The organism is Oceanobacter sp. 5_MG-2023 (genome assembly GCF_030548165.1).
Lineage (GTDB): Bacteria > Pseudomonadota > Gammaproteobacteria > Pseudomonadales > Oceanobacteraceae > Oceanobacter.
This window is the reverse complement of the sequence record NZ_JAUORS010000004.1, coordinates 57,672-173,014: the sequence shown is the minus strand read 5'-3', so window position 1 is coordinate 173,014 and position 115,343 is coordinate 57,672. Positions and strand designations below refer to the sequence as shown.

The 115,343-nt window shown below is 53.4% G+C and carries 96 protein-coding genes, 1 other RNA gene and 3 pseudogenes (1 of these 100 only partly in view); 28 read left to right on the top strand and 72 right to left on the bottom strand.

All coding sequences use genetic code 11. The features are described from left to right. Positions 1-2 precede the first annotated feature (2 nt). On the top strand, positions 3-311 hold the full coding sequence (locus Q4551_RS04700; protein ID WP_303432055.1) for a TRL-like family protein: 309 nt from the start codon (positions 3-5) through the stop codon (positions 309-311). A gap of 764 nt (positions 312-1,075) precedes the next feature. Next, a complete protein-coding gene (locus Q4551_RS04695) occupies positions 1,076-1,519 on the top strand; it encodes a hypothetical protein (RefSeq protein WP_303432054.1) in 444 nt (147 codons plus the stop codon). Positions 1,520-1,629: 110 nt separating this feature from the next. On the opposite strand, the gene norR is transcribed toward Q4551_RS04695, so the two are convergent. Continuing rightward, a complete protein-coding gene (gene norR, locus Q4551_RS04690) occupies positions 1,630-3,183 on the bottom strand; it encodes a nitric oxide reductase transcriptional regulator NorR (protein ID WP_303432053.1) in 1,554 nt (517 codons plus the stop codon). 183 nt (positions 3,184-3,366) lie between these two features. Between norR and hmpA the strand changes: the two genes are divergently transcribed. Beyond that, entirely contained in the window at positions 3,367-4,557 is a 1,191-nt protein-coding gene (gene hmpA / locus Q4551_RS04685; RefSeq protein ID WP_303432052.1) for an NO-inducible flavohemoprotein, read from the top strand. Between the two features lie 32 nt (positions 4,558-4,589). Beyond that, positions 4,590-5,789 carry an NnrS family protein gene (locus Q4551_RS04680; RefSeq protein ID WP_303432051.1) on the top strand — a complete coding sequence of 400 codons (1,200 nt, stop codon included), beginning with the start codon at positions 4,590-4,592 and terminating at the stop codon, positions 5,787-5,789. Positions 5,790-5,835: 46 nt separating this feature from the next. Here the strand turns inward: Q4551_RS04680 and Q4551_RS04675 are convergent, their stop codons facing one another. Further along, positions 5,836-6,666 carry a transglutaminase family protein gene (locus Q4551_RS04675; RefSeq protein ID WP_368501368.1) on the bottom strand — a complete coding sequence of 277 codons (831 nt, stop codon included), beginning with the start codon at positions 6,664-6,666 and terminating at the stop codon, positions 5,836-5,838. Positions 6,667-6,777: 111 nt separating this feature from the next. Continuing rightward, the gene (locus Q4551_RS04670; protein ID WP_303432049.1) at positions 6,778-8,202 is read right to left on the bottom strand and encodes a DEAD/DEAH box helicase; all 1,425 of its coding nucleotides are present in this window, start codon (positions 8,200-8,202) and stop codon (positions 6,778-6,780) included. A gap of 290 nt (positions 8,203-8,492) precedes the next feature. Here Q4551_RS04670 and Q4551_RS04665 point away from each other — a divergent pair, with 290 nt between their 5' ends. Next, positions 8,493-10,088, top strand: coding sequence for an ABC-F family ATPase (locus Q4551_RS04665; protein ID WP_303432048.1), 1,596 nt, complete (start codon positions 8,493-8,495; stop codon positions 10,086-10,088). A 137-nt stretch (positions 10,089-10,225) separates the two neighbouring features. Here the strand turns inward: Q4551_RS04665 and Q4551_RS04660 are convergent, their stop codons facing one another. Further along, positions 10,226-12,415: a TonB-dependent siderophore receptor gene (locus Q4551_RS04660; protein ID WP_303432047.1), complete on the bottom strand. Its 2,190-nt coding sequence runs from the start codon at positions 12,413-12,415 to the stop codon at positions 10,226-10,228. A gap of 712 nt (positions 12,416-13,127) precedes the next feature. On the opposite strand from Q4551_RS04660, the gene Q4551_RS04655 reads away from it, so the two are divergent. The 5 genes from Q4551_RS04655 to yeiP all read left to right on the top strand — a co-directional run bounded on the left by Q4551_RS04655 (position 13,128) and on the right by yeiP (position 17,596). Further along, positions 13,128-13,568, top strand: a complete 441-nt coding sequence (locus tag Q4551_RS04655) for a TerB family tellurite resistance protein (RefSeq protein WP_303432046.1) — start codon at positions 13,128-13,130, stop codon at positions 13,566-13,568. Next, complete coding sequence (locus Q4551_RS04650) at positions 13,565-14,416, top strand: DNA replication terminus site-binding protein (RefSeq protein ID WP_303432045.1); 852 nt, start codon at positions 13,565-13,567, stop codon at positions 14,414-14,416. The genes Q4551_RS04655 and Q4551_RS04650 overlap by 4 nt, the downstream gene beginning before the upstream one ends. 148 nt (positions 14,417-14,564) lie before the next feature. Continuing rightward, positions 14,565-15,383 (top strand): exodeoxyribonuclease III, encoded by an 819-nt coding sequence (gene xthA, locus Q4551_RS04645; protein WP_303432044.1) that lies wholly within the window; start codon positions 14,565-14,567, stop codon positions 15,381-15,383. Positions 15,384-15,550: 167 nt separating this feature from the next. Continuing rightward, positions 15,551-16,918 carry a TIGR03862 family flavoprotein gene (locus tag Q4551_RS04640; RefSeq protein WP_303432043.1) on the top strand — a complete coding sequence of 456 codons (1,368 nt, stop codon included), beginning with the start codon at positions 15,551-15,553 and terminating at the stop codon, positions 16,916-16,918. Positions 16,919-17,023: 105 nt separating this feature from the next. Then, a complete protein-coding gene (gene yeiP, locus Q4551_RS04635) occupies positions 17,024-17,596 on the top strand; it encodes an elongation factor P-like protein YeiP (RefSeq protein ID WP_303432042.1) in 573 nt (190 codons plus the stop codon). 164 nt (positions 17,597-17,760) lie between these two features. Here yeiP and Q4551_RS04630 read toward each other — a convergent pair whose 3' ends face one another. The 9 genes from Q4551_RS04630 to ybfE form a co-directional block, all read right to left on the bottom strand. Beyond that, complete coding sequence (locus tag Q4551_RS04630; RefSeq protein WP_303432041.1) at positions 17,761-18,180, bottom strand: hypothetical protein; 420 nt, start codon at positions 18,178-18,180, stop codon at positions 17,761-17,763. Between the two features lie 3 nt (positions 18,181-18,183). Further along, positions 18,184-18,624, bottom strand: a complete 441-nt coding sequence (locus Q4551_RS04625) for a YcgN family cysteine cluster protein (RefSeq protein WP_303432040.1) — start codon at positions 18,622-18,624, stop codon at positions 18,184-18,186. After that, the gene (locus Q4551_RS04620; RefSeq protein WP_303432039.1) at positions 18,621-18,905 is read right to left on the bottom strand and encodes a YcgL domain-containing protein; all 285 of its coding nucleotides are present in this window, start codon (positions 18,903-18,905) and stop codon (positions 18,621-18,623) included. Before Q4551_RS04620 ends, Q4551_RS04625 begins: the two co-directional genes overlap by 4 nt. A gap of 34 nt (positions 18,906-18,939) precedes the next feature. Further along, positions 18,940-20,085 carry a ribonuclease D gene (gene rnd, locus Q4551_RS04615; protein ID WP_303432038.1) on the bottom strand — a complete coding sequence of 382 codons (1,146 nt, stop codon included), beginning with the start codon at positions 20,083-20,085 and terminating at the stop codon, positions 18,940-18,942. A gap of 48 nt (positions 20,086-20,133) precedes the next feature. Beyond that, on the bottom strand, positions 20,134-20,682 hold the full coding sequence (locus Q4551_RS04610; protein ID WP_303432037.1) for a toprim domain-containing protein: 549 nt from the start codon (positions 20,680-20,682) through the stop codon (positions 20,134-20,136). Beyond that, complete coding sequence (locus tag Q4551_RS04605) at positions 20,682-21,008, bottom strand: YbaB/EbfC family nucleoid-associated protein (RefSeq protein ID WP_303432036.1); 327 nt, start codon at positions 21,006-21,008, stop codon at positions 20,682-20,684. Before Q4551_RS04605 ends, Q4551_RS04610 begins: the two co-directional genes overlap by 1 nt. 46 nt (positions 21,009-21,054) lie before the next feature. Next, positions 21,055-23,172, bottom strand: coding sequence for a DNA polymerase III subunit gamma/tau (gene dnaX / locus Q4551_RS04600; RefSeq protein WP_303432035.1), 2,118 nt, complete (start codon positions 23,170-23,172; stop codon positions 21,055-21,057). 78 nt (positions 23,173-23,250) lie between these two features. Next, positions 23,251-23,347: signal recognition particle sRNA small type (gene ffs, locus Q4551_RS04595), an RNA gene on the bottom strand. 139 nt (positions 23,348-23,486) lie between these two features. Then, entirely contained in the window at positions 23,487-23,756 is a 270-nt protein-coding gene (ybfE, locus tag Q4551_RS04590; RefSeq protein WP_303432034.1) for a LexA regulated protein, read from the bottom strand. Positions 23,757-23,920: 164 nt separating this feature from the next. On the opposite strand from ybfE, the gene Q4551_RS04585 reads away from it, so the two are divergent. Continuing rightward, positions 23,921-26,317 (top strand): Lon protease family protein, encoded by a 2,397-nt coding sequence (locus Q4551_RS04585; RefSeq protein WP_303432033.1) that lies wholly within the window; start codon positions 23,921-23,923, stop codon positions 26,315-26,317. A gap of 260 nt (positions 26,318-26,577) precedes the next feature. Here the strand turns inward: Q4551_RS04585 and Q4551_RS04580 are convergent, their stop codons facing one another. Continuing rightward, positions 26,578-27,042, bottom strand: coding sequence for a DMP19 family protein (locus Q4551_RS04580; RefSeq protein WP_303432032.1), 465 nt, complete (start codon positions 27,040-27,042; stop codon positions 26,578-26,580). A 217-nt stretch (positions 27,043-27,259) separates the two neighbouring features. Then, complete coding sequence (locus Q4551_RS04575) at positions 27,260-28,207, bottom strand: alpha/beta fold hydrolase (protein WP_303432031.1); 948 nt, start codon at positions 28,205-28,207, stop codon at positions 27,260-27,262. A gap of 266 nt (positions 28,208-28,473) precedes the next feature. On the opposite strand from Q4551_RS04575, the gene Q4551_RS04570 reads away from it, so the two are divergent. Further along, the gene (locus Q4551_RS04570; RefSeq protein WP_303432030.1) at positions 28,474-28,653 is read left to right on the top strand and encodes a hypothetical protein; all 180 of its coding nucleotides are present in this window, start codon (positions 28,474-28,476) and stop codon (positions 28,651-28,653) included. Between the two features lie 18 nt (positions 28,654-28,671). Here Q4551_RS04570 and Q4551_RS04565 read toward each other — a convergent pair whose 3' ends face one another. The 4 genes from Q4551_RS04565 to Q4551_RS04550 form a co-directional block, all read right to left on the bottom strand. Continuing rightward, positions 28,672-29,289, bottom strand: a complete 618-nt coding sequence (locus Q4551_RS04565; protein WP_303432029.1) for a tRNA-(ms[2]io[6]A)-hydroxylase — start codon at positions 29,287-29,289, stop codon at positions 28,672-28,674. Further along, the gene (locus Q4551_RS04560; RefSeq protein ID WP_303432028.1) at positions 29,286-29,702 is read right to left on the bottom strand and encodes a thioesterase family protein; all 417 of its coding nucleotides are present in this window, start codon (positions 29,700-29,702) and stop codon (positions 29,286-29,288) included. Before Q4551_RS04560 ends, Q4551_RS04565 begins: the two co-directional genes overlap by 4 nt. A gap of 251 nt (positions 29,703-29,953) precedes the next feature. Further along, complete coding sequence (locus Q4551_RS04555) at positions 29,954-30,751, bottom strand: 5'-3' exonuclease H3TH domain-containing protein (protein ID WP_303432027.1); 798 nt, start codon at positions 30,749-30,751, stop codon at positions 29,954-29,956. A gap of 55 nt (positions 30,752-30,806) precedes the next feature. Further along, positions 30,807-32,729, bottom strand: a complete 1,923-nt coding sequence (locus Q4551_RS04550; protein ID WP_303432026.1) for an ABC transporter ATP-binding protein/permease — start codon at positions 32,727-32,729, stop codon at positions 30,807-30,809. A 243-nt stretch (positions 32,730-32,972) separates the two neighbouring features. On the opposite strand from Q4551_RS04550, the gene Q4551_RS04545 reads away from it, so the two are divergent. Next, positions 32,973-33,686, top strand: a complete 714-nt coding sequence (locus Q4551_RS04545; protein ID WP_303432025.1) for a TorF family putative porin — start codon at positions 32,973-32,975, stop codon at positions 33,684-33,686. Between the two features lie 97 nt (positions 33,687-33,783). On the opposite strand, the gene Q4551_RS04540 is transcribed toward Q4551_RS04545, so the two are convergent. Both Q4551_RS04540 and Q4551_RS04535 read right to left on the bottom strand, forming a co-directional pair. Then, positions 33,784-34,260, bottom strand: a complete 477-nt coding sequence (locus tag Q4551_RS04540) for a nuclear transport factor 2 family protein (protein WP_303432024.1) — start codon at positions 34,258-34,260, stop codon at positions 33,784-33,786. Positions 34,261-34,371: 111 nt separating this feature from the next. After that, positions 34,372-36,351, bottom strand: coding sequence for a transglycosylase SLT domain-containing protein (locus Q4551_RS04535; RefSeq protein ID WP_303432023.1), 1,980 nt, complete (start codon positions 36,349-36,351; stop codon positions 34,372-34,374). 315 nt (positions 36,352-36,666) lie between these two features. Between Q4551_RS04535 and Q4551_RS04530 the strand changes: the two genes are divergently transcribed. From Q4551_RS04530 to Q4551_RS04520, 3 genes are read left to right on the top strand one after another with little or no spacing between them, the layout of a single operon-like run. After that, positions 36,667-37,113: a MarR family winged helix-turn-helix transcriptional regulator gene (locus Q4551_RS04530; protein WP_303432022.1), complete on the top strand. Its 447-nt coding sequence runs from the start codon at positions 36,667-36,669 to the stop codon at positions 37,111-37,113. 56 nt (positions 37,114-37,169) lie between these two features. Further along, on the top strand, positions 37,170-38,429 hold the full coding sequence (locus tag Q4551_RS04525) for an NAD(P)-binding domain-containing protein (protein WP_303432021.1): 1,260 nt from the start codon (positions 37,170-37,172) through the stop codon (positions 38,427-38,429). 5 nt (positions 38,430-38,434) lie between these two features. After that, complete coding sequence (locus Q4551_RS04520) at positions 38,435-39,661, top strand: MFS transporter (protein ID WP_303432020.1); 1,227 nt, start codon at positions 38,435-38,437, stop codon at positions 39,659-39,661. Positions 39,662-39,705: 44 nt separating this feature from the next. Here Q4551_RS04520 and Q4551_RS04515 read toward each other — a convergent pair whose 3' ends face one another. Further along, positions 39,706-40,926, bottom strand: coding sequence for a multidrug effflux MFS transporter (locus Q4551_RS04515; protein WP_303432019.1), 1,221 nt, complete (start codon positions 40,924-40,926; stop codon positions 39,706-39,708). A gap of 295 nt (positions 40,927-41,221) precedes the next feature. Then, the gene (locus Q4551_RS04510; protein WP_303432018.1) at positions 41,222-42,157 is read right to left on the bottom strand and encodes a LysR family transcriptional regulator; all 936 of its coding nucleotides are present in this window, start codon (positions 42,155-42,157) and stop codon (positions 41,222-41,224) included. Between the two features lie 103 nt (positions 42,158-42,260). Here Q4551_RS04510 and Q4551_RS04505 point away from each other — a divergent pair, with 103 nt between their 5' ends. From Q4551_RS04505 to Q4551_RS04495, 3 genes are all read left to right on the top strand, one after another. Then, entirely contained in the window at positions 42,261-43,286 is a 1,026-nt protein-coding gene (locus tag Q4551_RS04505) for a zinc-binding alcohol dehydrogenase family protein (protein WP_303432017.1), read from the top strand. Between the two features lie 61 nt (positions 43,287-43,347). Beyond that, positions 43,348-43,638, top strand: coding sequence for a putative quinol monooxygenase (locus tag Q4551_RS04500; RefSeq protein ID WP_303432016.1), 291 nt, complete (start codon positions 43,348-43,350; stop codon positions 43,636-43,638). A 186-nt stretch (positions 43,639-43,824) separates the two neighbouring features. Further along, on the top strand, positions 43,825-44,559 hold the full coding sequence (locus Q4551_RS04495) for a cupin domain-containing protein (protein WP_303432015.1): 735 nt from the start codon (positions 43,825-43,827) through the stop codon (positions 44,557-44,559). Between the two features lie 79 nt (positions 44,560-44,638). On the opposite strand, the gene Q4551_RS04490 is transcribed toward Q4551_RS04495, so the two are convergent. After that, positions 44,639-45,763, bottom strand: a complete 1,125-nt coding sequence (locus tag Q4551_RS04490) for an NAD(P)/FAD-dependent oxidoreductase (RefSeq protein WP_303432014.1) — start codon at positions 45,761-45,763, stop codon at positions 44,639-44,641. A 263-nt stretch (positions 45,764-46,026) separates the two neighbouring features. Here Q4551_RS04490 and Q4551_RS04485 point away from each other — a divergent pair. Further along, a pseudogene (locus Q4551_RS04485) lies at positions 46,027-46,152 on the top strand (IS3 family transposase); the annotation flags it as partial. A 419-nt stretch (positions 46,153-46,571) separates the two neighbouring features. Here the strand turns inward: Q4551_RS04485 and Q4551_RS04480 are convergent. The 3 genes from Q4551_RS04480 to Q4551_RS04470 all read right to left on the bottom strand — a co-directional run bounded on the left by Q4551_RS04480 (position 46,572) and on the right by Q4551_RS04470 (position 48,526). After that, on the bottom strand, positions 46,572-47,096 hold the full coding sequence (locus Q4551_RS04480) for an AlpA family transcriptional regulator (RefSeq protein WP_303432013.1): 525 nt from the start codon (positions 47,094-47,096) through the stop codon (positions 46,572-46,574). A gap of 3 nt (positions 47,097-47,099) precedes the next feature. Next, positions 47,100-47,369, bottom strand: a complete 270-nt coding sequence (locus Q4551_RS04475; RefSeq protein ID WP_076517519.1) for a hypothetical protein — start codon at positions 47,367-47,369, stop codon at positions 47,100-47,102. 683 nt (positions 47,370-48,052) lie between these two features. Continuing rightward, on the bottom strand, positions 48,053-48,526 hold the full coding sequence (locus tag Q4551_RS04470; RefSeq protein WP_303432012.1) for a hypothetical protein: 474 nt from the start codon (positions 48,524-48,526) through the stop codon (positions 48,053-48,055). Positions 48,527-49,291: 765 nt separating this feature from the next. On the opposite strand from Q4551_RS04470, the gene Q4551_RS04465 reads away from it, so the two are divergent. Together Q4551_RS04465 and Q4551_RS04460 are read left to right on the top strand one after the other, a co-directional pair. Then, positions 49,292-51,412, top strand: coding sequence for an ATP-dependent endonuclease (locus Q4551_RS04465; protein ID WP_303432011.1), 2,121 nt, complete (start codon positions 49,292-49,294; stop codon positions 51,410-51,412). Continuing rightward, positions 51,412-53,160: a UvrD-helicase domain-containing protein gene (locus Q4551_RS04460; RefSeq protein ID WP_303432010.1), complete on the top strand. Its 1,749-nt coding sequence runs from the start codon at positions 51,412-51,414 to the stop codon at positions 53,158-53,160. Before Q4551_RS04465 ends, Q4551_RS04460 begins: the two co-directional genes overlap by 1 nt. Positions 53,161-53,275: 115 nt before the next feature. On the opposite strand, the pseudogene Q4551_RS04455 reads toward Q4551_RS04460, so the two are convergent. The 8 genes and pseudogenes from Q4551_RS04455 to Q4551_RS04420 all read right to left on the bottom strand — a co-directional run bounded on the left by Q4551_RS04455 (position 53,276) and on the right by Q4551_RS04420 (position 61,351). Continuing rightward, positions 53,276-53,499, bottom strand: a pseudogene (locus tag Q4551_RS04455) (type I toxin-antitoxin system ptaRNA1 family toxin). Positions 53,500-53,571: 72 nt separating this feature from the next. Further along, the gene (locus Q4551_RS04450; protein WP_303432009.1) at positions 53,572-53,820 is read right to left on the bottom strand and encodes a hypothetical protein; all 249 of its coding nucleotides are present in this window, start codon (positions 53,818-53,820) and stop codon (positions 53,572-53,574) included. Positions 53,821-53,840: 20 nt separating this feature from the next. After that, positions 53,841-53,951 (bottom strand): annotated as a pseudogene (locus Q4551_RS04445) (conjugal transfer protein TrbL); the annotation flags it as partial. A gap of 210 nt (positions 53,952-54,161) precedes the next feature. Then, positions 54,162-55,739, bottom strand: a complete 1,578-nt coding sequence (gene guaA / locus Q4551_RS04440) for a glutamine-hydrolyzing GMP synthase (protein WP_303432008.1) — start codon at positions 55,737-55,739, stop codon at positions 54,162-54,164. A gap of 183 nt (positions 55,740-55,922) precedes the next feature. Further along, positions 55,923-57,410 carry an IMP dehydrogenase gene (guaB, locus tag Q4551_RS04435; protein ID WP_303432007.1) on the bottom strand — a complete coding sequence of 496 codons (1,488 nt, stop codon included), beginning with the start codon at positions 57,408-57,410 and terminating at the stop codon, positions 55,923-55,925. Positions 57,411-57,560: 150 nt separating this feature from the next. Then, positions 57,561-58,487 (bottom strand): alpha/beta hydrolase, encoded by a 927-nt coding sequence (locus Q4551_RS04430; protein ID WP_303432006.1) that lies wholly within the window; start codon positions 58,485-58,487, stop codon positions 57,561-57,563. A gap of 146 nt (positions 58,488-58,633) precedes the next feature. Continuing rightward, the gene (locus Q4551_RS04425) at positions 58,634-60,661 is read right to left on the bottom strand and encodes a DUF4105 domain-containing protein (protein WP_303432005.1); all 2,028 of its coding nucleotides are present in this window, start codon (positions 60,659-60,661) and stop codon (positions 58,634-58,636) included. A gap of 207 nt (positions 60,662-60,868) precedes the next feature. Further along, positions 60,869-61,351, bottom strand: coding sequence for a DUF3015 family protein (locus Q4551_RS04420; protein WP_303432004.1), 483 nt, complete (start codon positions 61,349-61,351; stop codon positions 60,869-60,871). A 276-nt stretch (positions 61,352-61,627) separates the two neighbouring features. On the opposite strand from Q4551_RS04420, the gene xseA reads away from it, so the two are divergent. After that, a complete protein-coding gene (gene xseA / locus Q4551_RS04415; RefSeq protein WP_368501370.1) occupies positions 61,628-62,983 on the top strand; it encodes an exodeoxyribonuclease VII large subunit in 1,356 nt (451 codons plus the stop codon). A gap of 95 nt (positions 62,984-63,078) precedes the next feature. Beyond that, positions 63,079-64,065, top strand: coding sequence for a M23 family metallopeptidase (locus tag Q4551_RS04410; RefSeq protein ID WP_303432002.1), 987 nt, complete (start codon positions 63,079-63,081; stop codon positions 64,063-64,065). 22 nt (positions 64,066-64,087) lie between these two features. Here Q4551_RS04410 and Q4551_RS04405 read toward each other — a convergent pair whose 3' ends face one another. Both Q4551_RS04405 and Q4551_RS04400 read right to left on the bottom strand, forming a co-directional pair. Next, entirely contained in the window at positions 64,088-64,969 is an 882-nt protein-coding gene (locus Q4551_RS04405) for an acyl-CoA thioesterase II (RefSeq protein WP_303432001.1), read from the bottom strand. Between the two features lie 24 nt (positions 64,970-64,993). Beyond that, positions 64,994-65,134 (bottom strand): hypothetical protein, encoded by a 141-nt coding sequence (locus Q4551_RS04400; RefSeq protein WP_303432000.1) that lies wholly within the window; start codon positions 65,132-65,134, stop codon positions 64,994-64,996. 38 nt (positions 65,135-65,172) lie between these two features. On the opposite strand from Q4551_RS04400, the gene trmA reads away from it, so the two are divergent. Both trmA and dbpA read left to right on the top strand, forming a co-directional pair. Continuing rightward, positions 65,173-66,276 (top strand): tRNA (uridine(54)-C5)-methyltransferase TrmA, encoded by a 1,104-nt coding sequence (trmA, locus tag Q4551_RS04395; protein WP_303431999.1) that lies wholly within the window; start codon positions 65,173-65,175, stop codon positions 66,274-66,276. Beyond that, complete coding sequence (dbpA, locus tag Q4551_RS04390; RefSeq protein WP_368501366.1) at positions 66,276-67,859, top strand: ATP-dependent RNA helicase DbpA; 1,584 nt, start codon at positions 66,276-66,278, stop codon at positions 67,857-67,859. Before trmA ends, dbpA begins: the two co-directional genes overlap by 1 nt. 15 nt (positions 67,860-67,874) lie before the next feature. On the opposite strand, the gene Q4551_RS04385 is transcribed toward dbpA, so the two are convergent. The 21 genes from Q4551_RS04385 to Q4551_RS04285 all read right to left on the bottom strand — a co-directional run bounded on the left by Q4551_RS04385 (position 67,875) and on the right by Q4551_RS04285 (position 93,980). Further along, positions 67,875-68,630 carry a TonB family protein gene (locus Q4551_RS04385; RefSeq protein WP_303431998.1) on the bottom strand — a complete coding sequence of 252 codons (756 nt, stop codon included), beginning with the start codon at positions 68,628-68,630 and terminating at the stop codon, positions 67,875-67,877. A 1-nt stretch (position 68,631) separates the two neighbouring features. Continuing rightward, entirely contained in the window at positions 68,632-69,012 is a 381-nt protein-coding gene (locus Q4551_RS04380; RefSeq protein WP_303431997.1) for a biopolymer transporter ExbD, read from the bottom strand. Next, entirely contained in the window at positions 69,005-69,433 is a 429-nt protein-coding gene (gene exbB / locus Q4551_RS04375) for a TonB-system energizer ExbB (protein WP_303431996.1), read from the bottom strand. The genes Q4551_RS04380 and exbB overlap by 8 nt, the downstream gene beginning before the upstream one ends. A 14-nt stretch (positions 69,434-69,447) precedes the next feature. Beyond that, complete coding sequence (locus tag Q4551_RS04370; protein WP_303431995.1) at positions 69,448-71,106, bottom strand: ShlB/FhaC/HecB family hemolysin secretion/activation protein; 1,659 nt, start codon at positions 71,104-71,106, stop codon at positions 69,448-69,450. Beyond that, positions 71,103-71,459, bottom strand: a complete 357-nt coding sequence (locus Q4551_RS04365) for a hypothetical protein (RefSeq protein WP_303431994.1) — start codon at positions 71,457-71,459, stop codon at positions 71,103-71,105. The genes Q4551_RS04370 and Q4551_RS04365 overlap by 4 nt, the downstream gene beginning before the upstream one ends. After that, positions 71,456-78,091 (bottom strand): filamentous hemagglutinin N-terminal domain-containing protein, encoded by a 6,636-nt coding sequence (locus Q4551_RS04360; RefSeq protein WP_303431993.1) that lies wholly within the window; start codon positions 78,089-78,091, stop codon positions 71,456-71,458. The genes Q4551_RS04365 and Q4551_RS04360 overlap by 4 nt, the downstream gene beginning before the upstream one ends. Positions 78,092-78,197: 106 nt before the next feature. Further along, a complete protein-coding gene (locus Q4551_RS04355) occupies positions 78,198-79,028 on the bottom strand; it encodes a substrate-binding domain-containing protein (protein WP_303431992.1) in 831 nt (276 codons plus the stop codon). 662 nt (positions 79,029-79,690) lie between these two features. Further along, positions 79,691-80,473 carry an ABC transporter ATP-binding protein gene (locus Q4551_RS04350; protein WP_303431991.1) on the bottom strand — a complete coding sequence of 261 codons (783 nt, stop codon included), beginning with the start codon at positions 80,471-80,473 and terminating at the stop codon, positions 79,691-79,693. After that, positions 80,470-81,534, bottom strand: a complete 1,065-nt coding sequence (locus Q4551_RS04345; RefSeq protein ID WP_303431990.1) for an iron ABC transporter permease — start codon at positions 81,532-81,534, stop codon at positions 80,470-80,472. Before Q4551_RS04345 ends, Q4551_RS04350 begins: the two co-directional genes overlap by 4 nt. Beyond that, a complete protein-coding gene (locus Q4551_RS04340; protein ID WP_303431989.1) occupies positions 81,531-82,145 on the bottom strand; it encodes a hypothetical protein in 615 nt (204 codons plus the stop codon). Before Q4551_RS04340 ends, Q4551_RS04345 begins: the two co-directional genes overlap by 4 nt. Continuing rightward, positions 82,145-83,131, bottom strand: a complete 987-nt coding sequence (locus Q4551_RS04335) for an ABC transporter substrate-binding protein (RefSeq protein ID WP_303431988.1) — start codon at positions 83,129-83,131, stop codon at positions 82,145-82,147. Before Q4551_RS04335 ends, Q4551_RS04340 begins: the two co-directional genes overlap by 1 nt. Before the next feature lie 467 nt (positions 83,132-83,598). Beyond that, entirely contained in the window at positions 83,599-83,967 is a 369-nt protein-coding gene (locus tag Q4551_RS04330; protein ID WP_303431987.1) for a hypothetical protein, read from the bottom strand. A 48-nt stretch (positions 83,968-84,015) separates the two neighbouring features. Continuing rightward, positions 84,016-84,687 carry an SDR family oxidoreductase gene (locus Q4551_RS04325; RefSeq protein ID WP_303431986.1) on the bottom strand — a complete coding sequence of 224 codons (672 nt, stop codon included), beginning with the start codon at positions 84,685-84,687 and terminating at the stop codon, positions 84,016-84,018. Between the two features lie 114 nt (positions 84,688-84,801). Then, positions 84,802-85,992 (bottom strand): fatty acid desaturase, encoded by a 1,191-nt coding sequence (locus Q4551_RS04320; RefSeq protein ID WP_303431985.1) that lies wholly within the window; start codon positions 85,990-85,992, stop codon positions 84,802-84,804. A 263-nt stretch (positions 85,993-86,255) separates the two neighbouring features. Further along, the gene (gene nqrF, locus Q4551_RS04315; RefSeq protein ID WP_303431984.1) at positions 86,256-87,479 is read right to left on the bottom strand and encodes an NADH:ubiquinone reductase (Na(+)-transporting) subunit F; all 1,224 of its coding nucleotides are present in this window, start codon (positions 87,477-87,479) and stop codon (positions 86,256-86,258) included. A 12-nt stretch (positions 87,480-87,491) separates the two neighbouring features. Further along, the gene (gene nqrE / locus Q4551_RS04310; RefSeq protein WP_303431983.1) at positions 87,492-88,106 is read right to left on the bottom strand and encodes an NADH:ubiquinone reductase (Na(+)-transporting) subunit E; all 615 of its coding nucleotides are present in this window, start codon (positions 88,104-88,106) and stop codon (positions 87,492-87,494) included. Further along, positions 88,106-88,768 carry an NADH:ubiquinone reductase (Na(+)-transporting) subunit D gene (locus Q4551_RS04305; protein ID WP_303431982.1) on the bottom strand — a complete coding sequence of 221 codons (663 nt, stop codon included), beginning with the start codon at positions 88,766-88,768 and terminating at the stop codon, positions 88,106-88,108. The genes nqrE and Q4551_RS04305 overlap by 1 nt, the downstream gene beginning before the upstream one ends. Before the next feature lies 1 nt (position 88,769). Beyond that, on the bottom strand, positions 88,770-89,567 hold the full coding sequence (locus tag Q4551_RS04300) for a Na(+)-translocating NADH-quinone reductase subunit C (protein WP_303431981.1): 798 nt from the start codon (positions 89,565-89,567) through the stop codon (positions 88,770-88,772). Further along, on the bottom strand, positions 89,557-90,768 hold the full coding sequence (locus Q4551_RS04295) for an NADH:ubiquinone reductase (Na(+)-transporting) subunit B (protein WP_303431980.1): 1,212 nt from the start codon (positions 90,766-90,768) through the stop codon (positions 89,557-89,559). Before Q4551_RS04295 ends, Q4551_RS04300 begins: the two co-directional genes overlap by 11 nt. A gap of 2 nt (positions 90,769-90,770) precedes the next feature. Next, positions 90,771-92,105 (bottom strand): Na(+)-translocating NADH-quinone reductase subunit A, encoded by a 1,335-nt coding sequence (locus tag Q4551_RS04290; protein ID WP_303431979.1) that lies wholly within the window; start codon positions 92,103-92,105, stop codon positions 90,771-90,773. Between the two features lie 423 nt (positions 92,106-92,528). Beyond that, positions 92,529-93,980: a glyceraldehyde-3-phosphate dehydrogenase gene (locus Q4551_RS04285; protein WP_303431978.1), complete on the bottom strand. Its 1,452-nt coding sequence runs from the start codon at positions 93,978-93,980 to the stop codon at positions 92,529-92,531. A 718-nt stretch (positions 93,981-94,698) separates the two neighbouring features. On the opposite strand from Q4551_RS04285, the gene mfd reads away from it, so the two are divergent. Together mfd and Q4551_RS04275 are read left to right on the top strand one after the other, a co-directional pair. Then, complete coding sequence (gene mfd / locus Q4551_RS04280) at positions 94,699-98,154, top strand: transcription-repair coupling factor (RefSeq protein ID WP_303431977.1); 3,456 nt, start codon at positions 94,699-94,701, stop codon at positions 98,152-98,154. 3 nt (positions 98,155-98,157) lie between these two features. Next, on the top strand, positions 98,158-98,982 hold the full coding sequence (locus Q4551_RS04275) for a CsiV family protein (RefSeq protein ID WP_303431976.1): 825 nt from the start codon (positions 98,158-98,160) through the stop codon (positions 98,980-98,982). Between the two features lie 127 nt (positions 98,983-99,109). On the opposite strand, the gene Q4551_RS04270 is transcribed toward Q4551_RS04275, so the two are convergent. The 14 genes from Q4551_RS04270 to Q4551_RS04205 all read right to left on the bottom strand — a co-directional run. After that, complete coding sequence (locus Q4551_RS04270; protein WP_303431975.1) at positions 99,110-99,856, bottom strand: S-methyl-5'-thioinosine phosphorylase; 747 nt, start codon at positions 99,854-99,856, stop codon at positions 99,110-99,112. A 71-nt stretch (positions 99,857-99,927) separates the two neighbouring features. Beyond that, positions 99,928-100,977 carry a beta-N-acetylhexosaminidase gene (gene nagZ / locus Q4551_RS04265; RefSeq protein ID WP_303431974.1) on the bottom strand — a complete coding sequence of 350 codons (1,050 nt, stop codon included), beginning with the start codon at positions 100,975-100,977 and terminating at the stop codon, positions 99,928-99,930. Further along, positions 100,959-101,507, bottom strand: a complete 549-nt coding sequence (locus tag Q4551_RS04260) for a L,D-transpeptidase (protein ID WP_303431973.1) — start codon at positions 101,505-101,507, stop codon at positions 100,959-100,961. Before Q4551_RS04260 ends, nagZ begins: the two co-directional genes overlap by 19 nt. A 39-nt stretch (positions 101,508-101,546) precedes the next feature. After that, positions 101,547-102,197 (bottom strand): TetR/AcrR family transcriptional regulator, encoded by a 651-nt coding sequence (locus Q4551_RS04255; RefSeq protein WP_368501365.1) that lies wholly within the window; start codon positions 102,195-102,197, stop codon positions 101,547-101,549. A 203-nt stretch (positions 102,198-102,400) separates the two neighbouring features. Further along, positions 102,401-103,837 carry a sigma-54 dependent transcriptional regulator gene (locus Q4551_RS04250; RefSeq protein WP_303431972.1) on the bottom strand — a complete coding sequence of 479 codons (1,437 nt, stop codon included), beginning with the start codon at positions 103,835-103,837 and terminating at the stop codon, positions 102,401-102,403. A gap of 20 nt (positions 103,838-103,857) precedes the next feature. Beyond that, on the bottom strand, positions 103,858-106,893 hold the full coding sequence (locus Q4551_RS04245) for a response regulator (protein WP_303431971.1): 3,036 nt from the start codon (positions 106,891-106,893) through the stop codon (positions 103,858-103,860). Between the two features lie 6 nt (positions 106,894-106,899). Further along, a complete protein-coding gene (locus Q4551_RS04240) occupies positions 106,900-107,805 on the bottom strand; it encodes a phosphate/phosphite/phosphonate ABC transporter substrate-binding protein (protein ID WP_303431970.1) in 906 nt (301 codons plus the stop codon). Between the two features lie 120 nt (positions 107,806-107,925). Next, on the bottom strand, positions 107,926-109,086 hold the full coding sequence (locus Q4551_RS04235; RefSeq protein WP_303431969.1) for a hypothetical protein: 1,161 nt from the start codon (positions 109,084-109,086) through the stop codon (positions 107,926-107,928). 38 nt (positions 109,087-109,124) lie between these two features. Further along, entirely contained in the window at positions 109,125-109,952 is an 828-nt protein-coding gene (locus Q4551_RS04230; RefSeq protein ID WP_303431968.1) for a type II secretion system F family protein, read from the bottom strand. Continuing rightward, complete coding sequence (locus Q4551_RS04225) at positions 109,949-110,836, bottom strand: type II secretion system F family protein (RefSeq protein ID WP_303431967.1); 888 nt, start codon at positions 110,834-110,836, stop codon at positions 109,949-109,951. Before Q4551_RS04225 ends, Q4551_RS04230 begins: the two co-directional genes overlap by 4 nt. Positions 110,837-110,849: 13 nt before the next feature. Next, positions 110,850-112,088: a CpaF family protein gene (locus tag Q4551_RS04220; RefSeq protein ID WP_303431966.1), complete on the bottom strand. Its 1,239-nt coding sequence runs from the start codon at positions 112,086-112,088 to the stop codon at positions 110,850-110,852. Then, positions 112,085-112,846 (bottom strand): M48 family metallopeptidase, encoded by a 762-nt coding sequence (locus tag Q4551_RS04215; RefSeq protein WP_303431965.1) that lies wholly within the window; start codon positions 112,844-112,846, stop codon positions 112,085-112,087. Before Q4551_RS04215 ends, Q4551_RS04220 begins: the two co-directional genes overlap by 4 nt. After that, positions 112,843-114,678 (bottom strand): pilus assembly protein N-terminal domain-containing protein, encoded by a 1,836-nt coding sequence (locus tag Q4551_RS04210; RefSeq protein ID WP_303431964.1) that lies wholly within the window; start codon positions 114,676-114,678, stop codon positions 112,843-112,845. Before Q4551_RS04210 ends, Q4551_RS04215 begins: the two co-directional genes overlap by 4 nt. Further along, positions 114,675-115,343, bottom strand: partial view of an OmpA family protein gene (locus Q4551_RS04205; protein WP_303431963.1) — the 3' portion only. 3 nt of this gene lie beyond the right edge of the window; only the last 669 of its 672 coding nucleotides appear in the window; its start codon lies beyond the right edge, outside the window — the gene reads right to left on this strand; its stop codon occupies positions 114,675-114,677. Before Q4551_RS04205 ends, Q4551_RS04210 begins: the two co-directional genes overlap by 4 nt.

Sequence of the window (115,343 nt, the reverse complement as noted above, 5' to 3'; positions counted from 1 at the left end):
GCATGAAGGCAATAAATATTTTAATTGGATCGACTGTTTTGTTATCATTATCTGGTTGTTCTGTATCACCAGTGCATGGTGCATTTAATTTTTCTAAGTGGGATGGTTCAATAAGCAACCCTTCGGTATCTTCTGTCAAAAGCGGTGAATCTTGCGCAAGAAGTGTCTTAGGTCTTATTGCTTTTGGTAATGCATCAATTGAGGCAGCAAAGAAAGCTGCAGATATATCAAAAGTTGCAACAGTAGATCATAAAACCACCAATATTCTTTACTTTTACGGAGAGTATTGCACAATCGTATATGGTGAGTAATCGGTATTTTGCCAACTTGAGTGAATTGTCACATTTTGTACTATGCGACAAGCTAGCCAAGGCCTCTGATTTTTATCAGTTCCACCCATATTTCATAAAAATCCTAAAAATTTATCGAATTATCAGAAAGAATTACAGCACTCATTTTGCCTGAGAACCTGGAATTCCCGGTTCTCAGGCAAACCTGCCCTATGTGAGTAACTTTGTAACGCGCAGAAGGTTTCTGAACCCCGCCAGAAGGTACAATCGCAGGTATTCTTATGGATATCCAGGGAATAAAACGGGATGAACATGCAGGCCGGGATGTTGATTGGTACATAGCTATGCGCCCAAGCAAACGTAAGAGGCTGGAGGTATCGCCATTGGAAGCCAGGAAACAGACTTTACAGGCAAGCATTTGGGCAAATATAGAACATCCGTTCAAGGTGATCAAACAAGTCTTTGGATATAACAAGGTTCGATATTGAGGACTACTCAAGAATACGGAGCGCTTGATGACACTGGCGGGTTTTGTGAATTTACTGAGGGTTCAGAAAGCACTGCTGGCTTGAAGCCGGTCAATAGCCCGACAATGTGGCTATCGCCCATAAAAATGGGAATACTGGGCTGTATTCGATCGTTTTAAATGACTGAATAGGCATAGATACAAGCAATCGAAGGGCTTTGCAGAACTTCCCTAATTTAACCATGGGTCAAGAGAAACATGCTATTGTAGCCCAACGCGGTGTACACGATACTAAAAATCATTAGATATGTTAGAGGCAATGGATTTACCTTCCAATGCAATATATGATTTAGATTATTGTTTTATTGGAGCTATAAAATATAACTTCCTTCAAGAAACAAACCAAGATTTATTAGATCTGAAAGCATTGTTACCAAGTTTAGTACAGTCACACAATACTACATTAAATGGAAACGGTTTGCCTCAAAAAAACAGCACCATAAGTGCAGCAGGTGCCTTTGAATTTTTAGCTAGCCAAGTAGCTGCTATACCTTTAATAGAATCTTTACATGAAAAGATGAAAGCTCAGAATATTTGGATTTGGAAAAAAGGTGCTATTGAAGCGCACATTGGTATAACTAGCAAAAATGAGATCGCTTGGGCTAAATTCAAGAATGATGTAATAGCTGACGGGTTAGCTCAAACATGTAATGATTGCCAGGGTTTATTAGACTTGGTCGAGTGGTTACGAAATGACACTTAACAAACAGTTAACAAGGACAAAAAACAGCTGCCTCTTGCCCCTTCGTCACTAATTTTAGCCAACTATTTTATTGCCTGTTAACAGGGTGCTAGGCCGATTTATCAGCAGCCTTATCCAACATGGATGCCAAGCCGTTTTACCAGCCGGAGCAAATTACTCCGGTCGACCTGAAGTACACGGGCAGCCGCCGACACGTTACCGCCCTGCTCTGTCAGTACCCGACCAATCAGCCGGGTTTGATATTGTCGGGTCAGCTCAGTCAAGGAGCCGGATAATGCCTCTGCCCCATGATCAGGGTGATCTTCCTCTGGGCCTGGTGGTTGAACCTCGATATCTCCCAGCGCCAAGGCCCGGCTATCGATATACACCAGTGCTCGACCAGGTGCTTGTGCCCGGGATTGTTGTTGTGCCCGAAGCGCAGCACGCCCCAGAACGTGTTCCAACTCCCGGACATTGCCCGGCCACTGATAACGTAACAAGGTCTCGCGTGCATCCGCTGTCAACAGCAGCTTTTGAACATTCAGGCGGTGTTGCAGACGTTCCAGGAAGAACTCTGCCAACTCCAGCACATCCCGGTGACGCTCTCGCAGAGCGGGCACCCTAAGAGGAAAAACACTTAAGCGGTGATACAGGTCTTCCCGAAAACGGCCGGCAGCCACTTCGTGCTTCAGGTTACGGTTGGTCGCAGCAACCATCCGCACATCGACCTTGTGTGTCTCATCACTGCCGACCCGCTGGATTTCACCTTCTTGCAGCACCCGGAGCAGCGTCGCTTGCAAGGTCATGGGCAATTCACCGATTTCATCAAGAAACAGTGTCCCGCCATCCGCCAATTCAAAGCGACCGGCCCGAGCCTGACTGGCCCCGGTGAATGCGCCACGGGTGTGGCCGAACAGCTCGGCCTCCGCCAAGGTCTCTGGCAAGGCGGCACAATTCAGGTAAATCAGAGGTTTGTCCGCTCGCGCCGATTGCATATGCAAGCGGCGGGCAATCAACTCTTTGCCAACCCCGGTCTCGCCTTCAATCAATACCGTCATGGAAGTAGGTGCCACAACGTCCACGTCACTGATCAGCCGCATGATCTCGGTACTGGTACCCACGACGCCGGTTGAAAGACGTTCCCGATTAAGTGCTTCGGTTACCTGTTGCCCACGGTTGATCTGCTGTCGCAGTGTTGCAATGCGTTCTGCTGCGGTAATCACCGCACGGGTCAGGGTAATTGCCAGCTCCTCGGCATGAGGAATCGTTTCATCAAACTGTCCCGGGCGAGAAGCATCCAGGGTAATGACGCCCCAGTTGCGCCCATCAACCTGAATCGACATTCCCATGCAGTCGTGCACGCGAGGATCAATGCCGGGCAAGCGCATCAGGCCGTCATATGGGTCTGGGAGCAGCGAATCCGCAGGAAACCGGATCAGCCGTTGGTGCTCAAGGATTTGTTTCAGCCTGGGGTGATGATCCGGATGAAAATGTCTTCCCCGGGTTTCTTCGCGCAGCCCCAGAAAGGCAATGGGCCGCAACACTTCGCCCGAGAGCCGCAAGAGTGCGATGGCATCACAGGGAATGGTGTGCCGGATAGCTTCCAATAAACGACGGTACCGAACATCAACTGGCAACTCACGGCTAAGGTCTTCGATGACTGAGATGTAATGTTTAAATGGCATGTTGTCAATATTACCTCGATGAGGTCATTTCAACCACACCCGCTTGATGTAAAAAAGACCCAATAGAAATTACTCCTTACATATCAATAAGTTATAAATGGCACAGTTATTGGAAAGAACCGGAGGAACATTAACTTTTACAGACAGCGCCCACCTGCCGGTGCGCCAAGAGGACAACATCCGATGCTATCCCCCAGCCAAATCGACATCATCAAAGCAACCGCCCCGGTTGTCGGTGCTCATTCCCGAGAGATTACTGAATGCTTTTATCCTCTGATGTTCCGCCGTTACCCTGCGGTGGCAGATCTGTTTAACCAGACACACCAGCAAAAAGGCACCCAGCGTCAGGCACTCGCCAACGCCCTGGTAGCTTATGCCACCCATATCGACAATCTGGATGCCCTTGGCAGCGCTGTTGGACTGATCGCTCATAAACACTGCGCCTTGAATATTCTTCCGGAACATTACCCGATCGTTGGGGAGTGCCTGATGGAGGCTATTGGTGAAGTACTGGGCGACGCGGTAACACCGGATATTGCCGATGCCTGGGGAGCGGCTTATCAGCAACTGGCCGACTTGCTGATTCAGGTAGAAGAAGGGCTTTATTCCGACCATGCCCAGCGTCGGGGTGGCTGGCGCGGAGAGCGCCGTTTTGTGATTGAGCGTATCGAAAAAGAAAGCGCGGTTATTTCATCGTTTTACCTGATCCCGACAGAGGGTGAAGAGAATATCGATTTCACTCCTGGCCAGTACATAGCACTGATACTCGATATTGATGGCCAATCGCTGCGCCGCAACTACAGCCTCTCCGATGCCCCTGGTAAACGTGGCCTGCGGATTTCAGTAAAAAAAGAAGCCAATGGCACGGTATCCGGATACCTGCATAACAGAGCCAGACCGGGTGACGAAGTCATGCTGACAGCACCAGCCGGTAATTTTGTCTTACCGCCAAAATCCGAACAGCCACTGGTATTGATAACAGGAGGGGTCGGGATAACACCCGCAATCAGCATGCTCAACAGCTGCGTGTCGGACGGTCGCCCGATCGTGTTTGTTCACGCGGCAATCGACAGCCAACACCACGCTTTTAAAGAGCACGTCGAGGCATTGGCCAGCCAGTATGCCAACCTGAAAAGCTTCATTATTTACGAAAAACCGCTGCCAGGAGATACACCAGATGCCACCGGCTTCCTGAATCAGGATATGCTGGCACCTGTGCTGCCTGAAAGCCGAGACGCCCAGATCTACTTCCTTGGCCCCAAACCTTTTATGGTATGCATTAACCAACTCTGTGATGCGTTGGCGATACCTGAAGAGCAACGTCATCATGAATTCTTTGGCCCGGCAGAGGAACTTGCCATAGCGGCAGTCTGACGCCTGACACGGATGCAGGAGCAACCATTACCATGACCAGACCAGCGCTAACCTCATCATCACAGCAGCCGGAATGGGCATGGTTTGCTCTGGCATTTCGTCCTTTTTTTGGACTGGGGGCCATTTTTGGCGTTATCTGTGTTGGCCTCTGGGTGGCCAGCCTCAGCGGGGCACAATTAATTGCTCCTGCTGGCGGTCTGTATTTCTGGCACATGCATGAAATGCTGTTTGGGTTTGTTGCCGCCATTGTGGTCGGCTTTTTGTTGACCGCAGTCAAAAGCTGGACCAATCAACCAGGGCTAAGCGGCCCACCACTGGGTTTGTTGGTTGGTGTCTGGTTCGTTGGCAGAGTGGCGATGCTGTTGCCAACCTTCTTGCCAGCCAACCTCATTGGTTTGATTGATTTTCTTTTTCTCCCCCTTGCCGCAGTGGTACTGGCCCGGCCAGTTATACGGGTGAACATGTGGCGCAACCTGATCTTTGCCCCCATTTTGCTGCTGATGAGCGGGCTGAACGCCATGATGCACGCCGACCCATCCGGTAGCGCTATTATCAACCAGCACGTGGCTGCCCATGGCATGATTCTGCTGGTTGTCCTGCTGATGTGTGTGATTGGTGGGAGAGTCTTCCCCATGTTCACGGCCAATGGCACGCAGACACCACGGGTGACACCCTTGCCGTGGCTAGAAAAAGCAACGATCCTGACAACGGCACTCTGTATTCCGGCTGGTATGGCGTTACTGCCAGCAACCGAAGCGATGACCGGCATTATTCTTATGGCAGCCGGAGCATTAAACATCTGGCGTGCCTCCCGCTGGCGTTTTATGGTCGCATTACAAACACCGATGCTGTGGTCGCTGCATCTCAGCTATTGGTTGATGTCCATTGGCCTGATTTTGATCGGCCTGCACCAGACCACCGGGATTCTCACCGCATCCATCAGCTACCATGTGATTACGCTTGGAGGCATCAGCCTGATGATACTGGCAATGGTGACACGGGTATCGCTTGGCCACACCGGCCGGAAGATTCAGGCTACGCCGGTCATAACCAGCGCTTTTCTGTTGATGGTTGCCGCCACTTTTGTACGTATTCTGCCTGCGCTATTACCCGGCCAGACACTCTGGTTACTTATTCTTGCGGGGCTGCTCTGGATAGCGGCGTTCAGCCTGTTTGTTATTGTCTTTTTCCCTATATTGTCACGCGCACGCCCCGACGGCACACCGGGTTAACAGGCTTGCCCCACTACCCTGCATGCCGCAATCGGGTTCGCTCTTTTCAGGCCGTGGATACCGGCCCACCATTTCTATAGGTGAGTTCCCAGTCCACAGCAGAGGCTTCAACCTTGATCGACTGCATCGTCGCCAGACCAACGATATTGGCAAAAGACGCATCCGCCGCATCACGACCAATACCGATTCTCACCAGACCACTGACGGGTGCCATCCGGGTGGCATCAAACAGAAACCAGCGGTCTTCCAGGTACGCTTCAAAAAAACCATGAAAATCCGGTGGCTCCAGTCCAACCGCATAACCCGATACATAACGGGCCGGAATCCCCAGGGCGCGGCACAAGGCGATACTGACATGGGCAAAGTCCCGGCATACCCCCGCACGCTGGATCAGCACATCACAGGCACTGGAAGAACCATCGGTGCTGTCGGCCACGTAATCCAGATGGTCGTTAACCCAGTTACAAATCGCATCTACCCGCAAATACCCGGGCTGTAACTGGCCAAATTCTTTCCAGGCCAAACGCCCGAGCCGGTCTGATTCACAATATCGGCTGGGGCTCAGGAACGACAGTACCGAGGTAGGCAGCTTGTTGTGCTCCACTTCGTTCAGATAGCGGTTCTGTTCGATATCGGGAGACAACTCAACGGTGGCATTGTAGTTGATGGTTAATTCACATGGTTCAGCCTCAATGCGTATACCTCGAGAGCCAAAGTTATTCAGCTGAAACCATTCACTGTTCATGGTCGGAGAAATATAAAGATTTTCCTCCACGGTTTTTTGATGATCGGTAATCGCCGCCGCGATATTAAACACAAAGCTCGACGGTGAACTCACCGTGTAAACAAGTTCGGACGCAATTCTTACACAATGCATAATCAAATCCCCTGTAATGCTTGTAATGTTGGCTGGCTGGTCGTACCTGATCCCAAAAGACCTTTACCTCTGGAGCGGACTCAACAGTCAACCACCAGGTCTGGCTATGGGCTAGCGTTTACCGCGCCCACGACGGCGATCTTGTCCACCACTTTTACTGCGGCCACTCCCCTCTGACACATCAAAAACCCGGCCTTGCGCTGCCTGGCCAGAGCCAGGAATTTTTTTCTGCTTGGGCTTTTTCGGTTTTTTCACAACCAGTCCGCCCAGCCGGGTTTCCGGCACGTTATGAGACGGCTCAAACCCCGGCAACAACCGCCGTTCGATCAACTGTCCGGTCAGGTGTTCAATGGCTGCCAGTGCCTGAACTTCGTCGGCGCTTACCAGCGAAATCGCCTGCCCCAGACTGCCCGCCCGTCCGGTACGACCAACACGATGCACATAGTCTTCGGCATTGATCGGCAGATCGACATTGATCACTCCGGGCAGCTGCGGAATATCCAGCCCCCGGGCAGCGACATCCGTCGCCACCAAGACCCGCACCACACCGTCACGAAAGCGCTGCAAGGCCGCTTGCCGACCGGCTTGGGTTTTATCGCCATGAATGGCATCCGCTGCAATCGAATGCTTGTTTAATGCCTGCGCCAGTTCATCGACCCCTTGCCGGGTTTTGGCAAAGACCAGTACCGACGACCAGTCCACCTGGCACTGTCCTTGGCATTGTCCCTGGTACAGTCCCTGCTCCTCTCCTTCACCACTCCCCTGCAACAACCCTAACAACAACTCGGTTTTGCGTTTTTTGTCGACCGGGATCAACCAGTGCTGCACCGTCGCCGCCGCCTGATTACTCGCCCCGGCGTCGATCGACAGAGGATCCCGGGCCACATGACCAATCATGGTACGGATACGGTCAGAAAACGTCGCCGAAAACAACAGCGTCTGACGCTTGCGCGGCAAGGCACACAACAAGTCGTCCAATTCATCAGCAAAGCCCAGATCAAGCATCCGGTCGGCTTCATCCAACACCAGCGCGGATAGCTGATCAAACACTACGGCATTCTGGCGGTACAAATCCAGCAACCGCCCCGGCGTAGCAATCAGGATATCCATCCCTTTGCGTAACGCCATCATTTGCGGGTTGATACTGACGCCGCCATACACTGCGTAAGAACGTAACGGCAACCCTTCACGGTAATGCAATACACTGGTTGCCACCTGTTCGGCCAGCTCACGGGTCGGCACCACAATCAACACCCGCACCCGATTGCTGCCTACCGTTACACCTTGTCGAGATGCCAGCATCAACTGTTGCAGCAAGGGCAATACAAACGCTGCGGTTTTACCGCTGCCGGTTGAAGCCGCCACGGTCAAGTCCCGCCCCGCCAGTGCTGCCGGAATCGCCTGTTGCTGCACCGCCGTTGGCTGCGAATAGCCCCGTTGCTGTAATATGTCACACAGCGCGTTATCCAGCCCCAACGAAGCAAAATCCGCTACCAACGATCCGGCAGTCTGGCCCGGTCGGGAAGAATCCATCATCAAACACAACTCCCAGCACCCGGTGCCGTTAATCATCCAAAGAAAACGCACAGTATAAAGGCCGCACTATCCTGTCGTGCAGGTTTTTTAACGTCTGCTGGCGCTTGCTAAACCCATGCCTATCCGCGTGACGCCTGCATTATGACGGCTCTGTAAAACCCACAACGGAAGAACCTGCCCCGGTCAGGGGAATTTCGCCATTTCGTCATCACCAACAGGATCAAAAACGCCCTAAAAACCGGTATAGTACCGCCCTTTACCAAAACCCTCCTTTCTTTCAGGACATCAACGTGATTTCCACCGCCAACATCACCATGCAGTTCGGTGCAAAACCGCTGTTTGAAAATATTTCCGTCAAATTTGGTGACGGCAACCGCTACGGCCTGATCGGCGCTAACGGTTGCGGCAAGTCGACCTTTATGAAGATTCTCGACGGTTCACTGGAACCCAGTGCAGGTAACGTCTCCGTCACGCCCAACGAGCGTCTGGGCAAACTGAACCAGGATCAGTTCGCCTACGAAGAATTCACCGTGCTCGACACCGTGATGATGGGCAACAAGGAAATGTGGGCTATCAAGGACGAGCGTGACAGCATTTACGACAACCTTGAAGCCACTGAAGACGACTATATGCGCGCCGCCGAGCTGGAAGGCGAATTCGCGGAACTGGACGGCTACATGGCCGAAGCCCGAGCCGGTGAACTGCTGCTGGGTGCCGGTATCGATACCAGCCTGCACGCAGGCCCCATGAGCGAAGTAGCTCCCGGTCTCAAACTGCGAGTCTTGCTGGCACAGGCGCTGTTCTCCAACCCCGACATCCTGCTGCTCGACGAACCGACCAACAACCTCGACATCCACACCATTCGTTGGCTCGAAGGTATTCTGAACGACATGAAGTGCACGATGATCATCATCTCGCACGATCGTCACTTCCTGAATTCCGTTTGTACCCACATGGCCGATATCGACTACGGCCGCATCCAGATTTACCCAGGCACCTACGACGACTTCATGATCGCATCCACCGCTGCCCGTGAGCGTATGCAATCTGAAAACGCCAAGAAAAAAGCCCAGATCGCCGAACTGCAGCAGTTTGTATCGCGTTTTTCTGCCAACGCCTCCAAGGCCAAGCAAGCGACCTCTCGTGCCAAGCAGATCGACAAGATCAAGCTCGACGACATCAAGCCATCCAGTCGTCAAAGCCCGTTTATCCGCTTCACCCAGGAAAAGAAACTGCACCGTCTGGCGCTGGAAATCGAGAACCTCGGCCATGCCTATGACGGCGAACAGCCACTGTTCAGCAAGACCGACTTCATGATTGAAGCGGGTGAAAAAATCGCGGTGATTGGTGCCAACGGCGTCGGTAAAACCACCTTCCTCAAGTGCCTGGTCAACGACATCACCCCAACACAAGGTGAAGTACGCTGGTCAGAAAATGCCAACGTCGGTTACTACGCCCAGGATCACGAATACGAGTTTGAAGGCAACGAAAACCTGTTCGACTGGATGGAACACTGGAAGTCCGCCGAACACGACGACCAGGCCGTTCGCGGCACTCTGGGCCGCTTGCTGTTTAACCAGGATGACATCAAAAAGTCTGTCAAAGTCTGTTCCGGTGGTGAAAAAGGCCGCCTGCTGCTTGGCAAGCTGATGCTGCATAACCACAACGTGCTGGTAATGGACGAACCCACCAACCACATGGATATGGAATCCATCGAAGCGCTGAACATGGCACTGGAAATGTTTGAAGGCACCCTGATCTTCGTTTCCCACGACCGTGAGTTTGTTTCATCGCTGGCGACCCGGATTCTGGAAGTCCGTGACAACAAGATTGTCGACTTCCACGGCAACTACGATGAATACCTCAAGTCCCAGGGTATGCAATAGCTGCCACTGAACAGCTGTCAGGTAAATACCTGACAGCTGTTGTCTTTGTTGGCACTCCGTCGTTCTGAACTGGATTCAGAATCCCGCCCGTCATCCCGGGCTTGCCCCGGAATCCATAACACCGCTAGGTCGTCAGTTCAAAAATCGTAGGATGCTTTCAGGTAAATACGACGGCGCTCTCCAATAATCGCTCCAGACACCGTATTAAACCCGGCAATGGCATACTCCTCATCCAGCAAGTTTTTAATATTCGCCTGGAATTTCCAATCCTGCCACCGTGTTTGCCAGGACATATCGTATATCGTGTGAGGCTTGATCGTATTGTCGTCCCGGTCTGTTTGCTGGCTGACATAGTCCATACCAAAGGCAATCGAAGAACCGATATCGGGGAATTCATAACGAGTCCAGCCACCCAGCTGGTGAGAAGGTGTATTGGAAAGGTTCCGGGCGTCGGCGTCGGTATCCGTCACTTCCAAATCCGTATAGGTATAACTGACATTAGCAACCCAGCGGGAAGTTAGATCCGCAAGCAAGTCTGCTTCAAAACCCTGACTGCGAATTTCACCAATAGCAATGCTGTAATCATCGTCATCCGGGTCTTCTGTCAGTACATTGTTTTTCACAATATGAAAAAGCGCCACATTCAGATTCGATCGATTATCAAGCAAATACGTACGAGCCCCCACTTCTACCTGCTGGTTTTCTTCCGGGTCAAACAAACTGCCATCGGCAGAAGTCAGTTGATCCGCCGCAGCCTGAGGTGTCAAACCGGTAGAAAATGACGCGTACGGTTTGAATTGCTTGCTTAATTCGTAAGTAGCACCAATCCGGGTTGAATAGCCAACATCGTCGTAAGAGGCATCATCACTGCCATCGTCATTGTCTGTGACATCTTCTTTTATATGGTCCAAGCGAGCACCGGCGACCAAATTCAGCTTGTTTGTGACACGCCATTGGTCTTGCACATAAACCCCAACCTGTTTCAGATCCGTCGTTCTATCTCGATTCAGACTCATTTCATAAGCGCTGATATCATCGTCATAGTCAGGATTGGTAAAACTTAATGTCGATGGTGTCGCATCAGTGCCATCACTATTACCGGAGTAATAAAACAGCTCCTCTTCACGAGCAAAATGGTAGTCTGTACCAGTCACCAGCGTATGGTCGCCCAGATAGGCAACAAGGTAATACGCCAGATCAACGCCGTTATAATCTCGAACCTGATCCTGATAGCGGCGGGTCACGCCATCGTATGCCCCGTCACTATCGCTATCCACCAGAGCTCTTGCCTGATGGAATTTCATGGTTTCGTTTGTTTCGTAATAACGTAAGGTCAGATTGCTGTCTAACCAGTCATTAATTGAGTATTGCAGATGGGCTTGAAAAATATCTGATTTGAATTCCTGATTGTCAGAAGGCTCATTACTGTTCCAGGAAGTATCTGTCAAGAAGTTGCCATCTTCATCAATAGGCACCCCCCGCACACGCTCGCCCAATTGGTAAAAATGAGTATATTGCAGTGTTAATGTAGCATCTTCATTAATATCCCAGGCATAACCGAGATCAACGATGTCGTTATCTTCTTCCACATTATTACGATAAGAATCTTCGCTACTCGAATACACCCCTATTCGGTAACGCTGGGACGCATCTTCATTAAGTCCGCCAGACGATTCGAGACTGCCACTTAAAAAGCCTTTATTACCTGTAGCGAATTCGATGGTGTTTTGTTGGTCATAGGTCGGCTTCTTGGTCACATAATTAATGACGCCACCGGCCTCGCCCGCACCATAAAGAGCACCAGAAGGTCCCTTGAGTACCTGGACTTCCTCAATATTGAACAGCTGAGGAATCGTAAAAGTCCTGAATGGATCACCTTTGACACCATCATAAAGTACCTGGCTTTCCTGCTCAAAGCCACGCATTTTGATAATGCCGTAATTAAAATAGGATACACCGGACATTGAGCGAAAAAGGTCCGTTACTTCATTGGCAGCCTGGTCATCAATTAATTCCTGGGTAAGTACCTGAATAGACTGCGGCGTTTCATCAATCGGTGTATGGGTTCGAGTCCCCAAAACCGCTTCATCCTCCTTGTAGAGAGACAGTGCACGACCCTCTACCTGAATGGGCGATAGTTCTATGATGGATTGATCCTCAATCTTTTGATCCCATTCCTTGGGGCCTTCTGCGTGAGAAATACCGTCTGATGCCGTTTCTGCAAAAACCGTCGGAGAGAAAACAAGCGCTCCACAAGCCTTCATCATGATTAAGGATTTTTTTAAATGCACAATGATCAATCCAATGTAACCTAAATTGATGTGCATGTTAAAGTACCTGATAATCATTTTCAATTGCAAAAATAAGGAAATTACTACTCCAAACGACATACCTCACTAAATATTTTGTATACAAGCCATCTGCAAGAAAATAACTGACAAAAACCAACGGTCGCTGATTTTTAATGACACTAATTCACAAATAGACATCAGCTATTCATAAAAACACCAACCCTTATTTAAAAATATAATATATTTTTGACAATATTTAAATCAAGAGCAACACTATTATATTTCGTTTGTAATTCATGGTATAAAATCAATATTCAATTCCAACCAACTCCCTTTTAATCAAAACAGGGCCATAAATACAATCCTGGCCATATAAAATAATTATCCAATAATCATGATTATTTCAAACATTAACAAGAAGACAATCATTAATACCATTGCCATGACCATTTCCAATAACATCACTCATTGCCCACTGAGGTCGATCATCAGAATAACCAGCAGAAATAAAGAGAAAATCATGAATACATGCACAACCTGACGCCTATTCCCTCTCTATCATCCGCTTGTCCTCCCGGCCGCTTTGACACACCGCCGTGAGCTTGCTAAAAACAGCCATCATTAACCGGAATAACTCACGATACTCGTGACGAGGGAACCTGAACCGGGTGATCCGCCTCCAAGAGGCAGAGCATGGTTCCACGACCTGCCGATACAGAGCACCCCGCATACCCCCAAGAAGGCTCAGATGCTAAACAAACTGCTCCAGCTATTCACTGAACATGCCCCGTCAGGCACCGACAAACACACACTGGATCTCTCCGCCGCCGCCTTACTGGTGGAAGTCATGAAAGCGGATCACCGCATCGATGCCAGCGAGCGCAACGAGCTGGGCCGGGTACTCAAAGAACTGTTCCAGCTCAGCGATGAGCATATCCGCGCGCTACAGCAACAGGCCGAGCAGGCCAGCGCCCAGGCTTCCGACCTGTTTCAATTTACCGATGTGGTCCACAAACATTTTTCGGTAGAGCAGAAATTTGATTTGCTGACCGGCCTCTGGCGTATTGCCTACGCCAGCAATGGTCTCGACAAGTATGAAGAACACATCATTCGGCGTATTGCCGAACTGCTGTATATCCCCCATGGTGAGTTTATTCGCGCCAAACTGCTGGCCAGACCAACACTGTGATTACTGAACTCGTCTCCCGTTTTGAAGATCTCCAACAGGTGTTAGCTCAGCTGTCGGAACATCTGACCCAAACACAACCGGCACATTGGTTGCCCCTGCAAGACAGCGAAATCGCCCTGGGCCTGAAACCCTTGTCGCTAGCCACCGACTTGCTGACCGACCTCTGGTATCGCGATCAGCAAGATGGCCGTGAAACCCGCTCCCGCCATGGTTTGATCCTTGCCGATACGCGCTGTCGGACATTGATTACCGACATCAATCAGGCCAAGGATGATTTCCGCGCTGCAGTGCAGCTGGAAAAACAGGATCTGCCACGCTGGAAAGAAAGCTATCGTCTGTTAGGTGAGCACCCCTCATCCCTGCGTAACAAGCTGGCAATTGCCGGTATGACACGCGTTCATCTGAAGCAGTGCTTTCGCCATATTCCACTGCTGGCACAGGCACCACGCAAGGTTGGCTTCAGCTGGTACGTCAACGGTCGCAGTATCAAAAAGCTCACCCTGAGTCAGGCCGAAGCCCTGCTGCTTGAGCTGGGGGAACACAAACCGCATATCCAGATTCAGCTGCAGCGGCTGGGGCAATTACCTCCCGCCACACGGTTGGCCCAAATCCAGACCCTGGCCCCCGTGGTTCGAGCCAATCTGGTGTATAACAACGGCGATGAGGTCATACGCAAGGCCATGAGTGTTTCCTTGCCGCTGTTTATCCCCGATACCCAGCCTACCCTGCCCGAACACAACCGCATCAGCTCCGAGCCACCTCCCGGCCGTACCCGCCAGGCACGGGGTGATCAGCGCATCAGTGACGAGCCGTTTTTACCCAGTATTCGGGCTTACCTTTATCATTAACCGGTACACCTATCTGCACGTGTATCTGCACTCAGGCGTTAACCATTCCCCCGCCAGATTACCGTTACAACGCAGATAGATGCCCAACAACCTGCTAGACTGCCGGCCTCTGCACCGGCACCGTTTTTGACAGCTTATGGATACTCCAATGACCACTATCGTCAGCTTTAACATCAATGGCATTCGCGCCCGTCAACATCAACTTGAGGCTATTCGGGAACAACTGGACCCGGATATTCTGGGCTTACAGGAAATCAAGGTACACGACGATATGTTTCCTCTGGCAGATATCGAAAGCCTGGGGTATCACGTTGAGCACTTTGGCCAGAAAAGCCACTACGGTGTCGCCCTGCTCAGCAAGCAAGCTCCCGTCTTTGTGCAAAAAGGCTGGCCATCGGACGACGAAGACGCTCAAAAACGACTGATTCACGCCCGCTATAACATCGGAGGCAGCACCATTGACGTACTGAATGGCTACTTCCCCCAAGGTGAAAGCCGTGCCCATGAAACCAAGTTTCCGGCCAAAGAAAAATTCTACGCCGACCTGATGCAGTATCTGAACGACAATTTCACCCCCGCCGACCGGGTGGTGGTGATGGGTGATATGAATATTTCACCGGAAGATACCGATATCGGTATTGGTGAACCCAATCGTAAACGCTGGTTAAAAACCGGTAAATGTTCCTTTTTGCCAGAAGAGCGCGAATGGTATCAAACCTTGTTGAACTGGGGGCTGACCGACAGCTATCGTCATTTTCACCCCATCAGCAACGAGCAATTCAGCTGGTTTGATTACCGCTCCAAAGGGTTTGCCGATACCCCCAAACGCGGCTTGAGAATCGACCATATTCTGGTTACTGAGCCATTGCTGGCCAGCTGTGATGAGGTCGGTATCAGCTACGCTATTCGGGGTATGGAAAAACCTTCCGACCACGCACCAATCTGGCTCAAGTTAACATCCAGCTGATCACGCACTATTTGCGCTCTTGAGCTCTTTCGCGCTACACCAAGCCACCCTGCGCCGTCGCCCGAATAACGGCACGGGATGGCTGAACCCCTTGATCATCGCCGCCACTATCCCCGCGTTTTGTATCCACTATTCCCTGTTCCCTGCCTGCTACCGGAGCCTTATTTGTGACCACCCCGACCACTGCTGATATTCCTTTGCCACAGACCGCAGCCATTATTGGTGCCGGGCCGGCCGGATTGATGGCAGCAGAACAAATCGCCAGTCGTGGCTACCGGGTCGAAGTCTTTGATGCCATGCCCAGTGTGGCGCGCAAGTTTTTGCTCGCCGGCATCGGTGGCATGAATATTACCCACGCGGAAGACTACCACCACTTTGTCAATCGTTATGGCAGCGCCAGCCGCTGGCTCCAGCCCATCCTGGACGACCTCACGCCAACACAACTGCGCGAATGGATCCATGGCCTTGGCATCGATACTTTTGTTGGCACCTCGGGGCGGGTTTTCCCGTGTGATATGAAAGCAGCGCCCTTGTTACGTGCCTGGCTCCATCGCCTCAAAGCCCAGGGAGTGGTATTTCATCCACGCCACCGCTGGACTGGCTGGGAGAACAGCCAGGCACAACTCCCTGTGGGCGCATCACAAGCATGGTGTTTCGACACCCCGGACGGCACGATACAACGGTCGTTCGATGCGGTGGTGCTGGCTCTCGGCGGAGGCAGTTGGGCCAGACTCGGCTCCGATGGCCGCTGGGCACCCTGGTTACAACAGCAACAGGTCGATATCGCGCCCTTGCAACCCAGCAACTGCGGTTTTGATGTGGCCTGGAGCGATTTTCTCAAAGAAAGATTTGCCGGTACGCCAATCAAACATATCCAGCTATCGCTGACCGATACCCAAGGCAAGCACTGGTCACGCACCGGTGAGTTTGTGGTCAGTGAATACGGCATTGAAGGCAGCCTGGTTTATGCTCTCAGCGCCCCTCTACGAGAGCGTTTGAACCAGGCCAGCGCCAACCCCGATACAGCAGGTACAACAGGTACAGCAGGCCAGTCACTGCTGACACTGGACTGGCTGCCTCATTCATCACTAGCAGACATAGAACAGAAATTACGCCAGGGTAAAAAAGGCCTGTCCTTTGCCAACCTGCTGCGCAAAAAACTCAATCTGCCTGCCATCACCAGCACGCTATTACGAGAATGCTGCCCGCAACTGGATAACCGCGACATCCCTGCCGTTGCCAGGGCACTCAAAGCCATGCCATTAACGCCCCAGCAACCACGCCCCATCAACGAAGCCATTAGCAGCGCCGGAGGGGTGCAGGCCAGTGCCGTCAATCCTCAACTGATGCTGAACGCCATGCCTGGTGTCTTTGTTGCCGGGGAAATGCTCGACTGGGAAGCTCCCACCGGAGGCTATCTGCTCACCGCCTGTTTTGCTACCGGCAAGCGCGCCGGATGCGGTTTGGCAGACTGGCTGGCAACCTCTGCCAGCCCAAACAACCCGCCCCGGCATTTGCTTCCAGAACAGCCATAAACGTTTGCAGCCTCGTTTTTCCGCGGCTAACAGCGTATAGTCGCGCCTCTCAGATTGGGCCCCTGCGCCCCAGCATGCGGACATCATCAAGAGGATTCAGCAGTCATGCCAAAAGCGAGTGAGATCAAGAAAAACGCCGCCGTCGAATACAACGGCCGAGTGTATTTTATCAAGGATATTGAGCGCTCTGTGCCACAGGGACGCGCCGGCGGTAGCCTGTATCGTATGCGAATGTACGATGTGGTGAGTGGTCAGAAGATAGATGAAACCTTCAAGGATTCAGACATGCTGTCGTTTGCCGACCTGACCCGTCGTCCAGCCATGTTTTCCTACGTCGATGGTGACGCCTGGGTCTTTATGGATAACGAGGATTACACCCCTTATTATCTGGACAAGACGGCCATTGAAGATGAGATCCTTTTCGTTAACGACCAGACCCAGGATGTACAGGTCATGGTGGTTGATGGCCAGCCGGTAGGACTGATTCTGCCAGCCATTGTTGAGTTGGAAATCGAAGACACCGAGCCATCCATCAAAGGGAATTCGGCCACCGCCCGTACCAAGCCTGCGCGCCTGACAACCGGCCTGACGGTGCAGGTACCGGAGCATATTTCCACGGGCGATATCATTCGTATCAACGTCGAAGAACGCCGCTTCCTGGGCCGTGCTGGTAAATAATACAGCGGGACCAGGTTAGCCGGTCAGTACTGCTGTCGCCACCGCTCATGGTGTAATGATCATGAGGTAACGACAGCCGTCACATACCTTTCTGCATTCCGTTCCGTTGCCGTTGACGGCCAGCAAATGCCAACCTGACAAACACTCAACCAGCCTTCAACCAACTAAACTACCGGCTCTCGGCGGGCATTTTTCGAAGTAGACGATGTAGCCCCGGATTTTACTCCGGACTTGGCAACAGGCTTGGCCGCTGGATGCCGCAAACGGATAATCCAGCGCACCAGCACATACAGAATGCCGACCAATAACCCGACCAGCCACCAGATCAGGGCATTGTCCGTAATCTCGGTTTCATTGCTGAAGGCCGAAAACCCAGCCACCATAAACGCCGGCGCAAAATAGTCGGAGTCCGGGCTGATTTTGGCGGGCGACAACACCAGCACCGGCCCCAGCACCACCAACAGGTCGCGCAGGACACTGGCTGATGACATCCAGTAGAACATCATCCGCCAGCACCAACAGCCCAATAAGGCAAAACCAAGGTACAGCGCCCAACCGGTCATCGGGTCATAAAGGTTATCCATGCGTCATGCTTTCCAGATTATGTGGTCTTCCCAATCCTCTTCTGGCACCTGATCATCAGATACCCCCTTCCCTGCCAGAGAAATCCCTGCCGTATGCACTGAAGCTGGATCACCACTGATCAGCGGATGCCAGTCAAACAGTGGTTTACCTTCCGCTAACAGGCGATAGGCGCAGGTTTCCGGCAGCCAGAAAAACTGACTTGCCTGTTCTGGCGTCAGCCAGACACAGGTGGGTACTTTTTCTTGCCGTTGCTGATAAACACTGCAACGGCAATCGCTGGTGTCCATATAGCGACAATGGATATCGGTATAATAAACATCACCGCTATCTTCATCTTCCAGTTTGTGCAGGCAACAGCGCGCGCAACCATCACAGAGTGATTCCCACTCTGGCTTGCTCATTTCATCCAGGCGCTTGTGCTGCCAGAAAGCCGTCTGACTCATTCGTTATCCAATTTGCAAAACAGGTCAAGCTTGGCGCTTTCTTTCGGCGGTGGCATTTGCAGAAAAAACCCCTGGCTGTCAATTTGTTCCAGGATACGTTCACCGGAGAAGCGCGCCAGTTTTTTGTCTGGCGTGATGATCATGGTCATCGCCAGTTCTGGCTTGCCGAACTGTTCCAGCAAAGCCTCTGGTACTTTTTTTAATCCATCCTTGCGTGAGACGTATAGATAGGTCTCATCTTTTTTACGGCTTTTAAAGACATCGCAAAGTACTTTACTCATGTTCTCTTCCTGCAGTAGGTCGAGCCAGGTTGGCTCAGTGGCGGTTGTCCGCCCGGGTCATCATATCCAGCAAGGTGTCACCAATCTCGGCTTTACGCCAGCCCTGCAGTACATCAGGTAATACGTACTGGCCATTGCCCCAGCCTGAACGGATCAAGGCATCCAGCGCTTTTTTCCGGGTCAGTATTTCCGGTGGAATCTCCAGTTCGGCGGCGCGTTTGGCAACCACCTCTCTGGTGTTTTTTAGCCACTGCCCGGCTTCCGGAGTCAGTGGCCGGTCCAGCGCCACCGGCCAGAGCGCGGCATCATCTTCCAGCGCCTGACTGACAATGGCCAGCAGTGTTTGACTGTCGTTGCGGATCATTTCAGGGCGCAAACCGGCACGCGCCAGCTGGTCGCGATTGTTTGGCTTGAAACGGGCAATATTCCAAAGGCTGTTATCATCAACCACCTTGTTACGGGGTACGTCACGCTCCCGCGCCTGCAACTCACGCCAGCCAACCAGTTCCTGCAAGATATGCTGCTCTTGCGGGCGCAGTTTCCAGGCCAGCTTGACCCGTCGATAATAGTCTTTCGGAATATCTTGCTGGCTCTGGTCATCAATGATGCGCTGACAGTCTTCTTCCAGCCAGCCCATACGACCCAGCCTGGTCAACTTTTCCACCAGCAGCGGATAGATTTGCCGCAAAAAGTAGACATCGGCAACGGCATAGCGAATCTGGTCCGGGCTGAGCGGACGCGCCAACCAGTTTGAACGGGTTTCTTCTTTATCGATATCAATATCCAGCAAGGCCGAAATCAACCGCTGAAACCCCATCGAACCACCCAATCCAGCCATTGAAGCAGCCAGTTGACTGTCAGCCAGCGGACTGGGCAAGACTCCGGTCAGCTGGCGACACACTTCGAGGTCTTCGGCACAGGCATGAAAAACCTTGGTCACGGTGTCAGTCTGAAATACCTCGGCCAGTGGCTGCCATTCGGTCACACTGAGCGGATCAATCAGATAGCACTGCTGGCTGTCGGCTACCTGCAACAACCCGGCTTTAGGGTAAAATGTCGAGGTGCGGATAAATTCGGTATCGAGTGCCAGAAAGCCTTCATTCATCCAATCCTGACAGGCTTGTGCCAGTTGCAGGTTGGTAGTGAGCCAGACAGGTTCAGGCACTTGAGGGCTAGTCAACACATCTCTCCTTGGTTCAGCGCTGGCGCAGGGCGGCAAGACTGAACACTAATCGGTGGCAGTGCTGTCGGAATCCGTCTCCGACCACTGCAAAAAGGGCACACCGGCCCGCTGGGCCAGTGTTTGCACGTAGAATCCGGTGGTACGTCCTTCGACTGACTCATCCAGACAGATGATCAGTCGTGACGGTTGTTGCTGCGGGTCACACAAACGCTGATACAGTGATCCCAACCCCAGTTGCTCCGGGCCAATACCCTCAACCGGTGACAACAGGCCATGCAACACAAACCCTTGTGCCGCGGTATCGATGTCGGCCAACTGTTCGGGTTGAGCCAGCACCCATAAATCAGTACCGGCTTCGACCACCCCATCACATTGGCGGCATACGCTATTCACACTATAACAGCGGCACACCGGACAGAGTGCCACTTGTTGTTGTACCGTCGCCAGCGCCGCTTCAAGATCGGCAGCCAGCGCTGGCTGCAATACCAGCTTGCGCGCCATACGCGCGGCCGCCTTCGGCCCGATGCCCGGCAATTGATCGAGACACTGCGCCAGCGCCAGCAGAGGTGCCGGGGTCGCACCGCGAGTGGCCATCAGAACGGCATTTTCATACCAGGTGGCAAACCCATACCAGCCGTCATTTTCGACATCTGCTCCTGGCTGTTGGTCTCGATTTTACGGACTGCGTCGTTCACTGCGGCAGCCAGCAAATCTTCCAGCATATCTTTGTCTTCTGTCATCAGAGAGTCGTCGATTGTGACGCGCTTGACGTCGTGACGGCCGTTCATGATCACGCTAACCAGGCCAGCGCCGGATTCACCGGTCACTTCGGCTTCTGCCAGCTTGGCCTGCATTTTTTGCATGTCTTCCTGCATTTTCTGGGCTTGTTTCATCAAGTTGCCCATGCCACCTTTCATCATATCGGTCTCCTTAAATAACGGGCCATTCCTGCCCGTCAGGGTTGTATTAGTCATCCAGTGGTCGGATGGTGCCGTCGACCACTGTGGCATTAAAGGTTGTCAGTATATGGCGGACCTGTTCATCCGTCTCGATGGACTGCAAGGCAATAAAGCCTGCTTCTGCAGCCAGCCGTTGGCGCCGTTGCTCTGGCGTCTCTCCTGCCGGGCTGCGCAAGACCATTTCGATACGGGCATCGGGAACCAGCGTTTGCAGCGCCTGTTCGATCCGTTGTTGTTGACCCGGATTAAACAGTGCCCCCTGCTGCGGATCAACATCAAAGCAATAATGGCCGTCGCGGATTTCGACCAGTGCACTGTTACGGGCAATCGACAAGGGTAACCCGGCCAGAGGCAAGTGCTCCAGCCACATCCACCAGCTAGCGGGGGTCAGCGGCGGTAAATCGGCCGGATTGGCGATCTCGCGCGGCACGGTTTTGGTCACAGCGGCTCTGGTAGCGGTTGGTGCCGCAGGAGCAGGTTCAAACGTCATACTGTGATCAGCAGGCGCATCCATCAAACGACTGAGATTACCCCCGGCAGCCGACGTGTGCGGCTTGGCAGCGGATATTGCTTCCGTCGGTGCAGACTGGGCTGGTGCGGGTTTTACCGGCTCTGGCATCAGGGTTGCGGAAGGCGGTACGGCAGGCGGTGCGGCGGGCGGCAACGGTTCCGTGGCTTCCTCTTCTGACCAGGGAGGGGATTCCTGCTCAGGCTCAGCCGGACTGACGACGGGCGGAGCCACGGTTACGGGCACCGGCTCAGCGCCTGGTTCAGCCAGAGGCTCATCGGCCGCAAACGGCGTAGCTTGCGTATCGTCAACCACAGACGCCGCGTGTGTCGGCTCAAATTGTACTGGTTCAGGTTGTACGGGTTCGGATTGTACTGGTTTTGATTCTGACTGCCCGAGGTCAGACGGCTCCGTCAGTGGCTTTTTTTTTTGCGCCTCAATCAGGGCTGGTTGTGCAGGGCTGACCAGCGCCGAAGGACTGGACAGCGCCGAACCCAGATCCAGATTGGCCAATGCCTCCGGTAACTGCTCCGGCAGCGGACGAAACGCCAGCATGCGCAGCAACAGCATCTCAAACCCCTGGCGCGGGTCTGGAGCCAGAGCCAGATCCTTGCGGCCACTGAGCGCAACCTGATAATAAAGCTGTAAATCTTCGCCATTCATGGCCAGTGCCAGCGCCAGAATGGCATCGCGATCCCCTTGGGAATTTTCGATGGCATCCGGAACCACCTGAGCCAGTGCCGCCCTGTGCCAGATAGTCAGCAAGCCTTGCACGACTTCATCATAATCCGGGCCGTGCTCCGCCATTTCTGCCACTTCGGCCAATACGTCACGAGCGTTGGCCTTGGCCATGACTTCCGCCATTTTGAACAGCCGGCCACGATCCATGGTGCCCAGCATGCTGGTCACCTGGGTTTCCAGTACCGTGCCTTCACCAAAGGCGATGGCCTGATCGGTCAGACTGAGAGCATCACGCATGCTGCCCTGGGCGGCTCTCCCCAATTGCCAGAGTGCCGGTGGTTCATAGCGGATGTTTTCTGCCTGCAACACGGTTTCGAGATAACCAACGATGCTTTCTGGCGTCATGTTTTTCAGACTGAACTGCAAGCAACGGGACAGCACGGTGACGGGCAGTTTTTGAGGATCGGTGGTGGCAAGCAGGAATTTGACGTGAGCCGGAGGTTCTTCCAGCGTTTTTAACAGTGCGTTAAAACTGTGGGTCGACAGCATGTGCACTTCGTCGATCAGGTAGACCTTGAAGCGTCCACGGGTCGGTGCATATTGCACGTTATCGAGCAGTTCGCGGGTGTCCTCAACCTTGGTACGGGAGGCCGCATCCACTTCGATCAGGTCAACAAAGCGACCTTCTGCAATTTCACGACAAGAGGAACACACGCCACAAGGTCGGGCGCTGATGCCCTCTTCACAGTTAAGGCATTTGGCCAGAATACGGGCGATGGTGGTTTTGCCCACACCCCGGGTACCGGTAAACAGATAGGCGTGGTGTAGTCGCTGCTCATTCAAGGCGTTGATCAGCGCTTTGAGTACGTGCTCCTGGCCGACCATTTCGTCAAAAAATCGCGGTCGCCACTTACGTGCAAGTACCTGATAACTCATGAAAAGCGGACTCTGCTAAAACAAGGAAGTCGCATGATAACGATTGGCGGGCAGGATGTCAGTGTTATTGGAGATGACTCCTGCCAGCCACACCCCGGCACACGAGTCGACTACTACCGTTGCTCCCTTCCGGGCCTGGCGGGGTTCGTAGCTTATCGTTGCGAGGGGACCAACAGGAGCCACCATAACGACCTGACTTTCGACAGGAGGACAAATCGTACAGATAACTTTTCGATATTTCAAGGAGTTAAAGCAAATTCATGCTAACCCGGATAACAGCCGGCTGTGTTCGAACATCCGACACACTCTGTTATTCAGAGATGCAACCACTGTTTTAATGCCAGATTGATAATATCCGCCCGGCTTAGGCCCAAATCATCGCAGGCCAAATCCAGACAATCAATCACATCCGCATCCACCTTCACTTCCAACCGCTGCAACCCACGTTCTTTATCACGCTGACGCTGGAAGCGCTTGTTAAAGCGACTCTGTGCCGTGCGATCATACGGGTTACTTTTCGGCCGCCCACGACGGGGAGTCGAAAACATATCAATCGTTGTGCGATCTTCGGGTTGAATGGACATAACAGATCCGACAGAAAAACGGCGGCATTATGCCGTCTTGGCCGCGAATTGCAACGTCATAGCGAACGATTACCCCTTTCCCGTCTATCATTGTAATGACAGACCTTGCCAAGGGCGACGCATCTCAATACTGTTGACTGCTTTCTTTGCTGAACACGTTACCGATGTCCGATACCCAAATTACCCGCTTATCCCCCGACCAACTGACCCAGGCAGTGAACACTGATCTGCTGGATTTTATCTCCACGGAAGAGCTTGACGCTTTCCATGGCGTCCTGGGCCAGGAACGCGCCGTCAACGCCATTCAGTTTGGCGTCGCCATGCAACGCCCCGGCTACAATATTTTTGTGATGGGAGATACCGGCACCGGCCGCTCGTCCTATGTCCGGGACTACCTCAAAAGCGAAGCCAAACGCCAGATCACTCCTTCCGTCTGGTGTTACGTCAATAATTTCAGCAACCCCAGAGAACCCGGGGTTATTGAGCTGCAACCTGCAGAAGCCAATCAACTGCGCGATGATGTACGCCAACTGATTGACCAGTTGCTGGCGACCTTTCCGGCGGTGTTGGAACACCCGTCCTACCAGCAGAAAAAAGCTGCCATCGACTACCAGTTCAATCGCAAATACGACAAGGCCATTGAGCTGGTCGAAAAAGACGCCCACAAACAAGGGGTCGCGGTGTATCGCGATGCCAATGCCATCAGCTTTACTCCTATTCGTGATGGCAAGGCGCTGGATGAATCCGAGTTCGCCCAGCTGAACGAAGAAGAACGCGAACAGTTTCACGAAACCATCGCCACCCTTGAGCAAATGCTTGGCGACCAGCTGTCCGAGCTGCCGCAATGGAAACGCGAAACCAGCGACCTGCTGCGCGCCCTGAACCAGCAAACCATCAGCGACGCCATCAAGCCTTTGCTGGTGCCGATCCGTGAACGCTTTGGCCATCACGACCGGGTTTCGGCTCACCTGAACGAACTGGAAGAGCACCTGCCACGGCTGGTACTGGAAGAACTGGTCGATGAGCGTCTGCTGGAGCTGCGCGAGGAATACGTCAAACGTAACCGGCTGGAAGAATCCCTGCTGCCCAATGTGGTGACGCACCACTCCGCCGATAGCGGCGCACCGGTGGTATACGAACCCCATCCCAGCTACGGCAACCTGTTCGGCCGGATTGAATACACCAGCGACCAGGGCGCCCTGGTTACCAACTATCAACGGATTTGCCAGGGTGCCCTGCACAAGGCCAATGGCGGTTATCTGATTCTGGATGCCGACAAGGTTCTGACCGAACCACTGGTATGGGATGCCCTGAAACGGGCAATACAATCCAAACAGCTGAAAATGGAATCGCCATATTCAGACATGGGGCTGTTCAACACCACCAGCCTGCTGCCCGCCACCATTCCGCTATCGATCAAGCTGGTGCTGATTGGCTCACGTCAGGTGTACTACCTGCTGCAGCAATACGATGAAGACTTTAATCGCCTGTTTCGCGCCGTGGTCGATTTTGACAACGACCTGCCGCTTAACGACGACACTCTGTACGCCTACTCCCGCCTGTTAAAAAGCCGGGTCGAGGAACAGGGCTATGCCCATATGAGCCGCGATGCTGTCACCCGCATGGTGCGTTTCAGCGCCCGTCTGGCGGAACAGCAAGACTCTCTCAGCGCCCATATTGGCGAACAGTTCGACTTACTGGCCGAAGCAGACTTTATTCGCAAACTGGCACAAGACCCGGAAATCACCCCAATTCATATCGACCGTGCCTTACAAGCCAAGCAACAGCGCACCGGCCGGGTCTACGACAAACTGTTTGAACAGATGTTAGATGGAACCGTACTACTGGAAACCAGTGGTCGCGCTGTTGGCAAAATCAACGGCCTGACCGTAATGTCTTTGGGAGATACCAGCTTTGGTTCCCCCGCCCGTATCACTGCCACGGTTTACCCTGGTTCCAAGGGCGTGGTGGATATCGAGCGGGAAGTCAGTCTCGGCCAGGCGATTCACTCCAAAGGGGTGATGATCCTCAGTGGCTTCCTCGGCAATCGTTATGCCCAGAAATTCCCACTGGCGATCTCTGCCCACCTTGCCATGGAGCAATCCTATGGCTATATCGATGGCGATAGCGCCTCTCTGGCTGAACTGGTGTGCCTGATTTCGGCGCTGATCAATAGCCCGATTGAACACAGCTTTGCCATGACCGGCTCGATCAACCAGCACGGTGAAGTGCAGGCCATTGGTGGCGTGAATGAAAAAATCGAAGGTTTCTTCCGCTTGTGCTGCGCACGAGGACTCACCGGCGAGCAAGGGGTGATTATTCCGGCCTCCAACCGCCGCAATCTGATTCTGAATGATGACGTGGTACAGGCCGCTGCCGCTGGCAAATTCCATATCCACTGTGTCACCCATGTTGATCAGGCGGTGGAAATCCTGCTCCGCCGGGAAGCTGGTCAAGCCAACGACGATGGCGAATTTCCGGCTGGCACAGTGAATGGCGACATCATTGAACGGCTGAAAGCCATCTCCAGCATGGCCGACCAGACTAGCAGCAAAAAATAACCTCTCCTCTGGGTGCAGGGTGCAGGCAGGACACTTGTCAACGTGTTCCCTGTGCCCAGGCACTAGACAGCATCAGGCCCTAGGAACTACCGGGCATGAGACGCAGAAAAACAAAAACCCGCCGGGATACAGGCAAAAAGAAGGGAGCGAAAGAAACAAGAGAAACGAAAGAAGAAAAACAGACAGGATCAAAAAATCCGTAGCGTCAACCACACCACAAGAAAACTCAAAGCCGGAGCCTTGCCCCGGCCTGAGCGATACTAGCGAAAACTTTTTACATTGCGAGCAACAAAACTCAGGGTCAGGCCAACCAGGCTGTCACTGACCTCATAAAAGCGCTCATCCAGCTCTTCCAACTCATTCCGGTAATCGTCTTCCAGCTGACTGACCAGAGCACTGCGAGCGTCTTCATCTGCAGGCACCGCCCGATCGGGGAAAAGATCCAGCAACTCGTCGAATATCGCGTGGATGTCGCGGGATTTGACCCGCTCCAATGCAGCTAAAGTGTCTTCCGCCTGAGCGCCAACCTCATGGTGAAAAAACTGCACAAAACCGCCGTTTTCCATTTCTCTGAGCAGACTGTCGATACAAAAAACGGTTTTTTCTGCATCACTCAGGGACTCATAGCCCAAATCTGCTTCTTTATCGTAGATCACATCCGTGATCTGAAGAAATGAATCAGTCTCATCAGCAACGTCCAGCGCCGCCTGAATCTCCATGTTCATACGTCTAAACTCAGCACTCTCACAATTGAATTTCAGTCTGGCCAAGATAGCCCAAGCAATAGTATTTGCAAAGCCTTTACTGACTGTTTTTCCACCATATCCATTTGCTTCGCCAAACTGGGCGATTCAATCCGATCGATCAGTTTTTATTCAGCGATATGAACACCTGATACAACACCATCAGCCTGTGCAGCAGACCTCCGCCACAAAGCAAAAATCAGAGCGTATCAATAGTGGAACACAACGCCACCATACGTCGCGCAGTTGGCTCGGGATGCTCCATCGGAAAACAATGATTACCCGCCACAGTCTCGACACTCATCAATGGATTAAGCCTGGCAGCCCGGCGCGCACCCGGTGCAATAAAGCTGAACCCCGTAGTGGCCACCAGCAAATGCACCGGCACCGTCATATTACGCACGGCACGCCATAAACCCAGGGGAGCAGAAGCAAAAATCAGCGCTTCCCACTGCGGCGCACACGCCAACTCCACGGCCCCGGTTCCTGCTCCTGCTGGCCGCAAACCGGTTGTTAAAAACCCGTTAAACGCCAGAGCGTGCCAGTCTTTGTACAACGACTTGCTACCCAGATACTCAGCCGCCGCCGCCGGCGATTCCCAACGGGCACGACGCGCTGCTGCGCGCCGCACCAAAGGATTGTGCCGCCACAAATGAGTCACTTGCAGCAGTTTCTGGGAACCAATCAAAGCGGGAGGAAAAAGTACAGGGTCCAGCAGAATCAGGCGCTGAAACAGATCCGGGCACTGTTCCGCCATCATCAACGTCAATATGCCGCCCATGGAATGACCAACCCCCACAACTTCCGGCCGTGGCAGATGCCCGGAGTCGGGCAACAGCGTCCATTCCGTGGCAACCACCTGCTGGACAAAGTGGGTCAGATCCGCCGCCAGCAACCGCCAGTCCGGGAAACCCCGGTGAGCAGTCGGGGCCGATCCACCATGCCCTGGTATATCACTCAGCAGCAACGACCAATCCTCTGGCAGTGCATTCCCCAACGCCAACAACGACAAGCCACTGAAGCCATTTCCATGTAACAGGTGTAAGACAGGTTGGCCGACACTGCCCTGTCGCCAATAGCCACAAATCGAGCCGACCGTGACCTTTTTCCAACCTGTGACACCACACACTGTCATATTTTTCGGCATACTAATTATCATCCTGTTGAGACGAACCATGTCGCTCTGACACCACCGTCAAAAACACACGGGTCAGAATCTACTGCTACAAACTGGGCATTGATCAAACCAGCGCTGGACAAAACGCAGTAGACTGTTTGGCGAAGGATCAACGGGCAACAAGAGTTAGCGGGGCACAGTCTGCACACTATTTTCTCTACCACGATGCAGTACGGCCGGAGCACGCTATACATCAGATAGTTATTTCTGAAACGACCACATCAAAGGGAATCACAATGACCGCACCAGCTGTAACACGCGCACTTGAAGCTAACCGACGATTCACCGACCTGAAAGATGCTCAGGCCCGGTTATCCCAGGCTCAACGGGATTTTGACGCCAAGGTAATCAGTGAGGAGCAGTACCTCACGGTTACGGATGTCTGTCAGAAAATCATTCGCGCCTGTCGCGACTGAGCCACACCGACAGCACCATCAAGCAGCAGCCGGAGTACCACTATGGAAGCGAAATTCGCTGTCCGGCTGTTCTATCAATTCGCCTTCCAGAGCGCGAAAAAATGCCACGCGCTCATCAATTGGCTCTTTGGCATATTGCTGTGCCAGGCCAAGATAATCCTGATAATGCCGCCCTTCAGAACGCAATAACGAGCGATAGAATTTTTCCAGCTGACTGTCGAGCAACGGCGCCAGCTTGGCAAACCGTTCACAGGAACGGGCCTCGATAAACGCCCCGATAATCAGCACATCGATCAGTTCGTGTTCGCCACCCTTGCGTACCGCCTCACGCAAACCGGCGGCATAACGCGACGACGATACATGGCGATAAGCAATACCACGCTCTCGCATAATGGCTATCACCTGTTCGAAGTGCAGTAATTCCTCACGTGCCAACTGGCTCATTTTTTTGAGCAAATCTTCCCGGTCCACATGCTTGTAGAGCAGGTTCATGGCCGTGGTGGCGGCTTTCTTCTCACAGTTGGCATGGTCAATCAGCAGCGTATCCTGCTGCTTCAGGGCTTCCTCCACCCAGGCATCTGGCGTTGCACACGCCAGGAAGATGTTAATCTCAGACAATACGTCGTCGAGTGTCATAGTCCATCCTCGATCATCTTTTCCAGAACGGCGCGCACCTTACCGGAAATGGCGATCGCTCGCTGGGTTTTTGCATCCATCAGGCAGAAGGTGATCGTCGCGTCAGCCACCAGCTCTGTTGGCTCGCCGTTTTCCAGCAACATCACCTGCTGTTGCATCTGGGCGCTCTTGTTACCAATGCTGCCCATGCGCGTCACAATACGAATGACCTCGCCATCAAAGGCCGGACGACGGTAGGAAATATTGATATTGGCCACCACAAACGCCAGCTGGTCATCATCAATAACATCAAGAAAACGGTGACGATCAAAATAATCCCAGCGCCCTTCCTCCAGAAACTCCAGATAGCGGCTGTTATTCACATGGTGATAAATATCCAGATGGTAACCACGAACCTTGATATCCACTGACATACATATTTCCTCGATCGTCTCATCCAGTTTGGGCAACCAGACACCAAGCCTCGTTCATTGACAACTTGATACCCAGCACCTTCAAGACATCGATTCTATGTAAACTGACGCACACATTCAAACGATCGTTTGATTATTCGGGATAATTCCCTCGCGCCATCCTGTGTTCAGGTTTATTTTTCAAGATGTGTTCAATATGCGAACCAGAAAACCGTAACGGCCAACAGATGAAAACCCAATCAGGGCAACAGCTAGAACGCCTCGGCATCCTGTACCTGAAAACGCAGATCATGCAGATTGATACCCAGTGGCATATCGTCACTCAACCGTGCCAGCTCCCGCGTCAACAAAGCTTGCTGCCAATGCGTCTGCAAGCTGTCGACGATACGAGGCGTCACCCCGGCCAGCTCAGACAACTGTTCCAAAGCAATCAATATCCGGTCCAGACGCTGACAATGATCCAGTAATTGTGCCGCCGTTTTGGGGCCAATACCGGGGACGCCAGGCAGATGATTGGTGGTATCTCCGGTCAAGGCCCAAAAGTCCACCAGCTGGCCCGGCCGCAAGCCATAACGGGCATAAACCGCCGCTTCGTCCAGTAACTGCCGGTCAAAATGATTGGCGACCCGGATACGGCTGTTCACCAACTGGCAGAAGCCTTTGTCCGTTGACAGAATCACACTGGAGACACCCGCCAGTGCCGCTTTGCTGGCCAATGCTGCACAGACATCATCGGCCTCCCAGCCATCCTGGCGAAAGCAGTAGACCCCCGCCAGTTCCAGCTGATGACGCAGCATTTCCAGTCCAGCGTGCAAGGCCTCCGGCATTGGTGGCCGACCTTTTTTATAGTCTGGCCACAGCCGATGACGCCAGGTCTCACCATGATCTTCGAATACCATGGCAACATGGCTGCACTCCAGCCGGGCGGCATTACTGTTGATAATGGTAATGGCGCGACTGGCAGTCGCTTCCAGGGCGGCAGAGCTGTTTTCAACCGCGGCATAGACCCGGCGAATCAGATTCATGGCGTCGATAATCAGTAACTGCATGGATAGCTCTCCTTGCGTGCCAGTGTCCATCCTGTTTGCTCAGGAGCGATTGTCATTATTTATCAGTACGCTTGTGCTTGGTGATCCCCACAGCCCGGGTATCGGCTTCAAGGTCGGTATGACTGTCGAAATGACTGTCGAAATGACTGTCGAAATGACTGTCGGGATTCAATGGCTGATGTTGCTGGGCCTGCCAGAGTGCGGCATACCGCCCGGACTGAGACAGCAGCTGAGTATGGCTACCCCGTTCAACCACGCGCCCGCCTTCCATCACCGCAATCTCATCGGCATCGACCACAGTCGACAACCGGTGGGCAATAATCAACGTGGTATGACCTTTCGAGACTTGCCGGATGGCATCCATAATGCCGCGCTCGGTATGGGAATCGAGCGACGAGGTGGCTTCATCAAACAGCATGATCGCCGGGCGTTTGAGCAACATACGGGCAATGGCGATACGCTGCTTTTCACCACCGGACAGCTTTAGGCCGCGCTCCCCCACCACGATATGCCAGCCATCGTTATGCCGCTGCACCAGACTGTCGAGATGCGCCATGGTCAATACCTGTTGCAGCTCCTCATCGGTGGCGTCCGGGCGCGCATAAAGCAGATTGTTTTTCAGGGTATCGTTAAACAGCACGGTATCTTGCGGCACCATGCCTAGCGTGGCCCGCAGCACCGACTGCGGTAACTGATCAATTGGCTGGCCATCAATAAGAATCACCCCTGCGGAAGGGTCGTAAAAACGAAACAACAAGCGGGTCAGGGTCGACTTGCCAGCACCACTACCGCCAACAATGGCCAGGGTTTTACCCGCCGGAATGGTCAGATCCAGCTGATCCAGCACCTGGTGATCATCCCGATAACCAAAACTCACCTGCCGGAAAGTCACTTCGCCACCCTTGAGATCCAGGACGGCAGTGCCGTTATCTTTCACCGCCGACTCTTCATCCAGCAGCTCGAACATACGTTCGATATTGGCCATGGATGCTTTTAGTTCACGATAGACAAAGCCGAGAAAATTCAACGGTAGAAACAACTGGAACATAAAAGCATTGATCAGGGTGAAATCACCAATCGTCATGGTGCCTTGCACCACATACCAGGCCGCAAACATCAGCATCGACATCATCGCGGTACTGATAATCAGCGCCTGCCCGGCATTCAGGCCAAACAAGGTGTAACGGTTTTTCTGCCGCGCCTGCTCCCACTCGGCCAGCGACTCGTCGTAGTGCTGTGCTTCCCGTGACTCGGCATTAAAGTATTTGACTGTTTCATAGTTCAGCAGGCTGTCGAGGGCACGGGCATGAGTGGTGGAATCCATACGGTTGGCCTCGCGTACATACTGCGTCCGCCACTCCGTCATGCGGAAGGAATAACCTACATAAACCACCACAGCCACCGCGGTAATCAGGGCAAATACCGGCGGATAATTAAACAGCAACAACCCGGTTACCATCAGCAATTCCAGCAGGGTCGGCAGAATATTGAAGACAATAAACCGTAATAAAAAGCTGATGCCCTGCAAGCCCCGTTCAATATCACGTTGCAAGGCTCCGGTTTGACGATCCAGATGAAACGCCAGGCTCAACTGGTGCAAATGCCGGAACACCCGCAGCGCCATCCGCCGCATGGCCCGTTCACTGACCCGGCCAAACACCAGATCTCGCAACTCGCCGAACAACACACTCATCAGCCGCGCCAGACCGTAAGCCAGCAATAATCCCAGCGGAAACCACAGCCACCATTGCTCCTGCGGCACGCCACCGGACGGCAACTGATTCAGGGTATCGACCTGATGCTTGAGCAAAAACGGCATACCCACACTGGCCAGCTTGGCTCCCACCAGACACAGCAAGGCCACAACCACACGCCAACGAAACTCAAACAGATACGGCAACAGCGTTGTCAGCCAGTCCCAGCCCTTGCGGGAAGGGGGAACCGGGTCATAACCACGCGCCGATGAAAAGGATTTCATCCAAAAGGTGCTCTATAATTACGGTCGGTACGGCCACTGCCGAACCAACAGACAAAAGAATTGATCAGGCGGGAATTTACCACATCGTCGCCCACTTGCCGGAATTGCTTGCCGTATAGCCAGGTTCAAGCGAACGTCATCCGAAAACCGCAGTCAGAACACAACACCAGGGCGACAGACTGCGATTGATTCGCGTATGATAGCCGCCTTTGATTAGACCCAACCCAGAGAAAATACGCCACCATGCTGTCTGTACGCCGTATTGCCCCCCTGCTTGCTTGCACCGCTGCTGCTGCCATGACATCGACCAGCCACGCCGAACTCAGTGCCAATCTGGGACTGGTAACGGAATACCTGCGCGATGGAATCAGTGAAACCCGTGGTGAATACGCAGCCCAGCTGGGAGCAACCTATATACACAACTCCGGCCTGTATGGCGGAATATGGGCCAGTGAACTGAAGCGTAATGACGATCACACGCACTCGGAATGGGACCTGTTTGCCGGTTATTCCCGCCCCATTAGCCACCACTGGGGCATCGACCTCGGCGTGATGCGCAACACCTTTCATGGCGATTGGGAAAGCAGCGAACAAAGCTACGGCGAAGGTTTTCTGCGCGCAACCTATAAGCAGGCATGGGTTCTGGGTGTACGCCAGACCAATAATTTTATGGGCAGCGAATTTGCCCGCCGGGTACTGGAAGCCTCATACACCCTCCACACCAGCAACTTCGATTTTGAATTTTACACTGCCCGCCATCGTTATCTCGGCTTTGATGACGACTACAACTTCGGCAGTGATTACCGCGATGACTACTGGCATTTCCGGGTCGGTGTCGAGCGTACTTACAAGCAATACGATTACCGCCTGACTCTGGAACGTACCAACCTGACCAGCGACTATGACGCCGGCACGACCTTCCAGTTTGGCATTCACCGCTATTTTGATCTCTGGTAAGCGCTGCTCTATCACTGCGATCACTACCGCAGTCGCAGTCGCTGATGATTCAAACAGCCAGCAAGCATCAGCGCCCTGACTGTTTGAACCACCGGCTTCAGGCTCCCTCGGGCATGCTGTGCCACCAGATCCTCGCCTCACGACAGGCATCAGACGAGAACGATGCTTCCAGCACGCCATCCAATACCATTCTGGGCAGCGGGTCTCCAGGCTTTCTGTCGGGCAAGCCAGTCCCTGTTGAACTGGCCCAGATTTGAAAAAGCTCTTCCGATGCTACTTGATAAGTAACGTGCCAATGCGCCATACCCGTACCTTCCTGGCTGGCCAGAATCTCGAACGTGAGCTGAACATCCTCCTGTAGTTGCACCCGCGTCCAGTACTCTGCCAGTTGCGCCCTGCCCACCTGCACCTGAAACGGCGTATTGTGGTATTTGCCGTCTTCGTGAAACAGCATGGCAAACCTGTCCGGGCTGCGGGATTCCCAGGCTTCTTTGTAGCCCGCCATAAAACGCTGGATATTCATATTCCACTCCGCCAGATCGATGGATTCATAAAAGACTGGCAGTGTATTCACAGGCCGCAACCTGAAGCCAGTCAGTCGGTCAGACTGCCATCAACTTGGCTTCAATCAGCCCATGCTTCCAACCACACAGGCCCTTGAAGACCAGCGATCCAACCTCAAACCTTAATTCGGCGTATCGATATCAACGGCCTCGGCTTGCGGCTGATACGCCAACATCACCTGTTCATCCGGAGAAAACATCGCCACTTCCTGACCTGCCCTCTGGGCATAAATCACCCGAAAGGCCAACACATTCTGCACATACTGGCGGGTTTCGGCATACGGAATGGTTTCTATCCAGACATCCAGAGGCAAGTGGCCACGCTCTTCCAGCCAGCGTTCAACTCGGTGTGGCCCGGCATTATAAGCGGCGCTGGCGTAAGCCCGATTACCATCAAAGCGCTGGAACATTTCTGCCAGATAAGCCGTGCCCAGCGCGATATTGGTTTCTGGCTGGAACAGCTGCTCTGCAGCCGCCAGTGGCACGCCATGTTTTTTGGCGGTCGTCTTGGCCGTAGCGGGCATCAGCTGCATCAGGCCACGAGCTCCTACCGGAGACTGCGCCGCTGGCTTGAAGGCACTTTCCTGACGGGCAATGGCTGTCGCCCAGGTCACATCGATCTCGTTTTTTCTGGCCTGAATCTCAAACAGGTCGGTGAACAACACCGGGAAACGGGCTTCCAGATAATTCCACTGGCGCTGGCGAATCGCATCCATAATGGCCCGGTGATGCCAGCCCCAGTCCAGGGAGAGCGCGACCATGTGTTGTCGTTTGACCGGTGCCAGACTGGCACGGGCAGCAAGCCACTCCCGTTCGGCATCCTTGTTCCGTTCCAACGCCAGCCACTCTTTGGCCCGCTGAATCGCCGGGACATTCTGTATCTCTGTGAGTACATCCGTATTGACGCTAAACGGCTGATTATTCAGATTAAAAGGCAGTTGTTGATGGGTCGCGGCCAGAAAACCATAAAACGAGCGCGATTGTGCCAGTTGGTTCCAGGTTTGCTCGACGGTTTGCATCTCTGCTGCCGCGCTATCGCCCGGTTGATTCTGCACCGCATTGGCATACCAGTATTGCCAGCGATCCGAGGCTTGCAGGTCAGCAGGCAAGGTATCAATTAACGTCAGTACACCGGTCCAGTCGATAATCTCTGCACCCAGAGCCCGACGCAGCCGGTATTCCGTCAACTCCGGATACTGATAGTCATAATCAAGACCAGCCAGCAACGCCGTCGCGGTATCGGTTTGGGAATAGGTCAACCATTTGCCGATATACACATCCAGCGGTGCAATCAGGGAGGAAGCTTCTGGCAATGTTGCCCGGTATTTCAGCCACTGCTGTGCCGCAGTCTCGGCCGACCGACGAGCCAGCGGCTGGAAATACTGTTCCAGCAAACGGCGCTGGGCCGGTTCCGGAAAGACCGACAAGTCCGCCGTCAGCGCCTGGTTCGGATGACTTGACAGGGTTTCATAGCGGCTCGCCAGAGCATTGGCATCGGCATCCATAAAACGGTGCAGATAGCGCGCCAGTCGCATATTGCCCGCCTGCGCGGCCAGCCAGTAACGTTTCGCGGCCATGCCTGCGGTTGGATTACCGTATTGACTCCACTGCGCAAACAGAGGGTCACAGGCTGCCGGTTGGGATTTGGCAACCATCCACAACGAATCCGTCAGGGCCAACCCTTGCTCTTGCTGATCGGTTTGCAGATACGCCATGGCCAGATCACATTGATAGGCCGCTCCTTTTCTTGGCAAACGCTGATAGGCCGTGAGCCATTCTTGCCACCGCTCCTCCTTGGCCAGTTGCTTCAGCCAGGTATTTTGCAGATAAATACGGCGGGGAAACTGTGGGTAGCTGTCCAGAAAACGACTCACCTCAGCCTGGGTCAGGTGCTCCGGGAAACGCTGATAAACCTGATATTGCAAATACGGGTACAGTGAATAACCCTGTAATGGCTCAATCAGATCGGCCACTGCCTCATAGGGCACGGTGTCCAGTTGCTGTTCCACTTCAACGAATTGCGCACGCGCAGCAGCTTCCGCTTCCGGTGTTGGAATAGTGTCGGTGCCTTGCTCGGCGACCGCGCCAATGCTGTACAACATGATCAGCAAGCTTACAGAAAGGTGTCGTAGGGTCATTGAGCTTACTAATGTTAGTGAGTGGTATGGAAATCCTCATCCAATGATAGGTCAGGGTCAACTGTTTGTGAGACCCTCGGACATATTTATGCAAAAAAAAGAGAATGGCTCGAATCAGCCAGCCATGTGACGGCCTTATTTATCATTCTTGTATATTTTATGTACAAGCCCGAATTTCAGAACCCATTTCTGAAATTCGGGCTTGCAACCATCAACAGGCACTTTTATAGTTGCTACTAACAACCAATTAACGCAGCCATTAACGAGACACCCATCGCCATGTCCGCCAGCTCGAAACGCGCTCAGGAACTCTACGAAGCAGTGAACCAACTTATCCGTGTTCACCAGTTCCGCGACCGTGATTGCATTTGCCACCACGATGTCTCGGTGGCCCAGTGCTACGCACTGGAAACCCTGGTCAAGCGTGGCCCGTTACGCCTTCAGGCGCTGGCCGACGAGATGTATCTCGACAAAAGCACCACCAGCCGGGTCGTCGACTCCCTGTTGCGCAAGCAATATGTACTCAAGGCCCACGACCCGGCCGACCAGCGCGCAGTGCAACTTTCACTGACTCCTGCTGGCGAAGCGTTATACCAGACCATCCATCAAGACCTGATCGCGGAAGAAGCGTCCATGATCAAAGACGTTCCCGCTGAAGTGGTCGATGGCGCATTGACACTGATCCGGCAGCTGACCCAAGCCGCTCGTGATCGCCTGGGCTCATAGCCCATTTTTTTACCCAATTAGTTGTTAGTAACAACATTAATCATGGAGACCATGCTATGAACAAGACCACATCCCAATTACCGGTTGCCGTTATCGGTGCAGGCCCTATCGGACTGAGTGCCGCCGTTCACCTGCTTGACCAGGGCTACACCCCCATCGTATTTGAAGCCGGAGACCAGGCCGGTGCCAACCTGGCACGCTGGGGCCATGTGCGCATGTTCTCCCCCTGGGCTTACAACGTCGATGCCGCCGCCGCTACATTACTGCAGCAACAGGGCTGGAACCACCCGCTTGCCAGCGATTTCCCGACTGGCCAGGAATTACTGGCACAGTATGTCACACCACTTGCCTCTCACCCGGCCATTGCCCCTCACCTGCAGCTGAATACCCAGGTTCAGTCGGTCAGCCGTCTCAACCATGATGTACTGCGCACCGGCGGCCGTAACGAGTCCCCGTTTGTGCTCCGTGTTACCGGCCCTGACGGCGAACGCGACGTTGTCGCACAGGCGGTGATTGACGCTTCCGGCACTTATCAGACCCCTAACTGGCTGGGAACCCACGGCATTCCAGCACTCGGGGAAAATGCCGCTGCAGACGCCATCGCCTACGGTGTGCCCAATATTCTTGGTGCTGCCCGCGACCAATACGTCAACCAATCAGTGCTGGTTGTCGGCGGTGGCCATTCGGCGTTTAACGCGTTGCAGGATCTGGTGGTGCTGGCTGAGCAACACGAAGGCATGCGTCTACTCTGGGGGGTACGTAATGCCTCTGTCACCAACGTGGTTCGCTCCCCCGCCAATGATGAATTGCAGGAACGCCGACGTCTGGAAGTCCGCATTCAAGAGCTGTTGGAGCAAGGCCGTATCGAAGTATTTACCGAACTGGAAATCGAAGCCATCGAGCGCCATAACGGCCAGCTGGTGGTACGCAGTGGCTCACGTACCTTGCCGCCCGTCGATCGCATCATCGCAGCCACCGGCTTCCGTCCCAACCTGAGCCTGCTGGCCGAAGTCCGTACCTCTCTGGACCCGGCCACACAAAGCCCAACACGACTGGCCCCCCTGATCGACCCCAATCAGCACAGCTGTGGTTCAGTGCCTGAACACGGCCTGGCAGAACTCTCCCACCCGGAACCCGGCCTGTTTATCCTGGGCATCAAGAGTTATGGCCGTGCACCAACCTTTTTGCTGCGTACCGGTTACAAACAAGTGGCCGCGGTTGTTACCGCATTAGGCAGCAACGCCATGTACGCCGCCGCCCAGGCCTCGACGACGGCAGCGGCACCCTCTCCAGCCACGTCATCTTGCCAGGGATGAGCAGGTTGCCTGCACCCGCCCATCGCAGCTTTGTGGCAGCGATGGGCATCAGTCAAATGGTGTCCTGGGGAACGCTGTATTACAGCTTCCCCCTGATTGCCGAGGCCATCTGTAATGAACTGGGCTGGAGCCGTGCGGATATTTATGGGGCTGCCACACTGGGCTTGCTGGCGGCTGCGTTAGCCGCCTACCCGGTGGGGGCTTTGATTGATCGTGGCCATGGTCGTCCATTAATGGTTGGCGCGACGGTGGCTGCTTCCCTTGCACTGCTGGGCTGGTCCAGTATCAACACCATGACGGCGCTGTATGATGTCGTGATCACCTTAGGAGTACTACAAGCGGCGTTATCTTACGAACCCGCCTTTGCCGTCACCATACGCCAGTTAGGGACGCAACAAGCCCGCTCCGCCATCACCACCATCACCTTATGGGCCGGTTTTGCCAGCACGGTGTTTATACCGCTGCTGCAATGGATGCTCGACAACCTGGGCTGGCGCGGCGCACTACTGGGACTGGCAGCCATCAATATGGCCGTCGCCGCCCCACTGTACTTTTGGGCCATTCGCTCAGCCACGGTGGCCGATTACACACCTCGGCACCAACCCGCAACAACCGCATCCCCCAGTCCCCCGGACAATCCTGTTCGGGCGATGCTATACAGCCCGAGATTCTACCTGCTCACTGCTTCTTTCTGTTTTTATATGGCGCTGTTTTCCGGCTTTACCTACCATATTTACCCGCTGCTGGTTGCCCTGTCTTCCGATATTCAAGCCGTCGTGTTCGCCATTGCCCTGATTGGCCCGGCCCAGGTCGGTGCCCGACTATTGCTGCTGTTATTCCGGGAAATCTCCATCAAACATCTTGGCCTGCTGGCCAGCGTTGCGTTTCCGCTAGCGATCCTGCTATTAAAAGCACCGCCATCGGCGTTTACACTGGCGGCCCTGTGTGTGCTTTATGGCGGCGCAAACGGCATCTTTACCATCGTGCGCGGCATGGCCGTACCGGAACTGCTGACGCGCCACCACTACGGCAGCATCAACGGCATTATGCTGATTCCCATGTCACTGGCACGAGCGGCAGCACCCTGGCTGATTGCCGTATACTGGACACATTCCGACACACCCGACAACGCCCTCAACCTGATGCTGGCCCTGGCGATATTGGTACCGGTATTGTTTGGCCTCGCACTTGTTACCAAGAGCCCGACACAAGAGCACAAGGCCGGAACATAAATCGCAACAACCACAGACAGAGCCTGTAGCCACGGATACAGGCCCTACATCACTTCCGCTTTATCGTATTTCGTCAGATGATCCATCACAAAAGGACGACCCTGCACCGCCAGCCACATAACACCGCAGAGCAGCCCCACCACCATAAAAAGGCCACCCAGAGTGGACGTCATATTGCCGGAATGGGCGGCGACAAGCTGCACCGCCATGGCACCGAACATACTGGTGATAAAATGAACAAGCGCCACCGCCGAGCCAGTATCACGCTGCTGTTGTTCCAGAATAAGGTTGGTGCCGGGCACACGCAGGCCGACCACAGCCAGAGTGGCCACGGCGGCACAGGCCGCAAAAAGCCAGGGTGAGCGATCACCAAAGAAGACCAGCATCACACCACTCATCACCAACACCGCAAACCCCATGCGGACGATGGTTTGCACCGGCATCCGCCGCGACAGGCGTAGATACAGCATCGGGCCAATCAGGGCACACACCGCATTCATGGCAAAGATCAGACTGAACGCCTGCTCGGACATGCCAAAGCCATCGATATAGACATAAGCCGCGCTGCCGATAAACGCCATCAGGCACATCGGCGCCATACCAAAAAGCAACACCAGATAGGCAAAGCGCGGGTTGCTCAGCACCGTGCCCAACCGACTCCAGGACTTGACCACCGGCCCGTCATAGCGATTAACCAGACTTTCCCGAAACAGCAACACAAGGGCCGTGGCGAACAGGCCAAACAGGGCGAGAGCCACAAATATTGCGTGCCATGAGGCAACACTCAGCAGCACGGCCCCCAACACCGGAGCGACCAACGGCGCGATAACGACCAACGACATCACAGTGGCAAGAATCCGCTCACGCTCACGGCCCTTGTAAAGGTCTTTAACGATGGCCGTTTCCACCACCGTGATGGCACCACCCCCTAAACCTTGCAAAACCCGGGAAAAAATCAGCGGCTCAATACTGTAAGAGAACACACAGCCAAGACTGGCCAGCACATACAGCGCCAGCCCAATCAACAGAATCGGCTTACGCCCGAACTTCTCGCTCAGCGGCCCCCAAAACAACATGCCGCAGGCATAGGCCACCATATAGCCACCCAGTGTCAGATTTACGGCATCATGGGAGACAGCAAACGCCTCGGCGATCTGCGGCAACGCAGGCAGATAGATATCCATGGTCAACGGCGGAAAGGCACCGAGGATCACCAGCATAAACAGCATCCCGCGTTGGCCTAGCCGTGGTTGTGCCGTTGTCATCGTTTTTTCCTTCTGGTCGGTGAGCTGTCCTCAGTCAGTGAAAGCCCATCTGTGTTTTATGTCTGTGTTCTGCCAGCCCGCAAGACACAAAAAAGCCCGCACGGGCACGCGGGCTTTTTATACCTCATCTATCAGGCGTCTAACACCTGGCAGTCCATCTGCTATTGTATCCGGTTTGATAAGCCATACAGAGGACAACTCTGCTCAGCAGCAATTCCTCTCGTTGTGGAAGTCGTCCTCAGTACATCGAACAGCAGCAGAGTCCCTCATTAAAGAAAGGCAAAACCGGGGGAGACTATCCGACCGCAACCCTCTCTATCACCCCTTTCTCAAACAGTTGCTGCAAGATTGCCGCACACTGTTCCCGGATGGTGTCCCGCAGCAAGCGAACCGCCGGCGTGATCGATTGTCGGCTCGGGCAAATAAGCCAAAGCTCTGAAGCAGTGGGTTTGTACTCCGGCATAACGCTGACCACATGGCCCGCCAACAGATCAAACGACATATCGAGGCAGGATTTAACGGCGAGCCCTTTACCTGCAACACACCAGCGCCTGACCAGATCGCCGTCGTTGGCGATGCGGTTGCCACTCATCTTGATCTTGTAGTCGCTTCCACCTTGGGAGAACACCCACACATCGTGGACAATATCCTGCAGCTGGTAAAACACGCCTTTGTGTAACGGCAAATCATGGGGGTGTCTGGGCGTGCCATTAGCCTCAAGGTACTGGGGCGAGGCGCAGAGCACACAGGGGACATCACAGATTTTGAAGCCATACAGATTGGCCTGATCAGGAGAACCGTAGCGCAGCGCGATATCCACAGAGTCACGGTAAAAGTCGATATTACTATCACTGATATGAGAACGCAGGCTGACCCCAGGGTTTGCATCCATAAAGTCGTCCAGCCAAGGCGTGACCAGATTCCGTCCCAGATCCGATGACAAGGCAATACGCAGCTCGCCGTCCACCACATGCAGATCACCTTTCACGCTTTGCCGCGCAAGCTCCAGCATCAATAATGCCTTTTCACACTCGGGAATATAGCGTTCGCCTGCAGCAGAGAGCCGCAAACTGCGAGTCGTCCGGACAAACAACTCTACCCCAAGGGCGCTTTCCACCCGCTTAAGGGCGGCACTGGCCGTAGCACTGCGCATATTCAGACTGGTGGCCGCCGCTGTGATGCTACGAAACTCAGCCACTTTAACCGCCACCTGGAGATCTTCTAACAACATATTTTCAAATTTTATTTGATAATGATTCTTCCATTGTGCTGTTTAAGACGATTAATACAAGCCCTACTATAACTCTCAGATCATCACTGACCGGAGAATCCTTATGAAAGCCATTGGTTACACACAATCCCTGCCTATCCATAACCATGCAGCGCTAAACGATATCGAATTGCCCCAACCGATAGCCACCGGCCGTGACCTGCTGGTCAAGATCAGCGCCATTGCGGTCAACCCGGTGGATTACAAGATTCGCCAGAACGTCGCGCCAGCAGATGGCAACAACAAGGTACTTGGCTGGGACGCCGTGGGCGAAGTCGTGGCCACCGGCGAATCGGTTACCCAATTCAATCCCGGCGACAAGGTTTATTATGCTGGCGACCTCAGCCGGCAAGGCAGCAATGCCGAATATCAACTGGTTGATGAACGCATCGTTGGCAGCAAACCCAAAAGCCTGTCCGATGCCGAAGCGGCAGCACTGCCTCTGACCGCCATCACTGCCTGGGAATTACTGTTTGAGCACCTGTCATTGCAGCAGCAGAAGCCAGAGGATAACAGCCGATCCGATGAAGTCATTCTGGTTGTGGGGGCTGCCGGAGGAGTTGGTTCGATTCTGCTGCAACTCGCCAGCACGCTGAGCGGCGCCACTATTATTGCCACTGCATCACGGGAGAGTTCACGAAACTGGGTAAAAAAACTCGGTGCCCATTATGTGGTGGATCACACCCAGCCGCTGCCAGCACAAATCGAAGCCCTGGGCATTGGCCAGCTGACCCATGTTGCCAGCCTGAACAGCACCGAATCCTACTTCGAGCACTATATCGACTTACTTGCACCCTTCGGAAAAATCGCGCTGATTGATGACCCTGACACCCTGGATATCGCCAAGATAAAACCCAAGAGTCTGTCGCTGCACTGGGAATTTATGTTTGCCCGCTCCATGTTTCATGCCAAAGACATGGATGAGCAAAGCCGCCTGCTCAATCGCGTAGCGGATCTGGTTGATCAAGGCCATATCCAGACCACCGCCGGCAAAAATCTGGGGACCATCAACGCCGCCAACCTGCGAGCAGCCCACGCAGAACTGGAGTCCGGTCGATCCATTGGCAAGATCGTTCTGCAAGGATTCTGAAACAAGGCACAGGGCACCAAGACCGCTCGATCAACAACCGCTGCCAATAAAGGATACCAACATGACTCAATTAACCATCGTCGCCAATATCACCACCAGAGCAGACAAAATCGATCTGGTAAAGACAGAACTGTTAAAGCTTATTGAAGTTACCCGGGCCGAAGCAGGCTGCATCCATTACGACCTTCACCAAGACAACGAAAACCCCGCTCACTTTATGCTCTATGAAAACTGGGTATCCCGTGAACTCTGGCAAACCCATATGAATGCCCCACATCTGGCCGCCTACCTAGCGGCGACGGAAAGCGCGGTTGTCGAATTTACCCTCACGGAAATGAGCGTCATCAGTTAAAGAGAGCTACCGGGTGTCACTCCCCTTTGACACCCACACGCCTGCATAACCGCAGCGCCCGACCAGAACAGACGACCGGCGTTCAATCGCAAGTCGAGCGACAAAAAAAAGCACAACAGACACCGGATCGGATACGCTCTGGCGCTCTGACATTTCACATGCCGTTAACAACGGAGCAAATCATCCATGAAAATCAACAGTAACTTCACCGCTCCCATCCATGTTCAGCTAGCGGATCTGGACTGGATTTCCAGCCCGACAGCCGGTGTGGACCGAAAAATGATCTATCGCGAAGGTGATGAAGTCGCCAGAGCCACCTCTATCGTGCGCTACGCACCAGGCAGTACATTTCCTGCCCACACACACGCTGGCGGCGAGGAAATACTGGTACTCGATGGCGTTTTCCAGGACGAACACGGCGATTACCCGAAAGGCAGTTATCTGCGCAACCCACCGGGTAGCCGTCATCGCCCCGCTGCACTGTCGGGCTGCACGATCTTCGTCAAGCTGTGGCAGTTTCGCGCCGACGACCAGGCTCAAATCGCCGCCATCGCAACACATCCGCAACGCACCATAGCCAGTATCAAGAACAGCAACGACGGCATCCATCACCCAACTGCCGACGCCGAAACGCTTTTCAGTGATGGCCACGAAATCGTAACGCTGGAAAACTATCCACCAGACTCACCGATCAATATCGCCAACGCCAGAGGCCTGGAAATACTGATCTTGTCCGGAGCCATCAAGATCGACCATCACACCCTGGAATCCTTGAGCTGGATTCGACTACCCGCCGGTACAGCACTTCAGGGAACAGCAGGGAGCTCAGGTACCCGCTTCTGGATGAAACAAGCACCGCTGCAGCACCCCGACATCTGTGACATAGCGTCGTATTTACAACAAGGACAACATCCATCATGACACTGCCTAATAACCAGCTTCACGTACATTGATCCGCGCTGGCGGCACCCTGCACTGGATAGCTGGGCACTCTTTACAATCAACGATATTGCCGCAAATACCAGTATTCAAAAAAGCGCTTGGCGTAATGCATCAGCCGGAGCGGAGGTAATAACAGACTCTTACGCTCCGTACGCTTGATTAAAATACCCTGTGACAAGATATCGATAATGCACACCAGCTCGTGCTTAAAGGTCTCAAACTGCTGCGAACCTTTCAGCTCTGCCAGCAGATTACGACTGGCGGCCTTCGCCTGAAGGTCCGCCATATGCGCCTGCTTCGCCTGCCACTCCGGCCCCGGATAACTACCGGAATCCCCGGAGACATAGGTTTTATCCATGCCCTCAACCTGACAATATTCATTCGCCTTGATCAGGCCACCTTCCGACTTGGCAATGGCTGACTCCTGCGACCAGGCGGGGCCAGTCATACCCGGCATAAACAGAATCAGATCCGCGTCGATTGCTCCGCCTTCAGTAATCACTTTATTGGCTTCAAAGCCTTTCATCTTGTTACCCAAATGGGTGCGGATGCCCCGTTCGGCCATCATTTTCAGCACCGCATCAGGCACCTTGTCGCCCAACCGTTTCGCCGGTTTTGGTGACGGGTTGAAAAATACCAGCTCAAACTTATCGCGCCGGCCCTGACGGCGCAGCAGGGTTTCAATACCAAACAGAAACTCGAACATTGGACCGCCACGCATGGCAGAAGGCTCATTCGGATTGGCGCCAAAACCGATGGCAATGGTTCCGCCCGGCATAGCGTTAAGCCGGTCACGGATAGCTTCAGCGGCAGAAATACCTTCACAGGGCGTAATGGCATGCTCAATACCCGGCAGTTTTTTAATAAAACGGCCGCCAGACGCAATAATCAGCCCATCGTTACTGAAGTCACCCTGATTGGTTTTCACGGTACGACCCTGATCCAGAACATCCTCCACCCTCGCGGCAATATGCTTAACATTCTGACGGTGGAAGAAGTTGGTCAGATCAATGATCAGATCTTCCCCTTTACGCAGGCCTGAAGGAATCCAGATCAGACTGGGCAGGTACACCAGCTCCTGAGAAGGAGAAATCACGGTAATCTCCGCATCTGGAGCGAGTTTACGGATCTCCTGAATCGCAGTCAGTGCGGCAAATCCAGAACCAAGTATCGTGATATTCATAACTTTCTCCTTGTATCCCCGAGGATAAACAGAACAGCTGCTAACACCTCTGTCTGATGGCAAAACAATATAACCAACAAGGAATATAACTCACTCTGCTCGCCGGATATACAACAACAGAGCCATCAGAGACAGCGACATATTGCCGCACCGTTGCTGGGTGATGTGATATCAGTACCAGAGTCCATTTTGAAGGCCGGATAGACAAGTACGTGGATTTGTGAGAATGAGCTGACACAGAACTTTGAACATCTTCTAGCCGGGCCAAGAAAGATGTTGGTGGTTATCTGATGGACTACTACAACCGGCAGCGACCTCATACATTCAACGACGGCATTTCGCCCGTTGCGGCTGAGGAAAACTTTAAAATACTGCCCGGGATTAGTTGACCACTACACAGCTACGCTCTGGCTTGCCCTAGCAAGTTGGCTCAACAGCCTTCAATAACCACTATAACTCCATCGCTATAAAGTCGCCCCACAGCGCCGGAGTTATATATGGAATTCCAGAAACCATCATCTTTGCCACTGCCAAGCGCAGAAGAATATGAGGAGCTACCCCAATATGTGGAGCAACCCCCACTCCCTTTTAGCAGAACCAACCATCTACGAGATGGAACGTCGCGGGGATTTCCTGCGCCGCTTCAATCTGACACCCCGCTGCGTGGCGTGAGACCTGGAGGAAGTAGAGGAGTGGATCGTGGAACGCAAGCGACAATCCCGATCAGGAAAGCTGCCTCCACTCCAGGTCCAGATGTGAGGCAGCGCATCATCCGCCCGGTGCGCTCTCGCAATAACTGAGTTTAAGGCTATGCCGTCAGCAACTCCATGTTATCCCGTCTGCTCCTCGGGTGCCGGATTGCCTCCTTGGTGATGTTCACTTCCAATGCCACTTGAGCGATTTCCAGTATGCCAACATCAATCTGGTAGCCCCCTCGCGCCTTCAGCCAATCCAGTACTTCCGCCAGATGCCAGATCGAGGCGCTACCCTCGTGAACCGGCATTGGGAATGTTACCCGATGAGCAAGCATGAGCTTGCGCATTGCCTGACGAGAAACTCCCACCAAATCGGCGACGTCCGTCAAACCGACAAGGTCCGGGGAAGCCTCAATCAGGCGCGCGGAGGGAACAGCACTTTTGACATCGGCCAGGGCAGTGCGAACTGCTTCCTCGGCGCTGTCTGCCTCGCGGGAGAATTCAAGCGCCAAGCGACCTGGCTGTCCCACACCGACGAGGGCGTCATCACAACCAGCGGCACCCAATCGTTCGACGAGTGCATCCAAGTCGCTGTCGTAGTCAGCCAATTGGTATTTCAGCGTAAAAATATATTCCATAGCTCAATCCTCCGACTCCGTATCACCCCGGCGCTGGTGAGTGGAACACTTGTCCACCACCCTGCGCAGCGCTCGTGCGTGACTGCCGGGATTTCTCGGCGTGCTCCACACACTGGCGATACAGAACTCACCACAACGGCATTCATCATCATTGTAAGGGCAGTAGATCTTGCCCCAGGCATGACTACCACCCACCTCGACTCGCCAGCCCTCCTCTTCCGCATGCTTGAGCGCGGCTTCAATTTCCTTCTTCGGATGTGATGAGCGAGTCATTCCTTGTCTCCAGTATGGGGATGGCGCCCAGGGTTGTCAATTGACAACCCTGGGTTACAGAAAGCGTCCTGCTAGTTATCCGGGGAGTTTACCAAACAGCCGAAGGACTCACTCAAAGTAAGTCTTTCGGCTTCCCCATAAACCACTTGGTCATGACCAATACGCCACCCAGACGACCACAAGCCAACAATCACCATGACCACGGCACTCATACCGATGCCTTTAATACAGGCACCGACATTGTCGACGGCATCAAGGTCGGAATGCAGCTACCCCCTTCCGCCCAAACATCAATCATATTGGCCCACTCTTGCATCATGTGCCGACGCTGCTCGGTATACTCCGCTTTGTTGTACACCGCCCGAGAGGAGCAGTCATCCTCGTGGGCCGGGCCTTTTCGATCCAGTTGCGATTGAAATCGACTTCGTTGAGTAAGGTGGATCCGGTGCGACGCAAATCATGGACGGTGAAAGGCTCCAGCGGCAAACCTTTCTCCCACTCCTGTTCCGAAACCTTCAGGGTCACTCGGTTCAGGGTCCCGATGGACATGCATTGTTGGTAACACATTGGTCACCATCATAGCGAGCAGGAACAGGTACTTGGATCCACCGGCACAGGTCTTGATCGCACCAGGATGTCCAACGCCTGCTGGGACAAATATACATTGTGAGGGAAGCGCCGTTTCATCCGTTCCTTCGGAATGCTCCATACCCGGTCTCGAAATCCACTTCATCCCAGGTCGCCTTTAGCAACTCGGCTTTTCTCACCAGGGTCAGCAGGATCATGCGCAGCCCCAGGCGAATGGTCGGCGATGTGGGTATGGTGTCCATTTCGTGGACCATCAGCCGGATCTCCGAGGGTGACAGCGCGCGGTCCTTGGGTGCAAAAGTGGCAATGGATGACGGCATCACCTCATCGGCCGGATTGGCCACTTTATCGCCGTGCATGATGGCGTGTGCGTAGACCTGCTTGACGATATCGCGGACGTGGATCGCGGTTGCCCCGCGCTTTTTCACCTTCATACACAGGGCGCGGAGGTCGTCGGGTGTGATTTCAGCCAGCAGACGGTTCTTGAAAGCGGGCAGGATGTCGCGGTCGGCAACCTTGTAGGTAGCGCCATTGGGCTTGAGTTTGCGTAGCGCTGTATCGGTCAACATATCAGGTTTCTCCTGTATTTACGGTTTGTTACCGTCAAGGGTCAGGAGTCCTGATGATGCCCCTAAGTTCTTGATATCAAAAGAAGTTAGGGCGTAGTTTTACCGTCATGCCGAAAAAAGGCATGACGGTAAATGGGAGAGTCTTAATCCGGGGAATTCGCGATACCGTCGCTTTTACCGACAAATGTTCCTGCTTGCCGCCGATAGCCACCAATAGGTAATGAGACGTAAATTTAGATAAATCATAAACTTACATTTTTTTTCGATTGCTGCCGATAGTCCCTGAAAGACCTTATTTCACTCCCACTCCAATATCAATAAGAACAAATTTCATATATAAACCAGACAGTTATAGATACGGCACTTCTGAATACCATCATCTATATCATACTCAGATTTTTTTTGGTTTTTTGCTGTTCGTCGGCGTTTCAGCTCAGCCTTGGCCCAAGCGGAGGATTCAGCCATGTCCCTACGCAAATCATTTGCCTCATCTACAGTCAACTGTCGCACAGCCGCCCCGTTCACAGGGTAGCCATCTGCATCATCGCAGCAGCTCAGTCGCTCTTGGTCTGATATAGAGGTACCGCGCCTTTTCAGCCCACGGACTGCGAAACCTAATTTGCCCATCCAACCCTCTTAAATGGTATTTCAACGGACAATTTTAGCAATTTTTAGATGCCATCGATTCCATACCATACCATTCTATGCTACACAATATATCTGTGCTAGCACCGAACGCTCAACATCTTAAGGCATTATAACGTTATGTACATTCGTCAAGTATCTATTGTTAACTATAAGAACTTCAAAAAAGCAAAGTTTTGGTTTAAAGGAAATGCCGTAAACAATATTATTGGTGAAAATGCATCAGGAAAAACTAACGTTTTTCAGGCCATGAGATTAATTCTGGATGATTCATTACCAGCAAATGCGAAATTTCTTTCTAAGGATGACTTTCACAGAGGACTAGGAGAACCTTTCGGACACTGGGTTGTAATCGCAATTGATTTTGAAGGTTTAGACGAGACAGAAGAACAACAAGTATTAGCAAACTATATTCTGAATGATGGTGAAGAACCAAAAGCTTCCACTGATGGAACTTATACTTTTATTTTCAGACCGAAATTCGCGTTCCGTCAAGAATTATACGAAATCAGCAACGATCATTCAGACTTCTCTCTACGAAAAGAAAAAATACTTAATTTCTGTTCTTCTAACTCCATATCGAGAGAAACTTACGAGCCAGTAGCTTTTGTCCGAACAAAGTTAGATTTTACTGATGAGGCAACTTACAAACTATATGCAGGTGATTTTGACCAGTACACATTTCCTAATCCAAACCTTGAAAGTGAAGCGCTCATTGGAAATAGAAAGCCACCATACTTCTCTTTAATAAATGAAGTTGCCTGCACATATGTTAAAGCACTTAGAAATGTTGTTGCAGACCTTAAATATTATAAAACCAACCCACTTTACAAACTACTTACCCTAAAAAGCAAGCAAATTTCCGACGACAAAAGTGTCGTTGATGATATAGTTGATGTAAACAAAAAAATATCTTCGATACCGGAGATAGAAACCTTAAGTAATGATATTGCTCGCTCTCTTGTTAACACCATAGGATCGACATACTCACCTAAAATTCAGGTTTCATCTCAGCTTCCTGAAGACTTTGTCGAACTAGTACAATCTCTTGGGTTGGTGGTAGAGGATTCGTTGAGCTACCAGGGTACTGGCAGAATAGAGGATCTAAGCTTGGGCGGAGCAAACCTAATATATTTAGCTCTAAAATTATATGAATATGAAGCAATTCGAGATAGCGAAGAACACATCACCCATTTTTTAATGATTGAAGAGCCAGAAGCACATATTCATACACACATTCAAAAAACCCTTTTCGAGAACTTCAACTTTAGAAATACGCAAGTATTTGTTTCAACCCACTCTACACAAATAAGTTCTGTTTCCAACATTTCCTCCATGAATATACTTTCAAGAAAGGATACAATTACAGAAGTATACTCACCTTCGAATAAGTTAAAACCTGAAAACATTTTATGTATAGAGAGATACTTAGATGCAGTTCGAAGTGATCTCCTATTTGCTAAAAGCGTAATACTAGTTGAGGGTGACGCCGAACTTATACTAATTCCTGCTTTGGTTAAAGAAACACTAGGCATAAGTTTTGAAGAAATGGGAATAAGCCTGATAAAAATGGATGGCACTGTATTCAAGCATATATCTGATCTTTTCCATAAGGACAGAATTAGAAGCTATTGTTCAATACTCACCGATTTAGATAAAGCATTTATAACAGAAGCCAATGACACCTTCGCAACTCCTGAGTATATAAAGTCACAACTAAACGCACAAAAATCAGGAGCTAAACGAAAAGAAGCTTTAGATGACTATACAATTAAAAACCCTTACGTTGAAGCCTTTTATGCAGAAAACACATTCGAGACTGAGTTAATTAGTCACATAGAGAATGTAGAGCTATTCAAATCAGTAATAACACCTTCTTATACCCAAGACGCGGCCCGCGAAAAAGTGTTAAAAAACATAGAATCAAAGGATAATCCCACCAAATACAACCAAGCTTTAAAGTTCGCCAAAAAAATAGGAAAAGGTTGGCTTGCTGCAAAAATGGTTGGTCATCTTAATATTGAAAATGTCATCCCTGAATATATTCTTAGAGCAATAAAATTTTCTCTTTCAGATAGAGATTTGCAGCTCATAACGTCAAAAATGATGGAATACAATATCAGCTTGATGTCACAGGAAATACAAGATGAAATAAATGGGAAGGAGAGCTTTGAGGAAAAAGTTACTTCCTATAAGTCATACTACAATGATGATACTTTCATTCGGTTCATGGAAATATAATGCCTTATAGAAATCTAACATCAGAACAAATGGAAGCAGTTATCTACAATAATAACATGTTACTTTCTGCATGTCCCGGTTCTGGAAAGACGAGGACTCTTGTATCAAAGCTTTATCACATAATCGACCACTCCGATGACCTATCCATAGGAAAGCGAAAAATTATCGCCATAACATATACAAATATTGCGGCAGACACAATAAAAGAAAGGCTTTTATCATTTGGCGTAGAAAGCAAATCCTTATGGGTAGGAACAATACATTCACTTTGCCTACAATGGATAATCAACCCAAATATTAACCTAGTTCCAAGGTTATGTGGTGGATTCACTGTTATAGATGAGCATGAAAGGGATGCAAAAATTTCCGAACTTAAAGAATTTTATAATTTCGGTTTTTTTGATTCGATAAATACATCTCTCACACAGAGCTACAAGCCTAGATACCCAGTAGGAACAAAATATCACAGCCTGGTCACTGACTACCATAATTATCTAGATGACAATAATTATATAGATTTTGATTTAATTCTTAATATTAGCTATCGGCTACTACAGTCCAATCCGAAACTTTGCAATCGTTTAAGCAGGCTTTTTTATCACATACTCGTTGATGAGTACCAAGACACATCAAAAATACAATATGAAATACTAAAACTTATTGTGATAAGAAAACATACAAAAATCACACTGATAGGCGATAAAGAACAAGCAATATATACAGGATTAGGTGCAATCGTTAAAGACAAAGATGAACTAGAAACTTTCTTTGAACTAGATACGGCACTTGAGGAAAAACGTCTGACTGGCTGCTTTCGAAGTAGCCAGAGAATTATCGATCATTACATAAAATATCAAGACGAAGGTTATGCGGTAAAATCTGAATCCGATATTCATGACTTTCCATCTGTGGTTCATTTGGAAAATAAAATTCATAAATCGAACCTTCCAGAGTACATTAAAAACATCGTGGAGCATCACTTAAATCAAGGAATTCCTGAGAGTGAGATCGTTATACTTTGCCCTAGCTGGTTCGATGTTATTGGCGTTTCAAATAAACTAAATGATTTAGAAAAGGTTTTTAATATTGATGGCTTTCTGATTTCTCCAATTCCAAAAAATCAAGATAATGTTTGGCTCACCTTAATTCGGCTTGCCCTAACCAAACCGGACATCAAAAACTATTTAAAGAGAAGAAGATATTCAAGCGAACTATCAGAAAAAATAAATACCATAACTCAAGATGATGAGCTAACCTCATCCAAAAAAATCCTAAAAACAATAAATTCAATATGCGTAGAAAGTGATGATGAAATTGAAAACTGGATCGAAAACATCATTACAAATTTTTGCGATAAACTTAAGATAAGTCTAGACGCTGAAACTGTAGCCTATAGGGAAAAGGAGAGTTTAAAAAAATCCACATCTGAAAGAATAAAAAAATACAAGATGAATTATAGAGCCAGTGACCTAGAATCGTTCTTTTCCTCAGCTAGTGGTGTAAAAATAACCACATCCCATTCTACAAAGGGCGATGAATATGAAGTCGTCATATGCACTGGTTTATTACATGGAAAAATACCTCATTGGAATGACATAAGAAATCAAACCACTCAGCATCAAGACTATGTTGCTAGAAGGTTGCTTTATGTAATTTGTTCCCGTGCAAAAAAGCATCTTTACCTGATATCGGAACGAGGCCACCAAACAGGAAGCGGCTTTTCATATACTCCTACCCAACAGCTCTAAAATCGTTTTAACATTACCACCAAAAAGAAAATAAAACAGGGCGGAAATACTGCCCTGTTTAATCAAAAACATTTAACTTCTAATCTAATGTCTTTTGCCATTGTATATTGCCATATTACATTATCGCCTGCCGGATAGTTGTTAACGCCAGCTGGAAGTCATCCGGAGTTGCTCGCCAGTTTCAGCCTGGTAGTACAGGATCGTGAACATATTGGCGACCGCCTCCGCGACTGGCAAAACCTGCCGGGCGGTTTCCTGGTCGATGAACTCCAGGGCGGCCAGCTTGATCGCAGCCTGATGAATTGCTTGCTGAACTTCGATATTATGTGTGGTTGTCATGTGTCACCTCTCTGTCAGGTGGTATGTGAAAATGCGGGCCGGTGCACCATCACCGGCCCGTGTGCTTTCTAACTACTTGCGTCGGCCAAACGGCCAGCGTCTCATTTTTTGATCGACCGATCTCGTCATGTCCTTGTAGGCACGCCCGGCCAACCTGTTTTGGAATACCTCCATTTTAACGGCAATGGCTTTCATCTTCGGGCCGTGTCCGGTGTTGTGCAGCCACTGCCCCAAAAAATAGAAGGCCAGCATCACAATGAACATCATTGCGAAGAAACCAAATACCTCCGCAAGGTTTTGAGGTGGAAAGCTAAACTCCATAATCAGTAATCCTTATCTAGTTAGGCCATGCGACCCTTTTTAACAAAACTGGTAACCTCTTCGTTGCGCTCCTGCTGGCGTTCCTGGGCATACGACACGTAGTCCTCAACGTCGAAGGTGTGCTTTTCGGGTTGCGTCGAGCAGCCCAGAGGTAGTGATATTGATCAGGATTGTGCATGGTGCTTGGAGAAAATAATACCACCGCTATGCCACGCTCATGCGGTGCTTCCCGCTGCCATCAGTTGCCAAATACTGCCAGAAATAAAAACAAAAAAGCCCATGAAAACATGAGCTTAAATGTGTTTTTTGCCAGTTACTACCAGCCAGAGACTAACGGGTGATTATTCCCACTCGATCGTCGCAGGTGGCTTGCTCGACACGTCGTAGGTCACGCGGGAGACGTGTTCTATTTCGTTGATAATGCGGTTGGATACTTTTTCCAGCAGTTCGTAAGGCAAGTGCGCCCAACGGGCGGTCATAAAGTCGATGGTTTCGACGGCACGCAGGGCAATCACCCATTCGTAACGACGCTGGTCGCCCACGACGCCAACGGACTTTTGCGGAATAAATACCGCGAAGGCCTGGCTGGTTTTGTGGTACCAGTCGAAGTTATGCAGTTCTTCAATAAAGATGGCATCGGCTTCGCGCAGGATATCGGCGTATTCTTTTTTCACTTCGCCCAGAATACGAACACCCAGGCCCGGCCCCGGGAATGGGTGGCGGTAAACCATGTCGTATGGCAGACCGAGTTCCAGGCCGATTTTGCGCACTTCGTCTTTGAACAGTTCCCGTAATGGCTCAACCAGTGCCATTTTCATATCGTCTGGCAGGCCGCCAACGTTATGGTGGGATTTGATCACGTGGGCCTTGCCGGTTTTGGAGGCGGCGGATTCAATCACGTCCGGGTAGATGGTGCCTTGCGCCAGGAAGTGAACGTCCTTGAGCTTGGTGGCTTCGGCGTCAAAAACGTCGATAAAGTTGCCGCCAATAACCTTGCGTTTGGCTTCCGGGTCAGAGACTCCAGCCAGCGCTCCCAGGAACAGCGCTTCTGCATCGGCACGAATGACTTTAACGCCCATGTTGTTGGCGAACATTTCCATCACCATGTCGCCTTCGTTCTTGCGCAACAGGCCGTTATCGACAAATACACAGGTGAGCTGGTCGCCGATTGCCTTGTGCAACAAAGCCGCCACCACCGAGGAGTCAACACCACCAGACAGGCCGAGCAATACTTTTTGCTCACCTACCTGGGCGCGGACTTTTTCGATCTGGTCTTCGATGATTTTTGCCGGTGTCCAGAGTACTTCGCAGCCGCAGATATCCAGAATAAAACGTTCCAGAATGCGTTGGCCTTGCAGGCTGTGGGTCACTTCCGGGTGGAACTGGACGCCATAAAAATGCTTGTCGGCCAGGTACATACCGGCAATGGGGCATGATGGCGTCGAGGCCATCAGCTCAAAACCTTCCGGCATGGCGGATACCTTGTCGCCGTGACTCATCCAGACGTCGAGCAGCGATTGGCCGTCGTCGGTGATGTGATCCCGAATATCGTGGAACAGTTGACCATTCCCTTCCACCTGAATCTGGGCGTAGCCAAATTCACGAATGCTGGAACCTTGAACCTGACCACCCAACTGCTCGGCCATGGTTTGCATGCCGTAGCAGATACCCAGCACGGGTACGCCCAGGGTAAAGACACACTCCGGCGCTCGTGGTGATCCGGCCTCGGTAACGGACTCCGGGCCACCGGCCAGAATAATACCGCTTGGGTTGTATGCCAGAATTTCGGCTTCGTCCATGTCAAAGGCACGAATTTCCGAGAACACACCGATTTCGCGCACACGACGGGCAATCAGTTGGGTGTATTGGGAGCCAAAATCCAGAATCAGAATTTTCTGGGCGTGGATATCTTGAGACATAGGGTATCCATGAAAACCGGGCCTTGGCCCTGGGTGAATGTTCAGTTCAATGTAAAATGCAAAAAGGGGACGTTAATCCCCTCTCTTTTAATCCATATAATCCGTAGCGCTCGACCCCTGTGGGGTGGTTCCTCCCGGGCTTGCGCGCATAGCAACCGCACACAAGCCAGAGAGATACACGAATCAGTCACCAAGGCGGTAGTTAGGCGCTTCTTTGGTAATCTGTACATCGTGCACGTGGGATTCTTTCATGCCCGCGCCGGTGATCTGTACAAACTGGGGTTTGGTGCGCATATCGTCGATGGTCGCGCATCCGGTATAACCCATGGCGGCACGTACACCACCCATCAGCTGGTGAACCACATTTGACAGCGGGCCTTTGACGGCAATACGCCCTTCGATACCTTCAGGCACCAGCTTGTCGACGCCTTCTTTCTTGTCCTGGAAGTAGCGGTCGGAAGAGCCCTGGGTCTGACCCATGGCACCCAGTGACCCCATGCCACGGTAAGACTTGTAAGCACGACCCTGGAACAGTTCCACTTCGCCGGGGGCTTCGTCGGTACCGGCCAGCATGGAACCCACCATAATCACGGATGCACCGGCAACCAGTGCCTTGGCGATATCGCCCGAAAAGCGTACACCACCGTCAGCAATCACCGGAACGCCGTATTGTTCCATCGCTTCAGCCACGTTGGCTACGGCGCTGATTTGCGGTACACCCACACCGGCAACGATACGGGTGGTACAGATAGAACCGGGGCCAATACCGACTTTAACACCATCAGCACCGGCTTCTGCCAGCGCAATCGCGGCGTCAGCCGTGGCGATGTTGCCGCCAATTACCTGCACATTCGGGTATTTTTCCTTGATCATACGAACGCGGTCGATAACGCCAGTACCGTTCACGTTGGAGGTATGACCGTGGGCGGTATCCACAACGATGACATCAACACCGGCTGCGGCCAGGGCATCAACGCGTTCGTCGGTACCGGCACCGGTACCAACTGCGGCACCGACCAGCAAGCGGCCCTGATCATCCTTGGCGGCGTTCGGAGAGGCTTTGGCCTTGTCGATGTCCTTGACGGTCATCAAACCCACCAGCTTGCCGGCTTCGTCCAGTACCAGGACTTTTTCAATACGGTGCTTGTGCAGCAGATCCTGAACGGTCGCTGGGCTGGTGCCTTCAAGTACGGTGATCAGTTTTTCTTTCGGGGTCATCACGGAAGCAACGGTGGCTTCCAGATTTTTTTCAAAGCGCACATCACGACGGGTCACAATACCCACCAGCTCGCCATTATCGACCACTGGCATACCGGAAATATTGAGTTGGTCGGCCAGCGCCAGTACACCACTGATGGTGGTTGAGCTGGTTACGGTAATCGGGTCTTTGACGACGCCGCTTTCGTATTTTTTAACCTTGCGAACCTCGGCGGCCTGTTCTTCTGGCGTCAGGTTCTTGTGGATGATGCCCAGGCCACCTTCTTGCGCGATGGCGATGGCGAGACGGCCTTCGGTGACGGTATCCATTGCGGAAGAAATCAGTGGAATTTTCAGCTCAATACCACGGGTCAAACGAGTTTTCAGAGAAACCTGATTGGGTAGAACTTCAGAATAACCGGGAACCAATAGCACATCATCAAAAGTGAGTGCTTCCTGAGCGATTCGCAACATAGAGAGCCTTCCAGAATGGGGAAATTTGGGAGGTTACCCGAAGTCAAACGCGGTGACGGAAAGCCTAGATCGCTGGCCTGATCCGCCGGGAATATCACGTTTTTAAGCGACCCCGGAGAAACTTAGGCGCGGCATTGTACCCGGAAAGTCTTACTTCGACAACGCCGGACAGGAAAGTCCTGAGAGGAATTCCAGAGTCTGCTGGCGTACTTCCGGCTGGGCAAAAGCAGCGACATGGGGGCCGCTGGCTTCTATCCAGCAGGCAGGGCCAGTCAAATCGGAATACAGTGTTTTACCCTGCCCGATACGGATGACCTGATCCTCCGGGCTATGGATCACCAGTACCGGCACCGAAATCGCGGCGGCATAGGCATCGGGGTCCCAGTCGGATGGCAACAACCAGGTGGCAGGCATCAGGGCCCAGCCGATCCAGCTGCGTGAGAACATATCTCTGGCTACCTCAGCGTAGCGGGCCGGTGGCGCTTCCAGCACCAGGGCATCAATGCCATAACGCGCGGCGGAGTCGGCAACAAAAGGTACCGCCAGGCCGGCACCGATACTTTGCCCCATTACCACCAAAGGCCGTTCAGGAAAACGTTGCTGCAACCACGCTGCGGCTGCGTGAAGGTCCTGCAGCACATCCGGCAATAACGGCTGCCCCTGCGAAGCACCAAAACCCCGATAATCCAGCGCCAACAAGCCAACCCCTTGTGCGGGTAACCAGGCAACACTGAGCAGGTGGGAGCTGATATTTTCTGCGTTACCGTGTAGATACAGCACCACGGGTAGCGGCTCCTCGGTGTCGGTGTGTGCGGTCTCTGCAGACAATCCGGGGATTACGGAGTCAGTGCCGTGAGCCTTTTGCCCCGGCAACCACCAGGCATGCAGCAAGGTGCCATCGGCGGCAGTCAGCTCAACATCGTCATACGCCAGCCCCAGGGCGGCGGGTGTTCGAACCCAGACCTGCTGCGGGTGAAAATACAGGCGCGTCAGCGAAGCACAGCCCGTCATCAATACCAGCAAGCCGATCGTACCAGCCATCACAAAACCGCCACGCCACCAACGGCGTAATGCCATCACAACCAGATCCTCACTTTTACGCCATCCAAACCCAAGACATCACAACCAGGCTGTTCACAACCAAGACACACAACCAAGACATCCACACCATCAAAACCGCCATTGGTTGGCCACATGACCCGGACCGCCTCAGAAATACCGCCTCAGAAATACCAGTTCAGGCCAAGCGACCATTGCTCAACCCACTCATGTTCAACGCGGTGGGTACTGGCTTTTAACCGGAGTTGCCCGGAATCCAGAATCGTGCGCCCCAACTGCCCTTGCCACTGCTGCAGGTCCAGTTGTTCTCCGGCAATCCCCGGTGTCCATTGTACCGACAGCTGCCATTGCCATAACGCTCCTTGATACAGCCAGCCCGCCACAGGCCCCGCCGAGAGGTTCCAACCGGCATCACCCAGTTGTTGCCCGGCCATCAGTCGGGTTTCCAGCAGGGTATAAATACGCCCCATGCCATTGGGAGACAGTGGACTTTGGCCCAGCCCCCAGGTGTAGCCAAACACAGTATTCAGATAGCCATGACCGGCCCCGGCACGGCCGTCAAGGTCGGGCAAACGATCGTAGCCCGCATCCACTCCCCAGGAAAGTGGCTTTAACAGCTCCCCTCGACTGGCCAGAGACAAGACCTTGACCGCCGACAATTGCTGTACCCGGGCGCTGGTATCCGGCTGGTGACGCAGCGTCAGGTGTAACATCTGGATTTCAGAACCGGGGACAAAACCTTTCGCCCGATCCATCACATCGTGGTACGCCGGACGCAAGGACAGGTCGGTAAACCGTTTATCGTCCACCGCCCCCATCGCCACACCAACCCGGGTCGAGCCATGGCCAAGGTCATCACGGGTCGGTGCTTGCACCGGTAGTGGAAAGGCACTGCCGCTGGTCTGGTTCAATTGACTGCGCGCTTTCAGAATGGCCAGAGTCTGCCGCCGTAATGCCGGGCTGGCCTGTTTCTTTTTCACCGAGAGATAACGGGCATAGGTAAACGCAAGTTCAAGCACTTGTGCTTGTTGCTGATCATCCAGGTTATTGGGTAACTGCGCCGGTGATAGTTGACCGGCGACCAGTTGCAACGCCAGTTGAACCTGCGCTGGCGAGCTTTGGTATTCCATATTTTCCAGCTCGGCAGCAGCCGATGGCCGAAACACATGTCCGGCGATCAGGTCGGCGGAGTCCAGCGCCCGAATGGTTTCGACCGGAATGGCAGTTAACACAAAGTCATCAGCCAAGTCTGAACGCTCCGTGGCGGCATCGATCATCGCCAGCACCCGGTAGGAGCAATTTTCATCAAAGAAGAAATAATCAAACCCGGTATCTTTCAACTCCCAGACATGGCGAACAAACTGGTCCACTTCTGTGGGCGTCAGTGCCAGTGGGTACTCCCAGACATTACGATATTCCATATGCTGGTATTCACGGGTTTTCACATGGTACGGCATGACCGAAACCACGCCGGGATAGCCTCCGGTCAGCCCCTTATAGCTGAACACCAGTTCGTTATCATCCGGGTTGGCGTTGGCGGCAAAATTCACGCTGTAGGCCAATAACTTGCTCGACGCCGGGTCCTGGCGATCCATACGTATCAAGGTATGGCCATACATGGAAGATGGCGAATTGATATGCGCCGCCGGAAATACCAGGGTCAGGGAATAAGCATCCAGTGTGGCACGCCAATCCTCAAATGCCGGGCAAGGCTGATCTTGCCAGTCGTATTCTGGTAACTGTTGTTGCAACCAATGATAACGGGCCGGGAAACGGCATTGTGCAGAAATATCCGGGCCGAGACCCCGTTGTAAAAATGCCTGCACATCGGCCTTGAGCTCTTTGCGCAGCCCTTCTTCGCCTTCCAGATGACCATCCGGGTGAGCCAGATAAAAATCCGGCGAATCATTCTGGGCCATCCAGCGAAAACTGAACGAGTGATAGCGATAATGCAGCAAGTGCCGCCACTGAGGCGCGTCGGCCAGTGCATCCAGACGCTGTGATTCTGGTGCGGTCAATGGCTGTAGCATGGAGTCAGGCGGAGATGCCAACAGCATGTCAGGCTCAGGGGTGTCGGCTTGCGCCGGAACCAGGCCCAGACAACCGGCAACCGCACACACAATAAAGGCAAGCAAGCGCCGCGACGGTTCGGTCAGAGGGATACCGCTGCTGCAGCCGGGGTAACTATTCATTCACAATGTGCTCACTGATCAAGCCCATCAGATATCCCTCCTGTCGGGATACCCAACCAGCAACCTATCAATCTTTAGGGACATCTCTATGTGCCTCCATATCTGCAGATCGAAATCGATAACGTAAATAAAGGACACAAAAAAGTGCGCCTTGGCGCACTTTTTCCAGATCACTGTTCAGCAATCTGTTACCTCTGAGCGATCAGATCAGCCCAGGTATTTTTGCAAGCTGGCATCCGCAGCCATCGCAGCGGTCATGGCTTCCAGCGCGGTAGCAGAAGTCGCCTTTTCGTTGAACATGGCGTCAAAATCGGCTTGCAGTGCAGCAGCAAAAGTGGCGCGATCAGACAGATCAACACCCACCACTTCGGCCAGCGCATTCAAGGTTTCGCCTTCACCAACGGCAACATCAGCAGCCAGCTGATCCATATTGTCGTCGATAAATGCCTGTGCCATTTCTAGAGACAGAGGACCATTGGCCGCTTCACAACCCAAGGTGCCAGAGGTCATGCCAAAAGTCTGGTTGCCAGAAACACTAGAGTTAGTCGTGGCTGCCATTACATGTTCATGCCATTCATCAGCATCGGGGAAAACAACCGCTGTACCCAAGCCACAACCAGCTGGGCCATTCGCAGCCAGTGCAAATGAAGATGATGCTGTCAGAATGGCAATTGCCGCAATTTTTTTCATAGTTTGTATCCTTGAACCGGGTCAATTCATTACGACAACCAGCGTATTGTCACGTACTTGCCGCCGCACTCCATGGGGGACATTAATATGCCTTATCCACCTCATTTATGGTACCAACAACTGAAACCCGATGTACGCCCTCGCTCTCATTTCCGCTGATGCAGCCAAAAAAACAGTTGTACCACAGATGAACAATCACCACACAAAACCATCCCCTCTTCTGGTCAAAGCCCGGCAGCTATGGCAGCCTCTGCACAAACCCTGTTCGAGATCACCATGCCCTCACCCACCCCGCCCGCCGTGTTTACGGTCAGTCAACTGAATGAACGCGCCAAGCAACTGCTGGAAATATCCTTTGCCAATGTACGGGTAGAAGGAGAGTTGTCGAGCCTTGCCCGCCCGTCATCCGGCCATTGGTATTTCAGCCTGAAGGATCGCGGTGCCCAGGTGCGTTGTGCCATGTTTCGCTCTCGCACTGCGCAGTTAACTTTCTCGCCCAAGGAAGGTGATCAGGTTGAAATTCGCGCCAAGGTCAGTCTGTACACTGCCCGGGGGGATTACCAGCTGATTGTCGAGAGCATGAAACCGGCCGGAGAAGGGGCATTGCTACTGGCTTTCCAGCAGCAAAAACAACGACTGGCCGCCGCAGGGCTCTTTAATCAGGAGCACAAGCAGCCGATACCCAAAGCCCGCCGCCTGGCCATTATCACGTCATCCACCGGTGCCGCTCTGCACGATATTCTGACGGTGTTACAACGCCGTAATCCGTCCATTGAAGTGGATGTCTACCCGGCTCTGGTACAGGGACAGGACGCGCCAGCACAGCTGGTATCTGCCCTTGAACGCGCCAACCGGGATCAGCGTGTGGATGTGATTATTCTTGGCCGTGGTGGTGGCTCACTGGAAGATCTCTGGTGTTTTAACGATGAAGCGCTGGTGCGGGCGGTGTTTACCTCGCGCTTGCCCGTGATCAGTGCTGTTGGTCACGAGGTGGATTTTACCCTCTGTGATTTTGTTGCCGACCTGCGCGCACCAACGCCATCCGCAGCCGCAGAGCTGGTCAGCGACGATCAGTCCAGTCGTTATCAGCAACTGGCTCAGCTGTTACAGCGCCTGCTACGGAGCCAGCGCCAGTCCTTACTGACCGCCAGCCAGCAACTGCAGCATCTGCAACAGCGGTTACGTCACCCAGCCCGGCAACTGGAACAAAACGCCCAGCAGCTCGACCAACTGGAGCAGCGGTTAATGGCGTCCTGGAAGCAGCAACAACAGCACCGCCAATGGCACATCCAGCAATGGCATCAGCGGCTGCAGCACCAACATCCACAAACCACGCTGGCAGCGTTGGGCAGTCAGAACGACCAGTTGGGTATTCGCCTGCGCCACGCCATGCAACGTCTGTTGCAGCAGCGCCAGCAACAGTTGGGTAGTCAGGCGCAGCTGCTCAACAATCTTAGCCCGCTCAATGTATTGGGCCGGGGTTATGCCTTGTGCCAGACCCCCGATGGTGATGTGATTCGTGATGCCCAACAGCATCAGGCCGGAGAGCGGGTTCATGCACGACTGGCCCAAGGCTGGCTGGAGTTTGAGATCATCACCCCGCACCCGGACACCGACGGAACGAGCACCTGAGCCGGATACCTGAGCCAACCATAGACATCGCGTACACAACGACAACGCCCGCAGATCCAGCGGCAGATACAGACAAGCAAGAGAAGGAAACAGCAATGATGCAGGATTCCAACACAAGCCGCCCAGCCACAACGACTTCCGGCAGCCTCTCAAACAGCCAGCCAGCCACTCGACGGAACACCACGCTGGCCAAATCCGCCCGTCTGCTATTCGCCACCATGGCGGGACTGTGCCTGACGCTACCGGTCAGCGCCGATACACAGCAACAGCCACCCAAACAACCACTGCCCAAGCAACAACTGGTGCCTGGTGGTGTCGCCCTGTTCGACCTTGGCAACAGCGCCACTCCCCCCAAAGTAGAGGTCGGCGGTCGTCCAGTGATGACCATTAATAGCGGCGACGGCGACAACCATCACTGGACCGCCGTCGTCGGCATTGACCTGAAATCATCGCCAGGTCAACGCACCTTGACGATTAACGGCCAAAAACAAACCTTCGACGTTACCCCCCACAGCTACGCCGAACAGTGGTTAACGGTAAAAAACAAACACGTCAATCCCAGTCAGCTCGCGCTGGAACGTATCCGTGCCGAAAGCCGCAAGATGAAAAGTGTCTTTACGTCCTTCACTCCGGTTTCCGGCCAGCAAGCAACAGCTCCGTGGCAACCGATGATCTGGCCGGTAACAGGGCCAATTTCCAGCCCCTTTGGTTTACAACGCTTTTTTAATGGCCAACGCCGCAATCCGCACAGCGGGCTGGATATTGCCGCCGCCACCGGCACCGAGATCATTGCCCCGGCGCAAGCCACCGTGGTGCAAACCGGGGATTATTATTTCAACGGCAATACCGTGTTGCTGGATCACGGCCAAGGGCTGATTTCGATGTTTTGCCACTTGAGCCGTATTGATGTGCAGCCGGGAGACCAGCTGGAGGTAGGCGATCACGTTGGTCTGGTGGGCGCAACCGGACGAGTTACCGGGCCACACCTGCACTGGACGCTCAGCCTGAACAACGCCCGGATAGATCCCATGCTGTTCCTGGAACCCAAACCGGAAGCTGCCAGCGAGACCGTTCAGCCCTGACGCCGGGCGCCAGCCCGCCAGACTAATCCTCTGGCTGGCAATGGCGAATCAGACCTTCCTGGGCGATCGAGGCCACCAGCTTGCCATCGGCAGAAAACACCTGCCCGCGACAGAACCCCCGGCCACCGGAAGCCGTGGGGCTGTCGATGCTGTACAGCAGCCAGTCATCCATCCGGAACCGCCGATGAAACCAGATGCTGTGATCCAGGCTGGCAACCTGCATTTCTTTCTGGAATACCGTTACCCCATGGGGCAACAAAGCCGTTGTGATCAGATTGAAGTCACTGGCGTAGGCCAGCAAGGTCGTGTGATGACGAATGCTGTCGTCCATGGTGTCATCACTGCGCATCCACACCGTCTTGTGTGGTGGCCGTACTTCTGGCGAGAAAATATTAACCGGATCGACAACCCGCATCTCAACCGGCTTGTCGGCGGTATAAATCGGTCGTAAACGCTCCGGGAAACAATCCCGCCACTGCCGCGCCAGCTCCACCTGCGACGCAATGCCTTCCGGGCCTTTGGCGGCAGGTTTCGCGACCTGATGCTCCAACCCGGCCTCCGGGCGCTGAAACGAGCATGTCATGGTCATCACCGCTTTGCCCAGCTGGCTGACCAGCACTTGCCGGTTGGCAAAACTGCGGCCATCCCGCAGCACCGAGACTTCAAATTCCAGGCTGTCCTTGACATTGCCGGGACGTAAAAAATAGGAGTGCAGGGAATGGGGTAGCCAATCGCGATGAATATCACCTGGCAAGGTTTGGGTTGCCGCGGATAGTGCCTGACCCAGAACCTGTCCACCGAACAGGTTTTTAAAGCCAAGATCCTGACATCGACCTCGAAAACGGTTCACTCCAATTGGCTCCAGGTCGAGTAAACCAATCAACTCATCCAGAACATCACTCATGCCGGGTTCCTTTTATAATTATAATCAATCGCCTGATGATATCAGCGGCCAGCGTTCCAGGAAAAATACCCGGGCAATGACCGCCAGGTTATTTTTCTTTTCAAGCTTCAGTGCAGTACGCTTGTTGTACTTTGCCAGCGCCGTATAATGCCCGGCTTTTTTCATTTACCTTTTTTATTCCTCCGCGGAGCTTACCCGCTTTTATGTCAGATCTGTACCAACCCGGCGTTACGCCAGCGCACTACCCGCAACTACTGGAACAAAAGTGCCAAACCCTGACGCAACGACTGTCTGAATTTGATCCCCCGGCACTGGAAGTGTTTGCCAGCCGGGTAACGCACTTTCGATTGCGGGCCGAATTTCGTCTTTGGCACAGTGGCGACCGCTGTTTTTACGCCATGTTTGACCCGGAAGACCGCAAAAAACCGCTGGAAGTGCTCGATTTCCCCATTGCCTCAGAACAGATCAACGATCTGATGCAGAGCTTGCTGGCCGAGTTGCAAGACAACCAGCCACTGCGACGCAAACTGTTTCAGGTTGAGTTTCTCACCACCCTCAGTGGCGATGCCTTGATCACGCTGATTTACCACAAAAAACTCGATGCCGATTGGGAAGTGGCAGCCCGTGCCCTGATGGCGCGTATGAATGTCGCCATTATTGGCCGTTCGCGCAAACAGAAAGTTGTACTGGAACGCGACTATGTTACCGAGCAGCTGAGCGTCGATGGCCAGACCTATCGTTATCGCCAGATTGAAGGCGGCTTTACCCAGCCCAATGGTGAGATGAACCAGAAAATGCTCAGCTGGGCGCGTCGCTGTTCCGCAGGAATTGGCGGGGATCTGCTTGAGCTTTATTGCGGTAACGGCAATTTCTCCATCGCTCTGGCCAACTGTTTTGATCGGGTTATGGCCACTGAAATTTCCAAAACCTCCGTGGCTGCAGCCCAGGTCAATATTGCCGATAACCAGATCGACAACCTGATTATCGCCCGCCTCGCCAGCGAGGATTTTGTCCAGGCTTTACGCGGTGAAAAGCAGTTTGAACGGCTGAAAGACGTCGATCTCAGCAGCTATGATTTCCGCACCGTGCTGGTCGATCCGCCCCGGGCCGGACTCGACGACGAATCCGTCAAGCAGGTGCAGGGCTACGACAATATCATCTATATTTCCTGTAACCCGGAAACCCTGCAAGCCAACCTGCGACTGTTATCACAAACCCATACCATCCAGTGCTGCGCACTGTTTGACCAGTTCCCCTATACCCATCATATTGAGACCGGTGTGTTACTCACCCGGAGACCTGTCTGATGGTTGATCCCTGGAAAAACGCCCGCAGTGGCAAACTCGGTTCCCGCTCTTCTGCCCGCACCCGGCGCAGCGAGACACATCCGCAAAAAACCACGGCTAACAATACTGACACCTCTGCTGATTCCAGCCCTGCCGGCAACGCCGCCCGGTCGCATCAGTCCATCACGGATACACCACAGGCAGCCACCATGACCGACTCAACCCCAACCAGCAGTGAATTTGCAGCCCTGAATTTACCCGCAGAACAAATCGATAATCTGCGCACCATGGGTTACACCGCCATGACGGCTATCCAGCAACTGGCCTTGCCGCTGGCGCTGGACGGTAAGGATCTGATTGCCCAGGCCAAAACCGGCTCAGGTAAAACCGCCAGCTTCGCCATTCCACTGCTGACCAAGATCAATCCGCGCTTTTTTGGCGTACAGGGTTTGATTATGTGCCCGACCCGCGAACTGGCATCCCAGGTAGCCACCGAGATCCGCCAGCTGGCCCGTTATCTGGCCAATATCAAGGTCGTGGTATTAAGTGGCGGTGTATCCATTGGCCCACAAATCGGCTCACTGGAGCACGGCGCTCATATTGTTGTCGGCACACCGGGACGCCTGAAAGATCACCTGCGCAAAAGCACACTGGACATCAGTCAGGTACACACTCTGGTACTGGACGAAGCCGATCGCATGTTAGATATGGGATTCAGCGACGATATCCAGCACATCATTGGCCACACTCCGGAAGACCGCCAGACGTTGTTGTTCTCCGCCACCTACCCGAACAACATCCAGAAACTGAGCGCTCAATACCAGCAGTCGCCAGAGATCATCAAGGTTGAATCCACTCACACCAGCAACAGCATTGATCAGCGCCTGGTCTTGTGTGATCGCCACCAGCGCCCGGCCGCTCTTGAACGGGTGTTAGCGCACTTTGATATTCAACAAGCAGTGGTGTTCTGCAACACCAAGCAAAGCACCGAAGAAATCGCCCAGCAGCTGACATCACTGGGCTTTATTGCCCGGGCGATCAACGGCGACCTGGAACAACGCGACCGCGATGCCATTTTGACCCAGTTCAAGCAAGGCTCTGCCAACTTCCTTGTTGCTACCGACGTCGCAGCACGGGGTCTGGATGTTGACGACTTGCCAGCCGTGATTAACGTCGAGGTACCACGCGAGCTGGAAGTCTATACCCACCGTATTGGTCGCACCGGTCGGGCTGGCAAGGAAGGGATTGCCATCACCCTGATCGGCGACAGCGAAGATAACAAACGCAAGGCGCTTAACAACCAGCAAGGTATTGATATTCCTTGTATGGCTGTTGAGGAACTCAGCATCGATACCCCAATCCCGGTGCTGCCGGAATTTGCCACCCTGTGTATTGCCGCCGGGCGCAAACACAAAATGCGCCCCGGCGATGTGCTGGGAGCACTCACCGCACCCGGTGGCATCCAGGGCAAGCAGGTTGGCAAAATCCACGTGCTGGACATGGTGTCTTACGTTGCCGTTGAACGAACCGCCGCCCGACAAGCCGTTGAGGTCTTGAACCAGGGCCGGGTCAAGGGCAAAACCATCAAGGCCAGAAAGCTCTAAGGGATAACGCGGTTATCAGCGACTGGCGCGAGCAAACGAAATGGCAATCGCCACCTGCATCACCTTGGGCGGACGATCAAATGGCGCACTGGCTGTAGCCGCGGCCAACGCGCGCTGATCAAGCTGGGGAAAACCGCTGCTGCGGGCCAAGTGCAGGCTGCCCGGCTCCAGATGACCATCCTCACGCAGCCGGAAGCTGACCACTGGCATACCAGTCTGGCGATAACGACGGGCATCATCGGGATATTCCAGGTTGCTCTGGATGGATTTTTTCAGCCGTGCTAAATAATGCCGCAAAGCCGATTTTGAGATCTCAGGCCGCTGTAATGTTTGCTGTTGCTGTTGCTGCTTTTGACCTGCATCAATGGCTTGTTTTTCCTCGGCCTGCGCCGTTGGCGGCACTTGTGCTGCCTGAGCTGCGGTCTGTGGCTTTGGTTGCGGCGGTGTTTGCTTCACTTTAACCGGGCTTTCCGGCTGTCGTGGCGCTTTCTTAACCGGGTCTGGTTCCGCTTCTACGGCCTGAGCCGCGGCGACTGGTGGAGGTGTTGGCCTGGCCTCGCCCACCGGTTGGTGAACCTGTGGCCGGGCACCCAGATGCTGTTGTTGTTGCTGGACTTGGCTTTCCAGGCCATCCAGCTCAATCACCAGCAATTCTTTCGACTCCGCCACCGGAGCCGCCTGCAGATCCAGCAGCCAGGGCAAGGCAATCAGTGCATGCAGCAAGACCGATATCAGAGCACCATGCCAAAGCGTAAATGGCCGCAGACTCATATCATCCCCCTGCTTCCGTTTGGATGGCAACACGAGTAAAACCAAGGGTTTTGAGCGCGTCCATCACATCGACAAATTTCTGCAAGGCGATGCTTTTATCCGCCCGCAGCAGAAACGGTGTCTGGCGATCTTCCCCGGTTAATGCGCTATCCAGTTCCGCTACCGGCACTGGCAAGCTGTCCAGGTATAGCTGTCCTTCGGCATCCAGTTCCAGCATACGTTGCTGGTCACGATCCTTGTCGGTATTGCTGGCACTGGGCAGATTGAGCGGAATCTTGCCACTGACAATAAAGCTTGACGTCATCAGCACAATCGTCAGCAACACCAGCATGATGTCGATAAACGGTACCATGTTCATGCTTTCAAACGCCTTGTCATCCATTGGCGATCTCCCACTTCAGCATCAACACCTTGGCGCGCCGCATCAACAGGTTATAAAACACCACCGCAACCAGCGCGACCAACAGACCGGCAGCAGTGGCTTTCAACGCCAGCGCCAGGCCCACCATGATTTTGAGGGTGTCGATATTGGCGTCCATACCCATCCGGTAAAAGGTCAGCATGATACCCAATACCGTGCCCAGCAAGCCGATATAAGGCGCGTTGGCCGCCACGGTAGAAATCAGAATCAGCTTGTCAGACAACGCCAGTTCAAGACTTTTCAGGTCATTGAAATCGCTAAGTTTCAACTGCCGGTAGCGCACAAAGCGCTCCAGCCCGACGGCGACAACCACCACACTGAGAAACGCGAGAAACAGAATCACGCCATAGTCGATCACACCCGCCAACACATCCATATTCATACACTTGCTCCTGCTCAGAAAGTCCAGCTGGCCTGGGCCCAGATTCGTGGGGTTTTATCATCATCACTTTCCGGTGCCTCTGAACCTGCTTTCCAGGATGAGCTTATATCGACGGTAAAGTCGGCATAATAAAGCACTGCTGAGACCCCAACCGAGCTCAAGTGGCGGTGGTTGTCGCTGTCGTCCCAGCGGTCTTTGTTGATGGTCACGGCACCGTAGTCAAACAGCGCGTTCAACTGTACATAGTGATTGAGGTTGTAGCGCAATTCGGTAGTAGCCAGCCAGCCCAGGTCTCCCTGGGCTTCTCCCTGAGGATAAGCCCGCACACCACTGCTGCCGCCAAGGCTGAATTTCTCACCGCCCCCCAGGTTGCCATCCGCCCACTGGCCGCGCAGGCGGGCAAACAGACTGAAACGATCATCCAGTCGTTGCAGTCGCACCAGTGTTGGCCGTACGGTATTAAAACCACCAATGGCCTGGGCACCCAGTTTGTCGCTGTTTTTGTCTTCGGTGTTGAGCATATTCAAACTGCCGTGGCCCCAGCCCAGCGCAAAGGCATTCATACCGCCACCAAACCAGTGGTCCCGGTTATTGCCTTCCAACGTCAGGGTATTCACCCGGTAGCGATTTTTGCTTTCACTATCGGCCAGATCGATCTGGTCATGCAGACGCCGCCATTGGCGATCGAATTTGACGTCGAGCCACAAATCGCGGTGGGCGATCAGTGGCTGACGGACAAACAAATGACCGGAACGTGCGCTCCCATGGCTGTCGAGGTAGGAAAAATCTTCCCCCAACTCGTAGGTCAACCAGGAATACCCGCCGCCGATACTGGTACCCCAGCGACCTACGGGAATATCAATGCCACCGTAATAGTACTGCTGGTTGCCGTTGCTGCCGACCAGGTTAAGGTCAACCCGCTCACCCAGCCCCAGCAGGTTATTCACTTTCAGTAACGCCATGCTGCGATAACTGCCGGTGAAGCGGTTGCCACCGTTGTCAATCGACACCTGGCCTTGCAGCGCAGGCTCGGGCTCCAGTGTCACCAGTAAATCAGTCAGGCCCGTGCTGCTGCCAGGGCTGAGCACGGCATGAGTATTAACCCCCGCCCGTTCGTTGGTCAGCAGCAGCGCCCGTTCCAGCGCATCGGTACGAATGGCATCACCGCTTTGCAGTAGCGTCAGCGGTGCCTGTCCAAAAGATCTCAGACGGGTATTGTTGGTGACTTCCAGCTCGCCCAGCCGACCTTCCAGTACCTGCATGTCCACGATGCCATCCTGAATGGTCTGGGCCGGAATCACCACTCGGGTGAGTGGATAACCATGATCGCGATAATGGTGAGTCACACGGGCAGCGGCACCTTCCAGATCACCTAGCCCCATCATGCTGCCAGCCAGATCCGCTAACAGTGCGCTTAATTCAGCATCACTGAAGACCTGATTGTCGATAAAGCGAAATCCAACTATTTGCATGGTTGTACCTGCAGACGAACGAGCAACAGGGTCAGCCATGGCAGGAATGGTCAGGTCCAGTTCTCGCGGTGCGGGTAATTCTGCCGCTGGCTGGGTTTCTCGTAATACCTGATCGCCTGCGGGTGCAGTCTGGGCCATCACGGCCGTTGGTAATATGCCGATCGGTAATAACAACAGAGCACGATAAAGCAATCGATTCATGGACGATCCTCCCCCTGACAAGGTGGGTTATTGCATTGACCCGGCATGGCAATTCCCCCCTGCCGGATTTCAAACAGTGAATCGGGTTCGTTCTGCTGATGGAAGGTCACCCGGTCGGTCAATGGTTGCAGCAATTGTTGCTGGGCAATCTCTGTTTCTATTGCCTGCAACTGCTGGGCAGCGCTACCACCATGCTGTTGCACAGTGACGAACGGCTGCGGTTCAGGCTCGGCTGCCGCGGGCAAAGCCAGCAGCGCCAGAGTAGATGGCAGCAACGCTGCCTTCAGCAGAACAAGCAGCGGCTTGACAGTGCCAGATGGCTGGTTATTACAGCTTGGTTTCAGAGTGCTCACTGGTCGTCTCCCTGGCAGTCTTCGTTGGCTGGATCACAGTCGTCTTCGCTTAACTGATAGATCACCCCGTCAATCTCGATTTCATGGACGTCGGCGCTGTAACTGCCGTCATCCTGTTCACCACCGCCTTCACGGGCAGCAATCAGTGCCAGATCGTCGCTGGAGTCACCGTCAAAACGGTCGGTAGCGGATTCGGTTTCAGGCAGGTCTTGCTGGCTGGCATCCGCAGCAGCGCGTGCTGCTGTGGTTGCAGAGGTTGAGGGGTTGATATCTGAGTCGTCAGAATCCCTATCTGAGAGGGTACCTTCGGAGTTATCAATGGCCGATTGCGGCTCCAGAATATAGGAGACATCGCCACTGGATGTGGAGTTGGTGTAGCTGCCCTCTTCGTCGTGACCGACCAGGCCACCCGTGGCAACGGCACCGTCAACATTACCACTGGCACTTGAATCGCTGACACTGCCACCTTCGTTCTGGCCGACCAGGCCACCAACATTACTGCCGCCAGCCACGTTACCAGTGGCGCTGGAGTTACTGATGGTGCCGTCTTCGAGGGTGCCAACCAGACCGCCGACTCCCACACTCATGTAGGTGTAATAAGGGTCGTCAGTCGAATCGGCATACACATCCCCACTGGCACTGGAGTCCGAGACACTGCCTCCAGACATGTCGCCAATCAGGCCGCCAATACTGGTCTGGAAGAAATGGTCGTTTTCGACGTTATAGGCGTAGATATCGCCACTGGCGGAGGCATCACTGATATCACTGTCTGTTGCAGCACCGATCAGACCTCCTGTATAGCCGCCGCCATAGACATCGCCGGTACTCCAGACGTGGCTGATAATGGCATTGGCCACACTGCCAAAAAGACCGCCAACGGCGTAGGAAATATTTCCGGCAGTACCGTCGTCCAGGTAGACGTCGTCACCGCTGATGCTGCCCGTGTTCCAGGCGTATTCCACAACTGAGTCCACAACGGTGCCATCGGTGGCTGTGTAGCTATTGATTCTGCCAATCAGGCCACCCACACCAGAGTGCCCCATTACGTCGCCGGTGTTATAGGCGTTGGTCAGGGTAATGCCGGTGGCTCCACCGATAAGACCGCCAATGTTACCTGTAGTAATAGTGAAATCTGCACTGATAGCATCAGCCTGATTGCCTGTGACGGTGGCGGAGGACGACACATTATTTACGTTGCCCAGGGCTATGGCCCCGGCAATACCCCCGATGTTTGTATTGGTTTCAGTGCCGGTCTGGGTATTATCAACATTACCCGTAACCGCACCACTGACACGAATATTGTCGAGGGTGATATTGCTGCCATAGCCCAGCAAGCCACCGATATATGCGAACCCGGCAATATTAATGGTATCTAGAAACAGATCGCGGAACACAGCGTCGGTGGCCTGACCAATCAGGCCGGCGTAGTTCTCGTAACCAGTATCCACCGAGAGATTGGCAATGGTATTGCCCAGCCCGGCCAGCACGCCGGTAAATGTGGTGACGACCGCTTCGGTATAGCTGTAGGCACTGGCGTCAATGGTATTGGCAATGGCGTAGTAGCCACTGCCGCCGGCGTCATTGATGGCTTCAATATCATCCATATCATGCAGCAACCCATAGTCGTTGCCACCGATGGTGAGGCTGGCATTGGCACCACTGAGGGTAATGCCGGCGTCGGCATAGCCTGTGGTGTCAGCGTTGTAGTCCAGATGCTCGCTGTTAATGACGTAATCGCCCTCGATAATCAGTCCGGCACTGGCGCCGCTGGCGTCCAGGCGAGCATTGATGTCCAGGGTGTCTGTGCTGGCCAGTCCAAGGGTGCTATCGCTGCTCCAGCGGATGTCATCACTGATGGTGATGCCTCCATCCATGGCATTGAGCAACAGGTTGCGTACGGCCAGTTGGACTGCTACTTCGTCGGCGCTGAACAGGCCGCTGTCGCCAATGCTGATGGCAGGCACAGAGACGGACCAGGTTGCCGCTGCGCTGTCGTCGATCAGCGTCAGGCTGTCGAGGTTGAGAGTTTCACCGGCGGTTTCCAGCAGACCATTACTGATGCTGGCGCTACCACCGAATGTCAGTGCACCGCTGACATCGTCCAGCTGGTAGTCAGTCAGCCCAGTGTCGTCGGTGGTCAGTGTCAGCCCGGAAGTCGCGGCCAGTACCACACTGCCATTGGTGGCGGAGAGACTGCCATTCTGGCTGACGCCCTGGCTACTGAGCAGCGCCAGCAAGCCCCCGTCGGCAATCACGATATCACCCTCGCTGACCACCGAGCCGGTTTCACTGGAGCCAACGGAGAAGATGTATTGGTCGTCACCGTCCATCAGCTCATCGTTGCTGAGGCTGAGCGTGCTGGCGACCAGAGCGGCCACGTCGACGTAGGAGCTGCTGCTGAACAACACGCCATTGGAGTTAAGAAGGAATACCCGGCCATTGGATAGTAAGGTACCGTCAATAATACTGGCGGCATCGCCGGTGACACGGTTCAGCAATACCGAACTGCCATCTGGCTGGGTGATGGTGACGGTTTCGCTTGCGTCAATCGAGAAGACCTGCCAGTTGATCCAGCTGCTGGATTCGGTGGTGGTGATGCTGGTGGTGTTGACGTCTTCATCCAGGGTGACGCCGTCACTGCTGGATATGGCGACCCGCAAGGCCTCGGAAATCACAAAGCTGGCATCAGCATCTACCAGAGTGTAGTTGCTGTTATCAATGCCCAGATTACTGATATCCAGTTCATTGCTGCCCTCTTCACTGGAAATCAGATCGGCACTGCCGCTGAGGTTGACAGTATCGCCTTCAAGCACACCAGAGAGGCTCAACTCGTCGGCGCTGATCGTCGTGCCGTCGAGTTCGGTGTCGGTGGTGCTGCCATACACGGTTAATACCAGTGGGTTGATGCTGGCTTCCGTGGTACTGGTGTCGTTTTCCAACAGATAATTAGCGGCACTGTCGCCAGCCAGGCTGATACCGCTGACGGTGACTGTCTGATCATCGCCAGCATCGGCGCTGTCGAAGTCGGCACTGTCGTACTCCAGGCTCAGTTCGCCACTGGCAAGGGTGTCAGCGGCGAGGCTGTCGGTGATGCTGAGGCTGACATCGGCAGTGGTCGTGCCGTCATAGGTCTTGTCACTGGCGCTGCTGCTGAGTTCCGAACTGTCGACCAGCCGTTGGGAAATTACTGCGCTGGCGGTAAAGCTGTCGCTTTTGAGAACATAGTTGGAAGACTTGCCGCCGTTGTCACCATCGCTGACACTGATATTGTCAACGGTAATAGTCTGGCTGGTGACATAGCCGTCACTCCAGGCGACATCGGCGGAGTCGTATGAGGCATCGTAGCTGAAGGTAAGGGTCTGGTCGCCGATCAGACCACTAAAGCTGCTGTTACCGTCAAGGTTCACATCCGTGGTGCCATCGTATTCTTTAGCGGCGTAAGTGGTGTAGTTATTATAATCGAGGTTGATCTCTGCCGGAGTGACGGTGAAATTACCGAGGATGCTGTAACCATCAACACTGCTCACCGTCACATCGCTGGCATTGTAGTCGCCGGCATCCAGATACCCCCAGGACAGCGCACTTTCATCAATGAACAGCACATCGGCAGATGTGTCGCCTGCCTGCAGGCCATAAATGGAGAGATTCCCTGAGGCATAGGCATCTTCGCCGTAGTCCAGCGTTATTCTGCTACTGAGTGAGTTGGACACATAAACCGCATTCAGAGCTGCCAGCATGGGGAAGCCGCTACCAGCACTGCTCCAGATGTCCGAATCGAAACCGACATAGTTGGCGAGGTCGGAGGCTTCTTCAGCACTCAGCTCTGTGGTGAGATCGACGTAGTCCTCAGAACCATCGTCGTCGACAGAGTCCACTGCCGTACCACCCTCGTTATGGGTCCAGTAGCTGTTGCTGATGGTACCGCTGTTATAAGAGATAAAGCCGTAGACGATGGTGGATGAATAGGCATCACTGGTATAGCGAGCGTAGCTGTTTGTAATGGTACCGCTGTTGATATAAGCAAAACCGGCGGCGGAGCCTCGATTGCCATCGAGCATATCGTAGGCATAGGCATTGGTAATGGTACCGGTATTTTCGCCAACAAAACCGCCCACACTGCTGAAGTACTTGGCCATGGTGCCGCTGCCACTTTCGATATCGTGATAGGCGTAAGACTGATCAATAATGCCGTTATTCTGGCCGACAAAACCGCCAGCGATCAGCTCGGGATAATCCTCTTCATCATCGTTACTGGTATTGATCAATACCGTCGAATAGCTGTTGCTGATAGTGCCGTTATTGACTCCAACCAAACCTCCCAGATAAGTCACCGTGTCGGCATCCGCACGCACGCCGGCACTATTGGCTCGGGTCGAGCTGTTAACAATCACACCGCTGGTTTCATTGGTACCGACCAGACCACCACCAATATTGACGCTATAAAGAACACCAGAATAAGTGTAACTGTTGGCCAACAGACCATAGTTGATACCCACCAGGCCACCAATGCTGGAGTTACCCTCGTCATCGGCCAGAATATCTTTCACTCCGACTGCGCTACCGACGTTGATAATGCTGCCGTAATTGGTGTTGGTCAGTCCGCCAACGGCACTGGCTGAGCCACTGCCCTGACCGTCGATATTGCCAGCGGTCAAAATCAGGTTGGATACCAAGGCGCTGCTTTCCAGTGTGCCGAACAGACCGCTGGCAATGCCGCTGTCGTCATAGTCGTTGCTATAACTGAACGTATGGCCAAAGCCGTTCAAGACACCGGCAAAGCTGCTAATGGTCTGGTCATCGAAGTCATCACCCAGATCCGCGCCCAGTACGTAGTAACCGTCGCTGGCAATATCGGCCAGCTGGCTGGCGTCGGTAATCACGGTATAGCTATTGCCGTTCATCACCACACCGACGCTATCGTCCAGGTTGACCTGGCCAGCGAAGCTGGAGGTTCCCTGTTGGGTATACAGGCCGTAGAGAACGCCGTCCTCATCGGTGCCAGTACCGTAATTGGCGACCAGTCCGGCGTTGTCGGTGGCTGTCATTACGGCATTGACGTTGATGTTATGGGTGGCGGTCAGAGTCAGAGTATTGCTGCTCCAGCTGACATCGTCGGCAATGGTGATATCGCCGTCGTCGCCACTGCCATCGGTCGATTGAATGGTGACATTGCTGGTTTGCAGGACGCTGGTCAGGGCTGCTGCGGTCATATCGCCGTCGTCACCGACGGTAAAGCCATCCGGGTCGAGTAACCAACTGCCGGTTGCCCCGTTCGCAGCACTGGTGTCTATGCTGATGTCACTGGCGACGCTGAGGCTGCTGGCGCTGGTTTCAATCAGACCGCCGTCGCCGGAGGTGCTGCTACCGGTGGCGGAATACTGGCCACCTACCTGGGTGTCTTGTTCGGCGTACACCACAATGGTGCCACCGTCGCCGCTGCTGCCAGCGTCGGCCAGCAGGCTGCTGTCGTTATCAATGCTGATACTGGTGGCTTCGGTGAGACTGCTGCTGTCGGTCAGGCCGGTCGACGAATAATCACTGCCCTGATAACCGGCGCCGATTTCAATGCTGCCACCGCCTGTGGTGCCTGATACGTCCAGAGTGGCCGCTGTGAGGCTAATGCTGCTACCGCTGATCTGAATGGTTCCGCCGCTGCTGACTTCCTCGTCGGCTGCGGTGGTGTCGGCTGATGAGGTGTCGAGAGTACCGGACACTTCAACAGCACCATCGCCGCCGTTGAGCACTATGGTGCCGTTATGGTCTTCCAGGCTGGCAGCCTGAATGATGCCGTCGTTATTCACCACGGTCTGTAACAGGCTGTCGGCGGCACTGGCGGTCAGAATGACCTGGCCGCCATCGGCCTGAATCAGCTGGTGGTTGGCAACCAGAGCATCCAGCGTGGCTTCATCAATGGCGATGGATAACAGACCATCGCCAGCAAAATCCAGTGTAATGACGTTACCTGCCGCGAGGGCTACCGTACCCAGTCGGGCACTGATGACACCGTTGTTGGTAACGCTGCCGCCAAGCAGGGCGACGGCACCACCATCGCTGCGGAGGCTGCCGTTGTTAACCACGGCGGCATTATCGCCATCGCCACTGAACTGGTAATTGCCGTCCAGAAAGTCGTCATCGCTGATATCCAGGGTCGAAGCCACCAGACCGGCAGTATCCACCGAAGCATTTTCACCAAACAAGATACCGCTGCTGTTGATCAGAAAGACCTTGCCATTGGCACTCAGACTGCCGTAAATCTCCGACGCATCACTGGTAACTACCCGGTTTAATGCCACCGAATCCGACGATGGCTGAACAAAGGTCACACTGTTGTCTGCACCAATATCAAAGGTTTGCCAATTGGTAATCAGGCTGTCAGTGCTCTGATTGATGGCCATATCGTTGCCGCTGGTACTGATACTGGCCTCACCAGACACAATATCGGCACCGGTGGGTAAATCGGTCGCCAGAGCAGGCTGGCTGGCCAGCAAGCAACAGGCGTACAAGCCGCTGCGCATGGCAGAACGGGAAACGGAACGAACAGTGGCACTACGGCTGTGGCGGCGGCTGAGTTCAGACGTCGCCTGATATTCACCCACCGCCGGGTTAAATACCGTGCGATAACATCGGTTCATACAAAGACTCTCCTAATACCAGACCCGCCAGTGCAGGTGGCATAGACATCAATAACGAGTTGAAACAAGAGGAACCCTGCAGTGATATCTGACAGGGAAGGCGAAATCAGAACGCCAGACAGTAGTCTTCCAGCTCGGCCTGACCGGCGCTGCTGGCAAGCCAGTCCATAAAGGCTTCGGCGGCATCATCGACATCACCGTCACCGCTGTAGATCTGGATTGCACCGTGATCGTAGGTGTCGTCAAACACATGATAGGTGGCACCGCTCGGCACACTGACGGCGCCACTGCTGCAATTCAGCGCAGTGGGAACAAAGCCGGATTCCATGGAACCTGAAGCCACTGCGCTATCGACGGCTTTAATCATTCCATACTGGGTGGTATCAGAAGACGATATGGGAGAATAGTCTGCAGCAATGACATCCAATGCCGCCTGACCATAAGGACCATTGGTCGGGTTGCAGATGCCAATACCAGGGCTAGTGTAGTTGGCAATAAAGTCTGTAGGCCAGTTGCTGGCGACATCAACGTTGCCGTTAGACCAGTGCATCAGCTTACCTTGGGAAACTACTTCTACATCGGAGGTATGACCCAATGCGTAGTAGTTATCATATAGGTCATCTGGATAGTCTGTATCGGCGGAGATAAACAGCTCATAGAGCACTACGTCGTTATCCAGATTATTGGCTATGGTGCTGGCGTAGGTGCCCGCTGGGCCTCTGGCAACGGTAAAATCGACGCTATAACCCAGACTGGTGTAGGCCGTGGAAGTTTTAAAAGCCTGAATCACCGGGCCTTCCACATCATAGGCGGTATCCCAAAGAGCATCTTCAAACAGCTTGGCAGCAGCGATATTCACTGTGACCGCTTGGGCAGAAGCGCTAAAGGTGATTGCCATGGCGAGGGTGCTGAACATTGGCAGAACTTGCTTTTTCATCGTGTTGTTCTCCATCAAGTGTCACTGGTGAGGGTTACCCGCTCGATGTTGCTACCACTTGCCAGCGCAGGGTTCTGGCAAGCGAATACTTTTATATGATGTTTAACTAAATAACGACACATACGGAGGGAATAGCAACAGATATACCAGTTGTTGCATGAAGTTTTATCAACCAGAAAAACCACCATCACTTAAAAATAACTATTTGATTTTTAAGTAAATAAATCAAAATTACAGTGATATACCGTGATGTACTGAAGGTGGCATCAACAGGAGATTGGCGGCGTTTGGCAGGCTTGCAATGTTATATGTAGTACAAATACCTATAATTGTCGTAAATAAGACGGAATTGTGTTTTTAGTAGCTTTTTGGTTCTTTTTTGATCCGCTTTTTGACTAGAAGGCTGTTTTTAGATCAAACAAGCCTGAGAAATATCCTATTTTTATATTACTTATATTTACATATATTGAGTCAACTGATTGTTAATCGAAGCTAGATTGACTTGTAGGGCTGGATAGCCAGTCCATTGAGACGGGGGCAAGGCATGCGCCAGTGCGTTCACACTTCAGGTCACATCTATAAATGACAGTGCTCCAATAAATTGGAGCCTTCCCAAAAGCCGGGGTGATTCAGTTTTTGACTTCTGAACCCCAACCCCACTCTCAGCTTTCTTGAGGATTATGATGGTAACGCAAGGCGGGATAACTGCTTTCGTCCAACTGGTACAGCGTCCGGATAGACGCCGGGTTAATCACTTCTGGTGGCGGCCCTTGCTGCAGGATTTTTCCTTGATGCAACAACACCGCCCTCCCCGGCAACCCCAGAGCATGATCCGGGTAGTGGGTGGTTTTTATAATGCTGTAGCCGTCGGCGGCGAGATCTTTTAGCAGGGAAAGCAAACGCCACTGGTTACCAAAGTCCAGGCCGTTCACCGGTTCGTCCATCAGGATCACCGTCGTTTGCTGCGCCAGCGCCCGAGCGAGAAAACAGAGCTGTTGCTGACCACCAGAGAGTTCGGTACAGGTTTTATTGGCCAGGTCGGAGATCCCCAAACGCTGCATAGCCTCATCAATTGCCGCGTCATCATCTTTGCCAGGTTGATGATAAAAGCCGTGGTGAGGAATACGCCCCATCGCGACCAGGTCCCGTACCCGGTATGGGAAAGGCAGCTGTCCCGCCTGAGGAACATAAGCAATCAGCCGGGAAATATCCCGCCGCGTCCACTCCTGCACTCGCTTGCCAAGCAAGTAAACATCGCCTTGAGTCGGCTGCAACAACCCTTGCAACAGTTTCAGCAAGGTGCTTTTACCGCAGCCATTGGCGCCCAACAAGGACACCACTTCTCCAGTGCCAATATGAAAACTGATGTCATTCAGAATTGTCTGCTGAGGTTGGTGCGGGTAACGGAACGTCAGGTGACTAACCGTCATCACAATATCGTTCATGTATTCCACCCTTTACGAACATTACGCAACACCAACAGAAACACAGGCAGTCCGATCAGTTCGGTCACAACACCAATAGGGAGTTCCGCCGCCATGAGGCTTCTGGCTAACACGTCGGCGAACAGCATGAAAATGGCGCCAACCAGGGCGCTGGCCGGTATCAGCTGGCGATTTAATGGCCCGACCAGCAGGCGGGCAATATGAGGGGCCAGCAAGCCAACCCAGCCGATCATACCCACCAGCGAGACCGTTAATGCCGATGCCAGCGTTGCCAGCAGAATCAGCATCAGCCGTACCCGACTGACCGACAACCCCAGCGCCGTTGCACTATCGTCTCCCAGGGTCAGTATATCCAGCACCCTCCCCTGTAACGTCAAACCAATAATCGCTGCCAGCATCAGTGGTGCATACAGGGCCAGATCATCCATATTGGCTAACCCCAGCGACCCCATCAGCCAATAGATAATGGCTGGCAACTGCTCATAAGGATCGGCAGCGTATTTTACCAATGCCAGCAGGCCGGCAAACAAGGCACCGGTAAAAATACCGCCCAGCACCAGCATAATGGTCGAGGCATTACCAAACATGCGGCCAATTCCCAGCGCCACTACCACGGCTAACAGGCCGCCAGCGATGGCCCCCAGCTGTACCATCCACCAGGCTGGCGCCAAGACCATCATCAAGGCAGCACCGAATGAAGATCCTGCGAGTACTCCCAATAATCCGGGAGAAACCAGAGGGTTAATAAACACCGCCTGATAGGTTGAGCCAGAAACGGCCAGCGCAGCCCCCACCAAAGCCGCAGTTAGCAACCGGGGCAAGCGAATCTCCATCAGCAAGGTTTCCAGCAACTCGTAGCGATTGCTATCCATTGTCTGCCAGCCAATATGGGCCATAAAAAACTGTACAATATCCTGTATTTCCAGTGCATAACGGCCTGAACCCAAGGACAGTAGAATGGCGGCTGACAGTAGTCCGACCAATAGCATCCAGCGGCCAGACAGGTAATCTGGCCAGTGGTATGACAGTCGCCCGGAGGCTTTTAATAACCAGTCCGTCATTGCTCTAGGCGGCCAAACGCCGCCAGGTTGGCCAGCAGACTGGCCTGGGCATCTGCCAGCCGATAACGCGATAACGGCTCCATACGTGTGCGGCGGTTCACCATACGTAAAGAAAATGCCTCCATCCAACGCCAATAGGTGTCCCGCCAGTGCGATGGAAAGTCCACATCATCAAAGCTGCGCAATAATTCCAGCAACCAGACATCACGTGCGGCTTCATCAATACTGACAGGGAAATGTCGCTCACGCATACGCACCTCTCCATGCCGTTCAGTAAAATCAACCGGCCCCCCGGCCCCTTCCAGAATAAAGGCCACACTTTTGGCGACCGTAGCGGCAAAGGCATGGGGTTGCTGTGGAAACAAGGTACCGATCACGCTGAGCTGAAGCCGTTGGTGATGCCGCTCAACCAAGCCGGTCAGAGCCTCGGCCCCGACCTCGTTATACAATGCGCTGGAGGGTAATGGCACCGCTGGAAAAGCTTCTGTCTCTTTACGATTCATCCAGCGCTCCTGCGGTTCGGCTTGCAGCTGGGAGCCACTGCAAAAGCAGTCTATTTGTTTGGCATCCGCTGGTATCCGGTTCAATTCGTCGATATCACGCTTGCTCATTACTCATCTCCTTTGATTGCCTGGTCGCTATCCAGCAAGATTGCCAGCTGCTGATCGGTCAGATCCACACCCAGAAACAGCTGGTAAAAATAACGGGTTTCTTCTTTCAGGTTGAATGGAAACTGTTGTGGGTAAAACGCATTCGCCAGCCACTGGATACCCAACGCCCGCATAAAAGACGGTGGCCGATCCAGCCAGTTCATGGGTAAATGCGGCACAGTCAGTACCCGTTGATTGAGGAAGGCTGAAAGCCGCTGCCAGCGTTTATCGGCAGCCGCCCTACGAGTAAACATAGAGTCCTGGGCGACGATATACTGCGGATTCCAAAGCATGACCTGCTCCATATCCACTCTCTCCTGCCCCATCATGGTTTTCGGCTGACAACGATAAAGGTTGTACCCGTGAGCCAGGTTGATTGCTTCAGTATGGAAGGAGGTATGACAATCGGTAGCCAGGCCATCGGCTGTTTCGGCGTAATACACGGTCACCTGTTGTTTATTGCCAATACCAGCCAACCCGCTGCTAACCCGTTGCAAGGACTGGCGGATATAGGCGGCCAGTTGCTTGCCCCGTTCAGCCCGCCCAACCAAAGACCCGACATACTCAAATGCGGCTATCCAGTCTTCCAGCGTATCCAGCTTGACGTACACAATCGGAATGCCAGTGGTGCGAAACGGCTTTTCAATCACATCACTGCCTGGGGACATAAACCGGTTTAACCAAACCAGTGCCACATCCGGCTGCAATTGCAGCAAGGTTTCAGGGTTAACCTGGCGGCCATGCCCCATGGAGCTGCCAATAATCGGCAGGGTCGACATCCGGGGATCAACAAAGCCATCGCTGGCCGGAGAAAAAGGAATATTCAACGCCAGTACCAACTCAGGATCGAGTGCGTAAAGCAGAGCAGTCAAGGGAGGAGCGGCCCCGAGTGGGCGATGTATATGATCAGGCAAGATGACTTCTCTGCCAGCCATATCGGTTGTCATCGACGTTGTCTTGGCCGCGACCACAGCCTGATGAGCAGACAGTAATATCACCCCCAAGAGGATATGCAGCAGCCAGCTATTACATCTTCCGGTTTTTTCCCACAACACGTTCACTTTGGTTACCTTTATAGGAATGCTTCAATAGTAATAACTTGAGAAGCAAAACAGGTACCATCTGTATAAATTTATAATATATTGATTTTTATAGATTTTTATAAATCAAATGTGACAGCTCATGTCGCAAAACAGACACCATGTCGTTATATATACAAACTACCTAACGAAGTAACAAACCTGATAAAAACAGCCTCCGTTGCAGATCCGGCAATCACAACAATGGCCTGAGGAGAGATAATCCATCAACACTGATCAAAAACAGCAACGCCCGCTTGAGACGAAGCTCAAGCGGGCGCTGTCATGCCAGACCAATGGCAGGGACTATTCAGAAAGGTGTTACTGGGTCGTGCCTAGTGGTCATGACCACATTCATGATCGGTATTATCGAAATCGATGGCCATAAAGATCGCGCTTTGTGGGAAGTCGGCCGGGTAGCACATAAAATACTGGGTCGCTTCATCGACCGGCCACCAGCAAGAAGCAGCACGCGGAATATCGGCCAGTTCAACGCGTTCGATGCAGTAGTGAAGACCAAGACCAGCCACTTCAGGGAATTCTTGTTCGAAGCTGGCTGGGAACCCATCGATCGCTGTATCGGTTTTATCTTCCAGGCTCAGTGCCTTGAGTTTCTCTTCCCACTCTTTTGCCTGAGTGCATTCGACAAAAAAATCAGCCAGGTAACGTGTATGGTATTTTTTGGTGATACGGGCATTTGCCATGTAAATATCCTGTTGAAGCGGTTGTTGTAGCGGTGTGTATAACGAATGTCACCAGGGTAAAGGCTGGCCATTGGAGTGCCAGAAACCACCACTGTTGCTTATTGTCAGCTCATCGATGCGAGCAACCAGCCCTTCGGCTGCTTGCTGCGGAGAAATATCACCCGCAAAGTTCACCATGCGGGTTTGGACAAAGCCGGGATGTAATTGTGCCACGGCAATACCGCGAGGTCTGAGATCTTCTGCCAGGCTTTTGCCGAACGCGTTTAATGCAGCCTTGGATGCTCGATAGCCGTAGTAACCACCGGAGCCATTATCTGCCATAGATCCCATGCGGCTGGTAATATTGGCAATTTTACTGCCCTCACACATCAGCGGCAGCAAGGTGTGTACGAGCCGCAGCGGTGCCAGGGTATTCACTTCAAACTGGCGACTGATCTGTTCGAAGTCCAGCTGATCCAGAGTGTCGTTGGCAAAGATACCGGCATTATTGACCAGTAGATCGAGCGGTCCATCCAACAGCTCCGCCACGATCGTTTGCAACCCCTGGACAGCCTCGGCATCGGTCATATCGATACCGGTAATAATCTGGTCTGCCAGTGTATCCAATGCTTCCGAAGACTCACGACAAACCGCCATAACGCAGTCTCCACGACTGGAAAAATGACGTACCAGTTCTAGCCCAATACCCCGGTTGGCCCCGGTAATCAGTACATTCGCCATGCCTCTCTCCTGTCTGGTCGGTTGATATGAACAATCCGCGCCATACTAACCAAGGGCCGTGACAGGATGCAATGACTATGGTGTTTTCCTGGCGACCACCTCTGATCAGGCTGATCAGGCAGGCGTCAGTTCAAGCATCAACGCCTGCATACGCTGGTGCTGCATTCTGAGCGCATATTCCAGCTCCTGGTAGCGCGTACGAATCGCCGCCTTTTCCCAGCGACAAGCCAGAGACTGACGCGTACTGGAGTAACGCTCCCCTTGCAGGTTGGTCCAGTCGTTCAGCATGGATTTAAACTGGGCATATTCATTTTCCAGCACCGCACTCCAGCGCTGGTAATCGGCTTCTTTAAGCTGCCGCAAAGCCAGCTCTTCCTTCGCTCGCTTGAACTGCATCTGAACCTTGGCGCGCTGGATTTTAAAATCAGATACGGTTTTCAGATTAGAGGCCAGGCCAACCCATGAGCAGGCCTTGATAAACCATTTGGTTGGGTCCCAGTGGTACCAGCGAATACCATTGCGGTAGTCATTCTGGAAAATATGGTGGTAATTGTGATAGCCCTCACCATGGGTCAGAAAGGCAAAAAACGGATTATCGCGTGCAGTATTTTCATCGGTATAAGGCTGGCTACCCCATTTATGAGCAATGGAATTAATAAAAAAAGTAACGTGGTGGGTCGTAAACAAGCGCAGCAAACCCGCCAGCAACAACATGCCCCAGACATCCCCGAACATCCATCCCAGCGCAGCAGGCAGACCCACGTTCATGGCCAATACAATCCAGACGTAGTATTTGTCTTGCCACATCACAATGGGGTCTTTCAGCAGGTTTTTGACGTTGGCGTAGTCAGTTTTGCCTGACGGCCACTCTCGCAGCATCCAGCCGATATGGGAAAACCACAACCCCCGCTTGGCGGAGTATGGATCATGCTCGACATCATCAACATAACGGTGGTGCTTGCGGTGGCCAGAACACCATTCCAACACGGTATTCTGCAGGGCAGAAGCTCCCCACAAGACGTACCACAGCCGCAACACCCAGTGTGCTTCATAGGCATTGTGCGACCAGAGACGATGATAGCCACCGGTAATCGCCATCCCTGTCAGCCAGGTGATCACAATATAGGTAACCCAGGCCGAGGTCTCATAACCATAGGTGAAGCCATACCAGGGCACCAGGGTCAAGACGCCCAGCGTGCTGGCTGCAAACATGATGGTTGGAACCCAGTAGATAGGCGGCTTGTTATTGTTCTGATTATTTTCACTCTGCTCGCTGGCAGATGGTGCTTGATCGTTTGACAGCATAATACCCTTTCTAGTGACAGTCGGTGCAGTAACAAACACACCTCTAGTATTTATACTAAACCACGATTGTGTCATTCGACATGCGACATGAGTGAAATAGACTGAAATAGGGTTAAAAATGCCCCATTGTCACAATACCTTCCTGATGAGCCCGAGTTTCACTACCTTTCTATCGCCAGAAAACCGGGTAGCCCTCTTTGCGCTCAAATAACAGGCAAAAAAAAGCCGCGCTGTCAGCGCGGCTTTCAGGAACAACTCAGTGATCAGCCACCGAAGTCATCCAGCATGATGTTCTCAGGCTCAACACCCAGAGAAAGCAACATGTTGATTACAGACTGGTTCATGATTGGAGGCCCACACATATAGTACTCACAATCTTCTGGCGCAGCGTGATCCTTGAGGTACTGTTCATACAGTACGTTATGGATAAAGCCGGTCAGACCGTCCCAGTTATCTTCTGGCTGTGGATCAGACATCGCCACGTGCCATTCGAAGTTTTCATTCTCTTCAGCCAGCTTGTCGTACTCTTCCTGATAGAACAGTTCGCGTAATGAACGCGCACCGTACCAGAAGCTGATCTTGCGCTTGGAGTGCAAACGCTTGAGCTGATCGAAGATATGCGAACGCATCGGTGCCATACCGGCACCACCACCGATAAAGACCATTTCCGCATCGGTATCACGAGCAAAGAACTCACCAAATGGACCGTATACCGTCACCTTGTCACCTGGTTTCAGGTTAAAGACGAAGGTCGACATAATACCTGGCTGAATACCCTGGGATCCTGGTGGTGGCGTTGCAATACGAATATTGAACTTCACCAAACCTTTTTCTTCTGGATAGTTAGCCATGGAATAGGCACGAATGGTGGTTTCCTTGTTAACAGCCTTGATGTCGAAGAAACCAAAACGCTCCCAGTCACCGCGATATTGCTCTTCAATATCGAAGTCAGAGAAGTTGATTTCATACGGAGGACATTCCAGCTGCACATAACCACCAGCACGGAAGTCAACGTTTTCGCCCTCAGGCAAAGCCAGTGTCAGCTCCTTGATAAAGGTTGCCATGTTCGGGTTGGAAACAACGGTCGTTTCCCACTTTTTCACCCCAAACACTTCTTCTGGAACTTCAACCACCATATCTTGCTTGACTGGTGTCTGACAGGATAACCGCCATCCTTCACGGGCCTCACCCTTGGTGAAGTGAGAGGCTTCGGTAGGTAGCATTTCACCGCCACCCTCCGTTACCTTGCACTTGCACTGGGCACAGGTACCACCGCCGCCACAAGCAGACGACAGAAAGATATTATTAGCGGCCAGAGTTTGCAGCAGCTTGCCACCGGCTTCGGTTTTTACTTCCCGCTCGCCGTTGATCATGATGGTTACATCACCCGAGCTAACCAGCCGGGAGCGAGCGCCTAGAATGATGAACACCAGTGACAATACAATCACGGTGAACATCACTACGCCCAGAATAATTTCAATATCCAAAACTTCGTCTCCTTACAGTGATACGCCAGAGAAGGACATGAAGCCAAGAGACATCAGACCTACAGTCATAAAGGTAATACCCAGACCTTGCAGACCTGCTGGCACATCGCTGTACTTCAGTTTTTCACGAATGCCTGCCAAAGCAGCAATGGCCAACGCCCAACCCACACCGGCACCAATACCGAATACGGTACTTTCACCAAAGTTGTAGTCACGTTCCACCATGAACAAGGCAGCACCCATAATGGCGCAGTTCACCGTGATCAGCGGCAGGAATACACCCAGCGCGTTATATAAAGCCGGTACATACTTATCCAGCACCATTTCCAGGATCTGGACCATGGCGGCAATAACACCGATATAGGTCAGCAGGCCCAGGAAGCTCAGATCAACCGCAGCAAAATCGTTGGAGATCCAGGTCAACGCACCTTCTTTAAGCAAGTAGGTATAAATCAGGTTGTTGACCGGTGTGGTAATACCCAGCACCACGATAACCGCAACACCCAGACCAATCGCCGTTTGAATTTTCTTGGAGATTGCCAGGAAGGTACACATTCCGAGGAAGAACGACAGCGCCATGTTCTCCACAAAGACGGACTTAACGAACAGACTGATATAGTGTTCCATTAGTGACCTCCTGAGTGTTCAGTGTTAGGCAGGATTTTGAAATCTGGTGCTTCGACCTGTTCGGTCTTCACAGTACGCAGAATCCAGATGAAACCACCGATAATAAAGAAGGCAGACGGCGGCAACAGCAGCAAACCGTTGGACTGATACCAGCCACCATCCTGAATCAATGGCAGGATCTCGAAACCAAACAATTTGCCAGAGCCAAACAACTCACGCACGGTCGCAACAGAAACCAGAACCACGGAGTAGCCAAGACCATTACCGATACCGTCAAAGAAGCTCAGCACCGGGCCATTTTTCATGGCAAAGGCTTCTGCGCGTCCCATCACGATACAGTTGGTAATGATCAGACCAACAAACACCGACAACTGCTTGCTGACTTCATAGGCATACGCCTTGAGGATCTGATCCACCACGATAACCAGTGACGCAATAATAATCATCTGTACGATGATTCGAATATTGTTTGGAATATGATTACGGATCAGCGCGATACCAAAGTTGGAACACGCCGTTACCGAAGTCAGCGCCAGACACATAACCAGTGTTACGTTCAGGCTGGTCGTTACTGCCAATGCAGAACAAATACCCAGAATCTGAACTGCAATCGGGTTTGCGCTGAAAAGCGGTTCGGTAAGAACTTTTTTCAGATCAGACATATTACGCCCCCTGTCCTTTCAGTTTGTTCAGCAATTCGCCAAAGCCTTTGCCACCAACCCAGAAACGTACCAGATTGCTGACACCACGGCTGGTCAAGGTAGCACCGGACAAGCCATCAACCTGATAAGGGTTACCGGCTTCTGCACCACCTTTTACGACACTGATTGCGACATTGCCTTGATCATTAAAGACTTTTTTGCCCACCCACAGTGCTTTCCACTTGGGATTATCGACTTCACCACCCAGTCCCGGGGTCTCAGCATGAGAATAGAAACCCAGGCCAACGATGGTATCCATGTCGCCTTCCAGCGCCAGGAAGCCATACAAGGTAGACCACAGACCATAGCCATGAACCGGCAGGATAATCTTCTCGATATGATCGCTACCGCCGACAATAAAGACCGCCGCGTATTTTTCCAGACGCTTGATGCTGGCTTCATCTTCTTCAGAAGACAAGGCACGAGACAGCGCAGGCGTCTTGGACGATTTTTTCTGATCGAAGTTTTCGACCGTCAAACCGGCATCACGGATTTCCTGGAGTTCAGCATCCGTCGCAAAACGTCCTGCTTCCAGATTAACAATACGGGTAGAAATCTGTGTGAACTGATCAGCTACCGGCTGGCCTTCGACATACAAATCAGCAGCCTGTAATACCGCTATTTTTTTATCATTGGCCTTGTTTTCATTCTGTTTGCCACGCAAACCCACTGCGGCACCGGCAACAATCACCGAGCACACCAGGCACAGCAAAATAGCAACCGTCAGAGTTTTTTGAATGCTGTCGTTATTAGCTGACACGGGCGATCCTCCGCTTGATGTTTGCCTGCACTACGAAATGGTCGATCAGTGGCGCAAACAGGTTGGCAAACAGAATGGCCAGCATCATGCCTTCAGGGAAGGCCGGGTTAACCACCCGAATCATAACCACCATAAAACCGATCAAGGCACCAAAAGCATACTTGCCGGTATCGGTCATGGAAGCGGACACTGGATCGGTAGCCATAAAGATCATACCGAACGCAAAACCACCAACGACCAGATGCCAGTACCACGGCAGGGCAAACATATAGTTGGTGTCTGAGCCAATCATATTCAGCAACAGACTGAAAACCACCATGCCGCCAAACACACCCGCGACAATACGCCACGCAGCAATATTCATCACCAGCAGTACCACACCACCCAACAGGATCGCCAGCGTACTGGTTTCACCCATGGAGCCCTGGATAGTGCCGAAGAACGCATCACTCCAGCTAACACCCGCATCAATAATAGCTTGTACGCCGCCTTCAGCCGCATTACTCAATGCTGTCGCACCGGTAAAGCCATCGGCTGCCGTCCATACCGCATTACCTGACATATTGGCCGGGTAAGCAAAAAACAGGAAAGCACGACCCGTCAGTGCCGGGTTGAGGAAGTTTTTGCCCGTACCACCGAACACTTCCTTGCCGATCACAACACCAAACGAAATGCCCAGAGCCACCTGCCACAGCGGAATGCTGGGGGGCAAGGTCAGAGCAAACAGCACGGAAGTCACAAAGAACCCTTCGTTAACTTCGTGGCGACGAATGGTGGCAAACAACACTTCCCAGAAACCGCCCACAATAAAGACCGTGGCGTAAACAGGCAGGAAATAAGCCGCGCCAAAAACAAAGTTATCCCAGAAGCTGGCCGCATCGTGAGCACCACCACCCAGCAATACAATCAGAAACTCGCGCCATCCTTCAATGACGGTACCGGCACCGGCTGCCATGGCTTCGTTCGCCTGCAAGCCAATGTTGTACATACCAAACAGCATCGCCGGAAAGGTACAGACCCATACCGTGATCATGATACGTTTGAGGTCAATGCCATCCCGTACGTGCGCCGTGTTATTGGTCACATTCGGTGGTGAAAACAGACCGGTATCAACCGCTTCATACAGCGGGTACATCTTTTCGTACTTGCCGCCCTTCTCAAACAAAGGCGCCAGGTTATCAAGCATAGTTCGCAGACCCATAATCAGCCCTCCGCCTCAATTCGAGTAAGATTTTTACGCAGGATCGGGCCGTACTCATATTTGCCTGGGCAAACAAAAGAACACAGAGCCAGATCTTCTTCATCCAGCTCCAGTGCACCCAGCGCAACGGCCGATTCCATATCTTCAACAATCAACGCTCGCAACAACTGGGTTGGCAGCATATCCAGCGGCATCACACGTTCATAAGCGCCGACAGGCACCATGGCACGTTCACTGCCGTTGGTTGAAGTCGAAAACGGAAAGCTCTTCTTCATCAGATTGGACAGGTAAATCGGCATCACAGAGAAGCGATTGGCACCTGGAGTCAGGTAATGCAGCAATGGACGCTCACGCCCTTCCCGCAGTACGCTGATCTGGTTGTGGTAGCGACCCAGAAAAGACTCAGCTCCGGCGGCAGTACGACCACCAAACACAGAACCTGAAACAATACGGTTCTCGGCATTGACCAGTTCACCAGCAGTCAACTGCTGCAAGCTGGCACCGACCAGAGTACGGATCAAACGCGGTTTTTTGACTTGTGGGCCTGCCAGCGCGACGACGCGCTCGGAAGACAACTTGCCCGTCGTAAACAGGATACCAATGGCAATCACATCCTGATAACCGATTGTCCATACGGTGCGCTGTTCACTGACAGGGTACAGAAAATGAATATGCGTGCCCGCCAATCCAGCCGGGTGAGCTCCCGCAAACTCTTCCACTGTTTCTACACCAGCGGCCGGGATATTGGCGCCCGGTGCCTTGCAGACAAACAGCTTGCCAGTTGTCAGGTTTTTCAGCACCTGCAGCCCATGCTTGAAAGCATCGGCTTGCTCGGCAATGATCAATTCCGGATTGGCTGCCAGCGGGTTGGTATCCATGGCATTGACAAAGATAGCATCAGGCGTGCTGTCCAGTGCCGGTACCCGGGAATATGGACGGGTACGCAGAGTGGTCCACAAACCGGAGTTCACCAGATTGCTCTGGACATCGGCTGCCGCCAGGGATGACAGCGCATCTACTGGATAATGATTGAAGGTTTCTTCATCAGAACCTTCGAGCTGGATAACAATCGACAAGAATTTCCGGCGATCGCCGCGGTTTACCGCCTTGATCACACCCGCAACCGGAGCGGTAAACTGCACCCCCTCGGTCTTCTTGTCTGTAAATAGGACTTGTCCCTTCTTGACCGAATCACCTTCCTGAACAGCCATTGTTGGCTTCATACCAACATAGTCCGCGCCCAGTATCGCAACTTCCGTTACGTTCTGGCCCGATGTAATGGTTTGCTCAGGAATTCCGGTGATAGGTAAGTCGAGACCTTTTTTAATTTTGATCATATGCCTCGCCTAATCACATGAGTCCGCTGCGCCAGAATCCGCAACACAAACACACGAACAGGCCACCAAAATCATCACTGAAGCTGGAAGCAGGCTCGTATTACTTGCAATTGCATTGGGAAACAAGCACTTGGATACTCGTTTGCTAAGTTTACTAAGTGAAAAATCGGCGGTTAGTATAAAGAGGCGCACCCGAATAATCTAGCGATCAAGGGTGTAGGTAGATCATGCTTTAGAGGGAACAATCTATACCAAAAAGAGGCTATTCAGTGCCAAACAGCAAGAAACAGGAGTATCAGGAAGGTAGTCATGGCAGGGAAATCAGAACGTTATCGAGAAGAAAACCGCTGCTTTCTCCTCGATAACGGCATGCATTGTACCGGCTCAGCAGCCCATTCAGAGCAGTCGTGAGCCGGTCAGCACTCAGTTTTGTACCGGTGGGTAAGTCGGGTATTCAACACCACACAACTGATGCGCGATACGGATAACCTGGCGGCTGTAGCCGTATTCGTTATCGTACCAAACGTACAGGTTGGCGTGATTGCCATTCACAATCGTCGCCTTGGCATCAACGATACCGGCATGGCTGTTACCAACAAAGTCGAGAGATACCACTTCCGGTGAGTTTACCCAGTCGATCTGACGATGCAGGTCAGAGCGCAGGGAAGCTTCACGCAAGTACTCGTTTACCTCATCAACGCTGACGTCCTTGCTCAGGTTCAACGACAGGATCGCCATGGAAACGTTAGGCGTTGGAACCCGGATCGCGTTACCGGTCAGCTTGCCTTTCAGTGCTGGCAATGCCTTGGCAACGGCCTTGGCAGCGCCTGTTTCCGTAATTACCATGTTCAGCGGTGCAGAACGGCCACGACGATCACCACTGTGGTAGTTATCGATCAGGTTCTGGTCGTTGGTATAGGAGTGAACGGTTTCAACGTGGCCGCTGACAATACCGTACTCATCGTTCATCACTTTCAGAACCGGCGTAATCGCGTTGGTGGTACAGGAAGCCGCAGACAGGATCTTGTCGGCTTCTGTGATATCACCGTTGTTAATGCCATAAACAATGTTCTTGATATCGCCTTTGCCTGGTGCAGTCAGCAGCACACGGGCAACGCCGTTACATTTCAGGTGTTGGCTCAGGCCATCTTCGTCACGCCATACACCGGTGTTATCAATCACCAGAGCGTTTTTGATGCCGTATTCCGTGTAATCAACGTCAGATGGGCTACCAGCGTAGATGATTTTAATCACGTTGCCGTTAGCGATCAGGCATTCGTTCTCTTCGTCGACAGACAGGCTGCCACGGAAAGTACCGTGTACTGAATCGCGACGCAGCAAACTGGCGCGTTTGACCAGGTCATCACCCTTGCCGCGACGAACCACGATGGCACGCAAACGCAAACCACGGCCACCGCCGGATTTTTCAATCAGGATACGAGCCAGCAAACGACCGATACGACCAAAGCCGTACAATACGATGTCACGGTTTTCGCCATCTTCTGTGGTTTGGCCAACGGCGTCACCCAGCTCGTCAGTCACAAAGGTGCGCAGGTCGCGACCATTTGCCTCAGTGCGGAATTTTACCGCCAGACGGCCGATATCAACATGGACACGGTTGATATCCAGCTCTGCCAGAACCTGAAGAATCGGGAACGTGTCGCGGACAGTGACTTCCTGTTTTTCCATGTGACGGACAAAACGATGTGCTTTCAGAATATCAATCACAGAACGATTGATGATCGCACGACCATACAGGGATGTGATCACATTATGAGTGCGGTACAAACCACCAATCAGGGGAATCATGGATTCAGCAATCGCTTCGCGTTCCATCCAATCCTGCAAGCAGGTGTCGCGCATATCTTGAGTCACAGGCAAACCTTCCATTTAATTGTTCGAGGGATCATTACGGTGCAGATTATGCACGTGCCGGCCCAAGTTCACAATCCGACCAAAAAGCAACCGACTTTGTAGAAAACCTACCTATTTTTTCGAATTTGGTGAACCAGACGACCATTGCCCCTCCCATGCCACCATCAATCAGCCAGACCGGTTCAGGCCAGTACGGCCAACAATAGCGACTCAGCAAAGGCATATTCCATAGCATAGCCCCTGTTTGTCGTTATCTTGTTGTCATCGTCCTCAATACCCGAACCTGTCTGTCCCTCGCGACCAGGTCGTGGCTTTTGAAATCACCATCACAACACTCTTACCTCGATTCACATAATGACAAGCTGCACAATTAACGTAGTTAATTTCCAACAAAAACCGACCCAAACTGACAAAATACTTCCATTGCCCATTGGTTGACACAGGGTAAACAGCGGATTATTGGGCTCAAAAGGTGTCAAAATTCCTCAAATTGACACGATTCCATGACAAAACAGCCACGTAATTACGTTTTCTCCAGGAGATACACAAGGCCCAACCGCCGATGATTTCTCAATGATTTCCCAATACCAGCCTGCCTGATCCGCATTGGCAGGGCAAAACAGCAGCCCTCTGACGGGAAACCTGTGACACCCTTCCAGCCATTGATTACACTTGACCGCCTGCCGATTCCACCCTTCGATATACGCACGGAGAACGCATGACCAGTCCGATGACTCCCGACCTGCCAACCAAAGCTGCCGAACGTCGCTTCTGGGGCAATCTTGAGGGAGCAAGCCTGGCGTTGGCCATTGCCCAGGCCGCATCATCCAATCAGGGCCTGACCCTGGTGGTATGCAACGACACTACCAACGCCTTGCAGCTGGAAGAAGATATTCGTTTTTTCGCCGCCAAACTGCCCGTGCTGTTATTTCCCGACTGGGAAACCCTGCCCTACGATGTGTTTTCTCCCCATCAGGACATCATTTCCCAACGGATCGCCACCCTCAGCCAGTTGCAGGATATTCGTCAGGCCGTTCTGATTATCCCGGTCGCAACCCTGTTGCATCGCCTGCCCCCTGCCAGCTTTTACCAAGGCCAGAGTTTTGCACTGGACGTCGGCCAGCACTTTGACGTCGACAATACCCGCAAGCAGTTACAGGCCGCCGGTTATCATTGTGTTGACACCGTGTATGAACACGGCGAATTTGCTGTTCGAGGGGCCATTGTCGATATTTTCCCAATGGGCCAGGCATTACCATTCCGCATCGATATGTTTGATGACGAAATCGAGACCCTGCGAACCTTCGACCCTGAAAACCAGCGCACGCTGGATAAAGTCGACAGCATCCGCATTCTGCCCGCCCGGGAGTTTCCGCTCAATGCCGCCGCCATCAAGATGTTCAAACATCGCTGGTTCGACTTTTTTGAGCACAACCCCAACGACTGCTCTGTGTATGTCGACATCGGCCAGGGCATTGCCCCGGCGGGTATCGAATACTATTTACCGCTGTTTTTTGCCGATGACCTGGGTAACTTCTTTGACCACCTGCCCCGCAATACCCTGATCATTCACGATGCCGGTATCGAACCCGGCGCCAAACATTTTCGTAATGAACTGGAACAGCGTTACGAAAGCCGCCGCTACGACCGCACCCGCCCGATCCTGGCGCCGGGTGAGCTGTTTATCGCAACCGACCAGTTGTTCAGTCATCTCAACGATTACCCACGCATTCAATGGCATGATGCCGACCTGCCCAGCCGCGGCGGTGCCGTCCGGTTTGACACCCACCCCCTGCCCGACATCAGTATCGACTCGCGACTGGATCAACCACTGCAACGCCTGCAATCCTGGCTGCAAGCCAACGCCAACACCCGAGTGCTGTTTTGTGCCGAGTCAGCCGGTCGTCGGGAAGCCCTGAAAGAATTACTCAGCCGCATCAAAATCCGGGCCAGTGAGCACCCGGACTGGATCACTGCGACCCAGAGCAACGACCAGCTCATGCTCACCACCGCACCGCTCAGCAAAGGCGTTGTGATCGACGCCAGCCAACCGCTGGCCCTGATTACCGAAAATGAATTGTTCGGCCAGCGCATTCGTCAAACCCGCCGCCGCAACAAGCAGAAAACCGATGCCGACAACACTATCCGTGACTTGTCCGAGCTGAAACCCGGCGCCCCCGTGGTACACCTCGATCACGGCATCGGCCGCTATCAAGGGCTACAGGCGTTGGATGCCGGTGGCCAGCTGAATGAATTTCTGGTGCTGGAATACGCCAACAACAGTAAATTGTACGTACCGGTGTCGTCGTTACACCTGATTTCGCGCTACGGCGGAGCCGAAGACGGGGCAATTCCAATCAGCCGCCTCGGCACCGAAAAATGGGCGGCCGCCAAACGCAAGGCCGCCGAAAAAATTCGTGACACCGCCGCCGAGCTACTGGAAATCTATGCCCGCCGGGAAGCCCGCAAAGGTTTTGCTTTTAACGGCCCGGACGAAGAATACGACCGCTTTGCTGCGGGCTTCCCTTATGAAGAAACCCCGGATCAACAGACCGCCATCGACGCCGTTGTCAACGATATGTGCTCACCACGCCCCATGGATCGGCTGGTGTGTGGCGATGTAGGCTTTGGTAAAACCGAAGTGGCCATGCGAGCTGCCTTTATGGCGGTACAAAGCGGCAAGCAAGTCGCCGTACTGGTCCCTACCACGTTGCTGGCACAACAGCATTACCAGAACTTTGCCGACCGCTTTGCCGAATGGCCGGTCAAGGTCGATGTACTGTCGCGCTTCAAGTCCGCCAAGGAAACCCAACAGGCTCTGGAACGCATGCTCGATGGCAAAACCGATATCGTCGTCGGCACCCATAAGCTGCTGCAAAAAGACGTACGGTTTGAACACCTCGGGTTGTTGGTCATCGATGAAGAACACCGCTTCGGGGTACAGCAAAAAGAACGCATCAAGGCCTTACGCGCCAATGTCGATATTCTGACCCTGACCGCCACGCCGATCCCGCGTACATTGAATATGGCCATGGCCAGCATTCGTGACCTGTCGATCATTGCCACCCCACCGGCAAGGCGACTGAGCGTCAAAACCTTTGTGCGCCAGTACGACGAAGCCACCATCAAGGAATCCATCCTGCGGGAAATCCTCCGTGGTGGTCAGGTGTATTACCTGCACAACGAAGTCAAAAGCATCGAGAAAATCACCCGTGAACTGGACCAACTGGTGCCGGAAGCCCGGGTTGTATTTGCCCACGGCCAGATGTCGGAGCGCGAACTTGAAAGCGTGATGAGTGATTTTTACCACAAACGCTTTAATGTGCTGGTTTGCACCACGATTATTGAAACCGGTATCGATATTCCCTCAGCCAACACCATTATTATTGAACGGGCCGACAAATTCGGCCTGGCCCAGCTGCATCAGCTGCGTGGCCGGGTTGGCCGTTCACACCATCAGGCCTATGCCTATCTGCTGACACCGCCGCCCAAAGTGATGACCAAGGACGCTGAAAAACGTCTGGAAGCCATTGCTTCGGCACAAGACCTCGGTGCGGGCTTTATGCTCGCAACCCATGACCTTGAGATCCGGGGTGCCGGGGAATTATTGGGCGAAGAGCAAAGCGGCCAGATCGAAACCATCGGCTTTACCCTCTATATGGAAATGCTGGAACAAGCCGTACAAGCGATGCGCTCCGGCAAGATTCCATCTGACGACCTGACCCCGAAACAGATGGCCGATGTCAATTTGCATATTGCGGCGCTGATCCCGGACGACTACCTGCCCGACGTCAACAGCCGCCTTACGCTCTACAAACGGATTGCCAACGGCCAGAGCGATAACGAACTGAAAGAACTGCAAGTCGAAATGATCGACCGCTTTGGGCTACTGCCAGACCCGGTGAAAAACCTGTTCCGCCAAACCGCGCTGAAATTGCGGCTCAACCCGCTGGGCATTGCCAAGCTCGACGTTGGTTCCGACTCCGGTCGACTGGAATTCAGCGCCGACACCAAAATCAACCCCTTCACGCTGGTCAAGCTGGTACAAAGCAAATCCCACAGCTACAAACTGGAAGGTGGCCACACCTTGCGTTTCTACTTCAACATGGACACTATCGACCGGCGCTTTAACGTCATCGACCAGGTGCTGACCGAACTGCAAAAGGAACTCTGACCCTTGAACCTGTTTCACTCTGCCAAAGTGGCGTTCTTTCTGAGCCTCACCACATTATTCACACTGCCCACCAGCGCGGTGGCCGCCACTCCGTTAAGCGATAACTGGTTTCAGGTTGAAATGATGCTGGTCGCCTATCGTAATAACAGCGACATCGACCAGGAATACTGGCCCAAAGTCATCCTCGACAGCCAGTCGCTCTTTGCAACGATGACACCCAAGTCCAGACGCCTTGACCCGGTCGCCAAACATTACCGTTACCGCCGGCTACAAACGCAGTTTCTCGATGCCATCAAGCTCCCGGTCAGACTACCGGATAGCCTGTGGCAACCCTTGGCACCGCTGTCCAGCCTTAAACTGAAACGGGAAGCCAACCGCATCAACCCACAGGCCGATATGGATGTGGTATGGCACCAAAGCTGGCTGGAACCCGTACAAAGCCAGGAAGGCACCATCGTCCACAAGGTCAACCTGACCGTCGGCGGAGAACCGGAAATCCAGATTACCGGCGGTTTCAGCCTCTACCTCAGCCGCTACCTGCATATTTCGACCGACTTTCATGTGCAACACCTCAGCAGCCAGATGCCCGCCGAGCCACAGTTACAGGCATTCAGCACAGCCATCAATACCGACGGCACATCGACCCCGGCCATACTGGCAAGCCAGCAGCCATTGACCATTCATGGCCTCTACCCGATACGGGCCACCGAGGTTCGTCAGAAACGCCGCATGCGCAGCAAGGAATTGCATTATATCGACCACCCGATGCTGGGCGTTGTATTGATTATTACACCGGTTGAGTTTCCAGACCTGACAGCTGGCGAATAGACTGGCGAGCACAGACGACCGTCACCAAATCATCCGTCACCCCGGGCTTGATCCCGGGGCAGAGGACACACACGAAGCTACGGCACAGACATAACCGGCGGACACCGACAGAGCCGGGAGCCGGCCCTTACAGTGACAACAAGACCGCTGCCAGCAAGTCCCGAACGTCATTCATACCGCTGTCCAGTACCGCCTGAATATCAGCCATGGTAATTTCGGCATCGCTGCGACCCGCCGCCGGGTTCACCACCAGGCAGACGCTGGCGTAGGGTATGCCTAGCTCCCGTGCCAGTACCGCTTCCGGCATACTGGTCATTCCAACCAGGTCACAACCAATACGCTCGAGGTAATTCACTTCGGCGGCGGTCTCCAGCCGTGGGCCTTGGGTCACGCCAACCACGCCATAATCACTCACCGGCGCCGGTAACACCCTGGCGGCTTCAATCAGTGCCTGGCGTAATCCGGCATCAAATGGCTCGGTGAAATCAATATGGTTCAGTGGCTGATAACTGCCGTCAAAAAAGGTGCTTTCCCGCCCCCAGGTCAGATCGATCAGTTGATCCGGAATCACAATGGCCCCTGCGCCCATATCCGGGTGAATCCCCCCGACCGCATTGACGGCGAGAATGGCTTCAGCCCCCAGCTCCTGTAATGCCAACAGGTTGGCACGGTAGTTCACCTTGTGTGGCGGCACCGAATGCGGATGGCCGTGCCGGGCCATAAACAGCACCTCACGCCCTTCCCAGAGACCCTCATGGACACTGCCAGACGGCGTCCCCAGAACGGTATTAATATCATGGCGAGCCGTTACCTCCGGCCCCTCCAGATGAGTCAGGCCAGTACCACCAATAATGCCAATACGCTGATAGGACATGCGAGCGCTCCTGTTAATCAAGCAAAAAAGGGAATGCGCCCGATAGCGGACGCCAAACAGTGTGATTTCAATCAGGATGCGGTCAATACTGCCAGCTCGGCACGAATACGTTCAAGTGACGAATCCGTTGCTGCAGTGGTGCTGGCTGTCGCTGGCAAACATCGCCAATCCGACAGATCCAGCCGTGGCCGTCCTTGTGCCAATGCCTGTTCGACATGCTGTAACACTTCCAGCTCACCAGACTGGCGATTACATACCACCAGCGCGTTGCAACCGGCAGTCATTGCCAGCTCCGCCCGCTGGCGGTAACTGCCATAACTGGCAGCACCTTCCATGGTCAGGTCATCACTGAAGATAACCCCGGAGAATGCCAGCTGTTGTCGTAACAGGGTCAACCAACGGCGGGAAAATCCAGCCGTCTGTGCGCTATCCAATGCCGGATATATGACATGTGCCGGCATCACACCCGCCATGCGCCCGGATGCAATCAGGTGCTGGAAAGGCCGCATGTCATAATCCAGCTGGGCCAGGCTGCGGTAATCAACCGGCAGCTCCCGGTGCGAGTCGGCAATCACTGCGCCATGCCCCGGAAAATGCTTGCCCACGGCTTGCATGCCAGCGGCCGCCATACCATCCACCAGCGCCGCCGCCAGCACGCTGACAACCGCCGCATGGGTGGCAAAAGCCCGATCACCAATCACCTGGGAGCAGCCGCGCTCGATATCCAGCACTGGCGCAAAACTGACGTCCACACCACATGCGGCCAACTCCGTTGCCATCAGCCAGCCAATATCGTGAGCCAGTGTTTGGGCTGCCTCTGGATCGGACTGAAACCACTGCCCCAGCAGTGCCATTGCCGGCAAGCGGGTAAATCCTTCCCGAAAGCGCTGGACGCGGCCCCCCTCTTGATCGACAAACAGAGGCAAATCCGGCCGCAGCTGGCGAACATCGGCCGTCAGCCTCTGCAACTGTTGCGGGTTCTGGTAATTACGTCCAAACAGAATCAGGCCACTCAGAGCTTCCGACTCCAGCACCGGCCAATCTTCTTTCAGCAGTTGTGTCCCCAGCAAGTCGGCCACGACGCCAACTGCTGCGGTATCGTTCAAGACAGCTCGCGACATGGAATCCTCGAAAAACTGTGTGGCTGAATCCACACCGGTGTATCAATGCTCACCTGATCAAACAGGGCCAGCACATCCTGGTTACGCATACGAATACAACCATGGGAGCGGGCAATGCCCATCGGTTCCGAATCCGGTGTGCCGTGAATATAAATATAGCGCCGCATCGAATCCACGCGCCCCATACGATTGAAGCCTATTTCCATGCCCTGTAACCAGAGAATCCGGGTAAGAATCCAGTCCCGGGCCGGATGCCTTGTGGCCAGCTCAGTGGAGTACAGCTCTCCGGTAAAACGTCGCCCGACAAACACCGCATTCTGCGGCAGGCCTCCGCCGATACGGGCGGCAATTCGATGCCAGCCACGCGGCGTACAGCCAGAATTTTCTTGCTCACCAACCCCATTCAGGGCGGTGGATATGGGGTAGACAATACACGTTTGCGGCGTCGTCAGACGTAACTGCTGATCCGCTATCGAGATCTCGATCATGATTCCTTGTCCGTCCGGTCCATTCTTTGCCAAGGTTGCCATATCCTCGTTATTCCAGGTCTATTACATTCGGTCCGGCTGCTAGTCTTGATGAGGTGCCTGAAAGCCGGATGACAAAAAAGGCACCAGCTTGTCGATCACGCCATCGATCCCGGTACTGACACCCAGATCATGCTGCGCCATGGCGGTCAAGGATTCCACCCCGGAGAGCGTAAACACCGTTGCCCCCAGCATAAAGTGAATACGCCAGAAACGCTCTTCATCGCTCAATTCAGGAGAGGCGGCAGTGACCAGCTGCATATAACGCTCAAACACCGCGCCGTACTGGTTACGCAAGAATTTGCGCAAGTGCCCCTGTTCCTGCGAGTAAGCCAACCCCAGCAAGCGCATGAAAATACCCAGCCGCCGGGCGTTGCCACCTCCGGCAGCCATGGAAGTTTCAGCCAGCAGCCGCAACAGTGCCCCCAGTTCCGGAGACTTGCCCGCCAGGCCATGTTCATAACCTCTCAAGGCCTTGCCAAGGTCGTCGCAGAACGGCGTCAGAAAGCGGGCAAAAACGGCCTGGATCAACTCTTTTTTAGAGCCGAAGTGATAATTCACCGCTGCCAGGTTGACCCCGGCTCGCGTGGTAATATTCCGCAACGAGGTTTCTGCAAAACCTCGTTCAGAAAACAGCTCCTCAGCAGAATCCAGAATACTTTTAGCGGTGTCTTTTTGAGCCATCAGAGCCATATTCCCAGCCTACAAGTTGGTTTTAAACATACGTTTAAAACAACACCCATGCAAGATGAAGACAGCTAAGTCATTCATATCCAGTGGAAATTCATTCAGGAATAACAGGCAACAGCGCCTGTATTGGCAGCGGTTAAAACACTGGGAAAGGAACGAGAGGAACAACACAAGCCCGGCTGACAGCCGCCGCGGGCTTGTTTATATCAGCCCGGTACCTGTTCGGCATCCTGGGCAGCCCAGAACTGTTTCTTGCGATAAATGGTCGAGGCGCTGATATCCAGCATCGCCGCAGCCTTGGGAATATTGCCGTGATAATGGTTTATGGCCCTTTCGATAATGCGCTTTTCTTCGAGCCATAACGGCAACACCGGGGCTTCAACCGCAACCGGGGCTGTTGCTGCTGTTATTGCCGGAACCACCTCGGGTATGGTCGCAGCACGGGGAGCTGGCGCTTTTTCCTGCTGCTGGAAAAAGTCGGGCAAATGCCCCGTTTCTATTTGTCGCCCCTGGTTCAGCACCACCATATTACGCAATACATTGGCCAGTTCCCGTACGTTGCCGGGCCAGCGATAACTCATCAAGCGCTCTTCAACACCACGACTGATACTCTGGAAGGACTTGCCTTCATCTTCGTTAAACAGCCGCAAAAACGCGTTGGCTATACGTAAAATATCCTGTCCGCGTTCCCGCAATGGTGGCATATGGACCGGAATCACATTCAGCCGATAAAACAGATCCTCACGGAAACGTCCGGCCCGGACTTCAGTCAGGGGATCGCGATTGGTGGCACAGACAAACCGCACATCAACCGTGACTTCCTGATTGGAGCCAACCGCCTGAAACGTCCCCAACTGGATAAACCGCAGCAACTTGCTCTGCAAGGACAGCGGCATTTCGCCAATTTCATCCAGAAACAGGGTGCCGCCATGCGCACGCTGGGCCGCGCCTTCACGGTTCTGGCTGGCACCGCTGAAAGCACCCTTGATATGCCCAAAGATCTCACTTTCCATAAGCTCCAACGGAATCGCCGCGCAGTTCAGCGCGATAAACGGCTTCTTGCTGCGAGGGCTTTCCCGGTGCAGCGCTTCAGCGCACAACTCCTTGCCGGTACCACTCTCTCCGGTAATAAACACCGTCGCCTTGCTGGATGCTGCACTTTCAATGATGCGATACACCGCCTGCATCGGAAGGGATGCTCCCACCATATTGTAGAAATGACTGCGGTCGAAGGTCTTTTCATAGGTCTCGACCAATGAGCTGAGCTGGACTGTTTTCAGTACCTGCTGCAAGGTGTGCTGCAAGCGGGTTTTATCAAACGGCTTGGTCAGAAAATCGTTGGCTCCCAGACGCATGGCATCAACCGCCACTTCCACGGTGCTGTGCGCGGTAATAATCACCACCGGCAACTGCTGATCCCGTTCACGCAGGGTTTTCAATACCTCCAGACCAGAGATATCCGGTAATTGCACATCCATAACCGCCAGCTGAAAACGATGACGATGCAGCGCATCGATGGCATCTGTGCCGGTATACACCACGGTGACGTCAAACAGATGTTCCAGATACGTCGCATAAACCATGGCCGTTGATTGACTGTCTTCGACCAATAGCAGCCTGGGCAGTGATATTGATTTGGTCATCCGTTGTCTCTCTATTCAGCCTATTCAGCAGCCATCGACTGCATGTAGTTGCGATAACATTCCAGCGTTTGCCGGACCAGTAACATCAGTTCCTGAGTCGCGCTGATTACCCGCGCAAAATCCGCTGCATTGCCATAACACAGCTGCTCCAGCTGTTGCGCTGCCTGTTGCAGCGCCAGAGCACCAAACACCGCCGAACTGCTTTTCAGGGCATGGGCCTGACTCCCCAGTTCCTGCGGGTTATTGCTCTCCAGCGCGCGATCCAGATCGTCCATCCGCCGGGTCAGCTCGGCAATAAAGCTGTTCAGCATCCGTGGTAACGCCTGCAAAGATGTTTCGGCGGCCAGCTTTTCCAGCGTTGCCTTGTGCAGCAGTCGCGCGTCCAGCTCTGCCTGCGCCGCGGCCTGACGGGCCACACTGGCAGCATGACCCGGTGCATCGTCTGGCACTGCCTCAGGCGGTGTATCGTGCAGCTGTTGATGCTGATACACCTGTCGGTTGATAACGGCCAGCAGGTTTTTGGTAAAAAAGGGCTTGCTGACAAAGTCATTCATGCCGGCGGCCAGGCACCGTTGCATTTCGCTTTTCTCGGCATTGGCGGTCAGAGCAACCACGGGAATATGCTGATTTGTACCGGGGCAAGCCCTGAGCCGGGTCACCGCAGCAATGCCATTCATCACCGGCATATGCAAATCCATCAGCACAATATCGTAATGACCCACTTCCAGCGCCTGCAAGGCTTCAACACCGTTACAGGCATGATCGACCTGATAACCCGACTTGGTCAGTATTCCGCCCAGTACAATCCGGTTCGCTTCGATATCTTCCACAATCAGGATACGGTTATGGCTGCCCGTCACGGTCGCAGTCTGGCTGGGCGTTGCCGCTTCATCGCAGGCTTGCCCGCGCAGCAGACGTTCAATTTTCTGATATGACAGGGGTTTGTACAGCACGCTTTCCTGTTCAGAACAGGGGACAGATTGATCCTGCCCCAATCGGGTCAGCCGCACCTTGCTTATGGCCAGCTGCTGATACCAGTCGAGTTCTTGTCCTGTGGCTGGCAGTTCGGCCTCATCGATCAATACCACCTCGGTCGACGTCGGCTGGCGCTCCTGCTGGCTGGCTTTGAAGTGCGCCAGGGAAGCAAACGCCGACAGGGCAACCTCCAGCGGTTGTACACACTCTGCAATTGCCTGCTGCAACGCCTCGTTGCCGGTAACCAGAATCACGCGGCGGAATTGCAAGGGTGGCGGTGTGGCCTGCCGGATCATTTCGAAGGAACGTAGCGGCACAGTAAAACGGAATACACTGCCCAGATTCGGGGTTGAGCTGACATCCACCGTGCCTCCCATCCAGACAACCAAACGTTTGACAATCGCCAACCCCAGGCCAATGCCTCCGGCGCGGGTATCCTCTCGGGCATGGACCTGCTCAAACTCATGAAAAACATCTTTCAACTGGGCTGCCGGAATACCACGACCGGTATCATGGATGGATATCGCCAGGCACGATGTCTGCCCGGTGCCTGGCACCAGGGCGATTTTAAGGCGAATCAATCCTTTGTCGGTAAACTTGATGGCGTTATCCACCAGGTTTCGAATCACCTGGATCGTATGATCAACATCAAACTCTGCCCGACAGGGCACGCCGTTTTCGATCTGGCAAAACAGCTCAACCTGATCGGTATCGAGCTTGCTTTCCAGTGTGGTGAGCAAGCAGCTGGTCATATCGGCCAGATCAACCGTTGCATAATCCGTGTGCAAGTTGCCTGCTTCAATCCGGGAAAAATCCAGAATTTCATTAATCACCGCCAGCAAGCTGCTCCCGGCAGTATCAGCAATGGTCAATAAACGCCGCTGGCTGGCCGATAAGGATTCCAGCTCCAGTAACTGCAAGATCCCCATCACGGCGTTGAGTGGCGAGCGTATTTCATGACTCATATGGGACAGGAAGCGGGACTTGGCCTGACTGGCGAGTTCTGCGGTTTCTTTCGCCGCTATCAACTGGGCCTGATTGTTTTTCTGCTCGGAGATATTGCGTACAAACGCCGTAAAATAGGTGTTTTTCTGGCTCTTGAAGATAACAGAAGAGACCTCGACCGGTATACGCTCCCCGGCCCGGGTCAGCATAACGGTTTCCCGTCGAGCCCCTTGCCCATAGTACTGTTTTGCACTTAACAAGGCTTTCCGTCGCGCCAGATGGCCATCGATCAGCTCTTCTGGCACCAGGGTCTCTTCCACTTTTTTACCAATGATGTCCTCACGCCGCCAGCCAAAAATCAGCTCCGCCGCGCTACTGAATTCGATGATATTACCCTGCTTGTTCAGCGTAATCATGGCATCCAGGCTGGCCTCGTAAACGGCGGATTTGATCGCATCCTCTTCTCTCGCCTGGGCCAGCTTCTCCACCATGTCGTTAAACGACTGGACGGTAACGGCCAACTCATCCCGGCCATTCACCGGTAATGGCTCGACCATTTCTCCTTTCGACAGACGCTGGGCCTGCCGGGTCAGGTGCGACAAGGTGCGGGTCAGGTAACAGCCCAGAATCCATGAAACCAGCGCAACCATAAATAATTCGGCCAATGCGATCCCGATCAGCCGCGTTTTTGATTCACTAATCAGAAAACCCAGTCCGGTTGTTGATATGCCCAGCTGTATGGTGCCCAGATAAATATCCTCTTCGAACACCTGATAGTCGACATCCAACATGCCATCGTGAATATCGCCAAAATTAAGGTCGCGCTGAAAGTTCCAGTCATGCTTTTCAGGGACACCGGCACTGGCCAGAATACCGCGCTGATCGAGTATCCTGACGTATTCAATATTGCCCTGCGCCATCAGCTGATCGACCATCTCGTTCAGAGTGGCCAGATCGGTGGCGATCAGGGCATTTTCGACCTGGGTGCCAAACAGGCCAACGGTTTCTTGCGCTCGGGTTTCCAGCGCCTGCTGATTGGACAGGGTCAGGATCTGCATGGCCTGCCACACCAGCAATATCAGAAAGACTGCTTCAATAGCCGCGACGCCAACAATGGTTTTCAGTTTCAAGGACATCGAGTGCTACCTGTCGGAAGGTTGAATATGTAACGCCCTGACATCATTCCAGTCGGCGTATTGGGCGGCGATAAAGCCTTCCATTCCCAAAGCCTCGAGGGTGGTGTCGATACCAGGTTCATGCGGCAATTCAGTAAACGCCGCCACCAGCCGTTGACGCAGTGCCGGTGACAGCCGTGGATGAGCCGCAATGGCGTGAGGGGTATAACCGGGCGAGGTCCACAAGACCCTCAGCTGGTCCTTGATTGAGGTATCCAGCAGATTAAAGGTACGGATAATGCCGCCTCCCGCCGGGTAAAACCCTGCCGCAACGGCCTGATAAACCGCATCATGAGAGCCAACATACTGGCTGCCAAAATCGATGCCTTTCAGGCCCAGACTGGCCTGCGTCAGCAAAGTGGCGGCAAAGGCTCCCACCGATGGAAATGCCAGCGTCTGCCCGTGCAGTTCGTCCAGCCGGGTCAAGGTCGACGCCTGGTTTACAACAATAATGCCCTTGATCTGCCTGTTCTGTACCCGCACCAGGGGCACATAACCCGGGTCATCGGCAAACACCGTCAGGTGATACGGACTCATATACGCAATGTCGTACAGGCCATCGCGCACACGTTGCTCAAAGGCCGGGATATTGGGTGCCGTGGCGAAGCGTATTGCCACCCCTGTCTCGTCACTGATGACGCGCAGCAAGGGCGTCCATTCCCGCAACATTCTGGTCACCGCTTGTTGCGGCACCACACCGAATGTCAGCGTTGCTGTCTGTGTTTCTGCCGCTGCAGCGGTGACCACCGGAGCCTCTGAAGCCGCTGCCGTCGCCGTCGCCGTCGCCGTTAACAGGGTCATGCCGGCCGCCACTGCCATCGTTACGCCGGTCAACAGCCATATCACTCCCACGCGTAACCATTGTTTCATCATGACTTGTTGCCTCATCAAGGTTGTTTGTCCGGCAATATCTGACCCAAAACACTCACCTACCGATTGTGTTGCTATAAACCACAAGCCAATCGTTCTCTCCGACCTGCCGTGCCCTCGCCATCAAGGGCGCCCTTCCACACCATCGGGTGGTGTGCTGATCCAGACATCCGACGCCGCCGCTGGCAGTGTGACCCGAAACGGCGGCTCAAATGGTTCCAGAGCATTCATTGCCGGGTCATCCGCACTGGCAACCGATTCTGCTGCCCGCAAAGGCAGGGTTGGTTTGCAGGTCAGCTCAGCGGGACTCAGCAATGATTCCAGCAGCGACTCCAGCTCGGCCTGCTCCAGGGCAGACAAGGCTAGCTGGCTCAGCTGGTCTTTCAAGACAAGATACGCCAGGGTTTCGACCAACCCGGATTCGTTCAACTCCGAGGGAGTTTCACAACAAATTGTGCCCAGCCCATCACTGTCAAAAGGCGGAGCAATCAGCACACCCAGCGTGGCAAAGGTCTGGTCGTACAAATCCCCGACCAGAGGCGCTACCTGATCAATCAGATTAAACTGGTCGGTGGTCCCCGCAGGGCACGAACAATTCAGGTCAAGACTGGTCGGGTCCAGCGGATCGGTGAGCAATGGCGTCACATTCAGCAGACACCCGGTGTATGCCGGGACACTCATGTCTTCCACCGTCAGCTCCTCGCAGGGCAACCCGGTCATAACGCTCTGGGAGTGCCAGCGCGACTGCACGTCGTCCAGATCAAAGTCACATTGCTCCGGACTCTCCCGGTACAAAAAACCCGGCAAACCATCGCTGCCTGGCCCCACCGCATAATTCGCTCCGCCTTGCAGGGCGTTCAAATAGCTGACATTACCGCTCCGGTTCAAGCGGGATGCTCCCTGATTGTCGGTCAGTTCATCACTGACACTTTTGATACACGGATCACCCTGACAGCTGGCGCTATCGAAATACACCGCTTCCCGGCTGGAGAACCGATCATCCCGGATGCCAATCAGCACCCGTCCCAACGGATCGGTGCTACGGTCGATATAGGCCAGCAAGGGCGCTTCGTGCTCATCATAGGCCACAGGCTCTCCCAGCAGCCGGCCTTGCTGGTCCAGTACCTTGGGGGTCATGTTCTGTTGCTGCACCTTGTGTTTGAACAACGCATCACGAATTGCTACCAGCCCCACCAGAGACCCTAATATCAAAATAGTCGTAATTAGCAGTAATTCCATGGTAATCACGAATCCTTGCTGCCGTTTTGGCGATGCCTGACTCATAACGCCCTCCATCATCAGGTGTATTGAGAGTGGTAGAATCAAAGCGAGACGCCCAATTCCTGAAACAACCGGTATATTTTGTGAACAGCAGGAAAGACCACCAGCACCCCAAACACAGGAAAGGCCACCAGTAACATCGGGAACAATGACACCAGGCTGCGGCGGGCAATCAGCTTGCGCACCCATTGCTGCTGACGAGTACTCATGGACTCCGCAAACGCCCGCAGGCTTTCACACAAGGGAACCCCCATGCGACTGCCCATCTGCACCAGAGCGGCCAGCCGTTCGATTTCAAGGCAGGGCAAACGGAACCGGAGCGCATCAAAGGCATCGTCCTGCGAGACTCCCAATTCAATTTCCCGCATCACCAACCCCAGCTCCATCACCAGCACATCATCCTTGCGATGACACACATCGATGCTGGTTTTCAGCGCCTGCGGCAAGCTCACTCCCGCCGCCAGATAGGCAGCCAGCATGTCGATAAAAAACGGCAGTCGCTGCCGTACTTCGGCAACACGCTGGCCCCGCAACAACAACAAAACCAGTAACGGCAAGCTGGTCGCCAGCATGCCCACCAGCAAGGCCAGCGGCCACACCAGACCAAACTCGTTCAGGGTCAGTAAAAACGTCAGCGGCATCAGAATCAGACTCGACGGCACAAACCAGAGTGCAACGCCATCCGGGGACAGCCCGGCTTGCCGTACCAGCTTGCGCGGGGCGATCCAGTGGTTGGTGTACAGCAGTGAATGATCGGCATCCAGCCTGGCCCTGCCTTGTAGCGGCAGCCCCCAGATCACCATCGCGCCCAGCAGGATGGTGACCAGCAGTCCCAGTAATAACGCATCAATCAGATTCATGGACGTCATAGACTTTGCCTCGCCAGGTAACGTAGCCAGAAGAACCCCAGCAGCTGGGTCAGTACCGCCAGTACCACCAGTGTTGGCCCTTTCGGATGCTCAACAATCAGGGTCAGCCAGGTTGGATCTTTCCACTGGAAAACCAGAATCAACAGGTAGGGAAACAAGCCGATAAAAACCGATGCCGACAGCAGGCTGGACAGCCCGGTGCGGATTTCGGCACGGGTATCCAGTCGCCGCTTGAGCAGGTTGCGTACCGATCGAATCAGGGTTAGCGGGTCGCCGCCGGTGTTCCAGCTGGAGTCAACTGCCGCCGTAAACGCCCGCACCCCTTCATTGGGGTAACGCTGGTTCAGCAAACTGAAGGACTGATCGGCACTGAGTCCGCCATCCAGACGATGCAGAACCCGCTGCATTTCCAGACGAAACGCCCCTTTGGATGAGTGGGCCACCGTCCGCAAACCGTCGGTGATGGGCACCCCCACCATCAGCGATGCCGACATCAATTCCATGGCTTCGTACAGTTGTTGTTCAAACCGGTTCTGCTGGAACGCCAGGCCATCTTTCATAACAATGACCGCCAGAATAACCACACCGGTGGCGGCACCGGTGGCGGCCAGATAATGCGTCGGAAACAGCGTCAGCATCGCCAGCAGTACCGCAGCAGCCACCAGAAACACACCGGTCCCCAGCAGCAGCACGCCAAAACGAATACCAAGCGTGCTCAAGCGCTGGTTCATGCGGTGCTGCCAGCGATGAAAACCGGAACGCTGTTCCGTCGCACCGATTGTCAGACAGGATTCCGACCAGGCCCGGTCACGCAGAAAGAAGAACAGCCCGCCGGAGATCAGACTGACCAGTGCCGCCAACAATACGCCCAGATAATCAATCATTGCCTCACCTCTGCTAACTCCTCGGCCCATAGGTCGATGTCGTTTCATAAGTCGTTTTATTGATCGTGGCGGACGCCGCCTGAAAGCGGATTTCCAGTTCGGTACGAGTATCCGACTGGGTCAGGGTGGCAATGCTGGCGATACGCCGATGACCATCGGCATCCCGCTGCAGATGAACGATCACATCGATCGCTGACGCGATCATTTGCTGGATCATGGCCGGGGGCATCGTCGGCAGGCTTTTCAGTGCCAGATATTCAAACCGGTTAAGCACATCTCTGGGGCTGTTGGCATGCACGGTGGTCATGCTGCCATCGTGGCCGACGTTCATGGCCTGCAGCATGTCGAACACTTCATCCCCTCGCACCTCACCGACAATGATGCGGTCTGCCCGCATCCGTAACGCCGTTTTGAGCAAGTCAGTCAGGCGGATAACACCAAGCCCTTCACCATTTCCCAGCCGGGATTCAAGCGTCACGACATGGGGGTGATCCAGCGTCAGTTCCTGGGTTTCTTCAATGGTGATAATCCGTTCGGTCAAGGGAATCTGGCCCGACAACACATTCAGCAGACTGGTCTTGCCCGCCGAAGAGCCTCCGGCAATCACCATGTTTGCGCCCTGGCAGATAGCATCCGATAAATAGGCCCACATCGCCGGGGTCATAAAGTCTCGTTCGATCAGGTCGTCCGACGTCAGCGGTGTCAGCCGGAAACGACGAATGGAGATCACCGGGCCACGGGGAGACGGCGGCGCAATCACGGCATTCAGGCGGCTGCCATCGCTCAGCCGGGCATCCACAATCGGGTTGCCCATATCAATATGCCGCCCCTGCTGGCTCAGAATCCGGTTCAGAAAGCGCAACAAATGGTCATTGCCATCAAAAGCGACACTGGTGCGCTCCAGACGGCCGTTGCGATCAACCCAGATATCGTTATAGCCGTTGATCAGAATGTCGGATATCCGTGGGTCCAGCATCAGCTCGGTAATTGGCCCCAGCCCCTGGATTTCATCGGCCACGGTGCCCAATAACTGGCTGCGCACCCCGTCCGCCAATGCACGGCCATGGCTTGCCAGCAAGTCATCCAGATGCTCTTGCAGATGTCGAATCAGGGCCACCCGATCCACCACCGAGTGTTCGGACACACCTTCCAGCCCTTCCAGCACCCGCCGATGCAGTCGGCGGCGCAGGTGGCTGTATTCTTCCGATGCCAGTGGAATCAGCGCTTCATCCATCCTCTCGGCCTGGGTCATAAGGACACCTCCATCTCCAGGCTCATTTGCAGATACTGGTAGCAAACAGGGTGGTATGACAGCCCGGTCAGACGGCCTCTGGAGGCCCGATGATCCGGCTTGATCGCCAATGCCTGGCTGTAATGGCTGCACGCCAGATCCGGATGGGATTGTGCTTCCTGTACCAGCCCTTGCAGATACTGAATGCGCCAGGCTGGAGACCCCAACCGACCGGCCTGTTCCAATAATTGCTCGGCCTGCACATAATCACCCGACACATAGCGGACGGCGGCCAGACCTTCCCTGATTTCCGGGTAATCCGGGGATTGCATCAACGCTTCTTCCAACAGGCTGCCTGCCAACCGCAAGTTGCCTTGCTCCAGTGCAATCCGGCTGCGAAGCAGACGGGCCTCCGGCCGCGGACTGGGCAGCCAGACCAGCTGATCCAGCAGCTCCTGGGCAGCATTAACATCACCAACGCGGTAGTGCATCACCGCCGCCGCCATCCGGATACGTTCATGATAAGGGTGCAGCAACACCAGCTCATCCAGCGCACGCAGGTGGCGCAAACAGTCACGGACACCCGATCGCTGGCTTGATGGATCCACACAACCGCTACTGAAATCCTCCGATGACTGCAAGGCAGCCAACTGCCGGGTCAGGGCTTCTTCCGGGGCATAATCGGTTTGGGACTCAGGAGACATGGATGCACACCCCGTCAGCAATAATCCCACCAAGGCCAGCTTCAGAGTTGTTATAACAGGCGTTGCAGGCTTCATGGTCGTGCCTCCCCGGAGATAGAAGAATGATGATTCAACGGCATGGGGTTGACTGCCCATTGCAGCAATTCACTGCTGTCGGCAAATTCCCACAAGGCCGTCTGATGCAAAGGCTCCCGTACAATGGTCGGCGTCACCACAATCACCAGTTCACGGTCGCGATAGCTGGACACATCGGAGCTGAACAGTTTGCCCAGGAATGGAATCTGCGACAGGAACGGCAACGACTGGTTACTCTCGGACTGATCCCGCGATACCAGGCCACCCAATATCAGTGGCTGGCCATCACGCAGCCGGGTTGACGTATTGATACTGCGGACATCAAAGGCCGTGGTGTCCAGTGTCGAACCGGTACTGTCGGTAATGTGCTGGGACAGCGCAGTATCCGGCGTGGAGACACTGGGGTTCAGCTGCAAGGCGATATGATCGGTCTCATCGATCACCGCACTGACAGTGAGCTCGATACCGTATGACTTGAACTCGGTACTGCTTAACAGCGCGTCACCCAGTGCACTGCTATCGGTACTTTGACCAAAGTTCGTGTAGGTCGTCCGGATTGGAACTTCCCCACCCACCTGAATGGTACCGGTGTCTCCGGACATCAAGGTGATTGTTGGTTTCGACAAGGTGCGGGAAATGCCTTCTGATTCCAGCATCGAAAACAGCGCATTTAACGACGCCTGTTGCCCGGCGATCTGCAACTGCCCGGACAAGGCCCCGTTAAAGATATTCAGCGCGGTCTCCAGACTGTCGTTGCCCAGAGCCGTCGACGTATCGGCAGCATTGGAGCTCAGACCAATGCCCGGCTGCCACTCTTTCAGACGACTGAGACTGACCTCATACATCTGCACCGAGACCCGTAACTGGGGAATGTCTTTCACCCGGATCATCGACAGCACCCGGCCACCGGCAATGGACAGTACATTGGCCCGCGACAGCTCGGCCGTTGTTGCCTGAACAATGCCCTGATTGGTGCCACCCTGGGGCGACGACACCACACGACCCGCTTCGTCGGCATAAATCTGAATCAGGCTGTTGAGCAAGATTTCATCCTCATCCGGGCGAATAAACAGACGCGACACCACCGCCAATACCCGCGACAGCTCAGCCTGTGTTTGTACTTCGCCCTCCAGCATCAAGGTATCGTCCTCGCCATTAAAACGGGCCTGCTGCCGAATGCGCCGCACCCTGACGGAATCCGTGCCGATTTCCTTCAGGGCACGGCCAATACGATCTTCAATTTTCTCCGCCTGATGACGGACACGGATCAGGTTGATCAGCGGTAACGAGTTCTGGTAGATATCGGCCAACGGCGCATCATTCACCAGCCCCTGGTTAACCAGCCCGCCCTGACGCTGCAAATAACGGGATACCGCCCGCTCGGCGGTGTCTTTCTGATGCTGATAACCCACACTGCCACTGAGCAGCAAGACCTGGCGGTCCGGTGCCGCTTCGATACGAATATTGGCGTCGATATTTTTTAATGCAGTCTCCAGAAACGACAGATCGGCCGTGACACTCAACATATAGGCATGGCTGCTGCCATCCACGAACCACACCATCATGCTGGTCTTGCCGACGTCTTTGGCCAACACCAGCAATTCTTTTTCATTCAGTACATCGATCTCGGCGATCGCCTCCTGCCCTACCGCAACGCGGCGCAATTCCCGGTTAAAGACAAAACGAACATGTGTCCAGCGCATCAATTCATCGATTTTTTCCGAGCGCTCACCATTGGCTTGCTCAATGTAGTTCAGTGGGTTGCTGGTATCGGCCACCACAGGTAATGACACCAGTACCAGGGTCGCCAACAGCGAAAAAAAGTATTTCATGACATAGCTCCTGGCTGCCTGAGTGAACGACAGGAATCGCCGCCCTGATACAGTTCAATCCGGCGATAATGGGAATGTTGAGGCGGATAATCGTGATAATCCCCCGTCCGCAGCGGTCGGCCCTGAATACTGATCTGGATGCGACGGATGCCGAAGGTCGACAGGTACTGGTACACCGCCAGCGCCCGCTGGTAAGCCAGCTTGCGGTTATAAAGTTCATCACCACGTATATCGGTTGTCGCCAGAATCAGAATGGCTTCATCACGGTTTTTATTAAGCTTGGCCCAGGCCAGCAGGTGCTCAACTTCTGCGGCTTTTACTTCTGCCTTATCGGTATCGAATGCGTTGTAACCCAGATAAACCAAACGCTGGATGTCCACCGCGGTTGCCTGTGACGGACTGGCTTCATCCGGTAAATGCACCGAGCAATAAATCATCGGCGTTGTGACCGCATCCTGATCCAGCCGGGTTTCACAGACCTGAAAGCCGTTTTCCCTGCGGCAGTCCAGCTCATGCGGTGGCGTAAACACCTGCTCACGATGCCCTGTTGCAGGTATCGTAACCGGGTAAGTAGCAGGGTAAGACGTCTCACCGGCGGCGTTGACAGGCACAATGACAGACAAGACACCCAGTCCGATCACGATCATCTGTTGAATAAAGTTCGG

What these genes read in the sequence shown, in the direction of transcription:
- Q4551_RS04345 (WP_303431990.1), bottom strand. Translation starts at nt 81,534, where the DNA reads ATGACGGACTGGTTATTAAAAGCCTCCGGGCGACTGTCATACCACTGG.
- Q4551_RS04430 (WP_303432006.1), bottom strand. Translation starts at nt 58,487, where the DNA reads ATGGCATTACGCCGTTGGTGGCGTGGCGGTTTTGTGATGGCTGGTACG.
- Q4551_RS04510 (WP_303432018.1), bottom strand. Translation starts at nt 42,157, where the DNA reads ATGTTGTTAGAAGATCTCCAGGTGGCGGTTAAAGTGGCTGAGTTTCGT.
- Q4551_RS04495 (WP_303432015.1), top strand. Translation starts at nt 43,825, where the DNA reads ATGAAAATCAACAGTAACTTCACCGCTCCCATCCATGTTCAGCTAGCG.
- Q4551_RS04555 (WP_303432027.1), bottom strand. Translation starts at nt 30,751, where the DNA reads ATGCAGTTACTGATTATCGACGCCATGAATCTGATTCGCCGGGTCTAT.
- hmpA (WP_303432052.1), top strand. Translation starts at nt 3,367, where the DNA reads ATGCTATCCCCCAGCCAAATCGACATCATCAAAGCAACCGCCCCGGTT.
- Q4551_RS04675 (WP_368501368.1), bottom strand. Translation starts at nt 6,666, where the DNA reads ATGCATTGTGTAAGAATTGCGTCCGAACTTGTTTACACGGTGAGTTCA.
- Q4551_RS04475 (WP_076517519.1), bottom strand. Translation starts at nt 47,369, where the DNA reads ATGACTCGCTCATCACATCCGAAGAAGGAAATTGAAGCCGCGCTCAAG.
- Q4551_RS04260 (WP_303431973.1), bottom strand. Translation starts at nt 101,507, where the DNA reads ATGGCAACCTTGGCAAAGAATGGACCGGACGGACAAGGAATCATGATC.
- Q4551_RS04380 (WP_303431997.1), bottom strand. Translation starts at nt 69,012, where the DNA reads ATGGATGACAAGGCGTTTGAAAGCATGAACATGGTACCGTTTATCGAC.
- Q4551_RS04560 (WP_303432028.1), bottom strand. Translation starts at nt 29,702, where the DNA reads ATGTCAGTGGATATCAAGGTTCGTGGTTACCATCTGGATATTTATCAC.
- Q4551_RS04425 (WP_303432005.1), bottom strand. Translation starts at nt 60,661, where the DNA reads ATGAATAGTTACCCCGGCTGCAGCAGCGGTATCCCTCTGACCGAACCG.
- Q4551_RS04215 (WP_303431965.1), bottom strand. Translation starts at nt 112,846, where the DNA reads ATGAAGCCTGCAACGCCTGTTATAACAACTCTGAAGCTGGCCTTGGTG.
- Q4551_RS04620 (WP_303432039.1), bottom strand. Translation starts at nt 18,905, where the DNA reads ATGAGTAAAGTACTTTGCGATGTCTTTAAAAGCCGTAAAAAAGATGAG.
- xthA (WP_303432044.1), top strand. Translation starts at nt 14,565, where the DNA reads ATGACCACTATCGTCAGCTTTAACATCAATGGCATTCGCGCCCGTCAA.
- Q4551_RS04530 (WP_303432022.1), top strand. Translation starts at nt 36,667, where the DNA reads ATGTCCGCCAGCTCGAAACGCGCTCAGGAACTCTACGAAGCAGTGAAC.
- exbB (WP_303431996.1), bottom strand. Translation starts at nt 69,433, where the DNA reads ATGAATATGGATGTGTTGGCGGGTGTGATCGACTATGGCGTGATTCTG.
- Q4551_RS04505 (WP_303432017.1), top strand. Translation starts at nt 42,261, where the DNA reads ATGAAAGCCATTGGTTACACACAATCCCTGCCTATCCATAACCATGCA.
- Q4551_RS04290 (WP_303431979.1), bottom strand. Translation starts at nt 92,105, where the DNA reads ATGATCAAAATTAAAAAAGGTCTCGACTTACCTATCACCGGAATTCCT.
- Q4551_RS04340 (WP_303431989.1), bottom strand. Translation starts at nt 82,145, where the DNA reads ATGAGCAAGCGTGATATCGACGAATTGAACCGGATACCAGCGGATGCC.
- Q4551_RS04500 (WP_303432016.1), top strand. Translation starts at nt 43,348, where the DNA reads ATGACTCAATTAACCATCGTCGCCAATATCACCACCAGAGCAGACAAA.
- dbpA (WP_368501366.1), top strand. Translation starts at nt 66,276, where the DNA reads ATGGTTGATCCCTGGAAAAACGCCCGCAGTGGCAAACTCGGTTCCCGC.
- Q4551_RS04295 (WP_303431980.1), bottom strand. Translation starts at nt 90,768, where the DNA reads ATGGGTCTGCGAACTATGCTTGATAACCTGGCGCCTTTGTTTGAGAAG.
- Q4551_RS04630 (WP_303432041.1), bottom strand. Translation starts at nt 18,180, where the DNA reads ATGGATAACCTTTATGACCCGATGACCGGTTGGGCGCTGTACCTTGGT.
- Q4551_RS04470 (WP_303432012.1), bottom strand. Translation starts at nt 48,526, where the DNA reads ATGTTGACCGATACAGCGCTACGCAAACTCAAGCCCAATGGCGCTACC.
- Q4551_RS04385 (WP_303431998.1), bottom strand. Translation starts at nt 68,630, where the DNA reads ATGAGTCTGCGGCCATTTACGCTTTGGCATGGTGCTCTGATATCGGTC.
- Q4551_RS04320 (WP_303431985.1), bottom strand. Translation starts at nt 85,992, where the DNA reads ATGCTGTCAAACGATCAAGCACCATCTGCCAGCGAGCAGAGTGAAAAT.
- Q4551_RS04570 (WP_303432030.1), top strand. Translation starts at nt 28,474, where the DNA reads ATGACCGCACCAGCTGTAACACGCGCACTTGAAGCTAACCGACGATTC.
- Q4551_RS04255 (WP_368501365.1), bottom strand. Translation starts at nt 102,197, where the DNA reads ATGGCTCTGATGGCTCAAAAAGACACCGCTAAAAGTATTCTGGATTCT.
- Q4551_RS04305 (WP_303431982.1), bottom strand. Translation starts at nt 88,768, where the DNA reads ATGTCTGATCTGAAAAAAGTTCTTACCGAACCGCTTTTCAGCGCAAAC.
- guaB (WP_303432007.1), bottom strand. Translation starts at nt 57,410, where the DNA reads ATGTTGCGAATCGCTCAGGAAGCACTCACTTTTGATGATGTGCTATTG.
- Q4551_RS04250 (WP_303431972.1), bottom strand. Translation starts at nt 103,837, where the DNA reads ATGACCAAATCAATATCACTGCCCAGGCTGCTATTGGTCGAAGACAGT.
- Q4551_RS04535 (WP_303432023.1), bottom strand. Translation starts at nt 36,351, where the DNA reads ATGTTGTACAGCATTGGCGCGGTCGCCGAGCAAGGCACCGACACTATT.
- Q4551_RS04360 (WP_303431993.1), bottom strand. Translation starts at nt 78,091, where the DNA reads ATGAACCGATGTTATCGCACGGTATTTAACCCGGCGGTGGGTGAATAT.
- Q4551_RS04460 (WP_303432010.1), top strand. Translation starts at nt 51,412, where the DNA reads ATGCCTTATAGAAATCTAACATCAGAACAAATGGAAGCAGTTATCTAC.
- Q4551_RS04240 (WP_303431970.1), bottom strand. Translation starts at nt 107,805, where the DNA reads ATGATGAAACAATGGTTACGCGTGGGAGTGATATGGCTGTTGACCGGC.
- Q4551_RS04420 (WP_303432004.1), bottom strand. Translation starts at nt 61,351, where the DNA reads ATGAAAAAAATTGCGGCAATTGCCATTCTGACAGCATCATCTTCATTT.
- Q4551_RS04330 (WP_303431987.1), bottom strand. Translation starts at nt 83,967, where the DNA reads ATGGCAAATGCCCGTATCACCAAAAAATACCATACACGTTACCTGGCT.
- Q4551_RS04210 (WP_303431964.1), bottom strand. Translation starts at nt 114,678, where the DNA reads ATGAAATACTTTTTTTCGCTGTTGGCGACCCTGGTACTGGTGTCATTA.
- ybfE (WP_303432034.1), bottom strand. Translation starts at nt 23,756, where the DNA reads ATGTCCATTCAACCCGAAGATCGCACAACGATTGATATGTTTTCGACT.
- Q4551_RS04565 (WP_303432029.1), bottom strand. Translation starts at nt 29,289, where the DNA reads ATGACACTCGACGACGTATTGTCTGAGATTAACATCTTCCTGGCGTGT.
- Q4551_RS04585 (WP_303432033.1), top strand. Translation starts at nt 23,921, where the DNA reads ATGTCCGATACCCAAATTACCCGCTTATCCCCCGACCAACTGACCCAG.
- Q4551_RS04655 (WP_303432046.1), top strand. Translation starts at nt 13,128, where the DNA reads ATGCTAAACAAACTGCTCCAGCTATTCACTGAACATGCCCCGTCAGGC.
- Q4551_RS04405 (WP_303432001.1), bottom strand. Translation starts at nt 64,969, where the DNA reads ATGAGTGATGTTCTGGATGAGTTGATTGGTTTACTCGACCTGGAGCCA.
- Q4551_RS04695 (WP_303432054.1), top strand. Translation starts at nt 1,076, where the DNA reads ATGGATTTACCTTCCAATGCAATATATGATTTAGATTATTGTTTTATT.
- dnaX (WP_303432035.1), bottom strand. Translation starts at nt 23,172, where the DNA reads ATGAGTTATCAGGTACTTGCACGTAAGTGGCGACCGCGATTTTTTGAC.
- Q4551_RS04350 (WP_303431991.1), bottom strand. Translation starts at nt 80,473, where the DNA reads ATGAACGATATTGTGATGACGGTTAGTCACCTGACGTTCCGTTACCCG.
- Q4551_RS04355 (WP_303431992.1), bottom strand. Translation starts at nt 79,028, where the DNA reads ATGAAAAAGCAAGTTCTGCCAATGTTCAGCACCCTCGCCATGGCAATC.
- Q4551_RS04400 (WP_303432000.1), bottom strand. Translation starts at nt 65,134, where the DNA reads ATGAAAAAAGCCGGGCATTATACGGCGCTGGCAAAGTACAACAAGCGT.
- Q4551_RS04515 (WP_303432019.1), bottom strand. Translation starts at nt 40,926, where the DNA reads ATGACAACGGCACAACCACGGCTAGGCCAACGCGGGATGCTGTTTATG.
- Q4551_RS04525 (WP_303432021.1), top strand. Translation starts at nt 37,170, where the DNA reads ATGAACAAGACCACATCCCAATTACCGGTTGCCGTTATCGGTGCAGGC.
- Q4551_RS04610 (WP_303432037.1), bottom strand. Translation starts at nt 20,682, where the DNA reads ATGGCCACTCGCGGTGCGACCCCGGCACCTCTGCTGGCGCTGGCGCAG.
- Q4551_RS04680 (WP_303432051.1), top strand. Translation starts at nt 4,590, where the DNA reads ATGACCAGACCAGCGCTAACCTCATCATCACAGCAGCCGGAATGGGCA.
- Q4551_RS04370 (WP_303431995.1), bottom strand. Translation starts at nt 71,106, where the DNA reads ATGAATCGATTGCTTTATCGTGCTCTGTTGTTATTACCGATCGGCATA.
- Q4551_RS04410 (WP_303432002.1), top strand. Translation starts at nt 63,079, where the DNA reads ATGATGCAGGATTCCAACACAAGCCGCCCAGCCACAACGACTTCCGGC.
- Q4551_RS04245 (WP_303431971.1), bottom strand. Translation starts at nt 106,893, where the DNA reads ATGTCCTTGAAACTGAAAACCATTGTTGGCGTCGCGGCTATTGAAGCA.
- Q4551_RS04230 (WP_303431968.1), bottom strand. Translation starts at nt 109,952, where the DNA reads ATGACGTCCATGAATCTGATTGATGCGTTATTACTGGGACTGCTGGTC.
- nqrE (WP_303431983.1), bottom strand. Translation starts at nt 88,106, where the DNA reads ATGGAACACTATATCAGTCTGTTCGTTAAGTCCGTCTTTGTGGAGAAC.
- Q4551_RS04225 (WP_303431967.1), bottom strand. Translation starts at nt 110,836, where the DNA reads ATGATTGATTATCTGGGCGTATTGTTGGCGGCACTGGTCAGTCTGATC.
- Q4551_RS04545 (WP_303432025.1), top strand. Translation starts at nt 32,973, where the DNA reads ATGCTGTCTGTACGCCGTATTGCCCCCCTGCTTGCTTGCACCGCTGCT.
- yeiP (WP_303432042.1), top strand. Translation starts at nt 17,024, where the DNA reads ATGCCAAAAGCGAGTGAGATCAAGAAAAACGCCGCCGTCGAATACAAC.
- Q4551_RS04220 (WP_303431966.1), bottom strand. Translation starts at nt 112,088, where the DNA reads ATGACCCAGGCCGAGAGGATGGATGAAGCGCTGATTCCACTGGCATCG.
- mfd (WP_303431977.1), top strand. Translation starts at nt 94,699, where the DNA reads ATGACCAGTCCGATGACTCCCGACCTGCCAACCAAAGCTGCCGAACGT.
- Q4551_RS04580 (WP_303432032.1), bottom strand. Translation starts at nt 27,042, where the DNA reads ATGAACATGGAGATTCAGGCGGCGCTGGACGTTGCTGATGAGACTGAT.
- Q4551_RS04490 (WP_303432014.1), bottom strand. Translation starts at nt 45,763, where the DNA reads ATGAATATCACGATACTTGGTTCTGGATTTGCCGCACTGACTGCGATT.
- Q4551_RS04450 (WP_303432009.1), bottom strand. Translation starts at nt 53,820, where the DNA reads ATGGAGTTTAGCTTTCCACCTCAAAACCTTGCGGAGGTATTTGGTTTC.
- Q4551_RS04670 (WP_303432049.1), bottom strand. Translation starts at nt 8,202, where the DNA reads ATGATGGATTCTTCCCGACCGGGCCAGACTGCCGGATCGTTGGTAGCG.
- norR (WP_303432053.1), bottom strand. Translation starts at nt 3,183, where the DNA reads ATGCCATTTAAACATTACATCTCAGTCATCGAAGACCTTAGCCGTGAG.
- Q4551_RS04235 (WP_303431969.1), bottom strand. Translation starts at nt 109,086, where the DNA reads ATGAGTCAGGCATCGCCAAAACGGCAGCAAGGATTCGTGATTACCATG.
- Q4551_RS04605 (WP_303432036.1), bottom strand. Translation starts at nt 21,008, where the DNA reads ATGATGAAAGGTGGCATGGGCAACTTGATGAAACAAGCCCAGAAAATG.
- Q4551_RS04660 (WP_303432047.1), bottom strand. Translation starts at nt 12,415, where the DNA reads ATGCACATCAATTTAGGTTACATTGGATTGATCATTGTGCATTTAAAA.
- trmA (WP_303431999.1), top strand. Translation starts at nt 65,173, where the DNA reads ATGTCAGATCTGTACCAACCCGGCGTTACGCCAGCGCACTACCCGCAA.
- Q4551_RS04625 (WP_303432040.1), bottom strand. Translation starts at nt 18,624, where the DNA reads ATGAGTCAGACGGCTTTCTGGCAGCACAAGCGCCTGGATGAAATGAGC.
- guaA (WP_303432008.1), bottom strand. Translation starts at nt 55,739, where the DNA reads ATGTCTCAAGATATCCACGCCCAGAAAATTCTGATTCTGGATTTTGGC.
- Q4551_RS04575 (WP_303432031.1), bottom strand. Translation starts at nt 28,207, where the DNA reads ATGCCGAAAAATATGACAGTGTGTGGTGTCACAGGTTGGAAAAAGGTC.
- Q4551_RS04550 (WP_303432026.1), bottom strand. Translation starts at nt 32,729, where the DNA reads ATGAAATCCTTTTCATCGGCGCGTGGTTATGACCCGGTTCCCCCTTCC.
- xseA (WP_368501370.1), top strand. Translation starts at nt 61,628, where the DNA reads ATGCCCTCACCCACCCCGCCCGCCGTGTTTACGGTCAGTCAACTGAAT.
- Q4551_RS04325 (WP_303431986.1), bottom strand. Translation starts at nt 84,687, where the DNA reads ATGGCGAATGTACTGATTACCGGGGCCAACCGGGGTATTGGGCTAGAA.
- Q4551_RS04700 (WP_303432055.1), top strand. Translation starts at nt 3, where the DNA reads ATGAAGGCAATAAATATTTTAATTGGATCGACTGTTTTGTTATCATTA.
- Q4551_RS04465 (WP_303432011.1), top strand. Translation starts at nt 49,292, where the DNA reads ATGTACATTCGTCAAGTATCTATTGTTAACTATAAGAACTTCAAAAAA.
- Q4551_RS04270 (WP_303431975.1), bottom strand. Translation starts at nt 99,856, where the DNA reads ATGTCCTATCAGCGTATTGGCATTATTGGTGGTACTGGCCTGACTCAT.
- Q4551_RS04480 (WP_303432013.1), bottom strand. Translation starts at nt 47,096, where the DNA reads ATGGAATATATTTTTACGCTGAAATACCAATTGGCTGACTACGACAGC.
- Q4551_RS04335 (WP_303431988.1), bottom strand. Translation starts at nt 83,131, where the DNA reads ATGACAACCGATATGGCTGGCAGAGAAGTCATCTTGCCTGATCATATA.
- nagZ (WP_303431974.1), bottom strand. Translation starts at nt 100,977, where the DNA reads ATGTCGCGAGCTGTCTTGAACGATACCGCAGCAGTTGGCGTCGTGGCC.